The sequence below is a fragment of the Pseudoxanthomonas japonensis genome (genome assembly GCF_010093445.1).
GTDB classification, from domain to species: domain Bacteria; phylum Pseudomonadota; class Gammaproteobacteria; order Xanthomonadales; family Xanthomonadaceae; genus Pseudoxanthomonas_A; species Pseudoxanthomonas_A japonensis.
Genome location: NZ_PDWW01000001.1, coordinates 57,078 through 171,890 on the forward strand (window position 1 = coordinate 57,078; position 114,813 = coordinate 171,890).

The 114,813-nt window shown below is 68.0% G+C and carries 99 protein-coding genes and 2 pseudogenes (2 of these 101 running past the window's edge); 53 read left to right on the forward strand and 48 right to left on the reverse strand.

Translation table 11 applies throughout. The annotated features are described in order from the left end of the window. Together CSC78_RS00250 and CSC78_RS00255 are read right to left on the reverse strand one after the other, a co-directional pair. Positions 1-486 carry the 5' portion of a hypothetical protein gene (locus CSC78_RS00250; RefSeq protein ID WP_162335902.1) on the reverse strand. The gene continues 24 nt to the left of window position 1, outside the view, so the window shows 486 of its 510 coding nt (coding positions 1-486); it begins with the start codon at positions 484-486; the stop codon falls past the left edge of the window. 22 nt (positions 487-508) lie between these two features. Then, positions 509-1,528: a hypothetical protein gene (locus CSC78_RS00255; protein ID WP_162335903.1), complete on the reverse strand. Its 1,020-nt coding sequence runs from the start codon at positions 1,526-1,528 to the stop codon at positions 509-511. A 128-nt stretch (positions 1,529-1,656) separates the two neighbouring features. Between CSC78_RS00255 and CSC78_RS00260 the strand changes: the two genes are divergently transcribed. After that, positions 1,657-2,316: a trypsin-like peptidase domain-containing protein gene (locus CSC78_RS00260; protein ID WP_162335904.1), complete on the forward strand. Its 660-nt coding sequence runs from the start codon at positions 1,657-1,659 to the stop codon at positions 2,314-2,316. A gap of 1 nt (position 2,317) precedes the next feature. On the opposite strand, the gene CSC78_RS00265 is transcribed toward CSC78_RS00260, so the two are convergent. Beyond that, on the reverse strand, positions 2,318-3,094 hold the full coding sequence (locus tag CSC78_RS00265; RefSeq protein ID WP_162335905.1) for an AMP nucleosidase: 777 nt from the start codon (positions 3,092-3,094) through the stop codon (positions 2,318-2,320). 115 nt (positions 3,095-3,209) lie between these two features. Here CSC78_RS00265 and CSC78_RS00270 point away from each other — a divergent pair, with 115 nt between their 5' ends. Both CSC78_RS00270 and CSC78_RS00275 read left to right on the forward strand, forming a co-directional pair. Beyond that, entirely contained in the window at positions 3,210-4,631 is a 1,422-nt protein-coding gene (locus CSC78_RS00270; protein ID WP_162335906.1) for an amidohydrolase, read from the forward strand. 125 nt (positions 4,632-4,756) lie between these two features. Continuing rightward, a complete protein-coding gene (locus CSC78_RS00275; protein WP_238391113.1) occupies positions 4,757-6,007 on the forward strand; it encodes an amidohydrolase family protein in 1,251 nt (416 codons plus the stop codon). Positions 6,008-6,020: 13 nt separating this feature from the next. Here CSC78_RS00275 and CSC78_RS00280 read toward each other — a convergent pair whose 3' ends face one another. Continuing rightward, positions 6,021-7,700, reverse strand: a complete 1,680-nt coding sequence (locus CSC78_RS00280) for a sensor domain-containing diguanylate cyclase (RefSeq protein ID WP_162335908.1) — start codon at positions 7,698-7,700, stop codon at positions 6,021-6,023. A gap of 264 nt (positions 7,701-7,964) precedes the next feature. Here CSC78_RS00280 and CSC78_RS00285 point away from each other — a divergent pair, with 264 nt between their 5' ends. From CSC78_RS00285 to CSC78_RS00295, 3 genes are read left to right on the forward strand one after another with little or no spacing between them, the layout of a single operon-like run. Beyond that, complete coding sequence (locus tag CSC78_RS00285) at positions 7,965-8,912, forward strand: DegV family protein (protein WP_162335909.1); 948 nt, start codon at positions 7,965-7,967, stop codon at positions 8,910-8,912. A 56-nt stretch (positions 8,913-8,968) separates the two neighbouring features. Beyond that, on the forward strand, positions 8,969-9,313 hold the full coding sequence (locus CSC78_RS00290; protein WP_162335910.1) for a hypothetical protein: 345 nt from the start codon (positions 8,969-8,971) through the stop codon (positions 9,311-9,313). A gap of 33 nt (positions 9,314-9,346) precedes the next feature. Further along, on the forward strand, positions 9,347-10,036 hold the full coding sequence (locus CSC78_RS00295) for a Dph6-related ATP pyrophosphatase (RefSeq protein WP_162335911.1): 690 nt from the start codon (positions 9,347-9,349) through the stop codon (positions 10,034-10,036). A 315-nt stretch (positions 10,037-10,351) separates the two neighbouring features. On the opposite strand, the gene fghA is transcribed toward CSC78_RS00295, so the two are convergent. The 3 genes from fghA to frmR all read right to left on the reverse strand — a co-directional run bounded on the left by fghA (position 10,352) and on the right by frmR (position 12,780). Next, positions 10,352-11,188, reverse strand: coding sequence for an S-formylglutathione hydrolase (gene fghA, locus CSC78_RS00300; RefSeq protein ID WP_162335912.1), 837 nt, complete (start codon positions 11,186-11,188; stop codon positions 10,352-10,354). A gap of 178 nt (positions 11,189-11,366) precedes the next feature. Further along, a complete protein-coding gene (locus tag CSC78_RS00305; RefSeq protein ID WP_162335913.1) occupies positions 11,367-12,476 on the reverse strand; it encodes an S-(hydroxymethyl)glutathione dehydrogenase/class III alcohol dehydrogenase in 1,110 nt (369 codons plus the stop codon). Positions 12,477-12,504: 28 nt separating this feature from the next. Continuing rightward, a complete protein-coding gene (gene frmR, locus CSC78_RS00310) occupies positions 12,505-12,780 on the reverse strand; it encodes a formaldehyde-responsive transcriptional repressor FrmR (protein WP_162335914.1) in 276 nt (91 codons plus the stop codon). 361 nt (positions 12,781-13,141) lie between these two features. Between frmR and CSC78_RS00315 the strand changes: the two genes are divergently transcribed. After that, complete coding sequence (locus tag CSC78_RS00315; RefSeq protein WP_238391114.1) at positions 13,142-13,882, forward strand: pseudouridine synthase; 741 nt, start codon at positions 13,142-13,144, stop codon at positions 13,880-13,882. Between the two features lie 96 nt (positions 13,883-13,978). On the opposite strand, the gene CSC78_RS00320 is transcribed toward CSC78_RS00315, so the two are convergent. After that, positions 13,979-16,855, reverse strand: coding sequence for a TonB-dependent receptor (locus CSC78_RS00320; protein WP_162335916.1), 2,877 nt, complete (start codon positions 16,853-16,855; stop codon positions 13,979-13,981). A gap of 130 nt (positions 16,856-16,985) precedes the next feature. Here CSC78_RS00320 and CSC78_RS00325 point away from each other — a divergent pair, with 130 nt between their 5' ends. Next, complete coding sequence (locus CSC78_RS00325; protein WP_162335917.1) at positions 16,986-17,774, forward strand: DeoR/GlpR family DNA-binding transcription regulator; 789 nt, start codon at positions 16,986-16,988, stop codon at positions 17,772-17,774. Here CSC78_RS00325 and CSC78_RS00330 read toward each other — a convergent pair. Next, a complete protein-coding gene (locus CSC78_RS00330; protein WP_162335918.1) occupies positions 17,771-18,865 on the reverse strand; it encodes an amidohydrolase family protein in 1,095 nt (364 codons plus the stop codon). The genes CSC78_RS00325 and CSC78_RS00330 overlap by 4 nt on opposite strands. A gap of 111 nt (positions 18,866-18,976) precedes the next feature. Between CSC78_RS00330 and CSC78_RS00335 the strand changes: the two genes are divergently transcribed. The 8 genes from CSC78_RS00335 (at position 18,977) to CSC78_RS00370 (ending at position 29,487) form a co-directional block, all read left to right on the forward strand. After that, on the forward strand, positions 18,977-21,061 hold the full coding sequence (locus CSC78_RS00335; RefSeq protein WP_162335919.1) for a glycoside hydrolase family 36 protein: 2,085 nt from the start codon (positions 18,977-18,979) through the stop codon (positions 21,059-21,061). Then, a complete protein-coding gene (locus CSC78_RS00340; RefSeq protein ID WP_162335920.1) occupies positions 21,058-21,963 on the forward strand; it encodes a DMT family transporter in 906 nt (301 codons plus the stop codon). The genes CSC78_RS00335 and CSC78_RS00340 overlap by 4 nt, the downstream gene beginning before the upstream one ends. A gap of 13 nt (positions 21,964-21,976) precedes the next feature. Further along, complete coding sequence (locus CSC78_RS00345) at positions 21,977-23,266, forward strand: D-tagatose-bisphosphate aldolase, class II, non-catalytic subunit (protein ID WP_162335921.1); 1,290 nt, start codon at positions 21,977-21,979, stop codon at positions 23,264-23,266. After that, positions 23,238-24,410, forward strand: a complete 1,173-nt coding sequence (locus CSC78_RS00350; RefSeq protein WP_238391115.1) for an SIS domain-containing protein — start codon at positions 23,238-23,240, stop codon at positions 24,408-24,410. The genes CSC78_RS00345 and CSC78_RS00350 overlap by 29 nt, the downstream gene beginning before the upstream one ends. Beyond that, on the forward strand, positions 24,407-25,360 hold the full coding sequence (locus CSC78_RS00355) for an N-acetylglucosamine kinase (protein ID WP_162335923.1): 954 nt from the start codon (positions 24,407-24,409) through the stop codon (positions 25,358-25,360). Before CSC78_RS00350 ends, CSC78_RS00355 begins: the two co-directional genes overlap by 4 nt. 254 nt (positions 25,361-25,614) lie before the next feature. Further along, positions 25,615-26,868, forward strand: a complete 1,254-nt coding sequence (locus CSC78_RS00360) for a hypothetical protein (protein ID WP_162335924.1) — start codon at positions 25,615-25,617, stop codon at positions 26,866-26,868. 53 nt (positions 26,869-26,921) lie between these two features. Then, positions 26,922-27,770 carry a DUF2272 domain-containing protein gene (locus CSC78_RS00365; protein ID WP_162335925.1) on the forward strand — a complete coding sequence of 283 codons (849 nt, stop codon included), beginning with the start codon at positions 26,922-26,924 and terminating at the stop codon, positions 27,768-27,770. Positions 27,771-27,969: 199 nt separating this feature from the next. Further along, a complete protein-coding gene (locus tag CSC78_RS00370) occupies positions 27,970-29,487 on the forward strand; it encodes a hypothetical protein (RefSeq protein ID WP_162335926.1) in 1,518 nt (505 codons plus the stop codon). Positions 29,488-29,506: 19 nt separating this feature from the next. On the opposite strand, the gene CSC78_RS00375 is transcribed toward CSC78_RS00370, so the two are convergent. From CSC78_RS00375 to CSC78_RS00385, 3 genes are all read right to left on the reverse strand, one after another. Then, positions 29,507-32,389: a serine/threonine-protein kinase gene (locus CSC78_RS00375; RefSeq protein WP_162335927.1), complete on the reverse strand. Its 2,883-nt coding sequence runs from the start codon at positions 32,387-32,389 to the stop codon at positions 29,507-29,509. Beyond that, positions 32,386-32,937 (reverse strand): ECF-type sigma factor, encoded by a 552-nt coding sequence (locus CSC78_RS00380; RefSeq protein WP_162335928.1) that lies wholly within the window; start codon positions 32,935-32,937, stop codon positions 32,386-32,388. Before CSC78_RS00380 ends, CSC78_RS00375 begins: the two co-directional genes overlap by 4 nt. A 166-nt stretch (positions 32,938-33,103) precedes the next feature. Then, positions 33,104-34,579, reverse strand: a complete 1,476-nt coding sequence (locus CSC78_RS00385) for a glutamate--cysteine ligase (RefSeq protein WP_379608846.1) — start codon at positions 34,577-34,579, stop codon at positions 33,104-33,106. Between the two features lie 64 nt (positions 34,580-34,643). Between CSC78_RS00385 and CSC78_RS00390 the strand changes: the two genes are divergently transcribed. Continuing rightward, positions 34,644-35,360: a VIT1/CCC1 transporter family protein gene (locus CSC78_RS00390; protein WP_162335930.1), complete on the forward strand. Its 717-nt coding sequence runs from the start codon at positions 34,644-34,646 to the stop codon at positions 35,358-35,360. Between the two features lie 8 nt (positions 35,361-35,368). On the opposite strand, the gene yihA is transcribed toward CSC78_RS00390, so the two are convergent. After that, positions 35,369-35,971, reverse strand: a complete 603-nt coding sequence (gene yihA, locus CSC78_RS00395; RefSeq protein ID WP_162335931.1) for a ribosome biogenesis GTP-binding protein YihA/YsxC — start codon at positions 35,969-35,971, stop codon at positions 35,369-35,371. Between the two features lie 129 nt (positions 35,972-36,100). On the opposite strand from yihA, the gene CSC78_RS00400 reads away from it, so the two are divergent. The 4 genes from CSC78_RS00400 to CSC78_RS00415 all read left to right on the forward strand — a co-directional run bounded on the left by CSC78_RS00400 (position 36,101) and on the right by CSC78_RS00415 (position 39,387). Further along, entirely contained in the window at positions 36,101-36,883 is a 783-nt protein-coding gene (locus CSC78_RS00400) for a c-type cytochrome (protein WP_162335932.1), read from the forward strand. Positions 36,884-37,014: 131 nt separating this feature from the next. Further along, a complete protein-coding gene (locus tag CSC78_RS00405; RefSeq protein WP_162335933.1) occupies positions 37,015-37,665 on the forward strand; it encodes a thiol:disulfide interchange protein DsbA/DsbL in 651 nt (216 codons plus the stop codon). 97 nt (positions 37,666-37,762) lie between these two features. Then, positions 37,763-38,587 carry a thiol:disulfide interchange protein DsbA/DsbL gene (locus CSC78_RS00410; protein ID WP_162335934.1) on the forward strand — a complete coding sequence of 275 codons (825 nt, stop codon included), beginning with the start codon at positions 37,763-37,765 and terminating at the stop codon, positions 38,585-38,587. Between the two features lie 23 nt (positions 38,588-38,610). Beyond that, positions 38,611-39,387 (forward strand): endonuclease/exonuclease/phosphatase family protein, encoded by a 777-nt coding sequence (locus CSC78_RS00415; protein WP_162335935.1) that lies wholly within the window; start codon positions 38,611-38,613, stop codon positions 39,385-39,387. 10 nt (positions 39,388-39,397) lie between these two features. Here CSC78_RS00415 and CSC78_RS00420 read toward each other — a convergent pair whose 3' ends face one another. Together CSC78_RS00420 and CSC78_RS00425 are read right to left on the reverse strand one after the other, a co-directional pair. After that, positions 39,398-40,747 carry a putative bifunctional diguanylate cyclase/phosphodiesterase gene (locus tag CSC78_RS00420; RefSeq protein WP_162335936.1) on the reverse strand — a complete coding sequence of 450 codons (1,350 nt, stop codon included), beginning with the start codon at positions 40,745-40,747 and terminating at the stop codon, positions 39,398-39,400. A 134-nt stretch (positions 40,748-40,881) separates the two neighbouring features. Beyond that, the gene (locus CSC78_RS00425) at positions 40,882-41,679 is read right to left on the reverse strand and encodes a sulfite exporter TauE/SafE family protein (RefSeq protein WP_238391116.1); all 798 of its coding nucleotides are present in this window, start codon (positions 41,677-41,679) and stop codon (positions 40,882-40,884) included. A gap of 63 nt (positions 41,680-41,742) precedes the next feature. Between CSC78_RS00425 and CSC78_RS00430 the strand changes: the two genes are divergently transcribed. From CSC78_RS00430 to CSC78_RS00440, 3 genes are all read left to right on the forward strand, one after another. Further along, positions 41,743-43,719 (forward strand): transglycosylase SLT domain-containing protein, encoded by a 1,977-nt coding sequence (locus CSC78_RS00430; RefSeq protein ID WP_202924085.1) that lies wholly within the window; start codon positions 41,743-41,745, stop codon positions 43,717-43,719. A gap of 130 nt (positions 43,720-43,849) precedes the next feature. Then, entirely contained in the window at positions 43,850-45,079 is a 1,230-nt protein-coding gene (locus tag CSC78_RS00435) for a multifunctional CCA addition/repair protein (protein WP_162335937.1), read from the forward strand. Between the two features lie 82 nt (positions 45,080-45,161). Further along, positions 45,162-45,824, forward strand: coding sequence for a DUF3011 domain-containing protein (locus CSC78_RS00440; RefSeq protein ID WP_162335938.1), 663 nt, complete (start codon positions 45,162-45,164; stop codon positions 45,822-45,824). 55 nt (positions 45,825-45,879) lie between these two features. Here CSC78_RS00440 and CSC78_RS00445 read toward each other — a convergent pair whose 3' ends face one another. Genes CSC78_RS00445 through CSC78_RS00455 form a run of 3 tightly spaced genes read right to left on the reverse strand, consistent with a single transcriptional unit; the run spans position 45,880 to position 48,543 of the window. Then, positions 45,880-46,536, reverse strand: a complete 657-nt coding sequence (locus tag CSC78_RS00445) for an MliC family protein (protein ID WP_162335939.1) — start codon at positions 46,534-46,536, stop codon at positions 45,880-45,882. 58 nt (positions 46,537-46,594) lie between these two features. After that, entirely contained in the window at positions 46,595-47,854 is a 1,260-nt protein-coding gene (locus CSC78_RS00450; protein WP_162335940.1) for a sensor histidine kinase, read from the reverse strand. Beyond that, on the reverse strand, positions 47,851-48,543 hold the full coding sequence (locus CSC78_RS00455; RefSeq protein ID WP_162335941.1) for a response regulator transcription factor: 693 nt from the start codon (positions 48,541-48,543) through the stop codon (positions 47,851-47,853). Before CSC78_RS00455 ends, CSC78_RS00450 begins: the two co-directional genes overlap by 4 nt. Positions 48,544-48,678: 135 nt before the next feature. Here CSC78_RS00455 and CSC78_RS00460 point away from each other — a divergent pair, with 135 nt between their 5' ends. The 5 genes from CSC78_RS00460 (at position 48,679) to CSC78_RS00480 (ending at position 54,013) form a co-directional block, all read left to right on the forward strand. Beyond that, complete coding sequence (locus CSC78_RS00460) at positions 48,679-50,385, forward strand: ArnT family glycosyltransferase (protein ID WP_162335942.1); 1,707 nt, start codon at positions 48,679-48,681, stop codon at positions 50,383-50,385. 116 nt (positions 50,386-50,501) lie between these two features. Further along, positions 50,502-51,227, forward strand: coding sequence for a phosphatase PAP2 family protein (locus tag CSC78_RS00465; protein ID WP_162335943.1), 726 nt, complete (start codon positions 50,502-50,504; stop codon positions 51,225-51,227). Further along, positions 51,224-52,900: a phosphoethanolamine transferase gene (locus CSC78_RS00470; RefSeq protein WP_162335944.1), complete on the forward strand. Its 1,677-nt coding sequence runs from the start codon at positions 51,224-51,226 to the stop codon at positions 52,898-52,900. Before CSC78_RS00465 ends, CSC78_RS00470 begins: the two co-directional genes overlap by 4 nt. A gap of 25 nt (positions 52,901-52,925) precedes the next feature. Beyond that, a complete protein-coding gene (locus CSC78_RS00475; RefSeq protein ID WP_162335945.1) occupies positions 52,926-53,660 on the forward strand; it encodes a glycosyltransferase family 2 protein in 735 nt (244 codons plus the stop codon). Next, positions 53,657-54,013: a lipid-A-disaccharide synthase N-terminal domain-containing protein gene (locus CSC78_RS00480; RefSeq protein ID WP_162335946.1), complete on the forward strand. Its 357-nt coding sequence runs from the start codon at positions 53,657-53,659 to the stop codon at positions 54,011-54,013. The genes CSC78_RS00475 and CSC78_RS00480 overlap by 4 nt, the downstream gene beginning before the upstream one ends. Here CSC78_RS00480 and CSC78_RS00485 read toward each other — a convergent pair whose 3' ends face one another. The 6 genes from CSC78_RS00485 to CSC78_RS00510 all read right to left on the reverse strand — a co-directional run bounded on the left by CSC78_RS00485 (position 54,014) and on the right by CSC78_RS00510 (position 60,990). After that, a complete protein-coding gene (locus CSC78_RS00485; RefSeq protein ID WP_238391128.1) occupies positions 54,014-55,093 on the reverse strand; it encodes a PQQ-dependent sugar dehydrogenase in 1,080 nt (359 codons plus the stop codon). Between the two features lie 244 nt (positions 55,094-55,337). Continuing rightward, complete coding sequence (locus CSC78_RS00490) at positions 55,338-56,408, reverse strand: acyltransferase family protein (protein ID WP_162335947.1); 1,071 nt, start codon at positions 56,406-56,408, stop codon at positions 55,338-55,340. A 10-nt stretch (positions 56,409-56,418) separates the two neighbouring features. Then, a complete protein-coding gene (gene nagA, locus CSC78_RS00495) occupies positions 56,419-57,564 on the reverse strand; it encodes an N-acetylglucosamine-6-phosphate deacetylase (protein ID WP_162335948.1) in 1,146 nt (381 codons plus the stop codon). Next, positions 57,561-58,595 (reverse strand): SIS domain-containing protein, encoded by a 1,035-nt coding sequence (locus tag CSC78_RS00500; RefSeq protein WP_162335949.1) that lies wholly within the window; start codon positions 58,593-58,595, stop codon positions 57,561-57,563. The genes nagA and CSC78_RS00500 overlap by 4 nt, the downstream gene beginning before the upstream one ends. Beyond that, positions 58,592-59,659 carry a LacI family DNA-binding transcriptional regulator gene (locus tag CSC78_RS00505; protein WP_162335950.1) on the reverse strand — a complete coding sequence of 356 codons (1,068 nt, stop codon included), beginning with the start codon at positions 59,657-59,659 and terminating at the stop codon, positions 58,592-58,594. The genes CSC78_RS00500 and CSC78_RS00505 overlap by 4 nt, the downstream gene beginning before the upstream one ends. A gap of 11 nt (positions 59,660-59,670) precedes the next feature. Next, the gene (locus tag CSC78_RS00510; RefSeq protein WP_162335951.1) at positions 59,671-60,990 is read right to left on the reverse strand and encodes a sugar MFS transporter; all 1,320 of its coding nucleotides are present in this window, start codon (positions 60,988-60,990) and stop codon (positions 59,671-59,673) included. 376 nt (positions 60,991-61,366) lie between these two features. Between CSC78_RS00510 and CSC78_RS00515 the strand changes: the two genes are divergently transcribed. The 4 genes from CSC78_RS00515 (at position 61,367) to CSC78_RS00530 (ending at position 70,715) form a co-directional block, all read left to right on the forward strand. Continuing rightward, the gene (locus CSC78_RS00515) at positions 61,367-62,401 is read left to right on the forward strand and encodes a glucokinase family protein (RefSeq protein ID WP_379608845.1); all 1,035 of its coding nucleotides are present in this window, start codon (positions 61,367-61,369) and stop codon (positions 62,399-62,401) included. Positions 62,402-62,540: 139 nt separating this feature from the next. After that, positions 62,541-65,267, forward strand: a complete 2,727-nt coding sequence (locus CSC78_RS00520) for a TonB-dependent receptor (protein ID WP_162335953.1) — start codon at positions 62,541-62,543, stop codon at positions 65,265-65,267. Between the two features lie 224 nt (positions 65,268-65,491). Further along, positions 65,492-68,281 carry a TonB-dependent receptor gene (locus CSC78_RS00525; RefSeq protein WP_162335954.1) on the forward strand — a complete coding sequence of 930 codons (2,790 nt, stop codon included), beginning with the start codon at positions 65,492-65,494 and terminating at the stop codon, positions 68,279-68,281. A gap of 100 nt (positions 68,282-68,381) precedes the next feature. After that, the gene (locus tag CSC78_RS00530) at positions 68,382-70,715 is read left to right on the forward strand and encodes a beta-N-acetylhexosaminidase (protein WP_162335955.1); all 2,334 of its coding nucleotides are present in this window, start codon (positions 68,382-68,384) and stop codon (positions 70,713-70,715) included. Between the two features lie 54 nt (positions 70,716-70,769). Here the strand turns inward: CSC78_RS00530 and CSC78_RS00535 are convergent, their stop codons facing one another. After that, on the reverse strand, positions 70,770-71,189 hold the full coding sequence (locus tag CSC78_RS00535; RefSeq protein WP_379608851.1) for a VanZ family protein: 420 nt from the start codon (positions 71,187-71,189) through the stop codon (positions 70,770-70,772). After that, complete coding sequence (locus CSC78_RS00540) at positions 71,177-72,361, reverse strand: class I SAM-dependent methyltransferase (protein ID WP_162335957.1); 1,185 nt, start codon at positions 72,359-72,361, stop codon at positions 71,177-71,179. The genes CSC78_RS00535 and CSC78_RS00540 overlap by 13 nt, the downstream gene beginning before the upstream one ends. 119 nt (positions 72,362-72,480) lie before the next feature. Here CSC78_RS00540 and CSC78_RS00545 point away from each other — a divergent pair, with 119 nt between their 5' ends. After that, a complete protein-coding gene (locus tag CSC78_RS00545) occupies positions 72,481-73,311 on the forward strand; it encodes a 20S proteasome subunit A/B (protein WP_162335958.1) in 831 nt (276 codons plus the stop codon). A 117-nt stretch (positions 73,312-73,428) separates the two neighbouring features. On the opposite strand, the gene CSC78_RS00550 is transcribed toward CSC78_RS00545, so the two are convergent. Further along, the gene (locus CSC78_RS00550; RefSeq protein WP_162335959.1) at positions 73,429-74,370 is read right to left on the reverse strand and encodes an alpha-E domain-containing protein; all 942 of its coding nucleotides are present in this window, start codon (positions 74,368-74,370) and stop codon (positions 73,429-73,431) included. After that, positions 74,370-75,824 carry a circularly permuted type 2 ATP-grasp protein gene (locus CSC78_RS00555; protein WP_162335960.1) on the reverse strand — a complete coding sequence of 485 codons (1,455 nt, stop codon included), beginning with the start codon at positions 75,822-75,824 and terminating at the stop codon, positions 74,370-74,372. The genes CSC78_RS00550 and CSC78_RS00555 overlap by 1 nt, the downstream gene beginning before the upstream one ends. A gap of 183 nt (positions 75,825-76,007) precedes the next feature. Between CSC78_RS00555 and CSC78_RS00560 the strand changes: the two genes are divergently transcribed. After that, entirely contained in the window at positions 76,008-76,745 is a 738-nt protein-coding gene (locus CSC78_RS00560) for a pteridine reductase (RefSeq protein WP_162335961.1), read from the forward strand. Positions 76,746-76,843: 98 nt separating this feature from the next. Here CSC78_RS00560 and folK read toward each other — a convergent pair whose 3' ends face one another. From folK to tsaD, 4 genes are all read right to left on the reverse strand, one after another. Next, entirely contained in the window at positions 76,844-77,329 is a 486-nt protein-coding gene (gene folK / locus CSC78_RS00565; RefSeq protein ID WP_162335962.1) for a 2-amino-4-hydroxy-6-hydroxymethyldihydropteridine diphosphokinase, read from the reverse strand. 2 nt (positions 77,330-77,331) lie between these two features. Continuing rightward, the gene (folB, locus tag CSC78_RS00570) at positions 77,332-77,691 is read right to left on the reverse strand and encodes a dihydroneopterin aldolase (RefSeq protein ID WP_162335963.1); all 360 of its coding nucleotides are present in this window, start codon (positions 77,689-77,691) and stop codon (positions 77,332-77,334) included. Between the two features lie 52 nt (positions 77,692-77,743). Next, on the reverse strand, positions 77,744-79,009 hold the full coding sequence (locus CSC78_RS00575) for a mechanosensitive ion channel family protein (protein WP_238391118.1): 1,266 nt from the start codon (positions 79,007-79,009) through the stop codon (positions 77,744-77,746). A 124-nt stretch (positions 79,010-79,133) separates the two neighbouring features. Then, positions 79,134-80,177, reverse strand: coding sequence for a tRNA (adenosine(37)-N6)-threonylcarbamoyltransferase complex transferase subunit TsaD (tsaD, locus tag CSC78_RS00580; protein ID WP_162335965.1), 1,044 nt, complete (start codon positions 80,175-80,177; stop codon positions 79,134-79,136). A 135-nt stretch (positions 80,178-80,312) separates the two neighbouring features. Between tsaD and rpsU the strand changes: the two genes are divergently transcribed. The 4 genes from rpsU to CSC78_RS00600 all read left to right on the forward strand — a co-directional run bounded on the left by rpsU (position 80,313) and on the right by CSC78_RS00600 (position 82,732). Beyond that, the gene (gene rpsU / locus CSC78_RS00585) at positions 80,313-80,528 is read left to right on the forward strand and encodes a 30S ribosomal protein S21 (protein ID WP_002808376.1); all 216 of its coding nucleotides are present in this window, start codon (positions 80,313-80,315) and stop codon (positions 80,526-80,528) included. Between the two features lie 108 nt (positions 80,529-80,636). Then, complete coding sequence (locus tag CSC78_RS00590; RefSeq protein ID WP_162335966.1) at positions 80,637-81,083, forward strand: GatB/YqeY domain-containing protein; 447 nt, start codon at positions 80,637-80,639, stop codon at positions 81,081-81,083. Between the two features lie 142 nt (positions 81,084-81,225). Beyond that, a complete protein-coding gene (locus CSC78_RS00595) occupies positions 81,226-81,720 on the forward strand; it encodes a GNAT family N-acetyltransferase (protein WP_162335967.1) in 495 nt (164 codons plus the stop codon). 58 nt (positions 81,721-81,778) lie between these two features. Then, positions 81,779-82,732, forward strand: coding sequence for a YihY/virulence factor BrkB family protein (locus tag CSC78_RS00600; protein WP_162335968.1), 954 nt, complete (start codon positions 81,779-81,781; stop codon positions 82,730-82,732). Here CSC78_RS00600 and dld read toward each other — a convergent pair. Beyond that, positions 82,680-84,383: pseudogene (dld, locus tag CSC78_RS00605) on the reverse strand (D-lactate dehydrogenase); the annotation flags it as partial. The gene CSC78_RS00600 and the pseudogene dld overlap by 53 nt on opposite strands. Before the next feature lie 54 nt (positions 84,384-84,437). Between dld and dnaG the strand changes: the two are divergent. Together dnaG and CSC78_RS00615 are read left to right on the forward strand one after the other, a co-directional pair. Then, entirely contained in the window at positions 84,438-86,177 is a 1,740-nt protein-coding gene (gene dnaG, locus CSC78_RS00610) for a DNA primase (protein ID WP_162335969.1), read from the forward strand. 10 nt (positions 86,178-86,187) lie between these two features. After that, entirely contained in the window at positions 86,188-86,670 is a 483-nt protein-coding gene (locus CSC78_RS00615) for a fused DSP-PTPase phosphatase/NAD kinase-like protein (protein ID WP_162335970.1), read from the forward strand. Between the two features lie 102 nt (positions 86,671-86,772). On the opposite strand, the gene cyoE is transcribed toward CSC78_RS00615, so the two are convergent. From cyoE to CSC78_RS00635, 4 genes are all read right to left on the reverse strand, one after another. Further along, positions 86,773-87,711: a heme o synthase gene (gene cyoE, locus CSC78_RS00620; RefSeq protein WP_162335971.1), complete on the reverse strand. Its 939-nt coding sequence runs from the start codon at positions 87,709-87,711 to the stop codon at positions 86,773-86,775. Further along, entirely contained in the window at positions 87,711-88,856 is a 1,146-nt protein-coding gene (locus tag CSC78_RS00625) for a COX15/CtaA family protein (protein ID WP_162335972.1), read from the reverse strand. The genes cyoE and CSC78_RS00625 overlap by 1 nt, the downstream gene beginning before the upstream one ends. A gap of 22 nt (positions 88,857-88,878) precedes the next feature. Next, positions 88,879-89,451 (reverse strand): hypothetical protein, encoded by a 573-nt coding sequence (locus tag CSC78_RS00630; RefSeq protein ID WP_162335973.1) that lies wholly within the window; start codon positions 89,449-89,451, stop codon positions 88,879-88,881. Positions 89,452-89,678: 227 nt separating this feature from the next. Further along, the gene (locus CSC78_RS00635; protein WP_162335974.1) at positions 89,679-90,410 is read right to left on the reverse strand and encodes an SURF1 family protein; all 732 of its coding nucleotides are present in this window, start codon (positions 90,408-90,410) and stop codon (positions 89,679-89,681) included. Positions 90,411-90,499: 89 nt separating this feature from the next. Between CSC78_RS00635 and CSC78_RS00640 the strand changes: the two genes are divergently transcribed. After that, positions 90,500-90,721 (forward strand): twin transmembrane helix small protein, encoded by a 222-nt coding sequence (locus tag CSC78_RS00640; RefSeq protein ID WP_162335975.1) that lies wholly within the window; start codon positions 90,500-90,502, stop codon positions 90,719-90,721. 120 nt (positions 90,722-90,841) lie between these two features. Here CSC78_RS00640 and CSC78_RS00645 read toward each other — a convergent pair whose 3' ends face one another. From CSC78_RS00645 to CSC78_RS00665, 6 genes are read right to left on the reverse strand one after another with little or no spacing between them, the layout of a single operon-like run. Then, the gene (locus tag CSC78_RS00645) at positions 90,842-91,720 is read right to left on the reverse strand and encodes a cytochrome c oxidase subunit 3 (protein WP_162335976.1); all 879 of its coding nucleotides are present in this window, start codon (positions 91,718-91,720) and stop codon (positions 90,842-90,844) included. A gap of 28 nt (positions 91,721-91,748) precedes the next feature. Then, a complete protein-coding gene (locus CSC78_RS00650) occupies positions 91,749-92,327 on the reverse strand; it encodes a cytochrome c oxidase assembly protein (protein WP_162335977.1) in 579 nt (192 codons plus the stop codon). Next, positions 92,324-92,458, reverse strand: a complete 135-nt coding sequence (locus CSC78_RS19135) for a hypothetical protein (protein WP_255430509.1) — start codon at positions 92,456-92,458, stop codon at positions 92,324-92,326. Before CSC78_RS19135 ends, CSC78_RS00650 begins: the two co-directional genes overlap by 4 nt. 19 nt (positions 92,459-92,477) lie before the next feature. Next, positions 92,478-94,109, reverse strand: a complete 1,632-nt coding sequence (gene ctaD / locus CSC78_RS00655) for a cytochrome c oxidase subunit I (protein ID WP_162335978.1) — start codon at positions 94,107-94,109, stop codon at positions 92,478-92,480. A 31-nt stretch (positions 94,110-94,140) separates the two neighbouring features. After that, positions 94,141-95,079 (reverse strand): cytochrome c oxidase subunit II, encoded by a 939-nt coding sequence (gene coxB, locus CSC78_RS00660; protein WP_162335979.1) that lies wholly within the window; start codon positions 95,077-95,079, stop codon positions 94,141-94,143. 18 nt (positions 95,080-95,097) lie between these two features. Then, positions 95,098-95,574: a DUF2244 domain-containing protein gene (locus CSC78_RS00665; RefSeq protein ID WP_162335980.1), complete on the reverse strand. Its 477-nt coding sequence runs from the start codon at positions 95,572-95,574 to the stop codon at positions 95,098-95,100. A gap of 263 nt (positions 95,575-95,837) precedes the next feature. Here CSC78_RS00665 and putA point away from each other — a divergent pair, with 263 nt between their 5' ends. Genes putA through CSC78_RS00685 form a run of 4 tightly spaced genes read left to right on the forward strand, consistent with a single transcriptional unit; the run spans position 95,838 to position 101,529 of the window. Then, a complete protein-coding gene (gene putA, locus CSC78_RS00670) occupies positions 95,838-99,152 on the forward strand; it encodes a bifunctional proline dehydrogenase/L-glutamate gamma-semialdehyde dehydrogenase PutA (protein ID WP_162335981.1) in 3,315 nt (1,104 codons plus the stop codon). Between the two features lie 34 nt (positions 99,153-99,186). Continuing rightward, entirely contained in the window at positions 99,187-99,405 is a 219-nt protein-coding gene (locus CSC78_RS00675; protein ID WP_162335982.1) for a hypothetical protein, read from the forward strand. Further along, complete coding sequence (locus CSC78_RS00680; protein WP_162335983.1) at positions 99,402-100,562, forward strand: GGDEF domain-containing protein; 1,161 nt, start codon at positions 99,402-99,404, stop codon at positions 100,560-100,562. Before CSC78_RS00675 ends, CSC78_RS00680 begins: the two co-directional genes overlap by 4 nt. Before the next feature lie 13 nt (positions 100,563-100,575). Further along, the gene (locus CSC78_RS00685; RefSeq protein ID WP_162335984.1) at positions 100,576-101,529 is read left to right on the forward strand and encodes an SMP-30/gluconolactonase/LRE family protein; all 954 of its coding nucleotides are present in this window, start codon (positions 100,576-100,578) and stop codon (positions 101,527-101,529) included. 370 nt (positions 101,530-101,899) lie between these two features. On the opposite strand, the gene CSC78_RS00690 is transcribed toward CSC78_RS00685, so the two are convergent. Continuing rightward, a complete protein-coding gene (locus CSC78_RS00690) occupies positions 101,900-103,279 on the reverse strand; it encodes an OmpP1/FadL family transporter (protein ID WP_162335985.1) in 1,380 nt (459 codons plus the stop codon). 224 nt (positions 103,280-103,503) lie between these two features. Between CSC78_RS00690 and CSC78_RS00695 the strand changes: the two genes are divergently transcribed. The 3 genes from CSC78_RS00695 (at position 103,504) to CSC78_RS19240 (ending at position 104,955) form a co-directional block, all read left to right on the forward strand. Then, the gene (locus tag CSC78_RS00695) at positions 103,504-104,196 is read left to right on the forward strand and encodes a rhomboid family intramembrane serine protease (RefSeq protein ID WP_162335986.1); all 693 of its coding nucleotides are present in this window, start codon (positions 103,504-103,506) and stop codon (positions 104,194-104,196) included. 87 nt (positions 104,197-104,283) lie between these two features. Continuing rightward, the gene (locus CSC78_RS00700; protein ID WP_162335987.1) at positions 104,284-104,604 is read left to right on the forward strand and encodes a DUF1820 family protein; all 321 of its coding nucleotides are present in this window, start codon (positions 104,284-104,286) and stop codon (positions 104,602-104,604) included. Positions 104,605-104,667: 63 nt separating this feature from the next. After that, positions 104,668-104,955, forward strand: coding sequence for an Imm1 family immunity protein (locus tag CSC78_RS19240; protein WP_202924086.1), 288 nt, complete (start codon positions 104,668-104,670; stop codon positions 104,953-104,955). Between the two features lie 40 nt (positions 104,956-104,995). On the opposite strand, the pseudogene CSC78_RS00710 reads toward CSC78_RS19240, so the two are convergent. From CSC78_RS00710 to gpmI, 3 genes and pseudogenes are all read right to left on the reverse strand, one after another. Beyond that, positions 104,996-106,342, reverse strand: a pseudogene (locus tag CSC78_RS00710) (S41 family peptidase); the annotation flags it as partial. Positions 106,343-106,461: 119 nt separating this feature from the next. Then, complete coding sequence (locus CSC78_RS00715) at positions 106,462-107,718, reverse strand: murein hydrolase activator EnvC family protein (RefSeq protein ID WP_162335990.1); 1,257 nt, start codon at positions 107,716-107,718, stop codon at positions 106,462-106,464. Next, entirely contained in the window at positions 107,718-109,274 is a 1,557-nt protein-coding gene (gpmI, locus tag CSC78_RS00720; RefSeq protein ID WP_238391119.1) for a 2,3-bisphosphoglycerate-independent phosphoglycerate mutase, read from the reverse strand. Before gpmI ends, CSC78_RS00715 begins: the two co-directional genes overlap by 1 nt. 138 nt (positions 109,275-109,412) lie before the next feature. Between gpmI and CSC78_RS00725 the strand changes: the two genes are divergently transcribed. The 3 genes from CSC78_RS00725 to CSC78_RS00735 all read left to right on the forward strand — a co-directional run bounded on the left by CSC78_RS00725 (position 109,413) and on the right by CSC78_RS00735 (position 112,587). After that, positions 109,413-110,075, forward strand: coding sequence for a DUF4097 family beta strand repeat-containing protein (locus CSC78_RS00725; protein ID WP_202924098.1), 663 nt, complete (start codon positions 109,413-109,415; stop codon positions 110,073-110,075). A 117-nt stretch (positions 110,076-110,192) separates the two neighbouring features. Further along, positions 110,193-111,890 carry a M28 family metallopeptidase gene (locus CSC78_RS00730; protein ID WP_162335992.1) on the forward strand — a complete coding sequence of 566 codons (1,698 nt, stop codon included), beginning with the start codon at positions 110,193-110,195 and terminating at the stop codon, positions 111,888-111,890. A gap of 304 nt (positions 111,891-112,194) precedes the next feature. Then, positions 112,195-112,587 carry an MAPEG family protein gene (locus CSC78_RS00735; RefSeq protein ID WP_162335993.1) on the forward strand — a complete coding sequence of 131 codons (393 nt, stop codon included), beginning with the start codon at positions 112,195-112,197 and terminating at the stop codon, positions 112,585-112,587. Positions 112,588-112,698: 111 nt separating this feature from the next. Here CSC78_RS00735 and CSC78_RS00740 read toward each other — a convergent pair whose 3' ends face one another. Further along, entirely contained in the window at positions 112,699-113,427 is a 729-nt protein-coding gene (locus CSC78_RS00740; protein ID WP_238391120.1) for a pseudouridine synthase, read from the reverse strand. An 82-nt stretch (positions 113,428-113,509) separates the two neighbouring features. Between CSC78_RS00740 and CSC78_RS00745 the strand changes: the two genes are divergently transcribed. Further along, positions 113,510-114,813 carry the 5' end (the start) of a M16 family metallopeptidase gene (locus tag CSC78_RS00745; protein ID WP_162335994.1) on the forward strand. Its footprint extends 1,489 nt past the window's final position, so only the first 1,304 of its 2,793 coding nucleotides appear in the window; its start codon is at positions 113,510-113,512; its stop codon lies beyond the right edge, outside the window.

The window sequence follows — 114,813 nt, forward strand, 5'->3', positions numbered from 1 at the left end:
CATGGATTGCAGTGTAGGAAAGAACTCCGCGTGCCGGCGGTAGTCGTATGCTCCCTCTTCGGCGGACGCCACGATCCTCGCACACGCTTCGTTGGTCACCTCACCGCCGGGAAACATCACCAGCAGTGCCTCGCGCGCGGCGTCGGTGAACTCGGCCTTGCGCGCGTTGGCGAACGCCTTGCCTTCTGCCTCGCCCGCCGTCGCGGCGACGGCATCGGTCAGCATCAGCACGCGTTGCAGCGACGGTTCCAGATAGCGGTGATTGCGCTGCTGCCAGCTTTGCAGCGCCACTCGCGCCTGGCTGCCGGCCTCGCCTTCGTAGGTACCGCACTGCTTGCCCAGCGCTTCCAGCAGCGTGAGGCTGGTGGTGATGGCGAACCCGGCGGCGGCGTTGCGGGCTTCGGTCTCCACGGGCGTCTCGGCCGCCGCTGCCGTGCTTCCGAACGACATGGCCAACGCCATGCCGATCCATCGCTTGCGCATCATGTGGTCCTGCATCCTTGTCTCCTCAGGGGTCTTCCCGTGCATCCATCAAAGCGAAAGCGTCATGAAGCTCGCGTGCACGGCCCTCCCGCGGCCAGCCCGTGACGGTCGCCACGACGCGTCCTTCGCGCATGAAATAGAACACCGGCGTCGCCCAGCTGTCGAACTGCGGCCAGTCGCCCATTGCCACCGCGTAACTCAGGCGTGCACCGGGGTGCGCGCGGTTCCACGCCTGGACATCGCGCAGGTCGAGCGACCCGTTGGGCGGTGCCAGCCACAGTGCATGGCCCAGCCGTGCGGACAACACAGGGTCCGCCTCTATCGCGGCAATGGCGCGCTGCGAGAAGCCACAACGCGGGTGCGACAGCACGACCACGCGCGTCGGCCCATCCTGTTCGACGACCTGCGCGGACAACCCCTCGGCATCGTCCGCCGGCCGCCACACCACGACGCGGCCCGCCCCGGGCGCATCGGCAGTGGGGATCGGTGGCAATGCCTGCAGCTGCAAGTCGGGATGCGTGCGCGCCAGGGCATTGGCATTGTCGAACTGACGCGTCACCACCCAGGCGCGGTACAGATCGCGGCGATGCTCGTCGGTCAGTTTCGACCGCGTGTCCAGAGACTGCGCGGTCCGCTGCAGCAGTACCGCATGCGCCGGTGCATGCGCATAGAAGACGACGCGGCTGGCAGCCTGGAACAGTTCCTCCAGTTCCTCGTCGGACGCGGTCGCCAGGCGCTCCGGCGCATAGGCCTCTGCGAGATCGCGATCAAACGCCTCCGTCATCTGGCGGGCGCGCTCGCGTGCGTCGTCTCGTGTCGACTCTTCTATCTCCTTGAGCTGTTTGTGGTTCGCTTCGATAGAAACGGACCCGGCAGGGGTCTCCGTGGACGTTTCGGCGGCAGTTGCGCCCAAGGATGCGATCAGGACGACCGCAAAACCCATCCGTACACCCAGATTTCCCGCCTTCTTCATCGACCAGCTCCTTGTCAGGGCTTTCATGCTGTCAGCGCCGATGTTCAATCGAGATGATGGCATCGAGAACATGGGCCGTGGCAACAGCCTCCCTAACCAGAATCGTTCGGCAGAGTGATAACCCGATCAATCAACGTGATTTCATCTTATGCTGATCACGAGCGACCAGGAATCCATCCACACTAACGCGAGGGTATGCCGTGTACGTTACCACCAGCATTATCCAGCGAGTGTTTCAGATCTTCCATAACGAGAAACTTGCTACGGCCTACACGATAGAAAAGGGAGATCGGCAGTATTTGGTCTCCGCCTCACACACCTTCGACGGTTCTCCCGATATCACTTCGTTGCTCATCTATCGTAGGGACAACTGGGTTCGCGTACCTGTCACCGTAGTGTTTAACGCCGATAGCCGGTCCGCAGACACCATAGTTTTCCTACTTGATGAAGATATTTCGCCAAGGCATCCAATGTCACTCAACCCTGCCGGCTTAATCATCGGCACATGGGCGTATTTCTTGGGATACCCGCGCGGAATGCGAACCAGTGATCGCGGCATTAATCGTGGCTATCCGCTTCCTTTCGTGAAAGCCGCTCTCGTGTCAGCAACAGACTTTGAGCGACACGGATTCAACACGCTCTTTCTCGATGGCCACAACAACAAGGGATTCTCAGGAGGTCCCGTTGTGTGGGCACCTCCAAACAAGCCCAGCGATGTCCGCATAGTAGGAACGATCTCTGGCTATGTTGTTGAGCATCCAATACACGGAACAACCAAGGAAGAATTATCCCAGCATGAAACTAATGCTGGGATAATTGAAGCCTACTGGGTTAGAGATTTGCTCGAGAAGTTGCCGTAGCTCACTCGTCAAACCGCAGATGCCGCACCGACTTGCCGTTGCGGCGGATCAGCTTCAGCGCTTCGATGCCGACGGTGATGTGGTTCTCGACGAACGAGGAGCTGACCTTGGCGTCGCTGGCTTCGGTCTTCACCCCTTCCGGGATCATCGGCTGGTCGCTGACCAGCAACAGCGCGCCGCAGGGGATGCGGTTGGCGAAGCCGGCGGCAAAGACGGTGGCGGTTTCCATGTCGATGGCCATGCAACGCATCGCGCGCAGGCGCTCCTTGAACGCCAGGTCGTGCTCCCACACGCGGCGGTTGGTGGTGTACACCGTGCCGGTCCAGTAGTCGTGGCCGAGGTCGCGGATCATCGTGGACACCGCACGCTGCAGCGCGAATGCCGGCAGCGCCGGCACTTCCGGCAACAGATAGTCGTTGCTGGTGCCCTCGCCGCGGATCGCCGCGATCGGCAGCACCAGGTCGCCCAGCTCGTTCTTGCGCTTCAGCCCGCCGCACTTGCCGAGGAACAGCACCGCCTTGGGCATGATCGCCGACAGCAGGTCCATCATCGTGGCGGCGTTGGGACTGCCCATGCCGAAGTTGATCATGGTGATGCCGTCGGCGGTGGCGCTGGCCATCGGCCGGTCCAGGCCGACGATGGGCGCGCCGGTGAGCTGCGAAAACACGTTGAGGTAGCCGCCGAAGTTGGTCAGCAGCACATGCTCGCCGAACTGGTCCAGCGGCACGCCGGTGTAGCGCGGCAGCCAGTTGTCGACGATCTCGTTCTTGTCCTTCATGCCTAGCCTCTTTTTCTTGTTGTTGTACCGGCGATTCTGGCACGACTGCGACGCACGCACTTGGCAAGGCGCGGCGTGGCCGGTTAGGTTTCGGGTCTCTTCCAGGGGATACACGATGCGAACGACCTTGCTGGCCGGGCTGATCCTGGCCTCGCTGGGCGGCAGCGCGCTGGCCGCCACGCCCACTTCCCGTTTCACCCAGGACCCGTACCCGAGCACCTACAAAGCGCTCGCGTCCGGCCCCGTGCTGCTGGCCAACGCCACCGTGCTGACCGGTACCGGTGAGCGCCTGGATGGCGCCGACGTCTTGCTGGCCGACGGCAAGGTGGTGGCGGTGGGGCGCGGTCTTTCCGCACCGGCCGGCGCCACGCGCGTGGACGCCACCGGCAAGTGGGTGACGCCGGGCCTGATCGACGTGCACTCGCACCTGGGCGTCTACCCCAGCCCGGGCGTCAAGGCGCACAGCGACGGCAACGAGGCGACCGCACCGGTGACGGCGAACGTCTGGGCCGAGCATTCGATCTGGGCGCAGGACCCGGGCTTCCACACCGCGCTGGCCGGCGGCGTGACGTCGATGCAGATCCTGCCCGGCTCGGCCAACCTGGTCGGCGGCCGCGGCGTGACGTTGAAGAACGTGCCGTCCACCAGCTACCAGGGCATGAAATTTCCCGGCGCACCGTGGGGCCTGAAGATGGCCTGCGGCGAGAACCCCAAGCGCGTGTACGGCGGCAAGGCCGGTCCGGCCACGCGCATGGGCAACGTGGCCGGCTACCGTGCGGCCTTCATCGACGCCAGCGAGTACCTGAAGAAGAACGCGCCCAAGCCGCAGCAGCCGAAGAAGAAGCGCTGGTGGGAACGCGCCGGCGGCGACGACAAGGCGGACAGCGGCGGCGACAGCGGCGGCAAGCGCGACCTGAAGCTGGACACGCTGGCCGGTGCGATCAATGGCGAGATCCTGGTGCACATCCACTGCTACCGCGCCGACGAGATGACCACGATGCTCGACCTGGCGAAGGAGTTCGGCTTCAAGATCGCCGCGTTCCACCACGGCGTGGAAGCGTACAAGCTGGCCGACCGCCTGGCGCAGGACGGCGTGTGCGGCGCGCTGTGGGCCGACTGGTGGGGCTTCAAGATGGAGGCCTTCGACGGCATCCAAGAAAACATCGCGCTGGTCGACCGTCCGGCCAACAGCTGCGCGATCGTGCACTCGGATTCGGACGAGGGCATCCAGCGCCTCAACCAGGAAGCCGCCAAGGTGATGGCGAACGCGCGTCGCGCCGGCATGGGCGAGATCGCGCCGGAACGCGCGATCCGCTGGGTGACCAGCAACGCGGCCAAGTCGCTGGGCATCGGCGAGCGCACCGGCACGCTGGAGGCCGGCAAGATGGCCGACGTGGTGGTGTGGAACCAGAACCCCTTCAGCGTGTACGCCAAGGCCGAGCAGGTCTACATCGACGGCGCCCGCATCTACGACCGCAACGACCGTAGCAGGCAACCGGTGTCGGACTTCATGCTGGGGCAGGAGGTGATGCCATGAGCTGCGTCCGTCATACGTCCCTGCCGTCATCCCAGCGTACGCTGGGATCCATCCTGCTTTCGCCTTCAAGGTCGGAAGCAACAGAAGCAAAAGCCAAATGGGTCCCAGCGTTCGCTGGGACGACGGTGAAGGCATTGGCGCTGGCCGTTGCACTGGCGTCCGCGTCGTCTGTTGCCTTCGCCCAGGACATCCTGATCCGCAACGCCACCGTGCATACCGCCGGTGCGCAGGGCACGCTGAAGAACGCCGATGTGCTGGTGCGCAACGGCGTGGTGCAGGCGGTGGGCAGCGGCCTGGCCGCACCGGGCGCGACGGTGGTGGAGGCCAACGGCCGTCCGCTGACGCCGGCGTTCTTCGGCGGCATCACCGAGATCGGGCTGGAGGAGGTGTCGGGCGAGTCGTCCACCGTCGACGCCTCGGTGACGCTGCAGGACCAGCCGATGCGCCCGGAATTCGACGTGACGCTGGCCTACAACCCGGCCTCGGTGGTGATCCCGGTGACGCGCGTGGAAGGCATCGGCTTCACCCTGCTGGCCGCCTCGACCGGGGGTTCCTTCATCGCTGGCCAGGGCGGCGTGATGCGGCTGGACGGCAGCGCCGATCCGGTCGGTCCGCGTGCGCTGTTCGTGCGCCTGGGCAGCGGCGGCGCGGAGCTGGCCGGCAAATCGCGTGCAGCGCAGTGGATGCTGCTGGACCAGATGGTGGCCGAGGCGCGTGGCCGCGTGCCGGCGGATTCGCCGCACGCACTACTGACGCCGGCCGGACGCGCGACGCTCGCACGCTATCTCGCCGGCAACGGCCGCATCGTGGTTCAGGTGAACCGTGCCGCCGACATCCGCCAGCTGCTGCGCTGGGCCCAGCGCGAGAACGTGCGCATCGCCATCGCCGGCGGTGCCGAAGGCTGGAAGCTGGCGCCGCAGCTGGCGCAGGCGAAGGTACCGGTGTTCGTGGATGCGCTGGCGGACCTGCCGGCGGACTTCGACCAGATCGGCGCCACGCTGGAGAACGCCGCACGGCTGGACGCCGCCGGTGTGAGCGTCAGCTTCTCGCAGGCCGGCGACGCCTCGCACAACGCACGCAAGATCCGCCAGCTGGCGGGCAATGCGGTGGCCAACGGCCTGCCGTGGGAAGACGGCCTGGCCGGACTGACCCGCGTGCCGGCGGAGACATTTGGCGTGGGCGACCGCGTGGGCACCATCGCACCGGGCAAGCTGGCCGACCTGGTGCTGTGGACCGCCGATCCGCTCGACGTGTCGAGCACCGCGGAGCAGGTGTGGCTGGGCGGGCGCGCGATGCCGATGCGTTCGCGCCAGACGGAACTGCGCGACCGCTACCTGCAACCAGCCGGTCCGCTGCCGCGCGCGTATTCGAAATAGGCGCCTGGCGGCATCAGTTCACGGAGGCGCCTGCGGGCGCCTTCGTGCTGTCGGCGCCATGGCAGGGCGCGTCTTCGGCGACGATGCGGTCGCCACCGGCCCGTTTGGCAACGTACATGGCCTGGTCGGCGCGGGCGATCAGCGTGGACACGGTGTCGCCATGGCGCGCCTGTGCGGCGCCGACGCTGGCGGTGACCTCGACGGCCACGCCGTCGACCACCGCGCAATCGTGGCGGATGCGCGCGCCGACTTCCTCGCCGATGCGCATGGCGGCATGCAGTTCCACCCCGGACAGCACCAGCACGAATTCCTCGCCCCCCAGCCGGCCGAGCTGGTCGCCGTACTGGAACTGCTGGCTGATCACGCGCGTCACCGCACGCAGGCAGGCATCGCCCGTGGCGTGCCCATGGCGGTCGTTGACCTGCTTGAAGTGGTCGAGGTCGATGAAGAGCAGCGACACCGGAATGCCTTCGCGCTGACGCTCGATCAATGCCCAGTCGAGACGATGCTCGATGGCGCCGCGGTTGAGCACACCGGTCAGCGCGTCGCGCTCGGCATGCGCCTTGGCGCTGTCGCGCTCGCGGCGGAAGGTCAGCATGCGGTGCGCCAGGCCCAGGCCCAGTGCCACCGCCGTGAAGGCCAGCCACCACGGAATGCCGTATTCCAGCCACGGCCCTGCCCTTTCGCCATCGCTGAAGCGCAGCGCGCGGATCATGGTGAAGACGAGCAGCGGCAACCACGACAGCAGCACGATGCTGGCGTGGCGTTCGCCGCGCCACCACGCCACCAGCAGCGTCGCCAGCGTCACCACGTTGGTCAGCAGGAACAGGCCGTTGGCCACGCTGGGGAACCAGCTGTCGTCGGCCGGCCAGGGCGAGACCAGCAGCACCAGCGTCAGCAGGCAGCCGTACACCCCGACCAGCCGCATCAGCCAGGCCAGCCGCGGCGCAGCGCGGCGCAGGTTGGCGTAGTCCTGCCACAGGTACACCAGCAGGACGGTGGCGAGGGTGCCGATGGCCCAGATGCCCTGGGCGCCGAAGTGGCGCAGCAGCGACAGGCCCGGCCACGCGTAGGCCTCGCCGTAGGAGCACAGCACGTACAGCAGTTGCAGCAACATGGCGGCGGCATAGAGCAGGTAGACGCGCTCGCGCAGCACCAGCCAGAACAGCAGCACCGCCAGCGCCACGCCCAGCGTCATGCCCACCGCCGGCAGCAACAGGCGTACGTGCCAGAGGTCGGCGGCGGCGTAATCGGCGCGGGCCTCGATCGCCACCTGCATCGGATAGCGGGCGCCTTCCACCGTCACCTCGACGGGACCATCGCGCGACAGCGGGAATACCAGCGCGCGCCGGCTGAACTGGGGGTCCAGCGTGGGCTGGAACAGATCCTGCGTGCGGGGCATGGCGTCGCCGGGTGCGCGCACCGTCACGCGGGCGTTGTAGGGGTGATAGACCACGAGCAGCGGGTCGGCGATGCCGGCACGCGGGTACACCCGCCACTGCCCGTTGCCGATCACGCGCGCGGACGCGCCGCCGCCTTCGAAGCGACGTTCCGAGAAAAGTCCGGCGCGCTGCCCGGCCTGCTGTTCCAGCGCCGAGGGCTGGAGACGGTCGATCCGCGCGATGTTCTCCCCCCGCGCAGGCCCCGCCGGCAGCAGGGCCAGCAGCAGGAGCCACCCCCATCGCTGCGTCATGTTGCCCCTTGCTTGAGGGGTGAAGTGTCGGGCCGGCCCCGGGGCAGGACAAGCCATCGACGGCCATATATGTGACTCATGTCACGCTAATTTTGGACGCTCACCCCACCAGGAACCGGACGCAGACCGCGCTTTGGCCGCACGCGGCTCGCCCGGAAAAGTGACACAACTCACACTTCACGCGTTTACGCGACGACTTGTCGTCTGTTGTCCGCTAGTTTTGCGGAGATAAGTACAAATGCGACGAATGCCGGGAGGGGCTAGATGCGCATTGGGATAGTCGTCGATTCGGCGTGCGACCTGCCGCTGGAGTACCTGGAACAACACAACATCGTGATCCTGCCGATCACGGTGCGCATCGGCGAAGCCGTGCTCGCGGACCATCGCGACGAGCAGGCGACGCTGAGCTTCCTGCACGCGCACGTGGCCGAGCGCGGCCACGAGGCGGAAACCACGCCGTTCACCGTCAACCAGATCCGCGACCTGTTCCTGGGCCGCCTGGTGATCGACTACGACCACGTCTTCTGCATGACGATCACCAAGACGCGCTCGCCGATCCACGAGAACGCGATGCAGGCCAGCTTCGCCATCCTCAACGATTACAAGCCGGTGCGTCAGGCCGCGGGCCACAACTCGCCGTTCGCGCTGCGCGTGATCGACACGCAGAACCTCTTCGCCGCGCAGGGCATCACCGCGGTGGAGGCGGTGCGCATGCGCGACGCCGGCGCCAGCGTGCAGCAGATCCGCGTGCGCCTGGAGGAACTGGCCAACAACACGCACGGCTACATGATCCCGCGCGACCTGTATTACCTGCGCAACCGCGCGCGCACCAAGGGCGACCGCAGCGTCGGCCTGCTCAGCGCCGCGCTGGGCAGCGCGCTTGACATCAAGCCGGTGCTGTACGGCCACGCCGGCAACACCGAGCCCGTCGCCAAGATCAAGGGCTTCGAGAACGCGGTGGAACAGATGTTCAAGTTCGCCGGCAACCGGGTGATGGCCGGCCTGATGACGCCGACCCTGTGCCTGAGCTACGGCGGCGAACTGTCGGAACTGCGCGCCCTGCCCGGCTACCAGCGCCTGCGCGACATCTGCGACAACAACAAGGTCGAGGTGTTCGAAAGCGTGATGAGCCTGACCGGCATGGTCAATGTCGGCAAGGGCGCCGTGGTCGCCGCCTTCGCCGCGCCGCCGGCGCCCTTCAAGGTGGCATAACGGCGGGCTAACGCGTCTTGCACGACGCTATGCCCCACGTTTCCACCGGGGGTGCCATGGCCGTCCGTTACTACATCAGCCTGCCGGATCCCGGCCGCGCGCGCGGCGGCGATCCGGCTTTCAGTTTCGATGCGCATGGCGCGGAGGAATTCGCCGCCCAGTTGCAACAGGCGTTGCGCACCCGCCACCTGTTCGACCGCTGGCGTGCGCGGCAGGAAGAACCCGATGAAGTCGATCCCGGCCTCGGCGTGGTGGACGAAGGCGCCACGGTCCGTGGCCAGCAGGACGACCTGAGCATCCTGCTGGTGGCGACCTCGTCGATACCGGGCCACGTGCTCAAGCATCGCCTGCGCCTGCTGGCGGGAAGTGCATGGGAACTGCGCGATGTCTCGGCCGCGTGATCCGCGGCATCGGCACGGCATCGCGACGGCCTGATGACGGAACGCCTTCCCGTCCTGCTCGCCTGGAGCGGCGGCAAGGATGCCGCATGGACGCTGCACACCCTGCGCCGGCGCGATGACGTCCAGGTGGTCGGCCTGCTGACCACGATCACCCGCGAGTACGATCGCGTGTCCATGCAGGGAATACGCCGCACGGTGCTGCACGCCCAGGCGCAGGCGACCGGCCTGCCCCTGATCGAGGCGACGATTCCCGCAAACTGCATCAACGACGACTACGAGCGGGCGATGGCGGCCGCGCTGGCGGACGCCGCCCGCCGCTGGCCGACGCTGCGCACGGTCGCGTTCGGCGACCTGTTCCTGGACGACATCCGCGCCTACCGGGTGCGGAACCTGGCGAAGATCGGCTGGGACGTGATGACGCCGCTGTTCGGTGCGGATACCGGCGTACTGGCGCGGGAGATGATCGCTGGCGGGCTTCGTGCCCGGCTGTGCTGCGTGGATACGCAGCAACTCGACATCGCGTTCGGCGGCCGCGCCTTCGACGAGACGCTGTTGCGCGATCTGCCCGCGGAGGTCGATCCCTGCGGCGAGAACGGCGAGTTCCACACCTGCGTCTCGGCCGGCCCGATGTTCGACGCGCCGCTTGCGCTGCTACAGGGCGACACCGGACTGCGCGATGGGCGCTTCGCGTTCACCGACTTCGAGCTTGCGGATGCCTCGTAGGGTGGGCCTCGGCCCACCATCGCCATCCCGCACACACCGACGGCCAGGACGGCGGGCTTGAGCCTGCCCTACGCGCTCCAATGCCTTCGCGTGATGCGCGATGTACGCCACCCGCTTTTCCGTAGGGTGGGCCTTGGCCCACCATCGCCATCCCGCATACACCGACGACCAGGACGGCGGGCTTGAGCCCGCCCTACGCGCTCGAATGCCTTCGCGTGATGCGCGATGTCCTCGCCACCCGCTTCCGTAGGGTGGGCCTCGGCCCACCATCGCCATCCCGCATACACCGACGACCATGACGGCGGGTTTGCCCCCCTACGTGGTCAATGCTTTCGCGTGGTGCGCGATGTGTTCACCGATGAAGCTGGCGATGAAGTAGTAGCTGTGGTCGTAGCCGGGCTGCAGGCGCAGCGTCAGCGGATGGCCTGCAGCGTCGGCTGCAGCCTGCAACAGCGTCGGCTTCAGCTGCGTTTGCAGGAACTCGTCCGCATCGCCCTGGTCGACCAGCAACGGCAACCGTTCGGAGGCATTACGGATCAGTTCGACGGCGTCGTACTGCTTCCAGGCTTCGCGATCGTCGCCGAGATAGGCGCCGAATGCTTTCTCGCCCCACGGCACCTGCGATGGCGCCACGATCGGCGAAAACGCCGAGACGCTGCGGTAGCGACCGGGATTCTTCAGCGCGATCGTCAGCGCGCCGTGCCCGCCCATCGAGTGTCCGCTGATGCCTCGCGCATCGGTCACGGGGAAATTCGCTTCGATCAGCGCCGGCAGTTCGTCGACGAGGTAGTCGTACATGCGGTAGTGCGCCGCCCACGGTGCCTGCGTGGCGTTGACATAGAAGCCAGCCCCCTTGCCCAGGTCGTAGCCGTCGGCATCGGCGACATCATCGCCGCGCGGACTGGTATCCGGGGCGACCAGGATCACGCCGTGCTCGGCGGCGTAGCGCTGCGCGCCGGCCTTGGTGATGAAGTTCTGTTCCGTGCAGGTCAGGCCGGAGAGCCAGTACAGCACCGGCAGCTTCTGCGTTGCAGCTTGCGGCGGCAGATAGACGGCGAACCGCATGGTGCAGCCGAGGCTGCTGGATGCGTGTTCGTGGACGTCCTGCCAGCCGCCATGCATGGCGCGGTGTTCGATGCGTTGTAGTGTCATGGTGATTCCCGTGTTCCCTTCTCCCGCCGAGAAGGTGGCGCGAAGCGCCGGATGAGGGTTCGGCGAAATAGGGAGGGCTACTCGATGCGAAACGCTGCAGGAAGCGCGGCGTCCGACCATCGGGATGTCGCCGCACCCTCACCCCAACCCATCTCCCGGGGGGAGAGGGGCTCGAGCGTCAGTAATGCACCACGCTGCGGATCGACTTGCCTTCATGCATCAGGTCGAAGGCTTCGTTGATGCCGTCCAGCGGCATGGTGTGGGTCACGAACGGGGCGAGTTCGATATCGCCCTTCATCGCGTCCTCGACCATGCCCGGCAGCTGCGAGCGGCCCTTCACGCCGCCGAACGCGGTGCCCATCCACTTGCGGCCGGTCACCAGCTGGAACGGTCGCGTGCTGATCTCCTGGCCCGCACCGGCCACGCCGATGATCACGCTCTGCCCCCAGCCGCGGTGCGCGCATTCCAGCGCGGCACGCATGACGTTGACGTTGCCGATGCATTCGAACGAATGATCGACGCCCCATCCCGTCATCTCGACGACGACCTGCTGGATCGGCTTGTCGAAGTCCTTCGGATTGACGCAGTCGGTGGCGCCGAACTGCCGCGCCATCTCGAACTTGGACGGATTGGTGTCGATGGCGATGATGCGGCCGGCCTTGGCCTGGCGCGCGCCCTGGATCACCGCCAGGCCGATGCCGCCGAGGCCGAACACGGCGACCGAATCGCCCTCCTGCACCTTGGCGGTGTTGTGCACGGCACCGATGCCGGTGGTGACGCCGCAGCCGAGCAGGCAGACATGCTCCGGGTTCGCGTCGGGATTGATCTTCGCCAGCGACACCTCGGCGACGACGGTGTATTCGCTGAAGGTCGAGCAGCCCATGTAGTGGTACAGCGGCTGGCCCTCGTAGGAGAAGCGCGAGGTGCCGTCCGGCATCACGCCCTTGCCCTGGGTGGCGCGCACCGACGTGCACAGGTTGGTCTTGCCGCTCTTGCAGAACAGGCACTCGCCGCACTCGGCGGTGTACAACGGAATCACGTGGTCGCCCGGCTTCACGCTGGTCACGCCCTCGCCGACCTCGACCACGATGCCGGCGCCTTCATGGCCCAGCACGACGGGGAACAGGCCTTCCGGATCGTCGCCCGACAGCGTGAACGCATCGGTGTGGCAGACGCCGGTGTGGGTGATCTTCACCAGTACCTCGCCGGCTTTCGGCGGCGCGACGTCAATCTCGACGATCTTCAGCGGTTCGCCTGCGGCGAAGGCGACGGCGGCACGGGATTTCATGGGGAACTCCTGCTTGCTTGAGATAGGACTACTTGAGGTAAGAGCGGACCAGCGCGACGGCGGCGTCGATGCCGGCCTCGCGCTGTTCGGGGGTCGAAGCCGGATGCGCGAATTCCTCGCGCAGATGGCTTTCCAGGATCTCGGACATCAGTCCGTTGACCGCACCGCGCACCGCGGCGAGCTGCTGCAGCACCGGCGCGCAATCGGCACCGTCCTCCAGCGCGCGCTCCAGCGCATCCAGCTGTCCACGGATGCGTTTCACGCGCGTGAGCGCCTTCTTCTTGTCGGCAGGAGAGTGCGGCATGCCGTCGGGACCAGGATAGTGGGGGGCAGTATATTGGCGTTGCACCGCCGAAGCAAAATCGGGGCATCGCATCGGCCATCGTCGACGGTGCCCGCCCGTGCACTCGCGCCGCAACGCAGAGCTCTCATGATGGGTCCTGCACCCGTCAGGAGGCGGAGTCGCGCGCGTGGCGCACCCGTGGCTTGGCCGCGCGGATGAGACACTGACGCCCGTGAGCAGACGCCCGCCCAGCATCGACGGACTCGCCGCCAGCACCTTGCAGCTCCCGCCGGGGGCATGGACGACGGTGCTGGACTGTCTGTGCGCGCGGTTTCCCGCCGTGCCCCGCGCGCAATGGATCGAGCGGATGGCGCGCGGGCGCGTGCTGGACGACGCCGGCACACCGGTGGCGCCGGATACCGGATACCGCGTCGGCGTCGAGATCCATTACTACCGCGAAGTGGCACAGGAGCCGACGATCCCGTTCGACGAGGGCGTCGTGCATGCCGACGCCCATGTGCTGGTGGCCGACAAGCCCCACTTCCTTCCGGTAACGCCCGCCGGCCCCCACGTCCATGAAACCCTGCTGGCACGCCTGATCCGTCGTACCGGCAACCCCGCGTTGACGCCGCTGCACCGCATCGATCGCGATACGGCGGGGCTCGTACTGTTCTCGACCAATCCGGACAGCCGCGCACGCTACCAGGCACTGTTCCGTGAGCGGAGGATCGAAAAGTCGTACGAGGCGATCGCGCCGCCGTTGCCGGACCTTGCGTTTCCGTACACGCATGCCAGCCGCGTGGTCGCTGGCGAACCGTTTTTCCGGATGCAGGAAATGCCCGGACCGGCGAACAGCGAGACACGGATCGATGTCATCGCGCGCCAAGAGGGACGCTGGCACTACGCGCTCACGCCGGTCACTGGACGGAAACACCAACTGCGCGTGCACATGGCCGCGCTGGGTGCACCGATCGCCAACGACCCGATCTATCCAGCAGCGCGGCACCGCGCCGCAGGCGACTACTCGGCCCCGCTCCAACTGCTCGCCAGGACGCTCAGGTTCATCGACCCCCTCGACGGCACCGAGCGAAACTTCTCGAGCGACTTCCATCTGCGGACGTAGAGGGTGTGGCACTCGACCCCTTTGCCTGCAACAGCGGACGATCCAGACGAGGAAGGGCCCCTTCCGGGGCCCTTCCGATAGCAGCCTCGATGAGGATCAGAACCGGTAGCTCAGGCCCAGGTTCACGCCGCGACCATACCGGTAGTAGCCCTGCGACAGCAGCGGATTGCCGTTGATGCTGTAGGTCTGTGCTTCGTCCAGCAGGTTCCGGCCTTCCAGCGACAGGCTGAAGCGGTCGTTGAAGCGGTACGACACATGCGCGGTCAGCCAGGTGATCGCATCGGCCTGTTCGTTGTAGCCCTCGCCCAGCACGTTGATGGCGGTGACGAAGCCATCGGTGCGGTCGGCGGTGGCGCCCAGCGACCACGGACCCTTCTCGTACATCAGCCCCAGCGAATAGACCGACGGGGCGATGCCTTCCAGCGGACGCTCCTGGTCGCCGACGAAGCTCTTCGACCAGTTGCGCGTGTACTGCGCACGGAAGCCGAAGCCGTTCTCCCAGAAGTGCTGCAGCCCGGCCTCGATGCCGCGGACCTTGGCGTAGTCGCCGTTGATCGGGCGCATCACGTTGAACAGGGTCGGACCGGTGGTGATCGGATTACCGTCGGCGTCGACGATGGGGCCGACGCCGATGTCCTGGCCCGGCTCCCAGCTGGTGGTCAGCTGGTTCTCGATGCGCTTGTAGAACACGGCCACGTTGAAGATCGAGTTCTCGCTGAAGTACCACTCCAGCGACACGTCGCCCTGCTTGGCTTCGTACGGCTTCAGGTCGACGTTGCCGCCATAGATCTGGGTGAACTCGCCCCACGACACGCTCGCGGTGGTGTTGGTCGGTGCCAGCTTGTCGACCGGCGGGCGCGCCATCGTCTTGGCCGCGCCGAGGCGCAGCTGCAGGTCGTCGGTGAAGCGCCAGGTGAAGTTGCCGGCCGGCAGCACGTAGCTGTAGTCGCCGTCCTGGCGGATCGCCGTGGGTTCGGCGTAGTTGGCGGTGTAGTTGAACGCGCCGTTCTCGGTGATGCTGAGGATCGGCGCATCCCAGGCTTCCGCGGTGGTCCGCGTCTTGACGAAGCGCACGCCGACGTCGGCGCTCCAGCGCTCACCGGAGAAGTCCGCCTGCACGTAGGCGGCCTTGGTGTCCTCGCTGACGCGGTAGCTTTCCAGCGGATTCCACTGCGGCGCCGCATTGGCGAAATCGTAGGTGCCGCCGCCGGGGCGCGCGTTGCCGTTGTAGGCCGCCAGCTGGTTGAGGTAGTTCGGCACGTCGAAGGCGAGGAACGTGCGCGGGAAGTCCGCATTCACGCCGCGCATGAAGTTCGGCAGCGTGAACGAGTGCGACAGCACGTTGCCGCCCAGCGCGCCGACGTTGATCGCGTTGTCGCCGGAGTAGTAGTCGGCGCCGCCGTTGAGCGTGTTGTTGATCAGGTCGCGGGTCTTCTTGCGATCCGTGGCGGTGACGCCGAAATGCAGGTCGTCCATCGCGAACCGGCCGACGTACCACTTGCCGCCGAGAGTGCCACCGGTGATCTCGTCGACGATGTTGTCGCCGCGCAGTTCCATGTAGTGGGTGTTGAAGTCCGAACCGCCGAACTGCCCGTTGGCCAGGCCGTTCGCCAGCTGGCGGCCGTCGTCGAAGAGGGCGGTGACGTTGGGCACGGCGCCGCCGCTCAGTTCGATGCGGGCGACGTTGGGCTGGTTCATGCGCAGGACCACGTAGGTGTCCTGGCCACCGGAGTAGCGCTTCGAGGTCGAGCGATAGACGTCGCCGGTCAGGGTCAGGTCGTCGCTGACCTTCCACTCGGCGTTGGCGCCGTAAAGATCGGTGTCGACCACCCGGTGCTCGGTCATGTTGAGCAGTTCCGGGTTCAGGCGCATTTCCGGATCGGGGTTGTCCATCGTGAAGCCAGTGACGATGCCGTTCTGGATCGTCATGTCGGACCAGCGGCCCGGCGCGAACAGCGGGTAGTACGACTGCTGGTAGCCGACCTGCGGCGAGTCCAGGCGCGTCTTCAGTCCGTCCAGCGTCAGCTTGAAGCTGTTGCTGGGGCGCCATTCGATCTTCGCCGACAGCGCGCGGCGCTTCTTCTCTTCCAGGATGGAGCCGACGCGGAACTGGCCGGGCGCGATGAGGCCGTACTCGTCCTCATCCAGCTCGCCGTTGCCGTTGGGGTCGATGGCGCCGCCCCAGGTGTTGCCCCACAGCCAGCTTTCGTCGTTCGGGTCCGCGTTGCGGCTCCAGCCGCCGTCGTTGCCGGCGATGTCGGTGCGGTCCTTGCGCTTGCCGTACACCACGCCGAGCAGCACGCCCAGCGTGTTGTCGGCGAACAGGTTGCTGTAGGTCGCGGAGAACTTGTGCCCGTCGAGTTCGGACATCTGGTTGCGGTCGCCCTCAAGGCGGATCACGCCCTGCTGCCCGTCCTGGTCGAACGGACTGGCCGAACGCAGGTTGATCAGGCCGCCGATCGCGCCCTCGGACAAGGAGGCCTGCGCGCCCTTGACGACGTCGGCGCCGCTGATCACGTCGGCCGGCAGCACGTCGTACGCGAAGTCGCGGCCCGCGCCGTCGGTGGCGAGGATGCGGCCATTGAAGGTCGTGAGCGTGTACTCCGGGCCCAGGCCGCGGACGCTGACCTTCTGGCCCTCGCCGCCGGCGGTGCGCGAGATGGACACGCCGGTGATATGGCTCAGCGAATCGGCGACGTTGTCGTCGGGGAACTTGCCCAGTTCCAGCGCGCTGATCGAATCCTGGACCGTGCCGGACTCGCGCTTCAGTTCGATGGCACGCGCCATGCTGCCGCGCACGCCGGTGACGACCACGGTATCCAGGGTCGCGGGATCGCCCTGGCTCTCCTGCCCCGCCGGCGCCGGGTCCGCGCTCGCGGCCTCCGCCTGCTGGGCCAACGCGCCGACCGGCACGCTCAGAGCCAGGGCCACACTACAAAAGAGCAAGTTCCGGTGCAGCCGCGCGGTCTTCATGGGTCTCTCCTCAGAAGGTGGCAGTTATGTTACGCAACCAAACGAAACCGAGCCTATAACATGTTTCGTTTTGTATCAATAGCGAAATGTAACGAAATAATCCATACTGATCGCGCTACAAGGAGGTCCCATGTCCGTCACCCGTGATACCAGCCAACGCCGCCTGCAGATCAGCGAGCTCGTGCGCCAGCACGGCAGCGTCCAGGTGGCCACGCTCGCCCGCCGGTTCGGGGTGAGCATGCAGACCGTGCGCAAGGACCTGCGCTACCTGGCCGAGCGCGGCGTGATGGCCCGGGCCTACGGCGGCGCGATCGACAGCAGCGTGGTCGGCACCGGCACGACGCCCAGCAGCGAGCCCCACTACGAAGCCAAGCGCACCTCCCATCTGGACGAGAAGCGTCGCATCGGCCAGCGTGCCGCCGCCCTGGTGAAGGCCGGCGACACCATCGCCATCGACTCCGGCACCACCGCCATCCAGTTGGCGGAGTCGCTGCCGAACATCGACGTGACCGTGGTCACCAACGACTTCGGCGTGCTCGGCGCGCTGGCGCCCAAGAACAACATCAACATCGTCATGCTGGGCGGCGAACTGCGCCGCAAGAACATGGCCTTCTACGGCGGCCTGACCGTCGAGGCGCTGGACGCGCTGCACGTGGACATGCTGTTCCTCGGCGTGGACGGCCTGGACCTGGAGCGCGGCATCACCACGCACTACGAACCGGAAGCCATGCTCAACCGCAAGATGGTGGAAGCGGCGCGCGTGGTGGTTGCGATCACCGACAGTTCCAAGTTCGGCAAGATCTGCCTGCACCGCATCGTGCCGGTCGGCGACCTCGACGTGCTGATCACCGACCGCGGCGCGCCGAACGACATCGTCCTGGCGGCCGAACAGCTCGGCCTCGATCTCATCCTCGCCTAGTCGCGCGCGGCGGTGCCGAACACGCGCACCGCATTGCGGTAGTACACCTTGTCGATGACCTCGCGCGGCAGCGCCAGCCCGGGCACGTCGGCATCGAGCGTGTCCACGCGCTGGCTTTCCCCCGTCGCCAGATAGCGCCAGTCCGCGGTCCAGACGTCATGTGCGGAACGGCGGAACTCGGCCGGATCGCTGTCGGGATTGACGGTCAGGTCGGTGCCGTACAGCAGGCGATCCTGGTAACGGATGAAGAACGCGCGCACCTTCCCGCGGTCCCGCAGCGACTGGTACTGCACCTGGCTCATGCGCGCCGCCAGATCGACACTCGCGTCTGGAAACCGGTCGAGGAACGCCCCCAGCCGATCGACGTCGTACTCCAGGCTGCCCATGTGCGCGCCGACGAAGCGCAGGCCCGGATGCGCCGCGACGAAGCGGTCGCGGGTGGCGATCTGGTCGTCGTAGCTGGGCTGATCCGGATGCAGGTACATGTGGTACTGCGGATGGTTGCGGAAGTACTCGCGGTCGTTGTCCGTGGTCATCTGCTCCAGCGGCAGCCAGCAGTTGTGCGGCTCGCCCTGGTGGCCGATCAGCACCAGGTCCAGCGCGCGCACCTGTTCCGCGACCGGCGACAACCCGGGATGGTCGAGCATGATCAGGCGGCCGTCGGCGTCCTTCTCGATCATGCCGACGTTCTTCCAGATCTTCACCGCGCGCGCACCCTCGGATTTCGCCTGGGCCAGGCCGGCGTTGACGCGGTCTGCCCAGCCGGGCTGCCCGAAGCCGTCCATCGAGAACGTCGCCGCCCAGTGCAGCCGCGCGGGATCGGCCTTGGCCAGTGCCGTCGCCGCCGCATGCTGGTCGGCGATGCTGGGGAAATCGGGGTAGTCGACGTTGATCGACATCAGTTCGAACCCGTCCTGGCGCGCCTGCTCGAGGAAAGCCGGGTCGTCGACATTCGCGTGCACATGCGCGTCGAACTTGGGAACGCGTGCGAAATCGTCCATGCCGTAGGGAACCGAAGCCGCCTGTACCGGGCCGCTTGCGGACCCGCCCAGCACGACCGCCAGGACCACCCCCTGCCACGCCTTGCGCATACGCCACCTGTGATGTAACGAAACCTAAAACGAAACATATCGCAACAAAAGTGTTGCATCAACCGTCCGGCCTCGCGCACAATCGGTCGCACCTCAACCGGAATGCCGCCCATGCCACCCATTGGTCGCCGCACCGTCTTGAAGCTTGCCGTCGGCAGCGCCGCCCTGGCCGCCCTGCCCTGGACGCCGGGCCGTGCCCTGGCCGCCGGCAGCGCCGCCATGACGGCCCAGGATGCCCTGCTGTCGCTGACGTTCGACCGCGCACTGCGCACGCGTGTCGCCTACAAGGGCAAGACGCTGACCCCGTTCGAGGCCAGTGAAGTGTTGCTGCTGAAGGACGGCAGCGCCATCGATACCTATGCGTTCAGTGGCGAGGAGCGCCAGCCGGTGAGCGACGCGCGCCATGGCGCCGGCCTGCGCCACGTCTTCACCGGCGTGTCGAAGCAGGGCATCGAGAAACAGGTCGCCGTGACCTTCTTCGAACAGTCCCCGGGCCTGGCCCTGATGCAGGTGCGCTACCGCAACACCGGCACGCAACCGGTCGACGTGGCCGGCTGGCGGTCGGCGGCGCATGAACTGGCGAATGCGCCGGGCGGCTTCTGGAGCTTCTCCGGCACCACGCACGAAGACCGCCGCGACTGGGTGCAGCCGCTGGGCGACAACTTCGACCAGCGCAACACGCTGGGCATGGACGCGTCGGACTACGGCGGCGGCACGCCGGTCGCCAATGTCTGGCGGCGCGACGTCGGCCTGGCCGTCGGCCATGTCGAGCCGGTGCCGCGCGCGCTCGACCTGCCCGTGCGCAAGACCGGCAAGGGCGCGCGCATCGCCGTGGAAGGCGTGCAGGCCATCACCCTCGCGCCCGGCCAGGCGCTGGCCACCGAACGCACGTTCCTGTGCGCGCACACCGGCGATCACTTCGCCCCGCTCGCCCTCTACCGCGACTTCATGAAGGCCGAAGGCATCGCCGCGCCGCAGGCGCCGGCGTCCGCCTTCGAGCCCACCTGGTGCGCGTGGGGCTACGAGCGCGACTTCACCGTCGCGCAGATCCTGGCCACGCTGCCGAAGGTGCGCGAGGTCGGCTTCCAGTGGGCCGTGCTCGACGACGGCTGGCAGACCAACGAAGGCGACTGGCAGATCGACCGGAAGAAGTTTCCGCGCGGCGATGCCGACATGCGCGACTTCGTGAAGGCCGTGCGCGCCCAGGGCCTGCGCCCGCGCCTGTGGCTGGCGCCGCTGGCCGCCGATCCCGGCAGCGAGATCCTCTACAAGCACAGCGACATGCTGCTGCTGGACGAATACGGCTCCTTCCAGAAGGTCAGCTGGTGGAACGCGCTGACCCAGTGCCCCGCCTACCAGCCGACCATCGACTACTACGTGGCGCTGGTGAAGAAGGCCATCGGCGACTGGGGCTTCGAGGGCATCAAGCTGGACGGCCAGCACCTCAACGCGGTCGCGCCCTGCTACAACCCCGCCCACAAGCACGCCAGTCCGACCGACTCCTGCGAGAAGCTGCCCGACTTCTGGAACGCGATCTACAAGGCCGCGCACGATGCCAATCCGGATGCGGTGGTCGAACTTTGCCCGTGCGGTACCGCGTTCGCCTTCCACAACCTGCCGGCGACGGACCAGTTCCCGTCGTCGGATCCGCTGTCGTCGTGGCAGGTGCGCAGCAAGGGCAAGAGCGTCAAGGCGCTGATGGGCCGCGGCAGCAGCTATGCCGGCGACCATGTGGAACTGGCCGACGGCCGCGACGATTTCGCCTCCAGCGTCGGCATCGGCGCGGTGATCTCGTCCAAGTTCACCTGGCCGCGCGATACCGAGAACCCGACCGCACCCCTGCCGGAAGGCGGCTACGTGCTGACGCCGGAGAAGGAAGTGCTGTGGAAGAAGTGGGTCGCGCTGTACCGCGACCACATGCTGCCGCTGGGCGACTACCGCGGCGAGCTGTACGACATCGGCTTCGACGCGCCCGAGACGCACGCCATCGCCAAGGACGGGGCGATGTACTACGCCTTCTATGCGAAGGACTGGAACGGCACGCTGGAACTGCGCGGACTCGGTGAAGGCCGCTACCGCGTGCGCGACCTGTTCAACGGCACCGACCTCGGCAGCGTCGATGCGAAGGCGAACACGCTGCGCGCCGGCTTCACCCGCTTCCTGCTGCTGCAGGCCACGCCGGAGGCGGCCGCATGAGCGCCGTCGTCGCGGCGCCGCGCCGCCGCTGGCTGGCCTATGCCCTGACCACGGTCGCGCTGTGGGGCGTGTGGGGCGCACTGGCGGGCCTGTCGGCGCAGCGCGGCTTTCCCGACACGCTGGTGTACTGCGTATGGGCGCTGACGATGGTGCCGCCTGCGTTGTTCATCCTGTGGCGCACCGGCTGGCAGCTCGACCGCTCGCCGCGCGCCATTGCCTATGGCCTGGCGATCGGCCTGCTCGGCGCGGGCGGGCAGATGCTGCTGTTCAAGGCGCTGACCATCGGGCCGGCGTATTTCATCTTCCCGATCATCTCGCTGTCGCCGGTCATCACCATCGTGCTGTCGTTCGCGCTGCTGCGCGAGCGCACCGGCTGGATGGGCGCGCTGGGCATCGTGCTGGCGCTGGTCGCGCTGCCGCTGCTCGACCTGTCGTTCGGCGGCGGCACCCAGGGGCTGGGCTGGTTCGCGCTGGCGCTGATCATCATGGCGGCGTGGGGCATCCAGGCCTACTTCATGAAGCTGGCCAACCACACGGTCAGCGCCGAAAGCATCTTCTTCTACATGATGGTCGGCGCGTTGCTGCTGGCGCCGGTGGCGTGGGCGATGACCGACTGGCGCCAGCCGATCAACACCGGCCTGGACGGTCCGTGGATGACCGCGGCGATCCAGGTGCTGAACGCGGTCGGCGCGCTGATGCTGGTGTATGCCTTCCGCTACGGCAAGGCGATCGTCGTCGCGCCGCTGACCAATGCCGGCGCACCGCTGGTGACCGCGGTGCTGTCGCTGGTGTTCGCCAGCGTGGTGCCCGGGCCGCTGAAGATGGTCGGCCTGGTGCTGGCCCTGATCGCCTCGCTGCTGCTGGTACTGGAACCCGAACGCCCCGCCCCGCACGACGCCTGACCGGAACGACCGCATGCACGCCCTGCTCGACCTCATCGCGCGCCACAAGCAAGGCCACGCCGTTGGCGTGACCTCGGTGTGCTCCGCACACCCGATCGTCATCGAGGCGACGTTGCGCCATGCGGCGGAGAACGCATCGCCGCTGGTGCTGTTCGAAGCGACCTGCAACCAGGTCAACCAGGACGGCGGTTATACCGGGATGACGCCGGCGGATTTCGTCGCGTTCGTGCACGGCATCGCCGGACAGGTCGGCTTCGATACCGCGCGCATCGCCCTCGGCGGCGACCACCTGGGTCCGAATCCGTGGACATCGCTGGACGCCGATGCCGCGATGGACAAGGCCGAGGTGATGGTGGCGACGTACGTCGCAGCCGGTTTCCGCAAGATCCACCTCGATTGCTCGATGGCCTGCGAAGGCGATCCCGTGCCGCTGCCGGAAAGCGAGATCGTCCGCCGCGCGGTACGCCTGTGCCGTGCCGCCGAAGTCGCCTATGCGAGCGCGGGCGGCGAAGCGCCGGTATACGTGATCGGTACCGAGGTGCCGGTGCCCGGCGGAGCCACCGAGGCGATCGAAGGACTGGAAACCACGACGCCGGCCGCCGCTCGCGCGACCATCGACGCACATCGCGAAGCCTTCCATGCCGCCGGCCTCGAGCGTGCATGGGAACGCGTCATCGCCTCCGTCGTGCAGCCGGGTGTCGAGTTCGATCACCATGAGGTCATCGACTACGTGCCGGCGAAGGCGAAGGCGCTGAGCGAGGCCATCGTGCCGCTGCCGGGCATGGTCTACGAAGCACATTCCACCGACTACCAGACCCGCGAGGCATTGCAGGCGCTGGTACGCGACCACTTCGCCATCCTCAAGGTCGGTCCCGGCCTGACCTTCGCGCTGCGCGAAGCGCTGTGGGCACTCGATGCCATCGAACGCGACTGGATCGCGCCGGGCAAGCGCGCCAACCTGCGCGACGTTGCGTTGCAACGCATGCGCGAGCAGCCGAAGCACTGGCAGCGGTACTACCACGCGGATGGCGACGCGTTGACGGTCGATCTGCAGTACAGCCTCAGCGACCGCATCCGCTACTACTGGCCCGACCCGGTGATCGAAGACGCGCGTGCGCGCCTGTTCGGCAACCTGCGCGACCAACCGCCGCCGCTGCCGCTGGTCAGCCAACACCTCCCCCATGCATTGCATGCCCTCCGCCACGGCCGCGCGACGCTCGATCCGCAGTCATTGGCGATGGCGCACATCAGTGCCGTCCTGGACGACTACCATCATGCCTGCCATCCCCATGAACACCCCTGACCACCTCGGCGTTCCCGAATCCGACCTGCTCGCCGGCGGCGCGCTGTGGACCGCGCGCGAGATCGAGCAGCAGCCTGCGATGCTGGAACGCACGCACGCGCTGCTCGCCGGCCTGCAGGCGCAGATCGACGCGTTCGCCGGTCCCGTCGCGCAGGATCCGCGTGCGCGGGTGATCCTGACCGGCGCCGGCACGTCGGCCTACATCGGCCAGTGCCTGGCGCCGCTGCTCGACCGCCACCTGCCGGCACGCGTCGACGCGGTGCCGACCACCGACATCGTCAGCGCTCCGCACCTCTACCTCGATCCGGCGCAGCCGCTGCTGCTGGTGTCGTTCGGCCGCTCGGGCAACAGTCCCGAGAGCCTGGCGACCGTCGCGCTGGTCGAGTCCATCGTCCGCGACGTGCGCCACCTCGTGGTCACCTGCAATCCCGAAGGCGCGCTCGGTCGTGCCCCCGCACGCCAGCTGCTGACCCTGCAGCTGCCCGAAGAAACGCACGACGCCAGCTTCGCCATGACCTCCAGCTTCAGCTGCATGATGTACGCCACGCTCGCCGCGCTCGTCGGTACGACGCAGCTGGCGCCGCGCATCCAGCCGATCAGTCGCGCGACCGCGCAGGTCATCGACCGTGCCTGTCCGACCACGCAGGCGCTGGCGCTCGCCGGCTACGAGCGGGTCGTCTATCTCGGCAGCGGGGTGATGCAGGGCCTGGCGCGCGAAGCGGCACTCAAGCTGGGTGAGCTCAGCAACGGCGCCATCGCGACCTGCTACGACTCGCCCCTCGGCTTCCGCCACGGCCCCAAGACGTTCCTGCAGGCACGCACGCTGGTTGTCGTCTTCGTCTCCAACGATCCGCTGACGCGCCAGTACGACCACGACCTGATCGATGAACTGCGCGGCGACCGCGTCGCCGGCCGCGTCATCGAGGTCAGCGCGCAGCCGCGCGCCGACGCTGCGGCCGACACCATGGCCGTGCCGCTGCTCGCCGATGCCGCGGACGTCGACCTGCTGTGGCCCTACGTGGCCGTCGCCCAGATGTTCGCCTTCCACGTATCGCGTGCGCTCGGACTGTCTCCCGACAATCCGAACAAGCAGGGCACGGTAAACCGTGTCGTGCAGGGCGTCCGCCTGCATTCCGTGCCATGACACGAGGCCTCTACCTCGGCGTCGACGGCGGCGGCACCAAGACGCGGTTCGCGTTGATGGACGACGACGGCGTGCTGGTGGGCGAAGCGCAGACCGGCACGACGTACCACCCGGAAGTCGGCCTGGACGGCGTCGGCAGGATCCTGGCCGACGGCATCGCCACCGTGCTGGCGCAGGCCGGCGAGCAGGACACGCACGCCATCGCGTACGCCTTCTTCGGGCTGCCCGCACACGGCGAGGATACGCAGGCCACCGCGCGCCTGGATGCGATCCCGGCGCAGGTGCTCGGCCACGACCGCTACCGCTGCGACAACGACATGGTGTGCGGCTGGGCCGGGTCGCTGGCCTGCGGCGACGGCATCAACATCGTCGCCGGCACCGGCTCGATCGGCTACGGCCAGCGGCAGGGCGTGGATGCGCGCGGCGGCGGCTGGGGCGAAGCCTTCTCGGATGAAGGCTCCGCCTACTGGATCGCGGTGCAGGGCCTCAACGCCTATTCCAGGATGAGCGACGGACGCCTGCCGAAAGGCCCGCTGCATGCGCTGGTCAACGAACGCCTCGCGCTGGCCACCGACCTGGACCTGTGCGCGCGCATCTACGGCCCCGGCGTCGGCTCGCGCGCCGACATCGCGCAGCTGTCCCGCATCGTGGCCGAGGCGGCCCGGCAGGGCGACGCCGCCGCCGCCACGATCTACACCCGTGCCGGCGACGAGCTTGCCGGCATCGTCGTCGCCATCCGCGACCGCCTCGCCTTCGACGACGACGAAACCGTCGCCGTGTCGTACTCCGGTGGCGCCTTCAGTGCCGGCGATCTGCTGATGCAGCCCTTCACCGCCGCGCTGCACGCCGCGTCGTCGCAGTTCGAACTGCGCACGCCGCTGCACGAGCCCCACTACGGCGCCGCCCTCTACGCCCGCCTGCTCGCGCACCGGCACGCCGCAGCAGCCTGACGGCCGCCGCCACCCATCGCCACCAACGCCTCGCCCCGCCATCGCCGTGATGGCAGGGCGGCGATGCCTGCGCGCGCGGCCGGCATGCGCTGACTTGGGCCCCGGCGACGCACGCAGGACCACGTCGCCTCCGTTCGTCCGACGCCTCCCGATGGGGTGGCTGGACGCGGCCGCCCCCGCCTGTCCGGCGCGTGTCCGCTGGGGATGCGTTTCTTCGCATACCACCCCATCGCCCACACCAAGAGCCGCACGCCATGCGCCGCACACCACTGACACTCGCCCTCGCCACCGCACTGGTCGTCGCGCTGCCCGCAAGCAGCGCTCCCCCGGCCGGTCCGGAAACGCAGGTGTGGATCGACGTCGCCACCCATTCGATGGCCGGCATGCCCGACATGGGCATGCTTGGCGGGCTGGCCGGGAAGATGATGGGCGGCGGGAAAGGTCCCCAGGGCTATCCGCAGTCGCGCAACATTCCCGCCACCCAGGGGCACGTCCTCGATATCGCGATGCACAACCGCCTCAAGCCGGGCGTGCCCGCGGAACAGGCGGTGCCGGCCGGGCTCGGCGTCGGCAAATCCCTGTCGTTGCTGCCGCCTCCGCCCGGCAAGGAGGTAGAGGAACGCAAAGAGCACGAGATGCACGACATCGAAGTGACCATCCGCCAGTACTGGGGCTGCGGCGCCACCGTGCGGCCCGGCCAGCCGAAGGTGATGACGCTGAAGGTCAGGAACGGCCAGTTCCAGCAGGACGGCTCCATCGCGCCCGGGCTGTTCGTTCCCGACCGGGACATCGACGTCAATCCCAGCTATGCGCTGTGGCCCAACCTGAAGAACAACAAGCGCGTCGGCGAACGCTCGTCGATGGTCGGCCAGCACCGCATCACCGGTGATGGCGTACCGGCCTCGCTGCAGTTCGAGCTGGGGCAGAACGCGGACTTCCTGCCGAAGATCGCACTGCAGACGCGTGGCGAACTGACCGACAGCATCGGGCTGAGCTGGCAACCGGTGGATCGCGCGAAAGCCTACTTCCTCAATGCGATCGCGATGCAGGACGAACGCAACTTCACCGTATGGAGCAGCGCCGAAGTGCCCGGGGCCGGCCATGAACTGGTGAACTACCTGACCGGCTCGTACATCGACAAGTGGCTGAAGCAGAAAGTGCTGCTGCCGCCTGGCACGACGACCTGCGCGATTCCGCAGGGCATCTTCAAGACCACCGCCAAGGGCGGTGAGCAGGGCGGCTTCGCCTCGCTCAACATGATCGCCTACGGCCCCGAGACCAACCTCACCTGGCCGCCGAAGCCCGCGGACCCGAAGCAGCCGTGGGATCCGGAATGGAACGTGCGCGTGCGCACCAAGGCCACCACGGTGGCGATGCTGGGCATGGACTTCGGCGACATGGGCGGCATGCCTGCCGACGAGGGCGATGGCGACGGCAAGCGGGACCCGGAGAAGAAGGAAGAAGGCGGCGCGAAGAAACTGCTGCGCGGCCTGATGCGGAACTTCTGACCCCCGTCGCGGGCAAGCCGCGTGCCTGCCCGCACTGCCATGGATGACGCCCGATGAAACCCGTCTCGCTGCTGTTGTTCGTGCTCGCCGCGCTCTGGTACACGCCAAGCGCGCGTGCCGCCGATCCCTGTCCGCAGCTGCGCACGCAACTGGCGTCGACCGACATCGCCACGCGCATCGCGGCGGTCGCCTGCCAGGAAAACCACGCCTGGTTCCGCCCCTTCATCGATGCCGACGGCCGTGCCGGCGGACAGGCGGTGTACGAGGCCGAGAACGATGCGCTGGCCGACGGTGCGCCGGCGTGGCGCAAGGTAGCCGCGTACTGGAATGGAAGTGGACTCGGCAGCGGCTGCGGCAATGCGGGCGCGGCCTGCCGCAGCTTCGTGGTCGACATGCCGTGGTCGGCCGCGTTCGTGTCGTGGGTGATGCGGCAGGCGCGCGTGCCGGGCTTCAGTGCCTCGTCCCGCCATGTGGACTACGTGCGTGCGGCACGCCGTGCGTCGCCAACGGCGCCTTACCGGTTGGTAGCACCGGATGAGGCGACGCCTGCGGCCGGCGACCTGCTCTGCTACGTGAGGGCGCAGTCGCGGACGCTCGGGTATCCGGGCCTGCTCGACATCCTCGATGCCGGCGACGGTCTGCCGATGCATTGCGACATCGTGGTCGCCACGCAGGACGGCATCGCGTGGCTGGTCGGCGGCAACGTGCAGCAGACCGTCGCACTGCGAATGCTGCGGCTGGATGAGACGGGCCGCTTTGCCGACCTGCCCACGCGCAGCGGCGGCGATGCACCGTGCAGTCCCGATGTGCCCGCGCACTGCAACCTCAACCGGCAGGACTGGGCGGCGCTGCTGAAGCTCACCGCCGACGTGCCGGCGTCACTGCTGGCCGCACGGCCCTGATCGCAGTGGACGGCCGCTGCACACCGACTTCACCGGAGAATCGCACTTGACGCATTCGAAGCCCGTTCGCTGGTCAGCATTTCCCGCGCTTGCCGGGCTGCTCCTGTCGCTCGCGTCATGCACGCAAGGCGACGGAGGCCAGGCGACGACAGCGCCCGTCGAGAGCAGAACGCCGACGAAGGCGCAGCTCGACAAGTTCATGGCCGAAGGGCCAGAACCTTCGTTGCAGGCGTTGCGTCCGCTCGACTATTGGCTGCACTACCGGCTGATGCAGGCTACCGGCGTCGAAGAGGCGCTGGGCGGCGAGGCGCAGGCGGTAGCCGCGCTCAAGGCGCTGGCCGAGGACTACGAACGCCAGGCCCGCGGCACGCAGGCCCAAGTCCCGAAAATGATCCCCGCCGCTTTCACTGGCGAGGGCATGTCCAGTGGCTTCCTGGGCCTGGGCATGGGCACCTTCGGCGGGTTCATGACGGGTGGACTGTTGTCCGGCATGGTCGCCGGTGCCTCCGACGACAAACTGGCCGAACTGGCGAAGGAAGGACCCATCCAGTTGGGCGGCAAGGAAGGTGGTGCGCAGGTCACCATCGGGTCGGACGGCAGCATCAGCCAGGAGTACACCTACGACGGCAAGATCGACGACGGCCTGACAGGCAAGATCAAGATGAAGATGAAGATGGATGCTTGCCCGGACGCGCAGGGCAAGATCACCGTGGTGTCGGACATCGACTCGTCTGTGCGCGTCACCGGCAAGGAGGGCACCGGTGGGTACGTGCACTCGCGCTTCGTTTACGAACGCTGGCTGGACGACGACGCACAGCTGATACAGGGTCCCGATGGATCGTCTTCGCGCATGGACCTGAAGATGGGCGGTTATGAGAACTACGCGTCGCAGCACGTCGACATCAGCGCCGGCTGGTCGCGCGGTGGTCGCGAGACCTTCGAGAACCGGGGGGAACAGGGTTTCAGCATCTTCCGGCCCGACGAAGTGCGGCGCACGCAGCAACTGATGCAGGGCGCGCAGCTGATCCAGACCCTGTTCGCCGAGATGTTGCTGCGCGGCTCAGGCAAGCAGGCGCCCTGGGAAAGTGGCCGGTGCGTAGAGCTGAAACCCACCAGCACCCCCGCCAAGCGCAAAGGCGCCAAGCCCTCGACCCACTACGAGGTGGAGGCCGCGCCGCGCGCGAAGTCCGACGGCGCACCGGCGGGCGGCACCGTGACGGCCACGCTGAGCGGTGGCGCCAGCCTGCAGCCGTCCGGCGGCAAGGTGCCGGCCGATGCGAAATACGCGTACGCAGGTCCCGACAAGAAGAACGAGGAGGCCACCATCAAGTTCGAGGCCCGAAGCAAGCGAGGCGTGGGCCGCGCCACGCTGGAATTCGATACCAAACGACCGCAGGCCTACACCGCGGCGGGCGGACTCGATGCCTTCCATGGCACCGGCACGATCTGCAACCTCGCCGAGACCTTCACCATCAGCGGCGGCGGCAACACGGTGACGTTCACGCCCCAGAACGATCAGGCCGGTTCGTACAGCTACCAGGGCAACATGGGCGGCATCGGCGTGTACGGCAGCGGCACCTATTCCGTGTCGGCCGACGAGAAGGGCGGCACGATGACCGGCTCCGGCAATGGCTGCGTGAAAACGCCGATGGGCACGCGCTGCAACAACGGCACCGAACGGTACACGCTGACGCCCATCGCGCCCTGTGCGGAATAGCGGAAGGCCCTGCGGTGCGTCAGCCTTGCAGGCGCGACGCCAGCGCTTCCGCGTCGACGCGGTTCCGCTCGGCGGGCAGCAACGCCTCGCGCATCACCGGCAATGCTTCGTCCAGTAGCCGACGTGCCTCCTTCCGGTCTCTGCGTGCGGCCGCATCGCCGGCCAGCGTCGCGCGCGCGATCGCCACATCGACATCGCTGGCGCTAGCCTGCAGCCGCCGGAGCGCCTCGCGCTGGTGCCGCTCGGCGGTGGCGGGATCGCCGCGCAGACGGTCGAGCGTGGCTTCGATGGCGAAGAAGTAACCGAACTGCTCGTGGTTGTCGGCAACGCCGCGCTGCGTCATGCGCGTGCGCAGTTCGGCCAGCAACGGCGCCGCGCGCGCGGCATCACGCGTGCGCAGATGCAGGTTCAGCTGGTCGCCCAGCACCTGCGCGTACTCGTCGGAGTCCTCGCCATCCAGGCGCGCTGCGCGCGCGCGCAGATCCTCCAGCCGCGTCGCCGCCTCCTCGAAGCGGCCGTTCGCCACCAGCGCGCGCGCATGCACCCGTTCGATCGTGCGGCGGAACGTGTCCTCGGGCGACACCGCCGCCTCGTCCAGCCGCGCGACGCCTTGCGTGGAGCGCGCCAGCGCCGTCGCGTAGTCGCCATACATCAGGTTGATGGCGGTGAGGTTGGCGAGTGCCATGGCCAGATTGCGCGGACCCTCGCCCTGCTGGCTGGACAGGGCGTAGCTCCTGTCGGCGGCGTCGCGCGACTCACGGTAACGCCCCTGCCCCAGCAGCGCATCGGCCAGTGTCTGGTACAGCACCGTCGCACTGGTGCCGCCGTAACCGCCGGTCTTCTCCGCATCCGCGATCGCCTGCCGGACCACGCGCTCGGCCTCGGCCGCATTCCCTTCCAGCAACAGCCCGGACACCAGGCTGCGGACCAGCGTGCGCCGCACCGGCGAATCGACCGCGATGCCATGCGCGTCCGCGTACGCCAGACCTTCGCGACTGACCGACAACAGGCGTCGCCGGTCGTTCTGGAAGTTGGCCGCCGTGCTGATGTCGGAGTAGATGTCCAGCACCACGTCCACGGGTGGCGACGGCAGCCGCTTGGCGAAGGCGAGCGAGGATTCGGCCCGCTTCCTGCACCACTCCAAGCCGTACTTCTCCACATGGCCCAGCGTCAGGTGCGCCATGGCGCGCAGTTGCTGTTCGGGATCATCCGGGGCGAAACGCTGGCGCAGGGCCACGGCCTGTTCGGCCGCCGCCAGCGATTCGGCATTGCGCTCCAGATCGCCCAACTCGTCGGAGTAGGCCACCAGGTCGTCCGCCAACGCCAGTGCTTCCTCGCGCGTCTGCGGCGTCACGCCTTTCAGACCCGCCGCGAACAGCTTCACCGCCTGCTGGTCATCGCCGATCGAACGGTACAGCCGCCCGAGCATGCGCTGTACCGGCTGCCGCACCTGCGGCTCGAGGCTGCGTCCGTCGAGCTTGGCGCGCGCCTGGTCGAGCAACTGGCGCACGCTGACTTCGGTGCTCATCGCCTGTTCGGGCGCTGCCGCCGCCAGCGTGTCGGCGAGGAAGGTCAGCGTAGCGCGCGCAGTCTCCGACTCACGCTCGGCGATGCGCGCCTGTGCGCGTGCTTCATGCGCCTGCCACAGCGCCACGCCGGTGCCGGCGAACAGTGCGACCACGACGATGCCGGCAGCGGTGGCGATTCCCCGGTTGCGGCGCAGCCACAGCCGCGCACGATCGGTACGCGACAACGGCACCGCACTGATCGGACGGTCATCGAGCCATGCGCGCAGGTCGTTCGCCAGCACATCCGCGGAGGCATAGCGTGCTTCGGGATCGCGACGCAGGCAGGCTTGCACGACCTGCGCGAGGCTGCCACGCAGTGCGCGCGCCAGGGATGCGGGGCTGTGCCCGCCACGATGTGCGGCCTGCTCGTCGCTGGCCTGCGACGCCGCCCGTGTCAGCGGTTCGGGATCGCGGTCGAGCTGCTGCAGCTGGTGCGCCACCGGGGTTTCCCGCGTCACCCCGAACGGATGCGCGCCCGACAGTAGCCGGTGCAGCACGACGCCCAGCTGCCACAGGTCGGTGGCGGTGGTGATCGGTGCATCGAGCAGTTGTTCCGGCGAGGCGTATTCGAACGTCAGTGCGCGATCGACGGTCACAGCGCGCGTGGTGTCGGCGAGTTCCTTGGCGATGCCGAAGTCGAGCAGCTTCACCCGGCCCTCGGCATCGACCAGCAGGTTGGACGGCTTGAGGTCGCGATGCACCACCAGGTTGCGATGCGCGTGGCGCACGGCATCGACCACCTGCAGGAACAGCACGATGCGCTGGCGCAGGCCGAGTTGCCGCTCGTCGCACCAGCGGTCGATGGGCTGGCCATCCACCAGCTCCATGACGAACCAGGGGTCGCCTTCGCTGCTGATGCCGCCGTCCAGCAGGGTGGCGATGTTCGGGTGGCGCAACCGCGCCAGGATCTGCCGTTCGCGCAGGAAGCGCTCGCGCGCCGCCTGCGAATCGGTACCGGCACGGATCAGCTTCAACGCGGCGTGCTGCGTGTACGCCCCGTCGTCGCGGTCCACGCGGTACACCGCGCCCATGCCGCCGTGGCCGAGAATGCCGGTGATGCGCCACGGCCCGATGCTGCGGCCGACCAGCGCATCGCGCGCCACGTCGCCGTACTCGTCGCGGAAGGCCCGGCCCCACGCCAGCGCATCGCCGGCGAACGGCTCCGTGCAACTGGCGTCCGCCACCAGCAAGGCATCGACGGCACTGCGCAACCCGGGATCGTCGCGGCAGGCCTGCTCCAGCCAGGCCTCGCGCTCGGCGGGCGCGATCTCGACGGCCTCGCGGAACAGGGCCAGGGCCTGCCGCCTGCGTTCGAGATCGCCTTGGTCGCTCACTTGCCCAGTTCCGCCAACAGGAAGGCACGCGCCGTGCGCCAGTCGCGGCGCACGGTGCGCTCGCTGACACCCAGCATCTGCGCGATCTCCGTTTCCTCGTAGCCGCCGAAGTAGCGCAGCTCGACGATCTGCGCCGCGCGTGCGTCGGCCTGCTGCAGCGCGTCGAGCAGTTCGTCCAGCGCCAGCACTTCGACCACCGCACGCTCGTCGCCACCGAGCCGCGCCGTGAGCGTCAGGGCGTCCACGCCACCGCCGCGTTTCTGCGCCTGGGCGATGCGCGCATGGTCCACCAGCACCTGGCGCATCGCGCGCGCCGACATCGCCAGCAGGTGCGCGCGGTCGTTGGCGGCCAGACGCTCGCCGGTCGCCATCTTCAGATAGGTCTCGTGCACCAGCACGGTGGTGTCGAGGTTGTCGCGGTGCCGGCGCAGCTGCAGGTGCGCGGCCCGCTTCAGTTCGTCGTACAGGCTGGCGAACACGGCATCGGCGGCGCGGACATCGCCTTCGCGCGCGCGCTTGAGCAGTTGGGTGACAGGAACCTGATCCATGCGTCGCTCGCCGGCTACGCCACGCGCCACGACGGCGCTCCGCGCCGTCTCCCCCTGTTACCGGAAGGCAGGTCGCCCTGTGATCCGGTCCATCGATGACATCAACGCAAAGACCCCGACCGCGAGGACAGGCACGCCCGGCCCGTCTCCGCGCACCGGCCGGGTGCTAGTACGCGAACTCGCGGAACACGCGGTCGATGTCGCCGTTCCATTCGCCGTGGAACAGCGCGAGCTTGCGCTCGGCCGGCGTCTCGTTCGCCTCGACGATCTCGACCAGCGCATCGAGGAAACCGCTCTCGTCCACGCCCTTGCTGTTCAGGCGAGCACGACGCTGCAGGCCGCCGATGGCGATCTTCACCGCCTCACGCGCCAGGTCGCGGACCGTGCCGCCGCGGAACGGCAGCTTCAGCGCGTGCTTCGGCACGCCGTCGCGCAACGCGTGGCGTTCTTCCAGCGAGAAGTCCTTGACCAGGTCCCACGCCGCGTCGAGTGCAGCATCGTCGTACAGCAGTCCCACCCAGAACGCGGGCAGCGCGCACAGGCGGTTCCACGGGCCACCGTCGGCGCCGCGCATTTCCAGGAACTTCTTCATCCGCACTTCGGGGAAGGCCGTGGTCAGGTGGTCGGACCAGTCGCGCAGTGTCGGCAACGCACCCGGAAGCACGTCCAGCCTGCCCTGCATGAAGTCGCGGAACGACTTGCCGCTGGCGTCGTGGTAGATGCCGTCGCGGTAGGAGAAATACATCGGCACGTCGAGGATGTAGTCGACGTAGCGCTCGTAGCCGAACCCGTCCTCGAACACGAAATCGAGCATGCCGGTGCGGTCGCCGTCGGTATCGGTCCAGATGTGCGACCGGTAGCTCTGGTAACCGTTCGGTTCGCCCTCGGTGAACGGCGAGTCGGCGAACAGCGCGGTCGCGATCGGCTGCAGCGCCAGCGACACGCGGAACTTCTTCACCATGTCCGCTTCGGTGGCGTAGTCCAGGTTGACCTGTACCGTGCAGGTGCGCGTCATCATGTCCAGGCCGAGCTGGCCGACCTTGGGCATGTACGACTTCATGATCTGGTAGCGGCCCTTGGGCATCCACGGCATCTCGTCGCGGCGCCACTTGGGCTGGAAGCCCATGCCGAGGAAGCCGAGCCGCAGTTCGTCGGCGACCTGCTTCACTTCCTTCAGGTGCGTGCCGACCTCGACGCAGGTCTGGTGGATGGTCTCCACCGCCGCGCCGGAGAGTTCCAGCTGGCCGGCCGGCTCCAGCGTGACCGAGGCGCCATCCCTGGTCAGCGCGATGACGCGGCCCTTCTCTTCGACCGGATCCCATCCGAAACGCGTCAGTCCCTTCAGCAGCGCCTCGATGCCGCGGTCGCCGTCGAAGGTCGGCGGGCGCAGGTCGTCGAGGCGGAAGCCGAACTTCTCGTGCTCGGTACCGATGCGCCAGTCCTGCACCGGCTTCTCGCCGGAAGCGATGTAGTCGACCAGTTGGGTGCGGTCGGTGATCAGCGTGTCGGCGACGTGGCTGGGGCTGGACAAGGGCGGGACTCGCGAGGGGAAGGCGCGCCGGTACGGCGTCGCGGCAAGGGCGGCACTATAGCGTGACCACCCGCACGCGTTCAGCGCCATCGCGACGCTGCAGCATCCCATCCGTGGTGCCGATCCGGGCCCGCCGCCTCGACGCACGCCGCATCGCCGGCGTAGGCTGCACGGCATGCCCCGCCATCCGCGCGATCCCCTGCAGCGCCACCGCGAACGCCATCGCACCGACCGCGTGGGCTGGCTGCGCGCGGCCGTGCTGGGTGCCAACGACGGCATCGTGTCGATTTCCGGCCTGGTGGTGGGCGTTGCTGCCGCCGGCGCGACGCCGTCGACCATCCTGATGACCGGCGTGGCCGGGCTGGTCGCGGGCGCCATGTCGATGGCGGCGGGCGAATACGTCTCCGTGCAATCGCAGGCCGATGCCGAAGCCGCCGACGTGGCGGTGGAAACGCGCGAACTGCGCGAGATGCCGGAAGGGGAACTGGCCGAGCTCACCCAGATCTACGTCAAGCGCGGGCTCGACCCTGCACTGGCTCGCCAGGTCGCCGAACAACTCACCGCGCACGATGCGCTCGAGGCGCACATGCGCGACGAGTTGGGCATCACCGACGCATTGCGGGCGCGCCCGGTGCAGGCGGCACTCGCTTCCGCCGCCGCCTTCACGGTCGGCGCGCTGCTGCCCATCGCCACCACCCTGCTGGCGCCGCCGGACCGCGTGGCGCTGGTCACCACGGTCGCGACCCTGGTCGGCCTGCTGGCTTCCGGCGGACTGGCGGCCCAAGTCGGCGGCGCACCGGTGCTGCGCGGCGCGTGGCGGGTCGGCTTCTGGGGCGCGATGGCGATGGCGGCGGCGGCGCTGGTCGGCCGCCTGTTCCATGTCAGTGTCTGAGCGTCGGCTCAGGAAAGTTCCAGCCAGTCGCCCACGATCAGGCGGGCTTCGTCCACGCCCTGCTTCGACTCGGCCGAGAAGGTCTGCACGCTGACGGTGTCGCCGAAGGACGAGAACAGGTCCTTCTTCACCGCCTGAAGCGCCTGCGCCTGCTGGCCGCGGCCCAGCTTGTCGGCCTTGGTCAGCAATGCATGGGCGGGCAGGCCGCGCTGGACCGCATACCCCAGCATCTGGCGGTCGTAGTCCTTCAGCGGGTGGCGGATGTCCATCACCACTACCAGCCCCTTGAGCGCCTCGCGGGTGCGGAAGTAGCGGTCGATGAAGGCCTGCCAGTGCGCCTGCAGGTCCTGCGGCACCTTGGCATAGCCGTAGCCCGGCAGGTCGACCAGGTAGCGCTCGGGCTGGACCTGGAAGAACACCAGCTGCTGGGTGCGACCGGGCGTCTTGGAGACCCGCGCCAGGCGGTTGTGGTTCACCAGGGCATTGAGGGCGCTGGACTTGCCGGCATTGGAGCGGCCGGCGAAGGCCACCTCGTTCCCGCCATCCTCCGGCAACTGGCGCGGGGTGTGGGCGGAGAGCAGGTAGCTGGCGGAATTCAGGGGGTTCGACATGCCGCTAGGATCGCACGGGCGGGGCCGCCTGCCATGCTGAATTGACCGCAACGGGCCGCCGCGACGATAATTCGGCGGTTTCGCGGTCCCTGCGGGTGCCGCCTCAATCAAGGGTTTCGGAGCTTTAGCATGCGCCACGCTCGCGTTATGGGACTTGCCGGATTGGCCGTACTGGCCGTGGGCGCAGTCGCTTTTGCACAGACCACGGTCGTTCCCGTGCCGGACAACGCGCCGGTCGAGACCGCGCCGCTGGAGATCAACCTGGCCAAGACCACCTGGGGCGACGCCAAGGCTGGACAGACCAAGGCGGCCGCCTGCGCGGCCTGCCATGGCGCCGACGGCAACCCGAGCGATCCGCAGTACCCGCGCATCGCCGGCCAGAGCGAGCGCTATGTCGCCCAGCAACTGGCGCTGTTCGCCTCGGGCGAGCGCAACACCGGCATGGCGGCCGTGATGGCCCCGTTCGCCCAGACCCTCAGCGCGCAGGACATGCGCGACGTGGGCGCCTACTTCGCCACCCAGAAGTCGGGGGCCGGCCTGGCCGACGACAGCGTCATCGCCGATGGCACGTACAAGGACATGAAGTTCTACGAAGTCGGCCAGCAGCTGTACCGCAACGGCGACGCCAAGCGCGGCGTGCCGGCCTGCATGGCGTGCCACGGCCCGACCGGCGCCGGCAACCCGGGCCCGGCCTACCCGCACATCGGCGGCCAGATGCAGGACTACACCGTGCGCCGCCTGACCGAATACAAGGCCGGCACCACCACGCTGAAGGATGCTGCCCACTTCAACATCATGGCGCAGGTCGCCGGTCCGCTGACCGAGCAGGAAATCCAGGCGCTCGCCAGCTACCTGCAGGGCCTGCACGCCCGCGCCGACGATCTCGCGGCGGGCAAGGCCGGCGGCAAGTAATTCCGGACCTCCGTCGCCCCGCGCGACCGGAGGTTCAAGCTCCTGTTCATCGCGCCGGCCCCACCATGGCCGGCGTTTCTTTTTCCGCGAATGCCCGGTCGGCGGGCCCACCATACAGAGGAAGAGTCCCGATGGCGTCGCGCCTGCTGCCCGTGCTGATCACCCTGCTGGCCCTGCTGCCGGCCGCCACCCTCGCCGCACCGCCGTCTCCCGCCCCACTGGTCGAAGGCCAGGATTACGACGTGATCCCGGACGGCAAGCCCTTCGCCCCGGCGAAGGGGAAGATCGAGGTGGTCGAGGTGTTCGGCTACACGTGCATCCACTGCGCGCATCTGGAGCCCACGCTGGCCGCGTGGAAGAAGACCCTGCCGCGCGACGTGCAGCTGACGCCGGTTCCCGCCGCGTTCGGTGGCTACTGGATCCCCTATGCGCGCGCGTTCTACGCCGCGAAGCAGCTGGGCGTGCAGGAGCGCACCCACCAGGCGGTGTTCGACGCCCTGCACAAGGCCGGCTCCCTGCCCATCCAGAATGCAACGGCTGACGAGATCGCCGGCTTCTACGCCAGCCAGGGCGTGGACCGGGCGAAGTTCATGGCCGCGCTGCGCGGTCCCGAGGTCGATGCCCAACTCGCCAAGGCGCGCGACTGGGTGACGGCGGCCGGTGTGGAAGGCACGCCGACGATCATCGTCAACGGCAAGTACCGCGTGATCGGCGGCAGCAACTACAGCGACAGGCTGAAGATCGCCGACCGCCTGATCGCCCGCGAGCGCACCCGCAAGTGACGATTCCGTCATGGCGACCGCGACGGGCGCCATGCAGAATGCGATGTCCGCCGGTACCGCCGCCCCCCCTTTCCCCTGATCCTCCGGAGTTCGCGCGATGAAGTCCCGCCACGTCCTGATGCTGTCCCTGTTGCTGCCGCTGCTGGCGGCCTGCGGCCCGAAGCCCTCCACCGACACCACCCCGACCCAGGAAGCCCCGGCTGCGCCGGCGACCGACGCCAGCGCCACGCCCGCCCCCGAGGCCGCCACCGCGCCCGCCGACACCGCCACGGCCGCGCCGGGCGAAAGCGGCGAGGCCAGCGCCGCGCCGAACAGCAATCCGGTCCTGCCGCCGCAGGGCCCGGCGCCGGTCGCAGGCACGGACTACGTCGTGATTCCCAACGGCCAGCCATTCGCGCCGCTCAACGGCCAGGTCGAGGTCGTCGAGGTGTTCGGCTACGTCTGCCCGGCCTGCGCCCGCTTCGCGCCGGAAGTCTCGTCGTGGAAGAAGAAGCAGCCCGCCGACGTGCGCGTGACCTACGTGCCGGTGGTGTTCGGCCCCGTCTGGGCGCCCTACGCCAAGGCGTTCTACGCGGCCCAGGCCAAGGGCCTGAACGACCGCAGTCATGACGCCGTATTCAGCGCCATCCACCTGCAGCGCGCGCTGCCGGGCGAAGGCCAGCCGCCGACCGATCCCGCGACCATCGCGCAGTGGTATGCCAAGCAGTACGGCGTGGATGCGAAGGAATTCGTGTCGCTGATGAACGGCTTCAGCACCAACGCGCAGATCGCGCGCGGCATGCAGTTCGCCAAGAACAGCGGCGTGGAAGCTACGCCGACGATCATCGTCAACGGCAAGTACCGCATCACCGGCGGCCAGACCTACGCCGACGTGCTGCGCATCGCCGATCACCTGGTCGCGATGGAACGCGCGCAGCGCTGAGCCCCGCGGAAGCCCCCACTTCCATGACCGAATCCGCGCCCGCAGCCGCACGACGGCTGCGCCTGCTCAGCGCCAACATCCAGGCCGGCTCCAGCACCCGCCGCTACAGCGACTACGTGACCCGCAGCTGGTCGCATGCGCTGCCGGCGGGCAACAAGCGCGGCAGCCTGGATGCGATCGCGCAACTGGCCGGCGAGCACGACATCGTCGGCCTGCAGGAGGCCGATCCCGGCAGCCTGCGCTCGGGCTTCACCAACCAGACGCACTACCTGGCCGAGCGCGCGGGGTTCGACTACTGGACGCATCAGCCCAACCGCAATGTCGCGCGCGTGGCAGGCAGCGCGAACGGATTGCTGAGCAAGCTGGAACCGGTGGAAGTGAGCGACCACAGCCTGCCCGGCCGCATCGGTGGCCGCGGCGTGCTGGTGGCGCGTTTCGGCGAAGGCGACGAAGGCCTGACCGTCGCCGTCGCCCATCTCTCGCTCGGCGCCAACTCGCGCCGCTCGCAACTGGCCTTTATCGGCGAACTGCTGTCGGACCATCCGCACGCCGTGCTGATGGGCGACTTCAACTGCGTCCCCGACACGCCGGAAATGGAACTGCTCTACAAGCGCACGCGCCTGCGTCCGCCGGCGTTCTGCGTGCCCACGTTCCCGAGCTGGCGCCCACAGCGCGCGATCGACCACATCCTGCTCAGCGAAGGCCTGCGCGGCGACAACGCCCGCGCCATGCCTGCCGCCAACTCGGATCACTTGGCGCTGGCGATGGACATCGACGTGCCGCACAGCGCATTGCGCTGAACGTCGGGGTTCACGGCGTGGCCGTGACGCGCTGGCGGAAGGCCGTAGCGTCCATCGGCCGGCCGAACAGGTAGCCCTGGAACAACCGGCACCCCTGCTCGCACAGCAGTGCGAACTGCTCGTCCTGTTCGATGCCTTCGGCGATCACGTCGATACCGAGATCGCGCCCCATCTGCAGCAGGTTGCGGGTGATCGACGCGGCATGCGCGTCGCGCACGATTCCGCGGGTGAACGCGCGATCGATCTTCATCTCGGCGAACGGCAGGTCACGCAGGTACGACAGCGAGGCGTAGCCCGCACCGAAATCGTCGAGCGACAACCGAACGCCCATCGCGTGCAGCGCCCGCATCTTGCCGACCGCGTCGTCCATGTCGTGCACCAGGACGCTTTCGGTCAGCTCCAGCGTCAGCAGTCCGGCATCGATACCGCTGCGCGTCACCGCATCGTCCACCTGCTGCACGAAATCGGGTTGCCGCAGCTGCAGCGCGCTGATGTTCACGGACAGCCGCATGCGCTGCAGCGCGGGCTCCCGCCGCCATTCCGCCAACTGGCGGCAAGCATCCTGCAGCACCCACTGGCCGAGCGGCAGGATGAAGCCGGTGTCCTCCGCCGCCTGCATGAAATCGGCGGGGCGGACCAGCCCGCGTTGTGCATCATGCCAACGCAGCAAGGCCTCCGCCCCGATGATGCGGCCACCTGCATCGACCTGCGGCTGATAGAGCAGCCGGAAGCGGCGTTGCGACAGCGCATCGCGCAGCGCGCGGTGCAGCGCGCGGTGTTCGGCGACGTCGGTTTCGGCCAGCCGCAGCACGATCAGGAGGCTGGCTGCCGCCGTGGCCAGGTTGATCCAGATGCCGATGCGCCGCACGTCTTCGGTGATCGCGAAGCGGTCCGGCGTCCCGACCGGCGCAGCGGCGAAGAACACGAACACGCCCACCAGCACCGTGACCACGCCATAGCGCAGCCACGGCCGCTCGTCACGGAACACGTGGTGCGCACAGACGGCGAGCACCAGCAGGAAGACATGGACCGTCCTGGGGACCGCCGCGGTCGAGACATCCAGGAATGCCGAGAAGAAGCACAGCAGGGCGAACAGGCCGGTGAATGCCAACCACGATGCCGCGCGTATGCGGCGGAGGCGCGCCATCACGATGACCACCCCGCCCAGCAAGGCCAGCGCCATCTCCACCGCCGCCACGACCCACGCGCCGCGCGATGCGAAGAACACGCCCCAGCCGAAGCCCAGCGACACCATGATCACTCCCGTCGCCAGCAGCAGGTGCAGGGCACGCCGCTGGCGACGGCGCGCCATCATGCCGGACCAACCCATGCCATCCGCCTTGTCGACCGGCGCGTCCATTCGATGAGAGTCCCTCCCGCCTGCCCGCATCGTACTCCCGTGGCGGACGGGAAGCGCTGCACCCTGTCCTCCGTTGGAAAGCGTCAGCAAGACGCCACCAACGGAAACAGGCTGGCGTCCGTCGCGCGTCGCGCTCAGCCGCTGGCGATGATGGCGATGCCCATGACGATCATGAAGATGGCGAACACGCGCTTCAACGCTTGGCCACCGATGCGGTGCGCCAGCTTCGTCCCATAGGGCGCGGCGAGTACCGAGGCGATCGCGACACCGATGGCGGCCGGCAGGTAGATGTAACCGATCGCGTGCGATGGCAACGCGCCCGTCGGTGCGTGCAACGCATAGCCGAATGCACTGGCGAGGCCGATGGCGACACCGCAGGCGCTGGAGGTACCCACGGCACGCACCGGCTGGACGCCCCGCGCGACCAGCAGCGGCACGGTCATGCTGCCGCCCCCGATACCGACGACCGCGGACACCGCCCCGATCACCGAGCCCGCCAGACTCATCACCGGTCCACGCGGCGCGGGCACGCCGCGCCCTTCCGGATGTGCGTTGCCGCCGAATGCCATCTGCGCGCCGGCGATGAAGCAGTAGCCCGCCACGATCCAGCGCAACACGTCGTCATCCAGATACACCGCCAGTCCGCTGCCCAGCCAGCCACCCAGCAGCAGGCCCGGCACCATCCAGGCGACCGTCGGCCACAGCACACTGCCGCGGCGATGATGCGAATACGCGGACGATGTGGCCGTCAGCACGATGCTCGCCAGCGAACTCGCGAGTGCGGCATGCATCGCGGCCTCTTTCGGAATGCCATGCAACGGCAGGATCCACGCCAGCGCGGCCACCAGCACCAGGCCACCGCCGATACCCAGCAAGCCCGCGAGAATGCCGGCCAGTACACCCAGTACCGGGAAAATCCACACACCTTCCACGCACCACCTCATGATCACGGCCTGTCTACGGGTCGGTTCAGGCGGCTTGGGTATAGTCCCCGCATGATCCGTCTCTCGCCTTTTATCGTACTCGTTGCCTTCGCGGGCCTGTGTGCCGCACCGGTCCTGCACGCGCAGTCGCTAGAGGCGCAACGCCCGGCGATACGCGATGCACTCGCCGCCGCAGAGGCGGGTCGTTTCAACGCGGCAACCTTGTCCTCTCTCTCCAGCCATCCGCTGTACGGATGGGTCGAACTGGCGGCGCTGCGCCGCGACCCCGATGCGATATCGACCGCGCAGGCGCAGGCGTTGCTCGCGCGCTACGACGGCCAGGCCGTCGCCGCGCAGCTTCGCAATGTATGGCTGGCCGCACTGGCGCGCCGCCAGGACTGGCCCACCTTCCTCGCTGCCTGGAAGCCGACCGACAGTATCGCCCTGCAGTGTGCGCACCTGCAGGCGCGCCAGGCCACCGGGCGCACCGATGCCGCGTGGACCGAGCAGGCGCAGGCGCTCTGGCGCAAGGGCGCCAAGTCGCTGCCCGATGGCTGCGATCCCGTGTTCAACGTACTGGCCAGCCAGGGCGGACTTGCGCCGGCCTTGAGGTGGGAACGCATCGAGGCCGCCGCCGCCGAGCGCCAGACCGGCGTGATGCGCAGTGCCGCGCGTGGCCTGCCGTCCGACGAAGCCACGCTCGCCAATGATTACGCGGCCTTCATAGATGCGGTCCATCCGCGCGCGCTGAACTGGCCGAAGACCGACCGCAGTCGCCGGATGGCCGCCTACGGCCTGGCGAAGCTCGCGCAGAGCGATCCCGACACCGCGGAACGCCTGCTGCCGCAGTACGCCGATGCGCTGGGCATGGGCGAAAGCGAGCGCGGCCAGGTGCTCTACCAGATCGCGCTGTGGACGGTCGCATCGTACGGACCGGATTCCGCGCGCCGGCTCGGCAACGTCCCGGAATCCGCCTACGACGAGCGCCTGCACGAGTGGCGCGTGCGCGAGGCGCTGTCGCGGGGCGACTGGCCGGCCGCACTCGCCGCGTTGCGCAAGATGCCGCCGGCGCAGCGCAACGACTCCCGCTGGCGCTACTTCGAAGCGCGCATGAGCGAGAAGACCGGCGATCGCGCCAACGCGCAGCGCCTGTTCCGCGAGACCGCGTCCAGCCCCACCTTCCATGGCTTCCTCGCGGCCGACCGCCTGGAACAGCCGTACGCGCTGTGCGCCTGGATCCCCAACGATCCCGCCACGGCCAAGCAGGCCATCGCGCGCGATCCCGCCATCGTGCGCGCGATGGAGTTGTGGCAGCTGGAACGTCCCGGCTGGGCGACTGCGGAGTGGAACGACGCGCTGTCGCGCTTCGACGATACCCAACGCCGCATCGCCGTCGAGGTCGCGCAGGACAACGGCTGGTTCGACCGCGCGGTGTTCTCGCTGGGCAGCGTGCGCGGCGAGAGCCGGCCCGACGAACAGCGCCTGTACCAGCTGCGCTTCCCGCTGCACCACGGCGACACCATCAAGCGCGAAGCGGCGAAGCACGACATCGATCCGGCCTGGGTTGCGGCCGAGATCCGCGCCGAAAGCATCTTCAACCCGAAGGCGCGCTCCGGCGCCAACGCCATGGGCCTGATGCAGGTGCTGCCGTCCACCGGCGCCGGCGTCGCCAAGCGGTGGAGCATCCCGTATGCCGGCGCGGCGAGCCTCTACGATTCCGACACCAACATCGCCATCGGCACCGCCTACCTGCGCGAGATGGAAGACAAATACGGCGTGCCCTATGTCGCCATCGCCGCCTACAACGCAGGGCCGGCACCGACGGCACGCTGGCAGTCGCAGCGCCCCGGCGTCGATCCCGACATCTGGATCGAGACGATCAGCTACAAGGAGACACGCGAGTACGTCGCGCGCGTGCTGGCCTTCAGCGTGATCTACGACTGGCGCCTCAACGGCACCGCGCTGCCGGTGAGCGACCGCCTGATGGGCCGCGTGCAGGCGAAGCGCAAGGCTTTCACCTGCCCGACGGCGCAGATGCCGAAGAGCTGAGGCCGATAGCGCCTGCTGTGGGAGCGACGTAAGTCGCGAATCAGGTCTGCTTTGCGCCATCGCGACTCACGTCGCTCCCACACCAACCCCCACGCAGACAGTGGGCACACCCATCCGGCATCATGCCGCCATGCAAACCTATCTCGTCGGTGGCGCGGTACGCGACCGGTTGCTGGGCCTGGAGCCCGGCGACCGCGACTGGGTCGTGGTCGGCGCGACGCAGGCGCAGATGGAGGCGCAGGGCTTCAAGGCGGTCGGCCGCGACTTCCCGGTCTTCCTGCATCCGGACACCGCCGAGGAGTACGCCCTCGCGCGCACCGAGCGCAAGAGTGGCCGGGGTTATCGCGGCTTCGTCGTCGATGCCGATCCCTCGGTGACGCTGGAGGAAGACCTGCAGCGGCGCGACTTCACCCTCAATGCGATCGCGCAGGACAAGGACGGCACCCTGGTCGATCCTTACGGCGGCGCACGCGACATCGAGGCGCGCGTGCTCCGCCACGTGGGCGACGCCTTCGTCGAGGATCCGTTGCGCGTGCTGCGTGCGGCCCGCTTCATGGCGCGCTTCGCATCGCTCGGGTTCACCGTTGCGCCGGAGACGATGGCGTTGATGCGGGACATGGTCGCCGGCGGCGAACTGGACACGTTGGTGCCCGAGCGCGTCTGGCAGGAACTGCGCCGCGCACTGGCCTCGGCGACGCCTTCGGCCTTCCTCGCCACGCTGCGCGCCTGCGGTGCGCTGGCCGTGGTGCTGCCCGAAGTCGACGCGCTGTACGGCGTGCCGCAGCGTACGGAGTACCACCCGGAAGTGGACACCGGCATCCACCAGCAGATGGTCAGCGACATGGCGGCACGGCTCGCGCCCGGCGACGCGCGCATCGGCTTCGCCGCGCTGGTGCACGATCTCGGCAAGGCGTTGACACCGGCCAACGTCCTGCCGAAGCACATCGGCCACGAACATGCCGGCGTGAAGCCGGTGATCGCGCTGTGCGAACGGCTCAAGGTGCCGGTCGACCACCGCGAGCTGGCGGTGATGGCCTGCCGCGAACACCTCAACGTGCACCGCCTGGCCGAACTGCGCGATGCGACCGTGGTCGAGCTGCTCACGCGCTGCGATGCGTTCCGGCGGCCGGAACGCATCCCGTGGCTGGCCACGGTCTGCGAGGCCGACAAGCGGGGCCGCGGCGGCAGCGAGAACGCGGACTATCCGCAGGGCCGCGCGCTGGTGCGCCTGCACGAGGCGGCCTGCCGTGTCGGCGCACGCGACGTGGTGCGCGAGGGCATGACGGGGCCGGAGATCGGCGCCGCCGTGCAAGCCGCACGGGTGGCGGCGGTACATCGCGCCCGTCAGACCGGCGGTTGATCCGCGCGCGCCATCGTCATCCCGCACGGGGTATCGTCGCGTTCGCGGCGTCGGGGCCGCTCACCGCACCAAGGGGATCGACATGGAACGCACGCGCACCCTGCTGTATGCCTGCCTGGCCGGCGCCGGACTCTGGGGCTTCGATGCCCGGGCCGACGACACCATCACCTGCGAAAGCCGCAACGACCGTTACCAGAGTTGCGCCATCGCCACCGCCGGCTACGTCACGCTGGACCGACAGCTGTCGGGCACGGCCTGCACGCAGGGCCGCACCTGGGACTACGACCGCCGCGAGATCTGGGTGGACGACGGCTGCCGCGCCACGTTCCGCGTGCACACCGATTCATCGGGACACCACGGCAGCGACCACGATGCCAAGGTCGCCGCCGGCGTGCTGATCGGCGCCGCCATCCTCGGCGCCCTGGCGCACAACGCCGACAAGAAGGACGACAAGTACGACGACGACCGCTACCAGGGGCCGCGGCACACCTCGTATGTACCGTCGTGGATGATCGGGACGTTCGAGGGGTACAACCCGGTCTACGACCGCGACGTTACCCTGACCATCGGAGCGGATGGGCGCGCCAGCGCACGCACGCGCGACCAGACCGTGGATGGCTGGATCAACGAGGGTCGCCTCAACGTGGGCAGCACGTCGTTCGACATCGACCGGTCACGCGAGGGCCTGGTGACCACGCAGCTCGGCGACCGCCACAACGAGGTGCGCTACCGCCGGGTGCGCTGACAGCGATGCGCGGCGCAGGCGCGCCCGCCATCGCGGCGGCGCGCATGCTGGCGCATCACTTGACCGGCGTGCAGCTCAGCTTGTTGCCGAAGAAGTCGACGCTGGCCTCGCCCTGGTGCTCCCAGTACTCGACGCCGACACGTCCGTACTTGGCGCCGCTGGCCGCCGGCTGCGGGAACACGATGGCCTGGTCGTTGCCCAGCATCATCACCGCGGCCTGCGGATCGATGTCGTTGTAGTACGTCATGGTGAACGGCTCGCGGTTGTTGCTGCAGCGGAACGCCACCGGCTTCGGCACGGCCGCACCGGACGCGGCGATGGCCAGTTCGACCAGGCGCGTGCGGTAGGCGTCCAGCACGCACAGGCGCAGGTCCTGCTGCTTCCAGCACTCGTCGCGCCCCTTGGCCCAGCCGCGCTGCACGGCGGGATCGGCGTCCTTCGCCTCGGCGTACCTCGCGGCCAGCTGGCGATCCAGCGCGGCGAGTTCGGCATCGCGGCAGACCAGCTTCTCCGCCTCGCTCGCCGCCCTGGCGCAATCGAACGAGGGTGGGACCACGGCGGCGGTCGTGGCGGCGTCGGCCTGCCCGGCGGGAACCGCGGTCGCCGCGGCACCGGTATCCGCCGGCCCGGGCACGGTGGCTGCGGGCGCGACGGCCTCGGGCTTGCATCCGGCAAGCAGCAGCAATGCGATGCAGGACAGGAGTGCTTTCATCGACAGGCTCCGGCGAGGGCGGATGCGCATGCTAGCGCCAGGCGCGTGACGGCGGCCTTCAGCGCGACAGCCGCAGGCGGCTGATCGTGCCGCGCCCGGGCGCCGACTGGATCGACAGCGTCCAGCCGAGGTGTTCGCACAGGCGTGCCAGCAGGTCCAGGCCGATGCCTCCACCCTCGCGGCCACCGCCGCGCGCCATCTGCGCGTAGAGGCGGCTGATGTCCTCGGGCGTCATGCCGTGGCCGGGATCCTGCACGGTGACCGTGGCGTCGCCGTCCAGGCCCACATGGATTTCGCCGCTGTCGCTGTTCTCGATGGCATTGCGAAGCAGGTTGCCGATCGCCGCCTGCACGATGTGCAACGGTGCCGCCACGCTGCATGGCGCCAGGTCGTCGATGACGACCGACAGGTCCTTGCCCTCCATCAGGTGGCGATGGTCGTCGATGATGTCGGGCAGCAGTTCATGTAGCGGCACCACCTCGTTGCTTCGCGACAAGCGTGCCGGATCCTTGGCCAGCGTCAGCAGCAGCGCGATCAGCCGCTCGACGTCGCGCGCGGTCCGGTGGATGCGCAGCACCTGCTGGCGCGCCGACCCCGGCAGGTCGTCGCGCCCCAGCGCGAGCTCGCTGGCGCCGGCGATGATGGCGATGGGCGTGCGCAGTTCGTGGCTGGCGGTATCGATGAAGATGCGCTCGCGCTCGACGAAGGCATCATGGCGGCGCAGATAGTCGTTCAGCGCATTGGTGATGACGTGCAGCTCCGAGCTGGCATCGTGTTCCACGGCCACGCGCCGGCCGGCGCGGTCGGGGGACAGTGTGCCGATGTCGCGGGCCAGGTCGGACAGCGGGCGCAGCGCATTGCGCACGCCGCGGGCAACCAGCACGCCGACGATGATCAGGACGACGAACGCGAGCCCCAGCGATCCGAGCAGCAGCGCGTCCTCGATGGTCTCGATGCCGGTGATGTCGCGTACGACGAAGTAGTCCACGCCCCGCACGCGCTGCACCAGCACGACGTTCTCGCGCCCGCCGAACCAGAAATCGTCGTGCACCCCCTGGGGCAGCATCGACAATGCGGGCGGGGGCGGACGGCCCGGGGCGCTGTAGATCTGCAGCGTGCCGGTGTCCCGCCACACATGCTGCGGGTCCTCCGCCTGCCGCTGCAGATGGTGCGCGATCTCCCGCTGCAGCAGCGACTTCCACACCCTGTCCTCGAGGAAATCATCCGCGAAGACCAGCAGGATGACGGCGGCCAGCAGGACGGCGTAGCCGCCGAGCAGGCGCCGGATCTGCGTGTGCAGACTGCGGGGGGGCTTCACGCGCCCCCCGCGTCGTGGGGAAGTGCGAGACGGTAGCCCGTCCTTGGCAATGTCTGGATCAGCTTGACCGGGAACGGCCCATCCACGCTGCGCCTCAGCTCGTAGATGTGGGAGCGAAGCATGTCGCCGTCCGGCGGATCGTCGCCCCACAGCGCGTGTTCCAGTTGCTGGCGGGTGACCGCCGCCGGACTGGCCTGCATCAGCGTTTCCAGCAGCTTGCGGCAGGCCGGATACAGGTGCAGCGGCTGCCCCGCGCGGGTGACCTCCAGGGTGCCCAGGTCCAGTTTCAGATCGTGGACTTCCAGCACCTTGCGCCGCTGGCGTCCGTGCATGCGCGCCATCAGGGCTTCGAGCCGCACCTCCAGTTCGGGCAAGGCGAACGGCTTGGTCAGGTAGTCGTCGGCGCCTGCCCGGAAACCGGCGATCTTGTCCGGCAGTTCATCGCGTGCGGTCAGCATGATGACCGGCAGGCTGGAGTCGTGCTCCTCGCGCAGCCGCCGCAGGACCTCCGGGCCCTCCAGCCGCGGCAGCATCCAGTCGAGCACCAGCGCGTCGTAGGCCTGCGTGGTGGCCAGGTGCAGCCCGGTGACGCCGTCCGGGGCCGCGTCCAGCGTGTGGCCGCGCGCCTCGAAGTAGTCGAACAGGTTCGCCACCAGGTTCCGGTTGTCTTCGATCACCAGCAGCCGCATCGGCAGGACCCGCGCGAGGAAAGAGGACCGGCAGCATGGCAGGCCGGACGTCGAAGCGACGTCGGAGTTCCGACGAATCTCTTACGCGCCATGATCCACCATCGCGCACCGACTTGCCGGACAACCGCCCCCCCCATGCGATCGATGCACCTCCGACTTGCGCCGCGCTGGCAGACCCCCTTGCTGGCCGCGCTCATGGTGTGGGCGTTGCTGGCCGGGCTGGGCCTGCGCGAACCGATGCCCGCCGACGAGCCACGCTTCGTGCTCGCCGCGCGGACCATGGTGGAGACGGGGCAATGGTTGTTCCCCCACCGCGGCACAGAGCTGTACGCCGAGAAACCGCCGACGTTCATGTGGCTGCAGGCGGCCAGCTACGGGATGGTGCGCAGCTGGCAGGTGGCGTTCCTGCTGCCGTCGCTGCTCGCCGCGCTGCTGACGCTGTGGTTGTCCGGCGATCTTGTGCGCCGCCTGTGGGGACGTCGCGCCGTACCGTACGCCGTGTTCGGCCTGTTCGTCTGCCTGCAGTTCGCGCTGCAGGCCAAGCGCGCGCAGATCGACATGGTGCTGGTGGGCATGACCACGCTGTCGCTGTGGGCGCTGCTGCGCTACCTGCTGGAGAAGCCGAGCCCGTGGCTGCTCGCGCTGGGCACGTTCGCGGCCGGGCTGGGCACGGTGACGAAGGGCGTGGGCTTCCTGCCGCTGCTGGTGTTCCTGCCGTGGCTGTGGGTGCGATGGAAGTCGCCGCAGACGCTGCCCGCGCATCGCGGTGCCCATGCCCTGGCCGGCGTGGCGGGTTTCCTGCTGGGCGCGGGTGTCTGGCTGGTGCCGATGCTGTCGGTCGCGCTGACCTCTGCCGATCCCGCGCTGCATGCCTACGCGCGCGAGATGCTGTTCAAGCAGACCGGTACGCGCTACGCCAACGCATGGCACCACGTGAAGCCGGCCTGGTACTACCTGCAGACGATGCTGACGCTGTGGCTGCCGGGCGTGCTGCTGGCGCCCTGGTTGCTGCCGGCCTGGTGGCGACGCCTGCGCCGCGTCGATCCGCGGTACGCACTGCTGCTGGGCTGGGCGCTGCTGGTGCTGGTGTTCTTCAGCGCCAGTCCGGGCAAGCGCGAGGTCTACATCTTCCCGATGCTGCCGGCGCTGGCCGTGGCGGCGTCGCCACTGCTGCCGGGTCTGCTGCGGCGACGCGGCGTGCGTGCGGTGCTGTGGACCTACCTGTCGGCCCTGGTGCTCGTCACGGGGGCGCTCGGAGCCTGGCTGCTGCTGGCTCCGCCCGAACGCGTGCAGGCACTGCTCGATGGCCGGGGCATGGACATGGCCACCGCGGCGCGGATGGGACGCTGGCTGCTGGGCTTCGCCATCACGGCACTGGTCGCGATGGTGTCCGCGCGACGGCACGTCGCCGCTGCCCTGGTCGCGGTCACCGCCGCGCTGTGGACCGCGTACGGCATGGGCTTCATTCCTGCGATCAGTCCGGACAGTTCAGCCAGGGCGCTCATGCAGCGCGTGGGCGAGCGCATCGGTCCCGATGCCGAACTCGCGATGCTCGGCTGGCGCGAACAGCACCTGCTGCAGGCCGACCGGCCGGTCACCGACTTCGGCTTCAAGCAGCCCTGGGTGGACCAGTGGCAGCACGCGCACGCCTGGTTGCTGGAAGCGCCGGGCAAGCGCTGGCTGTTCCTGCGCAAGGAGGCCATCGGGCCCTGCCTGGATCCCGCCAAGGTCATCGACATCGGCGCGTCCAACCGGCGCGACTGGATCCTTGCGCCGGGCGGCGCATGGATCGAGGGATGCGACGTGCCAGCGGACTGGTCGGCGGACGTCAGCGAAGACTGAACGCCGAACAACATCGCACGGCACCCCGCGGCGTTTAACGCAGCTCCGACAGCGGTCCGACTGCGCTACGACATCGCGGTGACCAGCATGCGCGCACTCCCCTCCGTGCGAACCGCATGTCCGCTTCTCCGACCTCGTTGACTGTCGTGCCCGAGCAGCGCCTCCCGGGCCTGCTGCCGGTTTCGGTGATCCTGCTGGTGGCCGCGTGGCTGGCGGCGCAATCGCTCGACCATGCCTGGGCGTCGTGGCTCTTCCACCAGCAGGGCGACGCATGGTCGCTGAAGAACAGCGTCGTGCTGGAGACGCTGCTGCACCGCGGTGGCCGCCTGCTCAGCCAGCTCGCCTGGGCGGGCGTGCTGGCGGCAACGCTGTGGCATTGGCGCACGCCCTCCGCGCAACGCTGGACCCGCCCTGCCGCGCGGCTGCTGGTGGCGGTGCTCGCCTCGACCGCGGTGGTGGCATGGCTGAAGGCCACCACGCACATGGATTGTCCGTGGGACCTGGCCGGTTTCGGCGGAGACCGCCCGTTCGTCGCGCTGTTCGAGCATCGGCCCGCAGGACTCGGCGCGCCCGGCTGCTTCCCTGCCGCGCATGCCGCGGGTGGCTACGCCTGGGTGGCGTTGTACTTCTTCTTCCTGGCCGTCGCGCCGTGCTGGCGCCATGTCGGCTTGGCGGCCGGGCTGCTGGCCGGTCTCGTGTTCGGGCTGGCCCAGCAGCTGCGTGGCGCGCATTTCCTGTCGCACGACATCGCCAGCCTGGCGGTGTGCTGGGCGGTGGCCTGCAGCGTGGACCGCCTCGCCGCCTGGCGCAGGCCGGGCGTCGACACGGAGGCGCACGCATGAGCGCGTCGGTCCTCGGCCATCCCGCGCTTCCCTCGCGCTGGCAGCGCCTGCTTGCGCTGGTGCGGACGCGCCCGCGGGTGTCGCAAGAGGCGCTGATCCTGTTCGCCTGCCTGTACTTCAGCCTGTTCGCCAATGCGGTGTTCTGGCAGTCCGCCGCACCGCACCCCTGGCAGCAGTGGCGCTGGACGCTCTCGCTGTTCCTGCTGGTCACGGCCGTGCACGGCATCTGGCTGTCGCTGCTGGTGTGGCGCCGCACCGCCCGCGTGGTGCTGTCGGCGCTGGTGGTGGTGGCGGCAATGGCGGGCCACTACATGGCGGCGTATGGCATCTACATCGACGCCGACATGATCCGCAACGTGCTGCATACGGACTGGCGCGAAGCCAGCGATCTGGTGGGCGGCGACATCCTGATGCCCTTGCTGGTGGCGCTGCCGGCGCTGCCGGCGCTGCTGGTGATCTGGCGCGTGCGCCTGCGCGATCGCCGGTGGACGCGCGCGCTCGGCATGCGCGCCGCCTTCCTCGCCGGCATGGTGGTGACCGGCGTGCTGGGCGTCCTGCCCTCCACCCAGCAGCTGACCGCCTTCCTGCGCAACCAGCGCGAAGTGCGCTACCTTGTCACGCCGGCCAACGTGCTGGTGTCGCTGGCCAAGGTGGTCAGCGAAGAACCTCCGGGGCACAAGCGCGTCCTGCAACCGATCGGCGAGGATGCCGTGCAGTCGCCCGCCGCCACCATGCGCCGCCCGCGCCTGCTGGTGCTGGTGGTGGGCGAGACCGCGCGCGCCGCCAACTGGGGGCTCAACGGCTACGCACGCCAGACCACGCCGGAACTGGCGAAGCGCGACGTCCTCAACTTCCCGCACGTCACCGCCTGCGGCAGCAGCACCGAAGTCTCGCTGCCCTGCATGTTCTCGCCCTGGGGCCGCGAACATTACGACGAGAAGGAGATCCGCAGCCACCAATCGCTGTTGCACGTGCTGCAACGTGCCGGCGTGGCCACGCTGTGGCGCGACAATCAGTCCGGCTGCAAGGGCGTATGCGACGGCCTGCCCGTGGAAGACCTGCATGCGCGCACCGATGCCGCACTGTGCAACGGCAAGCGCTGCTACGACGGCATCCTGGTGTCGGGACTGGCCGATGCCGCGCGCGGGCAGAAGCGCGACCAGGTCATCGTGCTGCACATGCTGGGCAACCATGGGCCCACGTACTCCGAACGGTATCCCGCCGCGTTCGGCGTCTATTCGCCGGTCTGCGCGACCTCGGACCTGGAGCGCTGCTCGCGCGCGCAGATCGCCAACGCCTACGACAACGCCCTGCGCTATACCGACCACGTGCTGGCGTCGGCCATCGACCAGTTGAAGGGCCTCGAGGACTACGACACCGCCCTGCTGTATGTCTCGGACCATGGCGAGTCGCTGGGCGAGAAAGGCCTGTACCTGCACGGGATGCCATACGCGATCGCCCCGCGCGAGCAGCTCGAGGTGCCGATGGTGGCCTGGTTTTCCCAGGGCTGGCGCGCCTCGACCGCGCTGGATGCCGCCTGCCTGCGCCGGCAGGCGGCCGGCGCGCGCAGCCACGACGGCCTGTTCCACACCGTCCTGGGCCTGACGGACGTGAAGACGGCCCTCTACCGGCCGGACCACGACATTTTCCTGACCTGCCGGGGAGGAGCATGACGCCACCCAACCCGAGCCTGCCGCCATGACGAGCCTCTCCATCGTCATCCCCGTCTTCAACGAACTCGAGAACATCGGGCCACTGGTCCACGAAACGGTGTCCCACCTGCGCGGTCGGGTGGCCTTCGACATCGTCTGCGTGGACGACCATTCCGACGACGGCACACGCGACGTCCTCACCACCCTGAAGGCGGAGGTGCCCGAGCTGCGCGTGCTGCTGCACCAGCAGCGCAGCGGCCAGAGCGCGGCCATCCGCACCGGCGTGAAGCACGCGCTGTCGCCGTGGATCGCCACCCTCGATGGCGACGGGCAGAACGACCCCGCCGACATCCTCAAGCTGCTCGCCGCCCGGGCCAACGCAAACCCGCAGGTGCGCCTGTTCGCCGGCTGGCGCGTGGACCGGAAGGATTCGGCGAGCAAGCGCTGGGCCTCGCGCTGGGCCAACCGCATCCGCCAGCGCCTGCTGCGCGACGACACGCCCGACACGGGCTGCGGGATCAAGCTGTTCGAGCGCGCCGCCTTCCTCGACCTGCCCTACTTCGACCACATGCATCGCTACCTGCCGGCCCTGATGCAGCGCGCCGGCTGGCAGACGGTCAGCGTGCCGGTCTCGCACCGCCCGCGCGGCACCGGCCAGTCCAAGTACACCAACCTCGGCCGTGCGCTGGTCGGCATCCGCGACCTGATCGGCGTGTCGTGGCTGATCCAGCGCAGCCACGTGACCCCCATCAGCGAGCTCAACCTGGGGCGCAAGCCATGAGCGCGATGGACCAGGAACTGGTATGGCTGGCCTGGACCGGCCTGCACATGACGCCGTGGAAACTGATCGGCCTGACCGGCGCGGCGCTGTTCGGCGCGCGCTGGCTGGTGCAGTTCGTCGCCTCGCGTCGCGCACGCCGGCCGGTGATCCCGCGCCTGTTCTGGTACATGAGCCTGGCGGGCAGCCTGATGGCGCTCAGCTACTTCATCTTCTCGTCGAAACAGGATGCCGTGGGCGTGGTGCAGAACCTGCTGCCGGCGTTCACCGCCGCCTACAGCCTGTACCTGGACATCCGCCACCGCCGCGAACAGGCCGCCACCGGCGCGGATGCGCGGGCGCATCCGGTGCGCTGATCAGCTCCGGTTCGGCGTGAGCTTCAACAGGCGTCCACCGCTGCCGTCTTCCAGCAGCCACAACGCACCATCCGGCCCCTGTTCGACCTCGCGGATGCGCTTGCCCATCGCGTAGCGCCGGGACTCGCGCGCCTGCGTGCCGTCGAACTCGATCTCGACCAGTGCCTGCGATGCCAGGCCACCGATGAACCCCTTGCCACGGAACCACGGAAACAGGTTGCCGGAATAGATCACGAAGCCGGCCGGCGCGATCACGGGCGTCCACCAGGCTTCCGGCGCGTTGAAGTCGGGACGCGTGGAGTGGCGCGGAATCGGTGTGCCGTCGTAGTTGTCGCCGTTCGATACCACCGGCCACCCGTAATTGGTGCCGCGCTCGATCAGGTTCAGCTCGTCGCCGCCCTTGGGTCCCATCTCGTGGACCCATAGGCGCCCGGCATTGTCGAACGCGATTCCCAGCATGTTGCGGTGCCCGAGCGTCCAGACCTGCGCGGCGATGCCGCCCTGCGCGGCGAACGGATTGTCGGGTGGCACGCTGCCATCGTCGTTGAGCCGGATCAGCTTGCCGAGCGAAGACTGCAGGTCCTGCGCGGGCGTCGACGCCTGCCGGTCGCTGGAGGTGATCCACAGCTTGCCGTCCGCCCCGAACGCGAGACGGTGCCCGTAGTGTGCTTCACCACTCACCTTGGGCAGCTGCCGCCAGATCACCTGCAGGTTCGACAGGCTGCCGCCGTTGCCGCTGGCGTCGAGTTGCAGCGTCGCACGCGCCACCGCCGCGCCACGGGTGCCGCCACTGCCGGCTTCCGCGTAACTGAGATAGACCAGCCGGTTGTCTGCGAAACGGGGATGCAGCAGCACGTCGCCAAACCCGCCCTGGCCGCCGTACGCGACGGCCGGCACGCCGACGACCTCGCCGACCTGTCCCGTGGCGACGTTGGCCAGCCGCAGCTTGCCGGACTTCTCCGTCACCAGCAGGCGTCCGTCGGGCAGGAACGTCATCGCCCAGGGCTCGTTGAAGGTCGCGGCCGGCGTACTGGTGAACGGTGGGTCGGGCACCAGGCGGGCTCGCGACAATCCGGCCATCACGCGCCCGGTCTCCGGCGTCGCCGGTGGCGGCAACGCGACGACCGACGGCGGCACCACCGATGCGGTTCGGGACGCCACGACCGCCGTCACGCCCTCTTCGTTCACGGTCGCCCGCTGGCAGGAGGACAGGCACAGGCAGCAGGCGAGCAGCAGCGGCATCTTCATGCGGGCGGCATCCGGCGGTGGGCTGCCTGTCGTTTTAACCCGGCCCGGGGCAGGAAAGCGTGACGATGGCGGCGCTTCAGACCTTCACGTACCAGCCGCGACGGTCCATCGCCCGGACCACCAGCCACCACACGCCGACAAAGGCGAGTGCGAATGCCAGCGAAGGCACGTAGGCGCCGAAGCGCGGCGTCATCCAGTCGGCGAAGCCGTACCGGTACAGCGGCCCCATCCAACCCAGGGCGAGCACGACGTACGTCATCACCGCCGCACCCACATAGGCGGCGATGGCATTGACGCCGAAGCGTCGACCGACGGCCGGCCAGCCAAGGCGATCCACCACCGCATGCGCGAGCAGCAGGGCGAGCATCGCGCAGCCGGCCGCGAACAGCGCGTACGACGACGTCCACAGCGCCTTGTTCAACGGAAACAGCGGCGACCATGCCAAGCCCAGCACGACCACGGCAACACCCGTACCACCGATCGTGCGAAGCGCACCGGCGCGCAACGCGCTGCCCGCCCGCACGCCGAGCAGCGCGGTGGCGACGGCGGGCAACGTGCTCAGCAGTCCTTCCGGATCCTGTCCGCGCATCGCGGCGGCGTCCCACTGGTACAGCCACGGGCCGAACAGCGCGGTGTCCACGCGCGCCGCCAGGTTCGTGTACGGGTCGTAGCCCCAGGGCGCCATCAGCGCCCAGTAACCCAGCAGCAATGCCACGATCAGCGCCCACTGCGTGCGCGGCTTCAGGTACAGCGCGAGCAGACCGGCAACGGCGAAGCACAGCCCGATCCGCTGCAGCACGCCCCACGGCCGGAACGAGGGACGGTCCAGCAGCAAGTACGCCAGCAGGTGCAGCGCCAAGCCGAGCGCGACGATCTTCGCGGCGCGCCACAGCACCGCGCGCACCAGCGCCGGCCTGGCCACGCCCGCTTCCGCGCGGGGCACCACGCCGAGGGCGATCGACACGCCGACGATGAAGAGGAAGAAGGGAAACACCAGGTCGGTCGGGGTGACGCCATGCCACTCGGCATGCAGCAACGGCGCGTACACATGCGACCAGTCGCCCGGCGTGTTGACCAGCAGCATCGCCGCGACTGTCAGGCCGCGCAGGGCATCGACGGACGCGAAACGGACCGGTGCGGCGCTCATGCGACGCAAGTCATTCGCCGCCGATCCAGGTGCCGACCACCTGCAGGTCCGCATCCAACGCGACCAGGTCGGCGCGCCAGCCCGGCGCGATGCGTCCGTGGGTAGCGCCCAGTCCCAGGAAATCGGCCGGATACGTCGACGCCATGCGCGCCGCCTCGTCCAGCGGCAGGCCCAGCAGGCGCACCGAGTTGCGCACGGCACCCGCCATGTCCAGGGCCGATCCCGCGAGCGAGCCCGCGGCATTGCGTACCACGCCATCGACGGCGGTGATGGTCTCGCCATAGAGATCGAACGCGGGATCGTCCGAGCCCACCATCGGCATCGCGTCGGTCACCAGGAAGACCTTGCCGCGCGGCTTGGCGGCGAGCGCCACGCGCAGGCTGGCCGGATGCACGTGCACGCCATCGACGATCACGCCGCACCAGCTGCCTTCGTCCTCGAGCGCGGCACCGACCGCGCCCGGCTCCCGCCCCAGCAACGGCGACATCGCGTTGTACAGGTGGGTGAAGCCGGACACGCCGGCGTCGATGCCGGCACGGATCTGCTCGTACGTCGCGGCGGTATGACCCGCCACCACGATCGCGCCGCGATCCACCATCGCCCGGATGGTATCGGCTGGCACCTGCTCAGGTGCCAGCGTCAGCAGCGTCACGCCGTTGTCGAGCGAGGTCGCCATCGCCACTTCACCGTCATCCGGCACACGGAACTTCGTGGCGTTGTGCGTTCCCTTGCGTGCGGGCGCGATGTACGGACCTTCCAGGTGGATGCCGAGCACGCCCGGCACCTTCGCTTCGATGGCGGCGCGCGTGGCCTCCACCGCGCGCGCCATCACCTCGGCATCGTCGCTGATCAGCGTCGGCAGCAGGCCGGTGGTGCCGAAGCGGCGATGCGCTTCCGCGATAGTGCGGATCGCGTCGACCGTCGTGGCGTTGTTGAACAGCACGCCACCGCCGCCATTGACCTGCGCGTCGATGAAGCCGGGCACGAGCGCTGCGCCTTGCAGGTCGCGGCGGACGGCATCGGCAGGCAACGCTTCGACAGCGACCAGGTCGACGATCAGCCCGTTCTGCATCAGCACGGCAAGCCCTTCGACGAACCCGTCGGGCGTCAGCACGCGGGCATTGCAGAGCGCGGTGGCGGGACGCAGTGCGTTCATACCGTTTCGGTGACCTTGTTGAGGTGCGGCGGCACGTCTGGATTGTGGCCGCGGCGCAGCGCCAGCGCATTGATCGCGCGGTAGAAACTCTGGATGGTCAGCAACGGAGCGCACGCGGGATGCGGCGCAGCGACCAGCGGCAGATCGCCCTGCCGCGAAGCCACCCACACCTGCGCACCGCGACCGCGGAACTCCTGTGCCAGCGCCAGCGTGCCGGCCTCGGTCTCGTCCGGCTGCGCGAAGCACAGCACCGGGAAGCCGGGGCCGACCAGCGCCATCGGCCCGTGTTTCACTTCGGCGGAACTGTAGGCCTCGGCATGCAGGCCGCAGGTTTCCTTGAATTTCAGCGCCGCTTCCTGCGCGGCGGCCAGGCCCAGGCCACGGCCGAGCACGAACAGGTTGTGCGCACCCACCAGTCCTTCCGTGAGCGGCGACCAGTCGGCCTGCCAGGCACGCTGCAGCGCGTCGGGCAGGGCGAGCGTGGCGTCGTGCAGCGGGGCCTCGTCCTTCCAGTACGCCGCCAGCTGCAGGATCGCGGCCAGCGAACCGAGATAGCTCTTGGTGGCGGCGACACTGCGCTCCGGTCCGGCATGCATCGGCAGCACGGTGTCGGCCAGCTGCGCGAGCGGCGAATCGGCCACGTTGACGATGGCGACGACGCGCGCACCGGCCTCCTTCGCCGCCGTCGCGTTGCGCAGCAGGTCGGGACTCTTGCCCGACTGCGAGATCACCACATAGAGCGCGCCATCCAGCCGCTGCCTGGCCTCGTAGACCGAACCGACCGACGGCGAGGCGGATGCCGTCACCACGCCCAACTGCGTCTCGAGCAGGTACTTCGCATACGTGGCGGCATGGTCGGAACTGCCGCGCGCACACGTGACCACGAAGGGCGGCGGATTGCGGCGGAGATCGGCGGCCAGCGCCTTCACCGTGTCGGCGTTGCGTGCGTACTGGTCGGCGATGATGGCCGAGGCCTGCGCGGCCTCCTGGTGCATCAGCGTATCGGCGGGAGCGGGAAGCGAGGTCGTCATGTCGAAGGCGGTTCAGGTCGTTCCGCGCGTGGGCGGACCGGAGCGGTGGAACCGCGCACGACCAGTTGCGGCACGAAGCCCTGGTTGTGCACGGGCGTGGGGTTGTCGTCGTAGGCGTCGGTGCGCAGCCCGGCGATCAGCAGGCGCGCGGCCTGCTTGGCGATGTCCTGCGTCGCCTGCTTGGCGGTGGTGAGCGGCGGCCACGACTGCTTGGAGAATGGACTGTCCTCGAAGCCGGCGATGGACAGGTCGTAGGGCACGTTCATGCCGGCCGACTTGGCGGCGGCCAACACGCCGGCGGCGATTTCATCGTTCGACCCGAAGATCGCCGTCGGCGGCTCGCGCAACGCCAGCAGGCGGCGCGCACCGCGGAAGCCGTCGTCGAAGGTGTAGTCGCCGGGCACCACGAGGTGCTTGTCGAGCGTGATGCCGTAGTCCTTCAGCGCCTTCTCGTAGCCGGCATAGCGTTCGGTGCTCGACCGGTGCGCCAGGCCGCCCCACAGGAAGCCGATGCGCTGGTGGCCGAGCTGGATCAGGTGCTCGGTGATCTCGTAGGCGGCGTCGCGGTCGTCGACGTAGACGCAGGGCAGGCCATCGGCGGGATCTTCAGTGGCCGCGATGATGCGCACCAGCTTCACGCCGCGTGCGGCGAGCGCGGTGACGAGGTCGGCGCGCTCGGACATCGGCGCGGTCAGCACGAGCCCCGCCAGGCGCGAACGCTGCACGAACTCGACCAGTTCCTCCGCCAGCAAAGGCGAGGTGGAATCGACCGGATGGATCTGCAGGCCGAAGCCGGTTTCCTTGCACGCCGCCAGCACGCCGTTCTGCACGCCGATGATGTGGTACGGATTGGGGTTGTCGTACACCAGCCCGATCACGAACGGCGTGCCGCTGCGCAGGTTGCGCGCGGACTGGTCTGGTTCGTAGTCCAGTTCGGCGATGGCGTGCAGCACGCGCGTGCGGGTGCCCTGCAGCACCGACGGCTCGTTGTTGATGACCCGGGACACGGTCTTCAACGAGACCTTCGCGCGTTCGGCGACGTCCTTGATGGTGGGTCGGCGCATGGGCGTTTCCGTCATGGAGGCGAGTCCGCCATGATGCCGCGTTCCGGCACGGCCGTCGCCGCCCGACGCGCGATCCCCACCCGGTACCCGGCCAGGGCGTAGTACAGGATGTACAGGTAGGCCGGAATGGCCAGTGCGGCGAACACCGCCTGGAAGTCGTAGTGCTGCTTCAGCACCGCGAACGCCTGCGGCAGGATGGCGCCACCGGCGATGCCCATGATCAGCAGGGCCGAGCCGGTTTCTGTGTGCCGCCCGAGTCCTTTGATCGCCAGCGGAAAGATCGCCGGCCACATCATGGCGTTGGCGAAGCCGAGCGCCGCGACGAAGCCGACCGACACATAGCCGTGGGTCAGCAGTGCGCCCAATGCGAACAGCACGCCCAGCGTGGCGGAGATGGCGAGATAGCGCTCCTGCGAGACGAAGCGCGGGATCGCCACCAGGCCTGCCAGATAGCCCAGCAGCATCGCCGTCAGCGTGAACGAGGTGAAGAACTTGGTCTGGTCCAGCGACAGGCCGAAACCCTTGCCGTAGGCGCCGATGGCGTCGCCCGCCAACACCTCCACGCCGACGTAGAGGAACAGGCACAGCACGCCCAGCCACAGGTGCGGGAAGCGCGACAGGCCGCGTTCGCCTTCGGCCGCATCGGCTACCGGCGCTGCGTTCGCCTCCGATGGCTTCACGTCCGGCAGCGGCGAGAACAGGATGCCGATCGCGACCACCACCAGGATGCCCGCCATCACCAGGTAGGGCAGGTGGATCTTCGCCGCGAACGCATCCAGCAACACCGCCTTGCCGGCGGCATCCGCAGCCTCGACCTGCGCGGCCAGGTTGCCCACGCCGTGCAGCACCAGCGTGCCGAGCACGAGCGGCGCGAGGATCCCGGCGACCTTGTTGCAGATCCCCATCAGCGCGATGCGCTGCGCGGCGCTCTCGATGGGGCCGAGGATGCTGACGTAGGGGTTCACCGCGGTCTGCAGCAGCGCCAGGCCGCCGCCGATGACGAACAGGCCGGACAGCGCGCCCGGGTACCAGCGCTGCGTCGAGAACTCGCCGAACATCGCCGCACCGACCGCCATGACGAACAGGCTGGCCGCCAGGCCCTTCTTCATGCCCGTGCGCTTGAGCAGCGCCGCCGCCGGCAACGCCAGGAAGAAGTACGACAGGTAGAACACCATCAGCACGAGGAAGGCGTTCACCTCGTCCAGATCGAAGGCGAGCTGCACGAACGTGATCAGCGGCCCGTTGATCCAGGTGAAGAAGCCGATGATGAAGAACAGCACGCCGACGATGGCGAGCGAGCGGAACGGGCTGGAGCCGGTGACGGTGGTCATGAGATCCCCTTGGACTGGCGATGCTTGGCGCCAGAGCGTCGGGCATCGGGAACAACGTTGTCAAAGCCAATCAGTGAAACCGGGTATTGCCGCCGCCCTTGCCACGCTGGAACCACCCCATCGACGGCAACAGCCTCGTGCATTGCAGCATCAAGTCTCGCAGGACTTGCCCGGATTCCCCCTTCCAATTCAATAATTAACGCTATATGTGAGTGCAATGGCTCGCTGAATACGGAGATTGTTTCCGTTTCACGACACCCACATGCCGGCGGAACGCCTATTTCATGACAGAGCCTTGACAACGTTGTCAAACACTTTCCACACTCCGGCCATATCGGGATGCCTGCGTCCCGGCCGCGAACATGTGGGGAGACGTGTGGTCGCCATAGCCAATCCAATGCCGACGGATGCCATCAGCGGGGCGCACGACGCCTTCATCGCGGCGGATGTCGGCGGCACCCACGTCCGGATCGGCCTGGTCCGCGGCAGCCGCGATCCGGGCCAACCGGTCAGCGTGCTGGAGTACCGCAAGTACGCCTGCGCCGACCACGCCGGCCTGGGCGAAATCGTCGCCGACTTCCTTGCCTCCCTGGGCACGACCCGGATGGCGCGCGCGGTGATCGCCAGCGCCGGTTATGCGCTTGAAGACGGCACCGTCATCACCAACAACCTGCCCTGGCGGCTGTCGCCGGCCGAACTGCGCACGCAGCTGGGGTTCGACGACGTCCGCCTGGTCAACGATTTCGAAGCCGTGGCGCACGCCGCCGCGCAGATGGATGCCAGCGAGGTACTGCAGCTGACCGGACCGGCCATCGCGCCGAAGCACGGTCCCACGCTGATCCTCGGCCCAGGCACCGGTCTCGGCGCCGCCGTCTGGATCCCCACCGGCAAGCGCGCCGTCGTACTGGCCACCGAAGCCGGCCAGGCCGCACTCACCGCCGGCAACGCGCTGGAAATGGCGCTGCTCGCCGAGATGCTGAAGACGCGCACGCACGTGCCGGTCGAACAGGCGCTGTCCGGCCCCGGCCTGATGAACCTCTACACCGCGCTGTGCGCCGTGCGCGGCGTGGCGCCGTCGCCCTACACCCACCCGGGCCAGATCACCGCCGCCGCGCAGTCGGGCGACGACGCGCTGGCCCGCGAAAGCCTGGAGGTGTTCTGCGGCCTGCTCGGCAGCGTGGTCGGCGACATGGCGCTGCTCTACGGCGTGCAGGGCGGCGTGTACCTCGCCGGCGGCATCCTGCCGAAGATCCGCGATGTCCTGATCGGCAGCAGCTTCGTGCCTCGGTTCCTCAACAAGGGATCGATGCGCGAAGCGCTGGAACGCATTCCCGTGAAGCTGGTGGAGCACGGGCAACTGGGGGTGATCGGCGCGGCACGGTGGTACCTGGAACACCAGCAGGGCGAGTGACAACACGCGCCGGTACAGGCGCATGCGGTAGCGGCGACGTCAGGGCTGGCGCGCCGACGATGGAACAACGCGACACCAGGCACGGCGGAACAGCGCGAGCGATGGCTGCCGACACTCAAGCAGATCGGAGAGAGACACCATGAAGTACCGCAGATCCATCCTTTCGGCCACCATCGTGACGTGCCTCGCCATGGCCGTGCACGCGCAGGCACAGGAAGCCGCGACGGCCCCCGACGCGACCGACCTCGATACCGTGGTCGTCACCGGTATCCGCGGCAGTATCGAGAAGGCGCTCGACGCCAAGCGCGACGCCGCCACCCACGTCGAAGTCGTCACCGCCGAAGACGTCGGCAAGCTGCCGGCCAAGAACGTGGCCGACACACTGCGCCAGTTGCCGGGCGTCAACATCGCCTCCTCCAGCGCCAGCGAAGGCGGCTTCGACGAAGCCGACCGCGTCAGCCTGCGCGGCACCAACCCCAGCCTCACCCAGACGCTGGTCAACGGCCACACCATCGGCACCGGCGACTGGTTCGTGCTCAGCCAGGTCGGCAACGTCGGCCGCAGCGTGAGCTACTCGCTGTACCCGTCCGAGATCGTCGACCGCGTCGTCGTCCACAAGACCTCCGAAGCGAAGCTGGTCGAAGGCGGCACCGCCGGCTCGGTCAACATCATCACCCGCCGTCCGCTGCAGTTCGCCGAGCCGCTCACGATCCAGGGTTCGATCGGCGCCGTGCACTCCGACCTGCCGGGCGATACCAAGCCGCAGCTCGATGCGCTGCTCAACTGGCGCAACGAAGAACGTACCGCGGGTTTCATGGTGCAGGTGTTCAATGAAGAGCGCAGCCTGCGCCGCGATGGCCAGGAAGTGGTGGGCGGCTACGGTGCGATCCCCAGGTTCGAGGCGGACGGCGTCACCCCGACGCCAGTGTCCATAAGCAACCCCGAACTGGTGGGCGCCCTGTATCCCAACCTGATCGGTGCCGCCTTCTTCGAACAAGTGCGCAAGCGCAAGGGCGGTGTGGCCAATATCGAGGCCAAGGTCACCGACAACCTGACCCTGAACGTCAACGCTTTCTACTCGAAGCTGGAGGCCGACAACTACAACCGCAACTACATGATGTGGGCCAGCCAGTTCGTCAGGCTGGCACCCAGCAGTTACACGCTCCAGAACGGTGTAGTGACCAATGCGGTCTATGCTCCTGTGACCGGCGGCAGCAGCGTCACCCCCTACGGCGTGTACGACATGATCTCGCGCCCGGGTGCGGAGTCGACGTCGAAGTACATCGCACTCGATGCGGAGTGGAACGCCAGCGACGCGCTGAAGTTCGTCTTCCAGCTCGGCTCCACCAAGGGCAACGGCAGCAGTCCTACCCAGGACGTGCTGGAAACCGGCATCGCCGGCAATGCCGGCGCGAGCTGGAGCATGAACGGCGTCAGCAATCCCATCGACTGGTCGCTGGGCGGCACCAATACCGCGGCGAACCACCTGCCGCAGAGCGGCTGGATCTTCGGCGCCCAGGGCATCGACGTGCTGGACAAGGAAGACTGGGCCTCGGCCGACGGCCAGTTCTTCTTCGACGGCGACACGCTGTCGTCGCTGGATTTCGGCTATCGCTACGCCACGCACGAGCGCAGCAACGACTTCTCGCTCGCCCAGGGCCCGAACTGGGCAAGCAACTGGCAGGACATCACCGCCTATCCGGGCGCGGGCGGTGCGTATCCGGGCGACTTCGGCGTGGGCGGCAACGTGCCGTCAGGCATCTGGTACTACACGCCCGCCCAACTGGCAGAGATCAATGCCCGCTTCGCCAACCGCAACAACCCGGAGCGCTTCTATTTCTCCGACGTTTACGGCGTGAACGAGGACATCAATGCCGTCTATGCCCAGCTGAACTTCCGTGGTGACCGCTGGAGTGGCAACGCCGGCCTGCGCTACGTGCGTACGCAGACGGACGTGCACTACAACCAAGGACTTCTGCCCAACTCCGGCATTCCTGGCGCAGTTGTGGGCTCGGCCTTCGGCGATTACCTGCCGGTCGTGGTCAACAACGACTACAACGAGTTGCTGCCCAGCGTGAACTTCAAGTTCGAACTGACCGACAATCTGGTGGCGCGCGTGTCGGGCAGCAAGACCATGACCCGTCCGGATTTCTCGGCGCTGGCTGGCTCGCTGACGCTGAACGACCTGACACACGAAGGCAGCGGCGGCAATCCGAACCTTGACCCGCTGGTCTCCACCAACTTCGATGCCTCGCTGGAGTGGTACTTCGCTCCTCGCGCCCTGCTGTCCGCCAGCGTGTTCTCGATGGACATGGATGGCTATGTCGACTTCGACAACGTCGTCGTCCAGTACAAGGACCAGCAGGCCAGCCAGGCCGCGGGCACCGACGTGTACAGCGACTACCTGGTGTCGATCCCGGTCAACTCGAACGGCAAGGCCCGTGGTCTGGAGCTGACCTACGAGCAGCCGATCGGCGAGAATTTCGGCATCAACGCCAACTACACCTACGTGGATGGCGAGGCGGACGGCGGCAAGCCGCTCAACGGCACCTCCGAGAACACCTACAACTTCTCCGCGTGGTACGAGAACGCGCGCTTCAATGCCCGCGTCAATTACAGCTATCGCAGTTCGTTCTATGCCGGCGTCAGCCGTACCGACAACTTCTACCAGGACGACTTCGCCACGGTATCGGCATCGCTGGGCTTCAAGGCGACCGACTGGCTGACGATCAGCCTGGATGGCCTGAACCTCAACGATCCCAAGCTGAAGTACTACACCGAGAACGATGCGGTTCCCGGTTACCTGCCGCACGCCTTCTATACCAATGGCCGTCAGTACTACCTGAACTTCCGCTTCAAGTTCTGATCCACGCACCACCACCGGCAGGCGCAGGCCTGCCGGTGGCGTTCCAACGCGACACGCACGGCGCACCGCCGTGATACCGGCGCCCCCGCGCCGGCATGGGAGAAAGACCAGGGGAGCGCCGGGACAGGCGCATCACGGGCAGGGCGTGGGGACGCCACCCGGTACATCGCAGGCGGCCGCAGGACCGGGCCGCATATTCTTCGAGCAATGATGGGAGAGACATCATGAAGCATCGCAAGACCGTTCTATCCGCGGCCATCGTCACGTGTCTGGGCTTCGCCGTTCACGCGCAGGCGCAGGAAGCGGTCGCACCTGCTGCACCGAACACCGCGGACGCATCCGAACTCGACCGCGTGGTCGTTGTGGGCATCCGCGGAAGCCTCAAGCAGGCGATCGACACCAAGCGCGATGCCGACTCCATCATCGACGTGGTCACCGCCGAGGACGTGGGCAAGTTCCCCGCGACCAACGTGGCGGAAGCCATCACCATCATTCCCGGCGTCACCATCGACAAGGCGTTCGGACAGGGCGAGAAGGTCAGCATCCTGGGCACCGATCCCGCCCTGAACCGCACGCTGCTCAACGGGCAGACGATGGCGTCGGCGGACTGGTTCATCAGCGACCAGCCGGGGCGCACGTTCAACTACTCGCTCCTCGCGCCGCAGCTCGTCAACAAGGTGGAGGTCTACAAGTCGCCGGAAGCGCACATCGACGAAGGTTCCGTCGGCGGCACGGTGATCATCAGCACGCGCAAGCCGCTTGACCTGGAGAAAACCACGATCTCCGGGCAGATCGGCTATCTCTACAACGACCGCATCGAGGACGGCGACCCACAGGCATCGGTACTGTTCGGCTGGAAGAACCAAGCCGAAAACTTCGGCTTGATCCTGACGGCGCAAAGTTCGGAAGAAGGCATCCGTCGCGACGGCATCGAGTCGTATGGCACCGTCACGGCGCTCGACTACCGTGACGGCCTTGGCGGCGGCGGCTCGGTCAACAACCGCCCGATGGACTGGGGCATCGGCGCGCCCAAGCCACAGATCTGCGTTGACGCCTGCGAAGACACCCTGCAGAACAATCTCACTGCAGTCGGCCCGAACTCGTTGAGCGCCCACTACTTCGAGCAGACCCGCAAGCGCGATACGGTCTCTCTGGCATTGCAGTTCAAGCCGACCGACAAGCTGGATATCGAGTTCAACGCGCTTGACGTGTCCGCCGACTACGACAACATGAGCCACTCCATGTTCGCCTTCATGGGCAACGCGTGGAATGGCCTGATGAACCTCACCGACGTGACGGTGGATGGCGGCGTCATCACCCGCGGCACGTTCGACAACGCGCTGGTGGTCTACGACCTGATCAATCGCCAGGCGACGGTGGATACCGACTCGTACGACCTGAAAGCTACCTGGAACGACGAACGCTGGTTCGCGTCCGCGCATGTCGGCCGCTCCAAGGCCACGGGTGGCACGGGGCGCCAAGTATATGGCGAATTCCTCAACTGGTCGGACTATACCTACGACATCAGCGGCAACCCGACCCTGACCTTCAGCGGATCCAATCCCTTCACCGATCCCTCCGCGTTCCAGATCGACGGCGGCTGGGCGGGCGCATCGGGCAGTCCGGAGAACAGTGACTGGAACACAGGCTGGGGCGGCAACATCGTCTTCAAGCCCACCTGGGACGAAGAGAAGTACGCGCAGGTTGATTTCGGTGTCCGCTTCGACTCGCCGATCTACCAGGTCCGGTTTGGCGCCAAGCGCCGGGAGCATGAGACGGGCCAGCGCATGGGCGGCGTCTCGCTGGCGACCGTCGCAGGCTATGGCAATGCCTTGGCATCGGAGTTCGATCCGCGGCCGCTCCCCAGCAACTACCTGAGCGGGTTCCACAACACGGGCGACCTGGCCAACCGTTTCACCATCGACGGCTGGGCGCTGGCCGATTACATCCTGAGCGGCGACTGGCTCGCACCGTGGCAGACGATGCCGGAGCCAGGCACGTTCAACGATCCCTCATTCGTCTCCAACACCTGGACCGTCACCGAGGACGTCAACGCTGCCTACGCGCAAGCGGACTACAGCTGGAACGGCCTGCGCGGCAACTTCGGTGTGCGCTTCGTGCAGACCGAGTCCAACAGCCTTGGCTGGCAGTGCACCACCGGCACCGTTTGCGCCGCCGACGGCTACGAGCAGATCAGCGTCCGCAAGAAGTACAACAACGTCCTGCCCAATCTGAATGTCGCCTATGACCTCGCCAATGACGTGGTATTGCGCGCATCGGCGGCAAAGGTCATCGCGCGGCCGAACTACGGCGACATGTCCAATTACCTGTGGCTGGGTCCGCAGACGCTCACCGGCGGCGGCGGCAATCCGGACTTGGACCCCTACGAATCGAACAATTACGACTTCTCGGCCGAGTGGTACTTCAACGAGAACTCGATCCTGGCGGGTACTGTGTTCTACAAGGATGTGTCCAACTACATCCTTTCCACGACCGGACTGGAAACCCACTTCAACCAGTCAACCGGCTCCGACTCCCAGTTCGTCATCTCGCGTCCGCGCAATGCGGGCAGTGCGAGTATCAAGGGCTTCTCCGCTGCCTTCCAGCAGACTTTCGACAATGGCCTGGGCGTCCTTGCCAACTACACGTACGCCGATGCCGAGGCCGACAACGGGGACCAGTTGCCGTTCAGCTCCAAGAGCCAGGTCAACATCAGTCCGTTCTTCGAAGGCGATCGCTGGACCGCCCGCGTGACCTATTCATGGCGTTCGAAGTACTACACGCAGGTCGACCGCGGCAACTACCTGGTCACCGACGACTACGACTCGCTGGACGCGAGCCTGTCGTTCAAGATCAACGACCGTCTTAGCCTGAGCCTGGATGGCATGAACCTGCTCGACACCGAGTACTACACCTACGCCGAAGTACCGGGCATCGCCAACACCGAGAAGCTGGTGCGTGGCAGCTACCGCACCGGCCGCCGCTACATGGCCTCGCTGCGCTTCCAGTTCTGATCTCTCCACCGATGTAGTTCTTTGCTTCCCTCACGGGCCTGGACTTGTCCGGGCCCGCTTTTTTTTGGGCATGCTGTGCCCATCGCTACCGAGGACACCGATGAAACGACCCATCGCCCATCGCGCCCTGGCCGGACTGGCCTTCGCCCTGCTCGCCCTGGCCGGCTGCAAGGACAGGACCGGTGAGGCCGCCGCCGCGGCCTCCACGCCCATCACGCCGTCGTTGATTCCGGCGCCCGTCGACCTGCAGACGTCCGCGGGCACCTTCGCCATCGATGGCGACACGCGCCTGTTCGCCGAGGGCGACGCGGCGACGCGCGTTGCGCAACAGTTTTCCGCCTACCTGCAGTCGGCGGGCGCGCCTGCGCTGAAGACGACTCGGGAAGACGGCAAGGGCCTGATCCGCTTCGTGCTTGAAGCGGCGGGCGCGGAAGGAACCGGTCCCGAGGCGTACACGCTGGACGTCACACCGGACGGCATCACGGTGAAGGCGCACGACGAACGCGGCCTGTTCTACGGTGCGGTGACGCTGTGGCAGCTGGTCACGCAAGGCGACAAGGGCCGCGTGACGTTGCCCGCGCTGCATATCGAGGACGCACCGCGTTTCACGTGGCGCGGCTTCATGCTGGACCCGGCGCGCCATTTCCAGCAGGTCGAGGACGTCAAGAAGGTCATCGACGCGATGGCGCTGCACAAGCTCAACACACTGCACTGGCACCTCACCGACGATCAGGGCTGGCGCATCGAGATCAAGCAGTATCCGAAGCTCACCGGCATCGGCGGCTGCCGCATTCCCGCGGGTGACGGCGGCAAGGATCCCAAGACCGGCGAGCCGCGCCCGTACTGCGGCTTTTACACGCAGGACCAGATCCGCGACGTGGTGAAGTACGCCGCCGAACGCCACATCACCGTGGTGCCCGAGATCAACGTGCCGGGCCACGCGACGGCGGCGATCTCCGCCTATCCCGAGCTCGGTTCGATCGACACACCGCTGGTGCCGTCGAACGAATGGGGCGTGTTCCCCAACCTGGTCAACGTGGAAGAACCGACGATCACCTTCCTCGAGAACGTGCTGGGCGAAGTGGTGCAGCTTTTCCCCGGCACCTACGTGCACATCGGCGGCGACGAAGCGGTCAAGGACCAGTGGGAAGCCTCCGCGCGCGAACAGGCGCGCATGCGCCAGGTCGGCGCGAAGACCGAGATGGACCTGCAGGGGTATCTGGTCGAACGCCTGGAGAAGTACCTGTCCACGCATGGCAAGCGCCTGATCGGCTGGGACGAGATCCTGGAAGCGAAATTGCCGCCCGAGGCCACGGTGATGTCGTGGCGCGGTATCGAAGGCGGCTTGCAGGCGGCACGCCAGGGCCATGACGTGGTGATGTCGCCCTCCAACAAGACCTACCTGGACTACCTGCAGACCGCCTCGCCGAACGAGCCGCCGGGCCGTCCGGCGCTGATCACGCTGCAGGATGTCTACGGTTTCGAGCCGGTGCCGGCGGAACTGGAAGAGAGCCAGCGCCACCACATCCTCGGCATCCAGGCCAACCTGTGGACCGAGCACACCCGCACCTTCGCCCGCCTGCAGCACAACGCATTCCCGCGCCTCGCGGCGGTGGCGGAAACCGGCTGGACGCCGGCGGCGAAGAAGGACCTCGCCAGTTTCATCGCCCGTCTGCCCACGCAGCTGAAGCGCTACGACGCCATCGGCCTGGGCTACGCGAAGACGCCGTTCGAGCCGCTGATCGCCACCGAGGACAACCGCAAGGCCGGCACAGCGAAGGTCACCCTGTCCAATCCGCTCGACTACCCGGTGCACTACACCACCGACGGCAGCGAACCGACGCAGACCTCGCCGACGTTCGCCGCGCCGCTGGACGTAAAGCTGCCGGCTACCGTGCGTGCGGCCGCGTTCGCCGATGGCCGCGCGCTGGCGCCGGCGTCGACGTTCGAACTGACGCCGGCCGCGATGCTGACGCGCACCGACGAGGCGATGGGCGTGTGCCCGGATGCCGGGCGCCTGTTGCTGCGCCTGGAAGACGATGGCCCGCTGGAAGGCGAGCGCGCGATCTTCAACGCGACGATCTTCTATCCCTGCTGGCAGTGGAACCAGGCCGACCTGGACGGGATCGCGTCGATCAAGGTGCGTGCCGGCCGCATTCCGTACTACTTCCAGCTGGCCCACGACGAGCCGAACCGCAATTTCGAGCCGGCAAAATCCCCGCTGGGCGAACTGGAGATCCTGGGCGGCGGCTGCAAGGGCCACACGCTGGCGACGGTGGCGTTGCCTGCCGCACCGAACGCCGACGGCTTCCTCGACCTCGAGGCGGCGCTGCCGGCCGGCACCACCGGCAAGCAGGACCTGTGCGTGCGCTTCACCGGCGACACGCGTCCGCAGATGTGGGTGCTGGACCGCATCACGCTGCAGCCGCGCTGACATCCGGTACGTTGCAGCAGGGAGAAGCCGGGCATGTCCCGGCTTTTCTTTTTCTCAGGCCCGTGCGGGCAGGCGGGCGTCGATCGCCAGCAGCAAGCGGCTGAAGGGCGTCAGGCGCGTGGCGAATCCGGCCAGGACGCCCAGCGCATTGGCCAGCGCATCCTGCGCATCGGCCATGCGCGTGGCGGTCAGCGATCCCTGCGCGAATTCCACCACGATGCCCAATGCAACCAGCATCAGCGCGGCAACGACGCAGCCTCGGCGGGTGGCGAACAGTTGCATCGCGGAGGTCGACAGCAAGGCGTAGGCGATGAAGTGCTCCACCTTGTCGCCACCCTCCGGCACCGGCGGCAGGCCACTCAGATTGACCAGCGACAGCACGATCACCGCCATGATCGCCACGCACCACAGGCCCACCCACAGGCGCGGCCAACGGAACGGCTTCAGCTCGAACACGCGGCTCACAGGCGCCAGCTCAGGTCGTTGAACAGGAACGCCGTGCCGAACTCCACGTCACTCGAGAAGCCCATCACCTGGAAACGCTCGCCCATCTCGCTGGGCAGGGTCAGCCGCTTGGCTTCGTTGCGCAGGCGCAGCAGCGTGGTCTCGTCCGCGCGCGCCTCGGCTTCGTTCAACCGTTCCTGCAGTCCGTTGCCGAGCAGGAAGTTCGCCTGCGTGGTGTAGCCGGCCAGATCGAAGCCGGCCTGCGTACCGGCTTCGGCCAGTGCGGTGAAGTCGACGGAGGCCGTGATGTCCTGCAATCCCGGCCACAGGTAGGGATCGTTGTGCACGCGGTGGCGGTAGTACGCGCGCAGCGTGCCGTCGTCGCGGTCGGGCTGGTAGTACTCGCGCCGGGTGTAGCCGTAGTCGGCGAACAGCATCGCACCACGATCCAGTCCGCCCATCACCGCCTGGATCCAGTACGGCAGCTGCGGCAGCAGTTCGGAGCGGTAGCCATCGGGGAACGGCTGTTCCAGATAGCGTTCGACGTGACGCACCGCTGCGGCCAGCAGTGCATCGGCCGGCCGGTCGGTGCGAACGAAGCGCCCGTCGCCATCCAGCGCTACACCTTCCTCGAACACCTCGCCATCGCGCAGCGTGAAGCGCGGCGTCGGCAGGGCGTCGATCACCTCGTTGGCGAACAGCACGCCATTCCACGCCCCGGACGGCGGACCATCCAGCCATTCCACCAGATCGAACACCGGCGGGATCAGGCGTTGTCCCAGCCGCTCGCGCTGCCGCTCGCGCAGGTCGGCGCTGGGCTCGAGGATGGCATAGCGCGCGGGCAGCGCATCGAGTTCGAGCAGTCGCTTCAGCATGATCTCGGCGAACGCACCGCTGCCGCCGCCGATCTCGACGAACTCCGCCTCCGGACCGATCTGCTGCAATACCGGCGCGATCGCCTGCGCCACGCAACTGGCGAACAGCGGCCCCAGTTCCGGCGCGGTGGTGAAGTCGCCAGCCTCGCCGAACTTGGTGCTGCCCGCGCTGTAGTACCCCATCCCCGGCGCATACAGGCTGCGCTCCATGAAGCGCGAGAACGGCAGGCTGCCGCCTTCGGCCACGATCTCCGCGCGGATCAGGGCGGCGAGGTGCGCGCTGTGCGCCTGCGCGGCGTCATCGGGAAGGGGGAGGTCGGCCTGCATGTCGCACCAGAAGCGGGAAACCCCGCCATTGTACGGGCCGTTTCACACTGGCGTGCCGGCCCTAGCCAACCCCGGAGGGCACGCATAGAATCGTGATGCACAGCAGCAACGGACACGCCATGACCTATTGCGTCGGCATCGAAGTCAACGAAGGCCTGGTCTTCGCCGCGGATACCCGCACCAGCGCCTCCTTCGACGACGTGCGCGTCTACCGCAAGATGCACGTGTTCGAATGGCCGGGCGACCGCGTGTTCGTCATCATGTCCGCGGGCAACCTGGCCACCACGCAGTTGACCATCTCGCGACTGCAGCGCGATGCCGACGATCCCAACGCGGCACGGAGCCTGCGCACGTTCTCGCACCTGTACGAAGTGGCGGAGTACGTCGGCGACACGCTCGTCGCCAGCCAGGTGAAGATGAACGACGAGGCGCAGCAGAGTGGCGTCAATGTCCAGTCCACGCTGATCCTCGGCGGCCAGATCGCCGGCGAGCGCCCCGGGCTGTACATGGTCTATCCGCTCGGCAACTGCATCGCCACCTCACCGGAAACGCCGTACCTGCAGATCGGCGAATCCAAGTACGGCAAGCCGATCCTCGACCGCATCATCCGGCCGGAGACGTCGCTGGAAGACGCGGCACGCTGCGCGCTGGTGTCGCTGGATTCCACCATCCGGTCCAACCTGTCGGTGGGCATGCCGGTGGACATGGCGCTGCTGCGCAACGGCGACCTGAAGATCAGCCAGAAGATGCGGCTGGAAGCGGACACGCCCCTGTATTCGGAAATCCACGACACCTGGTCGCGCAAGCTGGAAGCCGCCGTGCACAGCCTGCCGAGGTTCCCGTGGGAGCCTCAGCGCGAGACCGAACCGTCGTCCGGCCCGCTGCCGGTGATGCCGCCGCGTCGCGCGCCGTCGCGGCAGGATCCCGGCGACGCGCAAGGGCAGCAGTAAGCGCGGCTTTCTGTAGGAGCGACGTCAGTCGCGACGGCCGCGATCGTCCTCGACCCTGAAAGATCCGCGTCGCGTCATCGCGACTGACGTCGCTCCCACGAGGGCAAACACGCCACCTCAACCGTGGAAGTAGCCTTCCGCGATCGCGTCGTGCAGCGCACCCAGGTGCACCTGGATCTGGTCCATGAACTGCGCGGGATTGCGTGTCGCCAGCACGGCGGGATCGGCATTGCGGGTCAGGCCGATCACGCGGTTGAGGTGGCGGTCCACACCGGGGCGTGGCGGCATCGTCGGCAGCACGCTCTGCATGCGCGACAGGCAGAAGTGCACGCTGCGCGGGAACTCGTTGTTCTGCAGCAGGAAGCGCAGCGCCAGTTCGGCGGTGACGCGCTGGCGCACGTGGCGGCGGAACATCTGATACCCGGCCAGCGAGCGCAGCACGCTCATCCACTGCATGTTCTGGAACGCCTCGCGGTCGTCCTCGTTGCGTGGCCTCACCAGCCCCGACGCACCCGCGTCCATGATGCGCGTGGTCATGTCGGCCTGTTCCAGCGCCGTCCCCAGGCGCAGGAACTGGTAGCCGATGTCGCGGCTGACGTTGGCGCTCAGCAGGCCCGACACCTTCAGGCAGCCATCGACGATGCGTTGCAGGAACTCGAGCCGGTAACGCCGGCTGAGGCTGCGTTCCCCCTGCGCATCGATGTAGAGGTGCAGGTCGTTGATCGCTTCCCACACGTCCTGCGGCAGCGTGTCGCGGATGCTGCGCAGGATCTCGCGTGCCGAGTCGACCGACGTGCGCAGCGACGACGGATTGCGTTCGTCCAGCAGCAGGAAGCGGATCACGTCCGCATCGCCCGCTGCTTCCGCCGTTTCCGGATGGCACTGCTCGAAGCACTCGCCGGCGCCGACGGTATCGATCATCGGACGCCACGCGAACCGCACCGAGCGCGGCATGTCGAGTTGCAGCTGGCTGCCCACACCGACCAGGCGCGCGGTGTTCTCCGCGCGCCGCACGTAGCGGCTGAACCAGTAGAGGTTGTCGGCGACGCGCGACAGCATCAGGCAGCCTCCTCGTCGTCGGACAGGTCGACCACCCACGTGTCCTTGGCGCCGCCACCCTGCGACGAATTGACGACCAGCGAGCCCTTCACCATTGCCACGCGCGTCAGCCCGCCGGTGGTGACGTAGGTGTCCTGCCGCGACAGCACGAACGGGCGCAGGTCGATGTGGCGCGGCGACGGTCCCTGCTTGGTGACGATGGGCGCGGTGGACAGCGCCAGCGTCGGCTGCGCCATGTAGTTGCGCGGATTCGCCTCGATCAGCGCCTTGAACTTCTCGCGCTGCCGCTTCGTCGAGCGCGGACCGATCAGCATGCCGTAGCCGCCGGACTCGTTGGCCGGCTTCACCACCAGCTTCTCGATGTTCTCCAGCACGTACCTGCGCTCCTTCGCGTTGTGGCAGAGGTAGCTGGGCACGTTGGGCAGGATGGGATCCTCGTCGAGGTAGTACTTGATCATCTTGGGCACGTACGCGAACACGACCTTGTCGTCGGCGACGCCCGCGCCCGGCGCATTCGCCAGCGCCACCTTGCCGGCGCGCCAGCTGCGGATCAGGCCGGGCACGCCGAGCACGGACTCCGGATGGAACACCTCCGGGTCGATGAACAGGTCGTCGACGCGGCGGTAGACCACATCGACGCGCTTGGGGCCATAGACCGTGCGCATGTAGGTGCAGTCGTCGTCGGCGACGAACAGGTCGCTGCCTTCCACCAGTTCGATGCCCATCGCCTGCGCCAGGTAGGCGTGCTCGAAGTAGGCGCTGTTGAACACACCCGGCGTCAGCAGCGCGATCACCGGCGAGTCGCCGGGACGCGGCGACAGCGCGGCGAGGGTGTCGTAGAGCTGGCTGGGGTACTCGTCGACCGGCAGGATGGAACTGGTCTCGAACAGCTCCGGGAACACGCGCTTGGCCACCATGCGGTTTTCCAGCATGTAGCTGACGCCACTGGGAATGCGCAGGTTGTCTTCCAGCGCGTACAGCGTGCCGTCGCCGTCGCGCACCAGGTCGGAACCGCAGATGTGCGCCCATACGCCAAGCGGCGGCGTGATGCCGACGCACTGCTCGCGGAAGTTCACCGAATCCTTCAGCAGCATCGCCGGGAACACCTTGTCCTTGACGATCTGCTGCTTGCCGTAGATGTCGCCGATGAACAGGTTCAGCGCGCGCATGCGCTGCTTCAGGCCGGCTTCGGTGCGCTGCCATTCGCTGAGCGGGATGATGCGCGGGATCAGGTCGAACGGCAGTGTGCGGTCGACGTTGCGGCCGTCGGAATACACGGTGAAGGTGATGCCCTGCACGCGCGCCACCACGTCGGCGGCCAGCTGGCGTTCGGCGAGTTCGCGGCCCGACAGGCCGGCGAGGTACTCGACCAGGCGTCGCGCGGCCGGTCGCGGCCGTCCATCGGCCTGGATCAGTTCGTCAAAGGTCGTGGTGCGGTACTTCGCCCAGTCCATTCGCCCTTTCCGCTGTCCCTCGCCGGCACATCCGACGAAGGGTGATGCGTCGCAACATGCACGGTCGGCGTGCGCGCCGTCAAGCCTCCGTGCGCCGCGCGCATCGACTCACCTTTTTGATGTCGGCGTGCGCCATTCCGGTGCAAAGCGGGGACAATGCCGGCTCCCGTCCCGGAGCCCGCCATGTCCACGCCGCGTCGTGTCGTCCTGATCACCGGCGCCGCCCGCCGCATCGGCGCGGCGATCGCGCGCCGGCTGCATGCCGAGGGTTACGACGTGGCGCTGCACTACCGCGGTTCGGCCGGCGACATGCAGTCGCTCGTGGCCGAACTGGAAGCGGCGCGCGCGGGCAGCACGCTGATGCTGCAGGCCGACTTGGCGGTCTTCGACCGGCTGCCGGAACTGGTGGCGAAGACCGTCGGCCACTACGGTCTGCTGGATGCGCTGGTCAACAACGCATCGGCGTTCTATCCCACGCCCGCCGGCAGCACTACGCCGGCGCAGTGGGAGGAGCTGTTCGGCGTCAACGCACGCGCCCCGTTCTTCCTCGCGCAGGCGGCCGCACCGCATCTGCGTGCCGCGCGTGGCGCCATCGTCAACATTGCCGACATCTACGCCGAGAAGCCGCGCGCGGACCTGGCGGTGTACGCGGCATCGAAGGCGGCCTTGCTGGCGGTCTCGCGCGGACTGGCGGTCTCGCTGGCGCCGACGGTGCGGGTGAACGCGGTGTCGCCCGGCGCCATCCTGTGGCCGGACGGCGGCATCGATACGGACATGCAGGCGAATCTGCTGGCGCAGACTCCGCTGGGACGCGTCGGCGATCCGTCCGACATCGCCGGCACCGTGGCCTGGCTGCTGAGCGATGCGGCGGCCTATGTCACCGGCCAGGTGATCCACGTGGATGGTGGCCGGCACCCGTAGCGTGCGCCATGCGCACGATCGCGGGACATCCATTCGCGGGCGCGCTGGTCAACCTCATGCCGAGAGCGGCCACCACGCGGTCGTGCGCGCAGCGCACGCTACGGGAGCGGCACCACGTGCGACGGCGTGTCGTGGTCGGGATGTTCGCGCCACAGCGCCGCCAGCGTGCGACCACTGCGTGGGTCGACCATGTCGGGAGCGATCTCGGCCAGCGGCAACAGCACGAAGGCATGCTTCAGCTCGTCGCGCGGCAGGCGCAGGTTTCCCGGCCCCTGCATCACCCGGTCGTCGTACAGCACGATGTCGATGTCCAGCGTCCGGTCGGAGAAGCGCGGGCCGCTGCGGTCGCGGCCATGCGCGTCCTCCAGCGCATGCAGCCAGGCGTTCAGCGCGAGCGGATCGAGGTCGCTGTCGATCACCGCGGCGGAATTCAGGAAGTCGGTGCCGTCGAAACCGACCGAGCGCGTGCGATAGACCGGCGACAGCAGCACATCGCCGAAGCGCTCGCGCAACGCCGCGACCGCGGCGCGCAGGTGCCGCTCGGGCTCCACGTTGCTGCCCAGGCTGAGATAGGCTTTTCCCATGGTCAGGCCGGGCGTACGCCGCGTTCGATCAGCACGCCGACGTTGCGCGCACCGGTGACCGCGCCGGGCTTGCTCAGCTTCAGCCGCACCCACGCGACACCGAAGTCCTCGCGGATGATCTCCGCGCAGCGTTCGGCGAGCGTCTCCACCAGCCCGAAGTTCGCCTCCTCGACGAAGGAAATCAGCCGCTTCGACACCGCCTTGTAGTCCAGCGTGTGCGCGATGTCGTCGCTCGCCGCCGGCACGCGGTTGTCGAAGGCCATTTCCACGTCCAGCGCCACGGTCTGGCGGATCCCGCGCTCCCAGTCGTAGATGCCGATGACGGTCTCGATGCGCAGGTCTTCGATGAAAACGATGTCCATGGATAGCTCGGGATGCGGGAGCGGGAATGGTACGCGCAATCGATGTCCGCGCTCAGCCCGCAGCCGCCATGCCGGCCGTCGCCGAGACGCCCTGCAACCCGCGCACGTCGGCACCTCCCGGCTGCTGGAACACCTGCAGCCCGAACTCCGGCAGGATCGCCAGCAGGTGGTCGAAGAGGTCCGACTGGATGCCTTCGTACGGACCCCACGCTACCGTGCGCGTGAAGCAGTAGATCTCCAGCGGCAGACCGGTCGGGCCGGGCGGCAGCTGGCGCACCAGCAGCGTCATGCCGTCGTGGATGTCGCCGTGCGCGCGCAGGTAGGCCTCCACGTAGGCACGGAACGTGCCGAGGTTGGTGATGCGGCGCTGGTTGACCGGCTCGCGGCCCTGTTCGGCCAGGCGCGCATTCCATGCGTCCAGTTCGCCGTCCTTGCGTTGCAGGTAATCGCCCAGCAGCCGGAACCGGCGCAGTCGCGCCTGTTCCTCCTCGCCCAGGAAACGCACGCTGTTCTGGTCCAGGTGCAGCGCGCGCTTGATCCGGCGCCCGCCGGACTCGCTCATGCCGCGCCAGTTCTTGAACGAGTCGCTGATCAGCTTCTTGGTGGGAATGGTGGTGATGGTCTTGTCCCAGTTCTGCACCTTGACCGTGTGCAGGGCGATGTCGATGACGTCGCCGTCGGCGTTCTGGCTGGGCATCTCGATCCAGTCGCCCACGCGCACCATGTCGTTGGAACTGATGGTCACGCTGGCCACCAGTGACAGCAGGGTGTCCTGGAACACCAGGATCAGCACCGCCATCATCGCGCCCAGGCCCGACAGCAGGATCACCGGCGAGCGGTCGATCAGGGCGGCGACCATCAGCACCGCCGCGATGACGAACACGATGATCTTCAGCAGCTGCAGGTAGCCCTTGATCGGCTTGTCGGCCGCATCGGGCCGCCGCTGGTAGACCTCGTTGGCCAGGTCGAGCGCGGCGGCGATGGCCAGCGCCACCGTCAGGATGATGAAGGCGAAGCAGACGTTGCGGACCACCGCCACCAGCATCGCCGGCAGGTCGGGGACCAGGGCGACGCCGGCGGCGAGCACCACGGCAGGGACCACGTTGGCCAGCCGCGGGATCACCCGCAACCGTACCTGGTGGTCGCCCTGGCCCAGCGGAAGCGTGGTCAACAGGCGGCGCAGGCCACGCAGCAACACGCGCTTGGTGATCCAGTTGGCCAGCCAGGCCACCAGCACGAGCGCACTGGCGACGACGAGGGTGTAGGCCCAGGGATAGGGCGCAAGGAGGGCGCGCAGGGCCTCCAGCTGTTCGGTCATTCCGTTACCCCTTGAGGTGGTTCTTGCGCGCCCTGCAGCCTGCATTGCGCAGGAGGACGCGTCGGTTGGCGGAGCGGACACCCTACCCGCACCGCCTTGAACCTGAACGGAATTCGCCGGCTTGTTACGGTGAGCCGACCACGGCGACCTGGGGCAGCGTGGCCATGTCCCAGCGCGGCGTGACCTTCACTTCCGCGGTCTCATGCTGCCCCGCTTCCAGCCGCAACGCGCCGGCGAAGGCGATCATCGCGCCGTTGTCGGTGCACAGCGATGGCCGCGGAAAGCAGGCACGGCCGCCGCGCTTGGCCGCCATCTCCTGCAGCTTCGCGCGCAGGCGCTTGTTGGCGCCCACGCCGCCGGCGATGACGATGACGTCGCTGCCGGCTTCGTCCAGCGCGCGTTCGCACTTGATCGCCAGCGTATCGACCACGGCGTCCTCGAAGCCACGCGCGATGTCGGCGCGGGTCTGCTCCGACTGGTCACTGTCGCGCCAGGCCAGCAGCACCTGGGTCTTCAGGCCACTGAAACTGAAATCCAGGCCAGGCCGGTCGGTCATGGGCCGGGCGAACCTGAAGCGGCCGGGGGTGCCCTTCTCCGCCAGGGCCGCCAGCTGCGGGCCACCGGGGTACGGCAGGCCCATCATCTTGGCGGTCTTGTCGAAGGCCTCGCCGGCGGCGTCGTCCAGCGTCTCGCCGAGCAGGCGGTAACGGCCGATGGCGTCCACGGCCACCAGCTGGGTGTGTCCGCCGGAGACCAGCAGGGCCACGAAGGGCGCGTCCGGCGGGTCGTCTTCCATCAGCGGCGCCAGCAGGTGGCCTTCCATGTGATGGACGGCCACGGCGGGGACATCCAGCGCCCAGGCCAGCGAGCGGGCCACGCCCGCCCCGACCAGCAGCGCCCCGACCAGGCCAGGGCCGGCGGTGTAGGCCACGCCCTCCAGGTCCGCGGTGGTCAGGCCGGACTCGGCCAGGGTCTGGCGGATCAGCGGCAGCAGCTTGCGGACGTGGTCGCGGCTGGCCAGTTCCGGCACCACCCCGCCGTACTCGGCATGCAGGGCGATCTGGCTGTAGACCGCATGGGCGCGCAGGCCGGCGGCACCGGCCAGGCCGGTGTCATAGACGGCCACGCCGGTTTCGTCGCAGCTGGTTTCGATACCGAGGACTTTCATGCGGGGGATCTGGTGGCTCGGAAAGGGGAGGGCAAGCCGGCTGGACGCCCGGGGTGGGTTGCAGCGACGGCTTCGGTCGCTATAATACGCGGCTCACCGGGCGTGCCCGGACCGTTTACACCACCGAGATTACGTATGCCCAGCGTCAAAGTCCGCGAAAACGAGCCGTTTGAGTTTGCGCTGCGTCGCTTCAAGCGCACCTGCGAAAAGGCCGGCGTCCTGGCCGAAACCCGCAAGCGCGAGTTCTACGAGAAGCCGACCCAGGAGCGCAAGCGCAAGGCCGCTGCTGCGGTGAAGCGTCAGCTGCGTCGCAGCTCGCGCGACGTCACCAAGCGCCAGCGCCTGTACTGAGCCGCGTCGCTTCGCACGAAGCCGGCACGCGCGAGCGTCGCCGGCTTTTTGTGTTTTTGGCGTCCCGCGCCCGCGGGCCGTCTCTTCCCTGTTCCCCCGGAGCACACCATGTCCCTGAAACAGCAGCTCACCGATGACATGAAGGCCGCCATGAAGGCCGGCGAGAAGGACCGCCTGGCGGTCATCCGCCTGATCAACGCCGCCATCAAGCAGCGCGAAGTCGACGAGCGCATCGAGCTGGACGACGCCGCGGTGCTGGCCGTGCTGGAAAAGATGGTCAAGCAGCGCAAGGATTCGGTGAGCCAGTTCGAAGCCGCCAACCGCGAGGATCTGGCCGCCATTGAGCGCGCCGAACTGGCGGTGATCGACACCTACCTGCCGGCCAAGCTGGGCGAGGCCGAGATCCTGGCCGCCATCGAGGCCGCCATCGCCGAGACCGGTGCCACCGGCCCGGCCGACATGGGCAAGCTGATGGGCGTGCTGAAGCCGCGCCTCGCCGGCCAGGCCGACATGGGCCAGGTCTCCGCGCTGATCAAGAAGAAGCTCGCGGGCTGAATGGCGCTGGTGTGCGGAGCGCACGCTACGCAGCAGATCGCGGCGTCCTCGTAGAGCCGAGCTTGCTCGGCTCCGCCCGCCACGCACGGCCGGGAGCAGCGGAGCAAGCTCCGCTCTACGCGCACCACCGTACAATTGCGGCATGAACCATCCCGAGATCGTCCTGCGAGCCGCGACGCCGGGGGATATCCCGCAGATCCTCGATTTCATCCGCGGCCTGGCCGAGTACGAAAAGCTCGCCCACGAGGCCGTCGCCACGCCGGCCCTGCTCGAGACGCACCTGTTCGGTGAGCGTCCCGCCGCCGAAGTCGTCATCGCCGAAGCCGATGGCGTACCCGCCGGCTTCGCGCTGTTCTTCCATTCGTTCTCGACCTTCCTCGGCCAGCCGGGGCTGTACCTCGAAGACCTGTTCGTGCTGCCGGGCCATCGCGGGCTCGGCATCGGCAGGCGGCTGATGGTGCATCTGGCGCAGCTGGCCGTGGCGCGCGGCTGCGGCCGCTTCGAGTGGTCGGTGCTGGACTGGAACGAACCCGCCATCCGTCTCTACCGCAGCCTCGGCGCCGTGGGCCTGGACGAATGGACCGTGCAACGCGTCACCGGCGAGGCGCTGCAGGCGCTCGCGCGCAGCGATGCGTGAAGCGCACGACCACGTCGCCATAACGAACTGCTGACGTCGCCCTTGGCACGCTCGACGCATGGAACGTCGAGCCTCCTTCCGCACCCTGCGCGCACGGGCACGCGATGCCGGCGAGCGCGCCAGCCGCAGCCTGCCGGCGGCGCTGATACGGCGCTTCGTCGAAACCGACCTGATGACGCAGGCGGCGTCGCTGTCCTTCTATGCGCTGCTGTCGCTGGCGCCGCTGCTGATCCTGTTGCTGTGGCTGACGGCATCGCTGTATCCGCCCGCGCAACAATCGCTGCTCGACCAGATCCAGCAGCTCGCCGGGCCCAGCGCCGGCACGGTGGCGGAGACGGTGATCCGCAACGCCAGCGACCGGCCGGATGTCGGCTCCCTGGCCGGATGGTGGAGCACCGCCCTGCTCTTCGTCGGCGCCACCATCGTCTTTGCCCAGCTGCAGGGTGCGCTCAACCTGATCTTCCGCACCGATGCGCAACGGCTCAGCGGCGTGATGGCCTGGCTGAAGAAGCGCGTGTTCTCGCTCGGCGTGGTGCTGGCCATCGGCTTCCTGCTGGTCGTCTCGATGGTCGCCACCACCGCGCTGCAGGTAGTGTTCGCGCGACTGCCGTCGCTGCTGCCCGCGCTCGGCTACATCACCACGCTGCTGCTCTACGCGCTGGCATTCGCCTTCTTCTACCACTACCTGCCCGACCGGCGCGTGGCGTGGAAGCAGGCCTTCCTGGGCGGCGCCATCACCGCGTTGCTGTTCGCCGCCGGCCGTTACCTGATCGGCCTGTATCTGGCGGAAGCCGCGCCCGGCAGTGCTTACGGTTCGATGGGCGCACTGGTGCTGTTGCTGGTGTGGATCTACTACGCCAGCGTGGTGTTCTTCGTCGGCGCGCTGATCACCGCGGTGATCGATGAGCGTTTGCACGTGCGGCGGCAGCTGTCGCCTGCGCAGGATACTCCGGCTGCCGGTCCGCTTCCGCCCAGTGACGGCATTTCGACGTCTGCCCGATCCCCGGATTGAAGGTGTTGGTGGGATCGAGCGCGCGATAGAACGCGGCCAGCGCCGGCTTGGCGCGATAGAGATGGCCGACGTTGTGCTCGGCGGGATATTCGGCACCACGGGCGTCGAGCAGGTCCCACAGGCGATGCTCCACCGCCAGCGGATCGGCACCCTTCCTCACGATGTAGTCCTGGTGGAACACGTGGCAGAAGAAGTGCCCGTAGTAGAGCCGCGCCACCATCGTGGTGGCCAGCTCGGCCGGCAGGGTTTCCACCCACGCGCGGTCGTCGCGGCGAAGGGCGATGTCCAGCGCGACGATGTCCTCGACCTGCGCGGCATGCACGGCGCGGTAACGCACGGCCGCGCCGGCCACGGCGAAACGCAGCAGGAAGGCCTTGCGACCTTCGTCCGCATTGCAGGCGAAGAAATCACCCTCGCGCTCACCGAAGAAGCGCTGCAGGAACGCGCGCGTCGCCTCCGCATCGCGCGTCGACACCTTCAGCAGCAGATGATGCTCGTAACGGTCGCGATAAGCGCGCAGCCGCGGCGGCAGATGATCCGGCAGCAACGCGGTCAGCGCCTGCAGCGCACGGTCCGCCAGTCCCGGCACGCCGAACCGCTCGCACCAGCCGTCCATGCGGCTCTTCAGTGCGAACGCCGCCGGCACCTTGTCGGTGCCGAAGCGGTCGATCAGCAGGAAGGTGTCCTTGCCGTAGCGGTCGCCGATGTCGAACGCGTCGCGATGCAGGTACTCGCCCGCGATCGGCAGCCGCTCGAAGGCGGTCAGCAAATGCCGGCGTACCTCGGTGAGATCGTCCGGCTCGTTGCTGCCGATGTAGAAAACCGACGCGTCGTCCTTCTCGAACGTATCCAGGCGGACCGCGAACACCGCCAACCGTCCCGCGCAGCCCGAGGCCTCGTGCAGGCGCGAGGGATCGGCGTTGTAGCGCGCGGGCGTGGGTGCATCGACCTGGCGCACGTGGTCGGCGTAGTACGGATCCGACGCCGCCTGCGCCGGATCGTGGACGACCGCGTCCGCGCCGTAATCGCCGGCCTGCAACCGCGACAGGATCTCTTCGGGCGTATCGCCCAGCGCGATGCCGAGATGGTTCACCAGCCGCAGCACACCTTCTTCGTCCACCTGCGCGTACAGCGCCAGCTCGGTATAGGCCGGCCCACGCCGCACCAGCGCACCACCGGAGTTGTTGCAGACGCCGCCGAGTACGGACGCGCCGATGCACGAGGAGCCGATGACCGAATGCGGCTCGCGGCCCAGCGGCGCGAGCCGCTTCTCCAGCACATCCAGCGTCGCGCCCGGCAGGCAGACGACCTGGCGCCCGCCGTCCAGCAGTTGCACGCCGGTCAGGCGCCGCGTGCTGACCAGCACGATGCCGCGGTCGTAGCCGTCGCCATCCGGGGTGGAACCACCGGTCAGCCCGGTATTCGCCGCCTGCATCAGCACGATCCGCCCCGCGGCCACCGTGGCCTGCAGCACCCGCCACAGTTCCAGCAGCGTGCCGGGACACGCCACCGCCAGCACCGGGCCGTCGCCGAACCGATAGCCCTTGCGGTAGCGCCGTGTCGCGCGCTCGCCCGTCAGTACGTGCGCGCGGCCCACGGCCTCGCGCAGCTGCGCCAGCAGGACGTCGTCGGAAGGGACATGAACGGACATGGCCGCATGGTAGCGCGGCGGCTCCGCGGCCCGGCATGGCATCCTATGCGCCCCATGGCCCGCATCCCCGACGCCTTCATCGACGAACTGCTCGCCCGGACGGATATCGTCGAGGTGGTGGGCGGGCGCGTGCCGCTGAAGCGGCAGGGCAAGGAATACTCGGCCTGCTGTCCGTTCCACGACGAGCGCTCGCCGTCGTTCACGGTGTCGCCGACCAAGCAGTTCTACCACTGCTTCGGCTGCGGCGCGCACGGCACGGCGCTGTCGTTCCTGATGAACTACGACCGCCTCGAGTTCCTTGATGCGGTGGAGGAACTGGCGCGCCGCACCGGCATGGAAGTGCCGCGCGAAACGCAGCAGCGCAACGAGAACAACGACACGAAAGACCTGTTCAATGCCCTGGAAGCGGCGGCGCGCTTCTTCCAGCGCAACCTGGACGGCAGCGACAAGGCCAAGGTCTACCTGCATGGCCGCGGCGTGGATGCGGCGATCCGCACGCAGTTCATGATCGGCTATGCGCCCGACGGCTACTCCGCGCTGAAGGATGCGCTGGGCACGGACGAACGGCGGATGAAGTTGCTGGACCGCGCCGGCCTGTTCTCGAAGAACGACCGCGGCCATGTCTACGACAAGTTCCGCGACCGGGTGATGTTTCCGATCCACGACCGGCGTGGGCGCGTGATCGCGTTCGGCGGCCGCGTGCTGCAGAAGGACGACGGCCCGAAGTACCTCAATTCGCCCGAGACCGCGCTGTTCCACAAGGGCCGCGAGCTGTACGGCCTGTGGCAGGTGAAACAGGCCAACCAGAAGATCGCGCGACTGGTCGTCGTCGAGGGTTACATGGACGTGGTCTCGCTGTTCCAGTTCGGCGTGAAGGAAGCCGTGGCCACGCTGGGCACGGCGACCACGCCGGAACACGCCGAGCTGCTGTTCCGCAATGCGCCGGATGTGTACTTCTGCTTCGACGGCGATGCCGCCGGCCAGCGCGCCGCCTGGCGCGCGCTGGAATCGGTACTGCCACGCATGAAGGACGGGCGGCAGGCGTTCTTCCTGTTCCTGCCCGACGGCGAGGATCCCGACACCATCGTGCGGCAGGAAGGCGCGGCCGGATTCGACGCGCGCCTGCAGCAGGCGATGCCGCTGTCGCAGTTCTTCTTCGACGAACTCGCCAAGGACATCAAGCTGTCCACGCTCGACGGCAAGGCGCGCCTGGCCGAGCGTGCGCGCCCGCTGCTCGCGCAGATTCCCGACGGCGCATTCGGCGACCTGATGCGCCAGCGCCTGACCGAGATCACCGGCGTCGGCGCCGGCAACACGAACACGACGTCCGCCACGCCACCGGTATCTGCACGACGCGCGGCGCCTTCGCAGTCCGGCCACAACAAACCGAGCCTGGTCCGCAGCATCATCGTGCGCCTGCTGCACAAGCCGTCGCTGGCGCTGGCGATCGAGTCGACGCACGGCTTCTCCGCGCTGCGGCTGGCCGGCATGGAACTGCTGCTGGAACTGATCGACCTGGTGCATGCGCGGCCCGACATCACCACCGGTGTGCTGCTGGAACACTTCGCCGAGCGCGACGAGGCCGCGGCGCTGCAGAAGCTGGCGATGCAGGACCTGCCCGGCGACGAGGACAGCTGGCGCCAGGAAATGCTCGACGCCGCCGTGCAGCTGGAAAAGCAGATGCTGCAGCAGCGGCTGGACGAACTGCAGGCCAAGCAGCGCAGCATGGGCCTGGACGAAACCGACAAGTACGAACTGCGCACCCTGCTGCAGGCCCGCATCGGCCGCCACTGAGGAGTCCGTGATGACCCGTTTCGCCTTTCTGCTATCGACCTTGCTGGTGGGCTGCGCATCGTTCGCTGCGCATGCCACCGACTTCGCCCAACCCCAGCCCGGCCTGCACACCGGTGGCCAGCCGTCGCAGGACGATCTTGCGCGCCTGAAGTCCGAAGGCGTGCGCACCGTGATCGACCTGCGCGGGCCGCAGGAAGACCGCGGCTATGACGAGGCCGCCGAAGCGCAGCGCCTGGGCCTGCACTACATCGCCCTGCCGATCGCCGGCAAGGACGACGTCACCCCGGCGAATGCGAAGGCGCTGGGCGATCTTCTGAAAGCGCAGGACGGCGACGTGCTGCTGCACTGTGCGTCCGGCAATCGCGTTGGCGCGCTGCTGGCGATGGACGCGGCGGCGCGGGGCGTCCCGCGCGAGGAAGCGCTGGAGCTGGGCCGCAAAGCGGGCTTGAAATCGCTGGAGCCGGTGGTAGCGGAGCAGTTGGGCAAGCCCTGACGTGTCACCGCCACGATGCCCGTTGTGGGAGCGACGTCAGTCGCGATGACGCATTCATGGCGCTCATTTCGCGACTGACGTCGCTCCCACGACCAGCAATCACTAACCCGCCGGCACGAACTCGATGCCGGCCGACGCCGCCGCGGGCCGCAGCAGCGGCATCACCCAGTGATCGACCAGCAGGAAGGCGAACAGCGCCATCAGGTAGACGATGGAGTAGTTGAATACGCGCATCGGGAAAAACTCGTCCGGCGGATCCAGCAGCCGCCACGCATACCAGAGGAACACCGCGCCGAGCACCAGCGCGCCACCCAGGTAGAAGAAGCCGCTCATGCCGAACACGACCGGCAGCACCGTCACTTCGACCAGCAGCACCGTGTAGAACAGGATCTGCCAGCGTGTGTAGGTCACACCGTGCGTCACCGGCAGCATCGGCACCAGCGCGCGTGCGTAGTCCTCGCGACGGAAGATCGCCAGCGCCCAGAAATGCGGCGGCGTCCACACGAAGATGATGAGCACCAGCAGCAACGCATGCGGCCAGTCCCACTCGCCCTGCATGCCGGTCATCGTGGCCCAGCCCAGCAGCGGCGGCGCCGCGCCGGCGATGCCGCCGATGACGATGTTCTGCGGCGTGGCCCGCTTCAGGAACACGGTGTAGATCACCGCATAGCCGATCAGCGAGGCGAACGTCAGGATCGCGGTGATCGTGTTGACCCAGACCACCAGCACCGTCATCGACAGCGCCGCCAGCACCAGCGCGAACGCCAGCGCCTGCCAGGGCTTCACCTGCCCCTGCACCAGCGGACGCCACGAGGTGCGCGCCATCTTGGCGTCGATGCGCGCATCGAGCAGCTGGTTGATCGCGGCGGCGCTGGACGCCGCCAGCCAGATGCCGAGAAAGCCGAGCGCACCGCGCAGCAGCTCGGCGCCGTCCGGCAGGCCGTCGATGGCGAGGAACATGCCGACGATCGCGGTGAACACGATCAACGCCACCACGCGCGGCTTGGTCAGGTCCCAGTACTGGCGGAACGTCGAGGCCATCAGTCGGGCCTGCGCAGGCGGGCGGTCAGCGAGACCATCGTGAACAGCAGCAGCACCGCGCCGGCGTTGTGCGCGACGGCGACCGGCAGCGGCAGGTTGAGCTTCACGTTGAGGATGCCCAGCGTGACCTGCGCAGCGATCAGCACGACCAGCGTCAGCGACCAGCTGCGCATGCCGGGCGTGCGGAACAGGCGCAGCGCCAGCGCCAGCACATACAGCGCGACGATCACCGCCATGATGCGATGGCTCAGCTGGATCGCGATGCGCGCGGCACCGTCGAGCACGCCGCCTTCGTAGTCCACGCCGATGCCACGCCACAGCACGAACGCCTCGCTGAAATCCGCAGGCGGCGCCCACTGGCCCACGCACTTCGGGAAATCCATGCCGCAGGCCAGCGCCGCGTAGTTCGCACTGACCCAGCCGCCCAGCGCGATCTGGATGCCGAGCAGCACCAGCCCGCCGATCAGCCAGCGCCGCAGCACGGTCGCATCGGCCAGCGTGATCGGCCGGTCGGTGGCGCGCCACGCCATCCACACCAGCAGCGAGAACGTGGTCAGGCCGCCCAGCAGATGGCCCATCACCACGATCGGCTTCAGCAGCCAGGTCACCGTCCACATGCCGAGCAGGGCCTGGAAGATGATCACCGCCAGCGTCAGCGCGCCCGCGCGCGCCAGGTCGATGTTCGACCAGCGCAACGCGGCGAACAGCAGGACCGCTTCGCCCAGGATCGCGAGCACCGACGCTTGCACGTGTGCGCCGTGCATGTACAGCGGAATCGCCGCGCCCACGAGACCGGCGGCGACCAGGATCTGCGCGATGCCCCAGCGCCGGCGGCGCGCCGCCAGCAAGGCCAGCACCAGCACCAGCACGCCCAGCGAGGCGGCGAGGTGGCGGTGCACCTGCTCGCGCCAGGCCTTGTGGGTTTCGAACGGACGGATCTCGCTGGCGACGTGCGAGGCGGCTTCGTCCACGGCCTTCGGCCATGCCGCGCGCCCGTAGCAGGTCGGCCAGTCGGGGCAGCTGAGGCCGGCATCGGACAGGCGCACGAAGGCGCCGAACACGACGACGCACAGCGTCAGCGCGACCGCCAGCCAGGCGATGCGATGGAAATGACGGTAGATAACGGGACGTGCGACGGCATTCATCATCGGTGATTCTGGCGGTGGCTCAGATGAGCTTGATGAGCTTGGCAACATCGGTGCGCAGGTGGCCCGGATCGAAGCCCGGGGCATAGCGCAGGATGATGAAGCCGTGGGGATCGATCACATAGACCGGCGTACCGGCCGCATCGTCCACCTGCGGCAGGCGCGTGCGCAGCGGATCGTCGGCGCGCACCAGGCGCAGCGCGGAGTGGCGTGGCGCATCCGCGGGATAGTCGCCAAGCCACAGGATGTCGACCTCGTCGGCGTTGTGGCCGAACAGCTGCCACACGGTATCCAGGTCGGTCGCCAGCTTCGTGCACGCCTGCGTGCAGCCCGGTGCCGGTGCGGCGACGATGCGCCAGCGACGCTCCGCCGGTTTCCAGTCATAGCGGCCGCCATCGGACAGCGACAGCGTCAGGTCGCGCGCGTCCGCCGGGGGCTGCAGCATCTGGCCGTGGTTCTTGTGGGCCGCCGGCTGCCAGCCGGAGAAGCGCAGCAGGCCGGCGCCGAACACGGTGCCGAAGAACAGGGCGAACAGGCCGACGAGCATCCACCGCCCGCGACGCCGCTGCGCGGGATCGAATGGTTTTGGGTCCATGGGCGCATTTTCTCACGCCCGGGCGATCATTGCCCCTGTCCGAGAACCGGATGCCGCGGACGAACGGCCACCGCGCCTCCATTCCGTTCGTGGTGAGCTTGTCGAACCACGCGCTTTGCGCTGGATCGACATGTCACGATCACCTTGCCCTGCCCTCGAAAAGCGTGGTTCGACAAGCTCACCACGAACGGGGTTACGGGGATTCAGCGCGCCTGTCCCGTGCTCGCTCAGCGACCCTGTCGCGCCCCCCTCCGGCTGCGCCAGGTCAGCACCAGCGCGGTAACGAACACCGCGCCCGCCAGCCCGAACCACTGCACGGCATAGCCGATGTGCCGCTCCGGCGGCAGCGTGTTGGGCAGGATGTCGAGGTCGCGGGCGTAGCCCAGCGTCAGGTCGGGATCCAGCTTCAGCACGCGCGGCGCCAACGAGGACAGGCCCAGCGCCTGGGCGATCTCCTGCGGCTGCAGCGCGATCACCAACAGGCTGCCATCTGGCTGCGCGCTGGGCGGCGCCTGGGCGATGCCCTCCGAGGGCGGCGGTACCAGCAGGCCCGCCACACGATGCTGCCCCGCCAGCGGCGCCACGGCCGGCATCGTGCGATCGCCCGGCACCGGCAGCCAGCCCAGCTCGACGAGCAGCGGTGCTCCGGCATTGGGCTGGAAGACACGATAGGCGCGTACGCCAGGCTGGCGATCACGCGTCTGGTTGTCGAGCAGGATCGCCGGCGCAGGCAGGAACTCGCCCTCGCCCGCTACCCAGTCGTACGCCTGCGATCGCGCCCTGTCCGCGGCCAGCCCCAGGGGCTGCACCTGGCGCTCGGCCAGCACGCGCGTGGTTTCCGCCTGCATCGCCTCCTTCTGTTCGGCCCGGCCCCACTGCCAGGCGCCAAGGCTGCCGAACAGCGACATGGCCAGCACGGCCAGCGTCCATCCCATCGGCAGCGGCATGCGACGGCTCATCGGCTGCGTCCGAATGTCGCACCCACCATCGGCTCACGCCGATGGCGCGATAATGCGCGCCTCACTGCCGAGGTCCCGACGAGGACGCCATGAACGATTCGCTGAAAACCCTGCTGATCATCGCCTTCCTCATCCTCATCGTCTGGAACCTGGGCGCGGGCCTGTACTACATGCTGGTGGACAAGGGCGAGAGCAAGCGCACGGTGAACGCACTGACCCGACGCATCGCGCTGTCCGTCGGCCTGATCCTGCTGGTCGTGCTGGCCATCAAGATGGGCTGGATCCAGCCGCACGGCATCAATCCCGGCTGAGAGCCGTGATTCGCAACTGGTGATGCGTGATTCGTAAAAGCAAAGAGCGACGGGATCTCCGTCGCTCTCGCTATGTGTGGTGCTTTCGCCGTCAGCGAATCACCCATCACGAATCACGAATCACAACACGTAGACGAACAGGAACAGGCCCAGCCACACCACGTCGACGAAGTGCCAGTACCAGGCGACGGCTTCGAAACCGAAGTGGTCGTCCTTGGTGAAATGGCCCTTGGCGCAGCGGAACCAGATGATCGCCAGCATGATCGTGCCCAGCGTCACGTGCAGGCCGTGGAAGCCGGTCAGCATGAAGAACGTGGAACCGTAGATGCCCGAGCCCAGCGTCAGGTTCAGCTCCTTGTAGGCGTGGATGTATTCCTCGGCCTGGAAGAACAGGAACACGCAGCCCAGCAGCACCGTGGCGCCCAGCCAGATCAGCAGCTGGCTGCGGTGGCCGGCCTTCAGCGCGTGGTGCGCGATGGTGATGGTGACGCCCGAGGTCAGCAGGATCAGCGTGTTGAGCAGCGGCAGGCCCCACGCCGGGATGGTCTGGAAGTGGCCACCGACCTGGCCCGGACCGGCGCTCGGCCATGCGGCCGAGAACCCTTCCCACAGCAGGCTGTTGGTCATCACGCCGTCGCCTTCGCCGCCGAGCCACGGCAGCGACAGCGTGCGCGCATAGAACAGCGCACCGAAGAACGCGGCGAAGAACATCACTTCCGAGAAGATGAACCACACCATGCCCATGCGGAAGGACACGTCCACCTGGCGGTTGTAGCTGCCGCTCACCGACTCGCGGATCACGTCGCCGAACCACATGAACAGCGTGGCGCACAGGCCCACGACGCCGGCGTAGAACGTCCACATGCCCCACGACAGGTCGTTGAGCCAGCTGGCCACGCCGAACATCGTGATGAACATGGCGATGGAGCCCACGAACGGCCACTTGGAGCTGTGCGGCACGAAGTAGATGTTGGCGTCTGGCGACGAGGCGTTTGCCATGGCGATGCTTCCGGTTGCTAAGGCGAAGTCAGGGTGCCGCGAGCGGCTTTGGCGACGCCGTGCCCGTGCCGATCTGCGCGGTCAGGGCGTCGTTCTTGAAGAAGGTATACGACAGGGTGATGGTCTTCACTTCCGCCGGCAGGTCCTGGTCCACGATGAAGCGGACCGGCATGTCGCGGCTTTCGCCGGGCTGCAGGGTCTGGGCGGTGAAGCAGAAGCACTCGGTCTTGGTGAAATAGCCGGACGCGCGCGCCGGCGCGACCGACGGCACTGCGCTGCCCACGACCGCCTTGTCGCTGTCGTTGCGCGCGAAATACTTGGCTTCGTACAGCTCCCCGGGCACGACCTGCATGGTCAGCTGCTCCGGGTTGAACGCCCACGGCAGCTTGGAGTTCACGCCACCGTCGAACTGCACGGTGACGGTGCGTTTGGCCTTGGCCGCCGCTGCCGCCGCGACCTGTCCCGGTCCCTGCTCCAGGCGGATGCCGAACACCTTCTCGCAGGCGATGCGGTACAGCGGCACCAGCGAGAACGTCAGCACGAACACCGCCATCGCCACGCCGACCAGCTTGAACAGGCCCGCCGAGTTGGACTTGCCGGCCGTCATGCGCTCAGCACCGCGCGACCGATGAAGGCCGCGAAGATCGCGAAGGCGATGCCGCCGATCACCCACGCGGTCCGCAGCACCGCCTTGCGGCGGCGTGCGAGCTCTTCGGGAGTGAAGGCGGGGACGTTCATGCGGCCGGGCTCAGGCGTGTCAGTGCGTCACGTCGCCGTGCGCCAGGTCGCCGTCCTTGATGACTGGCGGCGTGGTGAAGGTGTGGTGCGGCGCCGGCGACGGCACGGTCCACTCCAGACCCTTGGCGTTTTCCCAGGCGCGGGCTTCGGCCTTGGCGCCGTTGCGCAGCGAGGCCCACAGGATCGCGGCCATCATGAACGGCGTGACGAACATGCCGAACGCGCCGATCGAGCTGATGAGGTTCCAGTCCGCGAACACCGGGTTGTAGTCCGGGATGCGGCGCGGCATGCCGGCCAGGCCCAGGAAGTGCTGCGGGAAGAACAGCAGGTTGACGAACACGATCGTCCACCAGAAATGGAACTTGCCCCAGAACTCGTTGTACATGCGGCCGGTCCACTTCGGCCACCAGTAGTAGGTCGCCGCGATGATCGAGAACAGCGCGCCGGTCACCAGCACGTAGTGGAAGTGCGCCACCACGAAGTAGGTGTCGTGGTACTGGAAATCCGCCGGCACGATGGCCAGCATCAGGCCGGAGAAACCGCCGATGGTGAACAGGATGACGAAGCCCACGGCCCACAGCATCGGCGTCTCGAAGGACAGCGAGCCGCGCCACATCGTGCTGACCCAGTTGAACACCTTCACGCCGGTGGGGATGGCGATCAGCATGGTGGCGAACATGAAGTAGATCTCGCCGCCCAGCGGCATGCCCACCGTGAACATGTGGTGCGCCCACACGATGAACGACAGGAACGCGATCGACGCGGTCGCGTACACCATGGCCTGGTAGCCGAACAGCGGCTTGCGGCTGAAGGTCGGGATGATTTCCGACACCACGCCGAACGCCGGCAGGATCATGATGTAGACCTCGGGGTGACCGAAGAACCAGAAGATGTGCTGGTACATCACCGGGTCGCCGCCGCCGGCCGCATTGAAGAAGCTGGTGCCGAAGAACTTGTCGGTCAGCAGCATGGTCACTGCGCCCGCCAGCACCGGCATGACCGCGATCAGCAGGAACGCGGTGATCAGCCAGGTCCAGCAGAAGATCGGCATCTTCAGCAGGTCGATGCCCGGCGCGCGCATGTTCAGCACGGTGGCGATGATGTTTATGGCGCCCATGATCGAGCTGACGCCCATCATGTGGATCGCGAAGATGGTGAACGCGACGTTGTAGCCGCCCTGCAGCGACAGCGGCGGGTACAGCGTCCAGCCGCCGGCGGGCGCGCCGCCCGGCAGGAACAGCGACATCAGCAGCAGGGTGAAGGCGAACGGCATGATCCAGAAGGACCAGTTGTTCATGCGCGGCAGCGCCATGTCCGGCGCGCCGACCTGCAGCGGGATCATCCAGTTGGCCAGGCCGACGAAGGCCGGCATCACGCCGCCGAAGATCATGACCAGCGCGTGCACGGTGGTCATCTGGTTGAAGAATTCGGGGCTGACGAACTGCAGGCCCGGCACCATCAGTTCGGCACGGATGATCACCGACATGCCCGCGCCGATGATGAACATGATGAAGCTGAAGATCAGGTAGAGGGTACCGATGTCCTTGTGGTTCGTGGAGAAGAACCACCGGTCGATGAAGCCCTGCTGGTGACCGTGATGATCGTCGTGCCCGTCGTGATGGGAATCGTGGGCGACGTTGGAGTTGGCCATGTGCTTACTCTCTTGCAGCTAAATCGGACGATCAGCCCTGCGCCGACGGCGCGGGGGTCTCGGCAGCGGAGGCGGAGGCGGCGGCGTTGGCCGGGGCGGCTTCCGCAGGCGCGGTCTCCGGAGACGGTGCGGCCGGTGCCGGTTCGGCGGCCGGGGCAGGCTTCTTCGAGGCCAGCCACTGCTCGAACTCGGCCTTCGGCACCGCCTTCACGACGATCGGCATGAAACCGTGGTCCTTGCCGCACAGTTCGGCGCATTGGCCGCGGTAGACGCCCGGTTCCTTGATGTCGGTCCAGGCCTCGTTGACGATGCCCGGGATGGCGTCCTGCTTCCAGCCCAGCGCCGGCACCCACCATGCGTGGATGACGTCGTCGGCGGTGATCACGAAGCGGATCTTGGTATCGGTCGGCAGCACCAGCTGGTTGTCGACGTCCAGCAGGTAGTGCGGGTTCTTCACCAGGTCGGGCTTCTCGCCGCTCTGGCGGATGCGGTCGGACTCGCGGTCCAGACGGCTGGTGAAGGACACGTCCTCACCCAGGTACTCGTACTTCCACATCCACTGGTAGCCGGTGACCTTGACGGTCATCTCGGCGTCGCGGGTGTCGTACATGGCGATCAGCTTGGCGGTCGCCGGCCAGGCCATGACCACCAGGATCAGCACCGGGATGACGGTCCAGATGATCTCGGCGGTGGTGTTGTGGCTGAACTGCGCGGCCACCGCACCCTTGGACTTGCGGAACTTGAACATCGCGTAGCCCATCGCACCGAACACGATGATGCCGATCACGATGCACACGATCAGCGCGATCATGTGCGCGTCGTAGGCATGCTGCGAGGACGCGGTGACGCCCTTGCCCATGTTCAGCTGCCACCGGTGCGGGTCAGCCGACTGCGCCCAGGCCAGCGCCGGCATCGCCAGCAGCGTGCACGCCATCGCCAACCGCTTCCACATCCCATTCACTTGCGTCATTGCCTAGACCCCAATGCGTCATCGGTTGCGGCCGCTCGCGGCCGCCAGTAGATCCTGCAAGGTCTCCGCCAGCTGCCGCCGCTCGGCCGGTCCCAGGAAGTCGCCCACCTGTACCTGCCTGCCACTGGAAGCCAGCGAAATCCTTTCGCCTCCCCGCGCGATGCCCAGGCGTACCCAGTACGGGTGCGCACGGAACACCAACCCTCCGCCGGAGGTGGTCACCTCCACCGCGTCGGGCCCGATGCGGATCTCCTCGCCCCGGTCGCCATGGCGCCACGACGCATGCAACGCCGTGGCCACGATGGCCGAATGGAGCAACGCAAAGGCCGGCGCGAAGGCATTGCCTCCCCACCAGCCCAGCACGGCGACGACCCACATCGCACCCGACAATGCCGCGAACAACATCACGAACTGGCGGCGCGTCAGCGCCCGCGGCGGCCGCAGGCGGACCTGCGCGCCGTGTCCGTCCCACGATGACGGCACCACTTCGATCATGTCGCCCGCCACACGATCCGGGCTGCGGAAAACCGCTGAATGGTAGCTCCCGAGCACAGGGGGCGGCAAGGTGCATTGATCGAGGACAAGGCGCCGTGGCCCGCGTTCGAGGGTGCGGCGCGCGCCTACGGCGGCGTTCCGCGACGTGCGTCACCGCCTCGCCCAGCGACACGCCCGAGGCCCGCAAACCCCGCACGACAGGCATATCCGGGCTGCCCGCGCGGCCCTAAACTAATGGACTGCCTTTGGACTGCCCCGCCGTCATGTCGACCCCTTCGCCCGTCCCGTCGCCCGCCGCCCCGATGGCCGGCGCCATCGTCTCCCCCGAGCTTCCCGCGCCTCCGGCCGCCCTGCGGGCCGCCATCACGGCGGCCTGGCTGCGCGACGAGACCGAGCATGTCCACGAGCTGCTGGAACAGGCCCGCCTGCCGGCCGACGAGCAGATCCAGGCGCAGAAGCTGGCCGTGGACCTGGTGAAGCGGGTCCGCGCCCGCGCGCAGGACCAGGGCGCCATCGAAGCCTTCATGCGCCAGTACGACCTGGGCAGCGAGGAAGGCGTGCTGCTGATGTGCGTGGCCGAAGCGCTGCTGCGCATCCCGGACCAGGAGACCGCGGACAAGCTGATCCGCGACAAGCTGGGCGATGCCGACTGGGAAAAACACCTGGGCCAGAGCGACTCGGTGCTGGTCAATGCCTCCACCTGGGGCCTGATGCTGACTGGCAGGCTGGTCAACCTGAACGACCTGACCCGCGCCGACGTGCCCGGCGCCTTCAAGCGCCTGGTCGGCCGCGTCGGCGAGCCGGTCATCCGCCTCGCCGTGCGCCAGGCCATGCGCATCATGGGCCACCAGTTCGTCATGGGCCGCACCATCGACGAGGCGCTGGCCCGCAGCCGCAAGGGCGAGAATGCCGACTACCGCTACTCGTTCGACATGCTGGGCGAGGGCGCGCTGACCACGCGGGACGCCGCCCGCTACCTGGAGGCCTACCGCCAGGCGATCCATGCGATCGGCCGTACCGGTCCCTTCGCGGACGTGTTCGCGGCACCGAGCATCTCGATCAAGCTCTCCGCGCTGCACCCGCGCTACGAGCACGCCAAGCGCGCCCGCGTGATGAAGGACCTGGCCCCGGCCATCCTGGAACTGGCGCAACTGGCCAAGTCCTACGGCATCGGCTTCACCATCGATGCCGAGGAAGCCGACCGCCTGGAGCTCTCGCTGGACCTGATCGAAGCGACCTTCGCCGACGCCTCACTCGATGGCTGGGAAGGCTACGGCCTGGCCGTGCAGGCCTACCAGAAGCGCACGCCGTACGTGATCGACTTTCTCGCCGATCTCGCCCGCCGCGTCGGCCGCCGCATGCCGGTGCGCCTGGTGAAGGGCGCGTACTGGGACGCCGAGATCAAGCGTGCCCAGATCGACGGCCATCCCGGCTACCCGGTGTTCACCCGCAAGCCGAACACCGACGTGTCGTATCTGGCCAATGCACGCCGCATGTTCGACCACGGCGATGCGCTGTACCCGATGTTCGCTACCCACAATGCGCAGACCATCGCCGCGATCCACGCGCTTTCCCTTCTCCCTCCGGGAGAAGGTGCCCGAAGGGCGGATGAGGGTGCGGGGCATCCTGGTGCCAGCGCTCGCGCCTTACCCTCTCCCCAACCCCTCTCCCGGGGGGAGAGGGGCTTTGAATTCCAGAAGCTGCACGGCATGGGCGACGACCTGTACGCCGAAGTGGTGCCCAAGCACCGCCTCGACACGCCGTGCCGCGTGTACGCGCCGGTCGGTTCGCACGAGGACCTGCTGCCGTACCTCGTGCGCCGCCTGCTCGAGAACGGCGCCAACAGCAGCTTCGTCAACCGCATCACCGACGAGAACGTCGCCATCGAGGACCTGGTGCGCGACCCGGTGCAGACCGTGTCGGAATTCGAGTCCATCCCGCATCCGCGCATCCCGCTGCCGGTCGACCTTTTCCGGAGCCAGCCGGCTCCCATCGCCTCTTCTGACAGGAACAACTCCATGGGCGCCAACCTCGCCAACGACAACGACCTGCGTGCCCTGGCCGAGCGCATCAACGCGTCGGTGAAGCCGTGGCGCGCCGCGCCGCTGGTGCCGGGCGCGGTCGTGTCCGGCAACGCGCTGCCGGTGACCAATCCCGCCGACCGCCGCCAGACCGTCGGCGAATGGCAGCCGGCCGACAGCGCCGCCGTCGAGAAGGCGCTGGCGAATGCCGTCGCCGCGCAGCCCGCCTGGGACCGCACGCCGGCCGCCAGCCGCGCCGCGATCCTCGAGCACGCCGCCAACCTGCTGGAACAGCGCCTGCCCGACTACATCGCGCTGTGCGTGAAGGAAGCCGGCAAGACCATCCCCGACGGCGTCGCCGAAGTGCGCGAAGCCGTCGACTTCCTGCGCTACTACGCCGCCCAGGCGCGCGCACAGTTCGGCGCGCCGGAGCACCTGCCCGGCCCGACCGGCGAATCCAACCAGCTGCAGCTGCAGGGCCGTGGCGTGTTCGTCTGCATCAGTCCGTGGAACTTCCCGCTGGCGATCTTCCTGGGCCAGGTCAGCGCCGCGCTCGCCGCCGGCAACAGCGTGATCGCCAAGCCGGCCGAGCAGACCAACCTGATCGGCCATGCCGCGGTGAAGCTGCTACACGAAGCCGGCATCCCCGAAGCCGTGTTGCAGTTCCTGCCCGGCGACGGTGCCACCGTCGGTGCCGCGCTGACCAAGGATCCGCGTGTCGCCGGTGTCGCCTTCACCGGCTCCACCGAGACCGCGCGCGCGATCAACCGTGCGCTCGCCGGCCGCGAGGCCGGTCCGATCGCCACGCTGATCGCCGAGACCGGTGGGCAGAACGCCTTCATCGCCGACTCGTCGGCACTGCCGGAGCAGTTGGTCAAGGACGCGATGGGCTCCGCCTTCACCTCCGCCGGCCAGCGCTGCTCGGCTGCGCGCGTGCTGTTCGTGCAGGACGACATCGCCGACAAGGTGATGACTATGCTGGCCGGCGCGATGGACGAACTGAAGGTCGGCGACCCGGGGCTGCTGTCGACCGACGTCGGCCCGGTGATCGATGCCGATGCGCTGAAGATCCTGGACGACCACGCGGCCCGCATGGCCAACGAAGCGCGCCTGATCAAGCAGGCGAACGCAGGCGATGACACGGCGCACGGCACGTTCTTCGCGCCGCGCGCGTGGGAACTGACGTCGCTGGACCAGTTGCAGAAGGAAATCTTCGGGCCGGCCCTGCACGTGGTGCGCTGGAAGGCCGACCAGCTGGACGCGGTGATCGACCAGATCAACGCCACCGGCTACGGCCTGACGCTGGGCGTGCACTCACGCATCGACGAGACCATCGATCGCATCGCCGCACGGGTGAAGGTCGGCAACGTCTACGTCAACCGCAACCAGATCGGCGCCGTCGTCGGCGTGCAGCCGTTCGGTGGCCAGGGTCTCTCGGGCACCGGCCCCAAGGCCGGCGGTCCGCACTATCTGCCGCGCTTCGCCACGGAGAAGACGGTCACCGTTAACACCACGGCGGCCGGCGGCAACGCGTCGCTGCTCACGCTGGGCGAATGACGCCTTAGCCGCTTCATCTCACAAAGGACGCTGCATGAAGCCCCGCTCCGGCGGGGCTTTTTCTTTTTGCGTGACCCACGGCACTGACACCGCGGGCAGCGCGCGGCGATGCTGCGGATCCATGGTCGCCGCCGCCGAGTACATGGCGCGCGTGCGCCAGCATCGGGGCGATGCCACTGCCGGATTGCGCCGTATCCTGCGTTCTGGCATCGACAGGAAGCTCCACGGCCAGCAAGGCCCCGACGACGCATGACGACCGACTTCTACAACCTGCTGCTCAGCGATTGCGCACTCGCTGCCGTGCTGCTCGCGCTGTTCTTCTACGTGGGCAAGGTGTCGCGCGGCGTACGCGGCATCGCCACGTGGGGCGTGGCGCACTTCCTGTACTCGCTGGGCGCGGCGATGCTGGACGGCACCGCGCAGACCCTGGAGCGCGCCGGCAACGAGTCGCTCGCGGACGGCATCGCCGGTGCCGGCGGGTTGCTCGCCTGCGCCGGCCTGGTCGGGCTGGCGTGGTCGATCATCCAGTTCGTGCAGCAGCGCACGCTGGCATGGTGGGAACGGGGACTGCTGCCGCTGTGCCTGGCGTTCTCGCTGGCCGGCGTCGTGCTCGGCGGCGGTGTCGAGGCCCAGGGCGCGGCGATGAGCGCCACCGAGGTGATCGTGCTGCTGGTGATGCTGCGCCACCTGGTCGTGCTGCGCGTGGCGCCCGACCACGTGCCGGCACGCCTGATGATGGCGGGCTGCGTCGTGCTGCTGTGGCTGTACGGCGGCGACCTGCTGGCGGCGCTGACCGGCCGCTACGGTCCCAATCCGATGTGGGTGAACCTGGACCTGTCGATCTGGTTCATGCTCAATTTCTGCATGCTGATGCTGGCCAGCTTCCGTGCCGCGGAGCCGTTACGGCGCAGCGCCCTGTTCGATCCACTCACCGGCGCGCTGAACCGGCGCGGGCTGGACAACGAGTTGCAATCCCTCGGTGGATGGGCCGCCTCCGAACACGGGCTGGCGGTGATCGCGCTCGACCTGGACCACTTCAAGGCGGTCAATGACGACCACGGCCACGAAGCCGGCGACCTGGTGCTGCAGCGGTTCTCCGACGTGGTGCACGGCTGCATCCGCAGCGGCGACCTGTTCGCGCGCCTGGGTGGCGAGGAATTCATGCTGGTGATGCGCGACACGCCGCCGGACACGGCGCACGCACTGGCAGAACGCATCCGCCAGCAGGTGATGGCGCTGGAATTCGCGCCGAGCGGCCATGATTTCCGCGTTACCGTCAGCCTCGGCATCTCCTTCACCGCCGACCGCGATGCGCCATACGACACGCTGATGCGGCTCGCCGACGAGGCGCTGTACGCCGCCAAGCACAAAGGCCGCAACCGGATCGAGGTACGCTGGCATCCCGCCTGACCACGAGATCGCCATGCCACTGCACTCCCGCCTCGCCATCGCCCTGCTGCTGTGCGGCGCCGCGCCGCTCGTCCACGCCTCGGCGCACCGCTCGGTCTGTCCCGCCGATCCGGGTCGCGCGCCCTCGGGCGACATGACCGCCACGCGCGTGGCCGCCGCGGTGGTCGACGACGACCAGGACCGCCTCTATGAAGGCGCGGTGTGGACGGACGGGGGGCTGTACCTGTCGGACTTCGTGCACGCCGGGACATTCCCGTCGCGCATCCGGCGATTCACGCCGCCGGACGGCTGGGCGACGGCGGTCGAGGACAGTGGCAGCAACGGCCTCGCACTGGATACCGAAGGCCATCTCATCGCGGCCACGCACGACCGCAAGCAGGTGGCGCGCGTGGACCTGGCCGACGGCACACGGTCATCACTCGTTTCCACGTTCGAGGGCGCGCCGTTCAACTCGCCGAACGACCTGGTGATGGCTGCCGACGGCACGCTCTACTTCACTGATCCGGACTACCAGCGCAAGGCCGCGCCGGGCGGGCAACCGCGCACGCGCGTCTATCGCCATCGCGACGGCAAGACGACGGTCGTGGACGACAGCCTGCGCAATCCCAACGGCATCGCCCTGTCGCCTTCCGGCGACACGCTGTACGTGGCCGGCGGCACCGGCGACGGCGACGTGTTGCGCACCTATGCCATCGAGGACGGCGTGCCAGGCGAAGGCCGCGACCTTGCGCGCATCAGCGGCGGCGACGGCCTGGCCATCGACTGCCTGGGCAACGTCTACGTCACCGAGCATGGCGAACAACGCGTGCGCGTGTTCTCGCCGACTGGCGAGGTGCTGGCGACGATCCACGTGGATGCCAACATCACCAACGCCGCATTCGGCGGCGTAGACCGCCGCACGCTGTTCCTCACCGGCGCGGCCAGCCTGTGGTCGATCGACCTGGACGTGGCGGGATTGCCGTACTGACGGCGCCGCGTGCGCTGCGCGCACGATGCAGGCGTTCGTCACCGCGCGTCGTGCGTGGCGCACGCTATGTGTGTCCGATCCTTCTCCCGCCGGGAGAAGATGGCGCGCAGCGCCGGATGAGGGTGCGTGTGCCGCCGAACCGTCACCGCATTAACTGCCCTCACTCCACCCCCTCTCCCGCGAGGAGAGGGCGTCAAGGCACCCTGCCGAGATGGAGCTGGCGTAGCGTGCGCCGTACGCACGACGCGCGATGACGGGTTCATGCATCGTGCGCATACCACGCTACGTCGGATTCCGTTGTCGCGCAGGCCACGGACAAAGAAAAACCCCGCCGAGGCGGGGTTTTTCGTGGCTCCAGTACGCGCTGCGATCAGAACTTGTACTGCATCGACACGCCGAACAGGTTGGCGCCACCGTCGTACTGGCCGACCAGGCGCGAACCGCTGGACGACAGCAGGTCGATCTCCGGCTTGTCCGCCAGTTCCAGGCGCACGTAGCTGGCGTTGAGCTCCAGGTTGTCGCTGACGTTCCAGCTCAGGCCCAGCGAGTACCAGTTGCGGTCTTCGTCGGGCATGCGCGGGGTGCGGTGCGCACGGGCGACCGGGGACTCGTCGCGCGCGATACCGGCACGCAGCGTGAAGCGGTCGTTGAGCGCGAACTCGCCGCCCAGCGAATAGAACCAGCTGTCGTGCCAGTCGTAGTTCTCCACCGCGTCGGCCTGCAGCGGGTTGTCGAACTCGATGCGGATTTCCTTCAGCGAATCCCAACCGGTGTGCACGCCTTCGGCCATGATCGCGAAGCGTTCGGTGGCCTGGTAGGTGGCGCTGAAGGTGTGGGTGGCCGGGGTGGTCAGCTTGGCGCCGCCGCCGTCGGTCGGCTTGTAGATCGCATTGCCCAGCACGCCGCGCACGTTGGCCGGCACCTCGAAGGTCGCCGTGCCGCGCAGCTCGTGGTCGATCTCGGAACGGTACGAATAACCCAGCGACAGCTTGTCGGTCGGGCGCAGGCTGATGCCGGCCAGCCAGCCGAAGCTGTTGTCGGTGCCGGAGATGCCGGCGACGCCGTCGTTCTTCTGCGGGCCGAACGGGGCGGCGACCGGGTTCGGGGTGACGCACAGCGCAACCGCCACGCGGCAGACGCCGGCGCCGAAGTCCACGGCGTTGGTCAGGGTGACGTCGGCGTGTTCGTAGATCACGCCCAGGCCCACCGACGCGCGGTCGCTCAGTTCCAGCGAAGCGGCCAGCGTCAGGTCGACGATCTTCACGTCGGATTCCAGCGCGTGGTAACGGCCGACCCAGTCGGACTCGTAATCGGTCTTCAGGCCGAACGGCGCGCTGATCATGGCGCCCAGGGTGACGTACTCGAACTGGTCGCTCAGCGGCAGGATGAACGACATGGCCGGCACGGCGGCGATGTCGCCGGCGTCTCCGCCGTCACCACCGCGCAGCGGCTGCTGCAGGGCGGTGCCGGCCGCGGCGGTGCCGCCACCGGTGAATTCGAACGACAGGTCGATCGCGGTGACGTCGGCCTGGAAGGTCTTGTCGGTGAAGGTCGACATCATGGCGGGGTTGTTGACCACCACCGAGGCGTCGCCCTTGGCGGAGGCCGAACCGGCCATCGCGCGGCCCTGGGCCTTGACGCTGTTTTCCTTCAGCTGGAAGGCGGCGGCGTGGACATCGCCGTAGGCGAGCACGCCGGCGATGCCGAGCGCCAGCGCGGTGACGCGGGTCAGGTTCTTGGTGAATTCCATCTTTGATCTCTCCGGAGACGTGGGTAATGAATCGTCTGCGTCGCCTCTGGCCGGGGTGTGTAATCCACCTTTCGGCCTGCCGGAAGCCCCTCCCGACATACGACGCCGTATGCAGTATACCCGCTAACTAAACGCTAACAATCCGCTGTAAGTCATTGCCCCTATTCAGTTTCGTTACGGCGCACCATGGGCAGCCCGTCGATGACCCGGTACAGTGCGGCCGCATGTTCGTCTCGCTTCCTTCCCGCCGGAAACCGCACGTCCGCTGGGCCACGCCCGCCCTGCTGGTCCTGCTGTCCGCCGCCTTCTGCTGGGCGCTGACACTGGGGGACGCTGCCCAGGGCCACCTGCTGACGCGCTGGGGGGCACTGACCGGCGGCATGGTGGCGCCCGAGGTCTGGCTGGCCTCGCTGCAGAGCGGCACGGTGCTGCGGTTGTTCACTGCGCTGTTCCTGCACGCGGACTGGGCCCACCTGCTGGGCAACCTGGTGTTCCTGCTCATCTTCGGCCTGCCCTCCGAACGGGCGATGGGGCCGTGGCGGTTCCTGCTCCTGTTCCTGGTGGGCGGCGCCGTCGCCAATGTCGCCGCCGTGCTCAGCATCGGTACGCCGGACCGCGTCATCGTCGGTGCCAGCGGCGCCATCTCGGCAGTCATCGGCGCCTATCTCGCCCTGTTCCCTACCGCCAAGCTCGGCGTGGTGCTGCCGCTGGGACTGTTCCTGGAATTCGTCAAGGCACCCGCGTCGCTGCTGATCGGCATCTGGGCGCTGCTGCAGGTGGTGTTCGCCTACACCGGACCGACGCTGGGCGCGGTGGCGTGGTGGGCACACATCGCCGGCTTCCTGTTCGGCGTGGTGTTCGCACTGTTCGTGCGCGCCGCGATCGCGCGGCGCATGCGCAAGCGGCAGGGATACTGAAGGCAGGAGTGAACGTGGAGGAGTGAGGAGTGAGGAAAAGCGGTGTGCTCCCCCTCACTCCTCTCCACTCACTTCTATAATCCGCGCATGAAGAACACGCTCTACAAGATCACCTTCCACAACCACACCAAGGTCTACGAGCTGTACGCACGCAGCGTCGCTGCCAGTGGCCTGTGGGGCTTCACCGAAGTCGCCGAGCTGGTGTTCGACGTGCACGAAGGTCTGGTCGTGGATCCCACCGAAGAGCGCCTGCGCGACGAATTCGGCGGCACCAAGGTGCTGCACCTGCCGATGCAGAGCATCATCCGCATCGAGGAAGTGGAGCGCAAAGGCCAGTCGGCGATCCGCGACGCGTCCACCGGCGAAAAGGTCGTCACGCCGTTCCCGATGCCGGCGAAGCCACGGTAGGGGTCCGATCCAATGTCAGAGCCAAGCCATCAGCATTTGTGGTTTGACGGGCCGCACGGCCAAATGTTGAGCGTCCTGATCAACGGCGACTCGGGTTGGTTGATGTACATCCGCCAGCCCGGGGATGCAGGATTCAGTTCGCGTAACCCGGAGTATGATGGTCCGGCTAATGCATTGATCGACTACGTTATAGATAACGGACAGCGTGATCAGTATCCAGCTTCGTGGGCGCTGCCTGTACCTCTGATCATGCGAGCGATCGAGTACTTTCAGTCAACGGGTTTGCGACCACCGTTTATCGCGTGGCACGACGACTCACACGGCGAATGGGCGCCAGCCACAGCGCTCTGACCGTGCGTTACATCGTACGCGTTGTATGCACAGCGCCTCAGCGCAGCTGCTTGTCCGACGACGCCCGTGCGGTCGAAGCCACTTTCTTCAACTCCACCAGGGCGGCATTGATCGGTGCATCGCCATCCAGCACGTCGCCGGGCGCGTAACCCGCGGCGCCTTCCTCGTCGCCGCGCAGATGGCCCGGCAACGTCGCTTCGGTGATGTAGAGCTGGCCATCCTGTTCGACCACCGAGCCCGGCTTGGCGTCGGCGACCTCGGGCTTCACCACCACGTCCGGGACGATGCCGCTGGCCTGGATCGACTTGCCGCTGGGCGTGTAATAGCGCGCCGTCGTCAGTTTGACCGAGTCGCCGTTGTCCAGCGGCAGCACGGTCTGCACCGAGCCCTTGCCGAAGGTGCGGCTACCGACCACGCGTGCACGGCCGTTGTCGCGCAGCGCGCCGGCCAGCACCTCCGACGCGCTGGCGGAACCGGCATCGACCAGCACCACCACCGGCGCGCCGTTGAGGCGATCACCCGGCGTGGCATCGAACTTGGAATCGCTGATCGACATGCGCCCGCGCGTGCTGACGATATTGCCCTTGTCGAGCAGGTCGTCCGCCACCTGCACCGCGGCGAGCAGCAGGCCACCGGGATTGCTGCGCAGGTCCAGCACCAGGCCGCGCAGCTTGCCGCCCTGCTGCAGCTTGTCGATCTGCCGCTGGAACTCGGCGGCGGTATCGGTCTGGAACGCCTTGATCCGCACGTAGCCGTAGCCCGGCTCGAGCATGCGGCTGGCCACGCTGTTCACGCGGATCGTTTCGCGGGTCAGGGGCACGTCGAACGGCTTCGGCGTGCCGTCGCGCACAATGGTCAGCACGATCTTGCTGCCCGGCACACCGCGCAGCGGCTCCATGCCGTCCTCGGCGCTGATCGGCTTGCCGTCGATCGCGGTGATCAGATCGCCGGACTTGATGCCGGCCTTCGCGGCAGGCGTGTCGTCGATCGGCGATACGACCAGCAACGTGCGGTCGGGTTGCTGCATCAGTTCCACGCCGATGCCTTCGTAGGCGCCGTTGGCCTGTTCGTCGAAGGCTTCGGAATCGGCCTTGTCGAAATAGGTGCTGTGCGGGTCCAGGTCGAGCAGCAGGCCGCGGATCGCGGACTGCATCAGCTTCTCGTCCTCGACCGGCTCGACGTAGGCTTCCTTGACCGCGTTGAACACGGCCACGTAGCGGCGGATCTCCTCGAGCGGCACCTTCGGCGCATTCTCCGCGGCATCGGGATCGTCGCTGGGCGCGACCACCGGCGGCGTCTCCGGCGATGGCGCCTGCTGCTGCGCCCACACCGGCAGCGCGGCGAGCAGGGCGACGGTCAGGAGGGCCAGGGGAAGACGCTGCAGCATGCGCGGAACTCCGGATAGGGCGGACGATGGACACCGCGAACGCCCGCGGAGTTCATCCGGATTATGCGTGAAGCCGCGCAGGCGGGATGTTCAAGCCGGGTTACGGCCGGCGGCGCCGTTCATCGCCGCTGCAGCCACGAGGACGGATCGACCGGCTGGCCGTTGCGGCGCAGTTCGAAGTACAGCGCGGCCTGGCCCTGTCCACCCGACGTACCGACGCGCGCGACCGCATCGCCGCGCTTGACCCGGTCGCCGCTGTCCTTCAGCAGGCTGTCGTTGTGCGCGTACAGGCTCATGTAGCCGTTGCCATGGTCGAGGATCAGGATCAGGCCGTAGCCGGTCATCCACTCGGAGAACACCACCGTGCCATCGGCCACCGCCGTGACCGGCGTGCCGGACGGCGCGCCGATCAGCACGCCCGTACTGGCACGGCCATCCGGCAGGCGGCCGCCATAGCGCGCCAGCAGGTTGCCCGAGACCGGCCAGCCCAGTCCGCCGACCTTCAGTGCAGGCGCGGACGCGACCTCGGGGCGCGGCGCGGCGGTGCGGGGGCTGCGCGTCGCGGTGCCATTGCCTTCGCGCTTCTGTGCGGCCGCCGCTGCAGCGGCTTCGCGACGCGCGGCGGCACGGCGTTCGGCTTCGGCGCGCGCCGCGGCTGCACGCAGGTTCTTCAGCAGCGTTTCCAGCGAACGCGCATCCTGGCCGAGCGCCTTTTCCTTCGCCGCCCGGTCCTGGTAACGCTGGTCCAGGTCGGCCATCAGGCTGGCACGCGCCTTGCGGTCCTTCTCCAGCTGCGCGACCTGGCCGCGCTGCTTCACGCGTGCCGCATCCAGCTCGGCCTGGCGGGCGACGATGTCGCGCTCCACCTGGTCCAGCGCCGCCAGTTCGGTATTGAGGGACTCGATGCGTTGCGCCTGGTCGCGCTGCACGTAGCGGTGGTAGGCGAGCAGGCGATTGGCGTCCGCCACGCGGTCCTGCGACAGCAACACCTTCAGCGGGGCATCGTCGCCACGCTGGTAGGCGGCGCGCACCAGCGCGGTCAGCTGCCTGCGCTGCGCCGCCTGCTGGCCCTGCATGGCGTCGCGCTTGCGCTGCAGCTCGTCCAGCGCCGCGGCTTCGCGGCGCAACGCGGCTTCGGTGTCGGACAGCGAACGCGTGGTGCGTCCGACCTGCTCATCGGCATCGCGCAGCTGGCGCGACGCGGCACCGCGCTCGCTTTCCAGCTTGCGCCGCTCCTGCGCGATCGACTTCAGTTCGCTGCGCACGCGCTGCAGCTTCTGCTCGGCCTCGCGCGAGTTCTGCGCCGGCGCGGTCGCGACGAGCGACAGTCCGGCCAGCAGGACGACGGCAGCGAACGCGCGTGCGCGATACGGCATCAGGCGTCGATCAGGCTGCGGCCGCTCATGGCGGCCGGCTGCGGCAGGCCGAGCAGCTGCAGCAGCGTCGGCGCGACATCGCGCAACGCGCCACCGCTGCGCAGCGTGACCACGGGCGCGCCTTCCGGCTGCACCAGCACCAGCGGCACCGGGCCGACCGTGTGCGCGGTATGCGGCTGGCCGGTGGCGGGGTCGCGCATCATCTCCAGGTTGCCGTGGTCGGCGGTGATGATCATGGCGCCGCCCGCCTTGCGCACGGCGGCATCGATCGCACCCACCGCCTTGTCCACCGCCTGCGCGGCGAGGATCGCCGCCTGCAGGTCGCCGCTGTGGCCGACCATGTCGGGATTGGCGATGTTGCAGACGATCGCGTCGAAGCGGCCCGCGCCGATCGCGTCGACCAGCTTCTCGGTCAGCTCGGGGCAGCTCATTTCCGGCTGCAGGTCGTAGGTGGCCACCTTGGGGCTGGGGATCAGGATGCGCTCCTCGCCCTCGAACACGTCCTCGCGGCCGCCGCTGAAGAAGAACGTCACGTGCGCGTACTTCTCCGTTTCCGCGATGCGCAGCTGGGTCAGGCCGTGTTCGGCCAGCAGCTCGCCGAAGGTCTCGCGCAGGTCGTCGGGACCGAACGCCACCGGTGCGGGCAGCTTTGCGTCGTACTCGGTCAGGCAGACGAAGCGCGCCAGCGCCGGCACGCGCCGCTCGAAGCCGTCGAATGCCGGCGACACGAACGCCGCCGTCAGCTGGCGCGCGCGGTCGGCGCGGAAGTTCATGAACACCACCGCATCGCCATCGGCCATCGGCTGCGCGCCCTCGATGACGGTCGGCAGGACGAATTCGTCGTTCTCGCCGCGCGCGTACGCATCTTCCAGCGCGGCCACGCCGGTCGCGGCGCGATACTCGGCCTTCGCTTCGACGATGGCGTCCCACGCCAGCTGCACGCGGTCCCAGCGCTTGTCGCGGTCCATCGCGTAGTAGCGGCCGCTCACCGAGGCGATGTGCGCGTTGCCGAGCGTCGCGCACAGGTCCTGCAGGGCGCGCAGGCTGGGCTCTGCGGACTTCGGCGGCGTATCGCGGCCATCGAGGAAGGCATGCACCGCCACGCGCGGCACGCCCTGGCGCTTGGCCAGTTCCAGCATCGCGAAGAGGTGCAGCTCATGGCTGTGCACGCCACCCGGCGACAGCAGGCCGAACACATGCAGCGTCTTGCCGTCCGCCTTGGCCGCCGCGCAGGCTGCGACGAGCTCGGCGTTGGTGTAGAAGCTGCCGTCCTCGATGGCGGCGTCGATGCGGGTCAGGTCCTGGTAGACGATGCGGCCCGCACCCAGATTCATGTGGCCCACCTCCGAATTGCCCATCTGCCCGTCCGGCAGGCCCACGTGGCGGCCCTCGGTATGGATCAGCGTGTGCGGCGCGGAGGCCAGCAGGCGGCGCCAGTTCGGCAGCTCGGCCTGCGCCAGCGCATTGTCCGTGGGGTCTTCACGATGCCCCCAGCCATCCAGGATCAGCAGCACGACGGGCTTGGGACGCTTCACGGACGCAGGGGATGCGGACACGGCAGGATTCCAGTGACTTCAGGCAGGTGACGATTGTAGCGAAGCATGGTGCCATCCATCCCGGTGCAACGGCGTTTAAACCCTCGGGTAAGCCAGCGCATCAGACCGATACGAGACCACCCGAGAGGCAACCCCATGATCCGTCCCCGCACCGCCCTGCTGCTGACCCTGGCCCTGGCCACCACCCCTGCGCTGGCCCAGCAGGAAATCTCCAAGGTCAACGGCAGCATCACCGCCGACGCCGGCCAGACCTATGGCGACCTGGATACCGTCAACGGCAGCATCCGCATCGGCGATGGCGTCACCGCCGAAGACGCCAGCACGGTCAACGGCAGCATCACCGTCGGCGACAAGGCCGTGGTGCAATCGCTGGAAACCGTCAACGGCGCCATCCGCACCGGCAAGGACGTCAACGTCCGCAAGGATGTCGAAACCGTCAACGGCAGCATCTTCATCGACCGCGGCGGCGTGGTGGGTGGCGATGTGGAGACTGTCAACGGCGCCATCGGCCTGGTTGCCACGCAGGTCGGCGGCAGCATCGAGACCGTGCTCGGCGACGTCACCGTCGGCGTCGGCTCGAAGGTGCGCGGCGGCCTGCGCGTGCAGAAGTCCAACGCCGGCTTCTTCAACACCAACAGCAAGAAGGTGCCGCGCATCGTGATCGGCCCCAATGCCGAAGTGAACGGCCCACTGGTGTTCGAGCGCCCGGTCACCCTCTACGTGCACACCAGCGCGAAGATCGGCCCGGTGACCGGCGCCACCGCCAAGCCGTTCAGCACCGACACCGCGCCGGCCGAGTAAGTCGTTCCGCCCCCTCCCCCGCCTGCGGGGGGAGGGATGGGGCGGGGGCGCCGTCCTTGCAAAGCCCGACCCGCCCATTCCCGCTAGAATCGGGATTCCGTTCGTTGAGGAATCCCGATGTCCCGCAAGTTGATGCTGGTGCTTGCCACCGCGGCCGCCCTGGCCGCGTGCAAGCAAGAATCCGCGGCCCCGGCGCCCGAGGCAGCCACGCCGCCCGCCGCCGCCCACACCTTCACCGCCGACATCACCGAGGGCGACTTCGCCGACATGGTGAACACCCTGGCGTCCGACGAGTTCGAAGGCCGCGCGCCCGGTTCGGTCGGCGAAGAGAAAACCGCCAACTATCTCGAAGCGCAGATGAAGCGCATCGGCCTGCAGCCGGGCAACAACGGCAGCTACTTCCAGGACGTGCCGATGGTGGAGACCACCGCCGACGAGGCCGCGACCACGCTGTCGCTGACCACCTCGACCGGCAAGCGCGACCTGAAGTTCGGCACCGACTACGTGATCGGTACCCGTACCGGCCAGACCGACGTCAAGCTGGATGCCAGCGACCTGATCTTCGTCGGCTACGGCGTGGATGCGCCAGAGCAGCAGTGGAACGACTACGCCGGCCAGGACTGGACCGGCAAGACCGTGGTGATGTTCGTCAACGATCCGGGCTTCCACAGCAAGGACGAGACGCTGTTCGGCGGCAACCGCATGACCTACTACGGGCGCTGGACGTACAAGTTCGAAGAGGCCGCACGCAAGGGGGCTGCCGCCGCGCTGATCGTCCACGACACCGATGGCGCCAGCTATGGCTGGGACGTAGTGAAGAATTCGTGGGCCGGCCCGCAGTACGACCTGCCGGCCAAGGACGATCCGGAGAAGCGCATCCCGCTGCAGGGCTGGCTGAGTGCCGAAGCCGCCAAGCAGCTGTTCGCCGATGCCGGCCTCGATCTTGAGGCCGCCTACGCCAACGCCGGCAAGCGCGGCTTCAAGCCGGTGCCCCTGAAGGCGAAGGCATCCGTGGCGCTGAAGAGCAGCATCACCGAGAAGACCTCGCGCAACGTCATCGGCGTACTGCCGGGCACCAGCAAGCCCGACGAGGCCGTGCTGTACATGGCCCACTGGGACCACCTGGGCAAGCACGAAGGCGAAGAAGGCGACAACATCTACAACGGCGCCGTCGACAACGCGACCGGCGTGGCCGGCATCCTCGAGATCGCCGAAGCCTTCGCCCACCAGGATCCGAAGCCGGCGCGCTCGGTGGTGTTCGTGGCGGTGACGCTGGAGGAATCCGGCCTGCTCGGCTCCAAGTACTACGTCGCGCACCCGACCTTCCCGCTCAACAAGATCGCCGGCGTGATCAACCTCGACGCGATGAGCGTCGGCGGCAAGTCGCGCGACTTCGTCGTCACCGGCAAGGGCAACTCCGAACTGGAAGACATGCTGAAGGTCTACGCCGACCAGCAGGGCCGCGTGCTCGCCGAGGAAGGCAACCCGGCCGGTGGCTACTACTTCCGCAGCGACCACTTCAACTTCGCCAAGGCCGGCGTGCCCGCGCTGTATGCCAAGGGCGGCAACGACCTGCTGGACGGCGGCGTGGAAGCCGGCAAGGCGGCCAGCGAGGAGTACGCCAAGCGTTACCACCAGGCCAGCGACGAAGTGCACGACGGCTGGAAGCTGGACGGCGTGGTGCAGGACCTGCAGGCGCTGTACGGCGTCGGCAAGGACCTGGCCGTCGAGGACACGTGGCCGAACTGGTACGAAGGCAACCCCTTCAAGGCCGCGCGCGACACGATGATGAAGGCGGAGCCGGCGAAGAAGTAAGCCGACGGTTCCGATGAGATACGGAAACGGCGCCGAGAGGCGCCGTTTTCTGTTTCTTCTCCCCGCTTGCGGGGAGAGGTGCCCGGCAGGGCAGATGAGGGGCGAGCGCAATGGTGTTCCGCGCAATGTCTCTCCGCCCTCATCGAACTCGGCAATGCGAGCGCGCAGATTCAAGATGATGCCTCCGCTCTCCCCTCACCCGCCCTTCGGGCACCCTCTCCCCGCTGCGCAGGGAGAGGGCAACCGCCCATGGACGCCTTGCCGCCGTACGCACTACCCTGCGCCCTCCTCGGAGGGAAAATTCATGTCGATCGCTTACTGGTGCATCCTGCTCACCGCCCTGCTGCCCTACCTGTGGGTCTTCATCGCCAAGCGTTCCGGCGAGCGCTACAACAACCGGAACCCGCGTGCGTGGGTGGCCAAGCAGGAGGGCAACTACAAGGTGCAGCGCGCCAACGCCGCGCACCTCAACGGCTTCGAAGCGTTCCCCGCATTCGTGGCCGGCGTGCTGATGGCGCAGCTGGCAGGCGTGCCGGCAGACACCGTCACGCAACTGGCCATCGGCTTCGTGGTGGCGCGAGTGCTGCATGGCGTGTTCTACCTCGCCGACAAGCACACGCTGCGGAGTCTCTCGTGGCTGGTCGGCATGCTGTGCGCCGCGGCGCTCATGGTGCTGGCGGCGATGCGGGTGGCGTGAGGCAACCTGCAGGATCGGATGTGGGAGCGACGTAAGTCGCGATGAGGCGTTACTGGTGGCCTATCGCGACTTACGTCGCTCCCACACCTGTCACCGCGCCCCATGGATCAGCTACCTCAAATCCCCTTCCCACCCGAACAGCGCATACGCCTTCACGAACTCCGCATCCAGCGGCGCGACTGCCTCGATACGCTCGCCGGTCGACGGATGCGGGAACGACAGCCGCACCGCGTGCAGCAGCATGCGATGCACGCCGTGCATGCGGAAGTTCCGGTTGTGGCGGCCGTCGCCGTGGCTGGTGTCGCCGATCAGGTGATGGAACGCGTGCTTCAGGTGCCGGCGGATCTGGCGGAAGCGGCCGGTTTCCGGCTGGCAACGCAGCAGCGCATAGCGTGAGGTCTTGAAGTCGCCCGATGGCAACGGCAGATCTCCGGTCGCCAGGCGCACGAAGCGCGTCAGCGCCGGCTTCTTCTCCGGCTTGCCGGGGCCGCCATCGATGGGATGGTCGACGATGAAATCCGGCTCCGGCCAGCCGCGGCATATCGCCAGGTAATCCTTCTCCACCTCGCGCGACATCAGCACCTTGCCCAGCGTGGACGCGCTGTCCCGGTCGAAGGCCACCAGCAGGCAGCCGCTGGTGGCGCGGTCGAGGCGGTGGATCAGGAAGATCGGCTTGCCGAACTGCGCGCGCAGGCGGTCGGCGACGAAGTCGGTCTCGCCGCGCGCCAGCTTGCTGTCGTGCGCCATCACGCCCGCGGGCTTGTTGACCACCGCGATCTGCGCATCGGCGTACAGCACGGGCAATGCGCCGTCGTCCATGTTCGTCTCACCGTAATCCATGAATCGACCTTTCCTGCAAATCTGCGAAACTCGCGGTTCGCCGCATGCGATGGACGCCCGCGGCCCTGATGGAGGATGGTGGATGAAGTCACCCCGTTTCATTGTCGCACTCGGACTGGCCGTCACGCTGGCCCTGGGCACCCCGCTGTCGCTGCAGGCGCAGGCCGCGCTGCCGAAGGGCATTGCCGCCGGCCCCAGCATCGAGGGCATCAGCGAGTACACCCTGGCCAACGGCCTGCGCGTGCTGCTGTTCCCCGACGCCACCAAGCCCACCGTCACGGTGAACCTGGTCTACCAGGTGGGCTCGGTGCACGAGAACTACGGCGAGACCGGCATGGCGCACCTGCTGGAGCACCTGCTGTTCAAGGGCACGCCCACGCAGTCCGACATCAGCGGCGAGATGAAGAAGCGCGGCATCGACTTCAACGCCACCACCGGGCTGGACCGCACCAACTACTTCGCTTCGTTCCCGGCCAACACCGACACCCTGGACTGGGTGCTGAAGATGGAAGCCGACCGCATGGTCCATTCCAACGTCGCGAAGAAGGACCTCGACAGCGAAATGACCGTAGTGCGCAACGAACTGGAAGCCGGTGAGAACAACCCCGGCGGTGTGCTGTTCCAGCGCATCCGTTCCACCGCGTTCCTGTGGCACAACTACGGCAACACCACCATCGGTGCGCGCAGCGACGTGGAAGGCGTGCCGATCGACAAGCTGCAGGCGTTCTACCGCCAGTGGTACCAGCCGGACAACGCAACCCTGATCGTCGCCGGCCGTGTCGAACCCGCCGACGTGCTGGCGCGCATCGCGCGCCACTTCGGCCCGCTGAAGAAGCCGACGCGCGCGTTGCCGCGCTTCTACACGGTCGAGCCCGCGCAGGACGGCGAGCGCGAGGTCACCGTGCGCCGCGTCGGCAACCTTCGCCTGGTCGCCGCCGCCTACCATGTGCCCGCTGTCGCGCATGCCGACAACGCGCCGCTGGCCGTGCTGGCGAACGTGCTGGGCCACACGCCGGGCGGCCGCCTGCACAAGGCGCTGGTTGAAGGCAAGTTGGCGGCCGGCAGCGGTGCCAACAGTGAATCCATGCGCGACCCCGGCCTGCTGACCGCCGTCGCCGTCATTCCCGCCGATGGCGATGCGAAGAAGACCGAAGCCGAACTGCTGAAGCAGGTCGAACAGATCGCCGCACAGCCGATCACGCAGCAGGAAGTGGACGAAGCCAAGCAGCGCATCGGCAACGCCTACGACCTGTACTTCACCGACGTCAATGCGGTCGGCATGGGCCTGTCGGAATTCCAGTCCGCCGGCGACTGGCGCCTGCTGTTCACCAGCCGCGATGCCATCGAGAAGGTCACCGCCGCCGACGTCAACCGCGTCGCCACCGC

Coding starts and splice junctions, on each gene's coding strand:
- CSC78_RS00340 (WP_162335920.1), top strand. CDS start 21,058: ATGAGCGCCGTCGTCGCGGCGCCGCGCCGCCGCTGGCTGGCCTATGCC.
- CSC78_RS00255 (WP_162335903.1), bottom strand. CDS start 1,528: ATGTTCTCGATGCCATCATCTCGATTGAACATCGGCGCTGACAGCATG.
- CSC78_RS00500 (WP_162335949.1), bottom strand. CDS start 58,595: ATGACGACCTCGCTTCCCGCTCCCGCCGATACGCTGATGCACCAGGAG.
- CSC78_RS00715 (WP_162335990.1), bottom strand. CDS start 107,718: ATGCCGTATCGCGCACGCGCGTTCGCTGCCGTCGTCCTGCTGGCCGGA.
- CSC78_RS00380 (WP_162335928.1), bottom strand. CDS start 32,937: ATGGATCAGGTTCCTGTCACCCAACTGCTCAAGCGCGCGCGCGAAGGC.
- CSC78_RS00735 (WP_162335993.1), top strand. CDS start 112,195: ATGTCGATCGCTTACTGGTGCATCCTGCTCACCGCCCTGCTGCCCTAC.
- CSC78_RS00320 (WP_162335916.1), bottom strand. CDS start 16,855: ATGAAGACCGCGCGGCTGCACCGGAACTTGCTCTTTTGTAGTGTGGCC.
- CSC78_RS00630 (WP_162335973.1), bottom strand. CDS start 89,451: ATGGACCCAAAACCATTCGATCCCGCGCAGCGGCGTCGCGGGCGGTGG.
- CSC78_RS00690 (WP_162335985.1), bottom strand. CDS start 103,279: ATGGAATTCACCAAGAACCTGACCCGCGTCACCGCGCTGGCGCTCGGC.
- frmR (WP_162335914.1), bottom strand. CDS start 12,780: ATGCCGCACTCTCCTGCCGACAAGAAGAAGGCGCTCACGCGCGTGAAA.
- CSC78_RS00305 (WP_162335913.1), bottom strand. CDS start 12,476: ATGAAATCCCGTGCCGCCGTCGCCTTCGCCGCAGGCGAACCGCTGAAG.
- CSC78_RS00685 (WP_162335984.1), top strand. CDS start 100,576: ATGCCACTGCACTCCCGCCTCGCCATCGCCCTGCTGCTGTGCGGCGCC.
- dnaG (WP_162335969.1), top strand. CDS start 84,438: ATGGCCCGCATCCCCGACGCCTTCATCGACGAACTGCTCGCCCGGACG.
- CSC78_RS00680 (WP_162335983.1), top strand. CDS start 99,402: ATGACGACCGACTTCTACAACCTGCTGCTCAGCGATTGCGCACTCGCT.
- CSC78_RS00440 (WP_162335938.1), top strand. CDS start 45,162: ATGGAACGCACGCGCACCCTGCTGTATGCCTGCCTGGCCGGCGCCGGA.
- putA (WP_162335981.1), top strand. CDS start 95,838: ATGTCGACCCCTTCGCCCGTCCCGTCGCCCGCCGCCCCGATGGCCGGC.
- CSC78_RS00530 (WP_162335955.1), top strand. CDS start 68,382: ATGAAACGACCCATCGCCCATCGCGCCCTGGCCGGACTGGCCTTCGCC.
- CSC78_RS00480 (WP_162335946.1), top strand. CDS start 53,657: ATGAGCGCGATGGACCAGGAACTGGTATGGCTGGCCTGGACCGGCCTG.
- CSC78_RS00435 (WP_162335937.1), top strand. CDS start 43,850: ATGCAAACCTATCTCGTCGGTGGCGCGGTACGCGACCGGTTGCTGGGC.
- CSC78_RS00700 (WP_162335987.1), top strand. CDS start 104,284: ATGAAGAACACGCTCTACAAGATCACCTTCCACAACCACACCAAGGTC.
- CSC78_RS00325 (WP_162335917.1), top strand. CDS start 16,986: ATGTCCGTCACCCGTGATACCAGCCAACGCCGCCTGCAGATCAGCGAG.
- CSC78_RS00265 (WP_162335905.1), bottom strand. CDS start 3,094: ATGAAGGACAAGAACGAGATCGTCGACAACTGGCTGCCGCGCTACACC.
- CSC78_RS00415 (WP_162335935.1), top strand. CDS start 38,611: ATGACCGAATCCGCGCCCGCAGCCGCACGACGGCTGCGCCTGCTCAGC.
- CSC78_RS00520 (WP_162335953.1), top strand. CDS start 62,541: ATGAAGTACCGCAGATCCATCCTTTCGGCCACCATCGTGACGTGCCTC.
- CSC78_RS00405 (WP_162335933.1), top strand. CDS start 37,015: ATGGCGTCGCGCCTGCTGCCCGTGCTGATCACCCTGCTGGCCCTGCTG.
- CSC78_RS00330 (WP_162335918.1), bottom strand. CDS start 18,865: ATGCGCAAGGCGTGGCAGGGGGTGGTCCTGGCGGTCGTGCTGGGCGGG.
- CSC78_RS00465 (WP_162335943.1), top strand. CDS start 50,502: ATGTCCGCTTCTCCGACCTCGTTGACTGTCGTGCCCGAGCAGCGCCTC.
- CSC78_RS00635 (WP_162335974.1), bottom strand. CDS start 90,410: ATGAGCCGTCGCATGCCGCTGCCGATGGGATGGACGCTGGCCGTGCTG.
- tsaD (WP_162335965.1), bottom strand. CDS start 80,177: ATGAAAGTCCTCGGTATCGAAACCAGCTGCGACGAAACCGGCGTGGCC.
- CSC78_RS00360 (WP_162335924.1), top strand. CDS start 25,615: ATGCGCCGCACACCACTGACACTCGCCCTCGCCACCGCACTGGTCGTC.
- CSC78_RS00740 (WP_238391120.1), bottom strand. CDS start 113,427: ATGGATTACGGTGAGACGAACATGGACGACGGCGCATTGCCCGTGCTG.
- CSC78_RS00490 (WP_162335947.1), bottom strand. CDS start 56,408: ATGAGCGCCGCACCGGTCCGTTTCGCGTCCGTCGATGCCCTGCGCGGC.
- CSC78_RS00285 (WP_162335909.1), top strand. CDS start 7,965: ATGCGCATTGGGATAGTCGTCGATTCGGCGTGCGACCTGCCGCTGGAG.
- CSC78_RS00455 (WP_162335941.1), bottom strand. CDS start 48,543: ATGCGGCTGCTGGTGATCGAAGACAACCGGAACCTGGTGGCGAACCTG.
- CSC78_RS00665 (WP_162335980.1), bottom strand. CDS start 95,574: ATGATCGAAGTGGTGCCGTCATCGTGGGACGGACACGGCGCGCAGGTC.
- yihA (WP_162335931.1), bottom strand. CDS start 35,971: ATGTCGAACCCCCTGAATTCCGCCAGCTACCTGCTCTCCGCCCACACC.
- CSC78_RS00645 (WP_162335976.1), bottom strand. CDS start 91,720: ATGGCAAACGCCTCGTCGCCAGACGCCAACATCTACTTCGTGCCGCAC.
- CSC78_RS00615 (WP_162335970.1), top strand. CDS start 86,188: ATGACCCGTTTCGCCTTTCTGCTATCGACCTTGCTGGTGGGCTGCGCA.
- nagA (WP_162335948.1), bottom strand. CDS start 57,564: ATGAACGCACTGCGTCCCGCCACCGCGCTCTGCAATGCCCGCGTGCTG.
- CSC78_RS00270 (WP_162335906.1), top strand. CDS start 3,210: ATGCGAACGACCTTGCTGGCCGGGCTGATCCTGGCCTCGCTGGGCGGC.
- CSC78_RS00575 (WP_238391118.1), bottom strand. CDS start 79,009: ATGACCGAACAGCTGGAGGCCCTGCGCGCCCTCCTTGCGCCCTATCCC.
- CSC78_RS00470 (WP_162335944.1), top strand. CDS start 51,224: ATGAGCGCGTCGGTCCTCGGCCATCCCGCGCTTCCCTCGCGCTGGCAG.
- CSC78_RS00525 (WP_162335954.1), top strand. CDS start 65,492: ATGAAGCATCGCAAGACCGTTCTATCCGCGGCCATCGTCACGTGTCTG.
- CSC78_RS00545 (WP_162335958.1), top strand. CDS start 72,481: ATGACCTATTGCGTCGGCATCGAAGTCAACGAAGGCCTGGTCTTCGCC.
- CSC78_RS00540 (WP_162335957.1), bottom strand. CDS start 72,361: ATGCAGGCCGACCTCCCCCTTCCCGATGACGCCGCGCAGGCGCACAGC.
- CSC78_RS00430 (WP_202924085.1), top strand. CDS start 41,743: ATGATCCGTCTCTCGCCTTTTATCGTACTCGTTGCCTTCGCGGGCCTG.
- folK (WP_162335962.1), bottom strand. CDS start 77,329: ATGGGAAAAGCCTATCTCAGCCTGGGCAGCAACGTGGAGCCCGAGCGG.
- ctaD (WP_162335978.1), bottom strand. CDS start 94,109: ATGGCCAACTCCAACGTCGCCCACGATTCCCATCACGACGGGCACGAC.
- cyoE (WP_162335971.1), bottom strand. CDS start 87,711: ATGGCCTCGACGTTCCGCCAGTACTGGGACCTGACCAAGCCGCGCGTG.
- CSC78_RS00345 (WP_162335921.1), top strand. CDS start 21,977: ATGCACGCCCTGCTCGACCTCATCGCGCGCCACAAGCAAGGCCACGCC.
- CSC78_RS00365 (WP_162335925.1), top strand. CDS start 26,922: ATGAAACCCGTCTCGCTGCTGTTGTTCGTGCTCGCCGCGCTCTGGTAC.
- CSC78_RS19135 (WP_255430509.1), bottom strand. CDS start 92,458: ATGAACGTCCCCGCCTTCACTCCCGAAGAGCTCGCACGCCGCCGCAAG.
- CSC78_RS00460 (WP_162335942.1), top strand. CDS start 48,679: ATGCGATCGATGCACCTCCGACTTGCGCCGCGCTGGCAGACCCCCTTG.
- CSC78_RS00485 (WP_238391128.1), bottom strand. CDS start 55,093: ATGGCCGGATTGTCGCGAGCCCGCCTGGTGCCCGACCCACCGTTCACC.
- CSC78_RS00350 (WP_238391115.1), top strand. CDS start 23,238: ATGCCTGCCATCCCCATGAACACCCCTGACCACCTCGGCGTTCCCGAA.
- CSC78_RS00390 (WP_162335930.1), top strand. CDS start 34,644: ATGCCCCGCCATCCGCGCGATCCCCTGCAGCGCCACCGCGAACGCCAT.
- CSC78_RS00505 (WP_162335950.1), bottom strand. CDS start 59,659: ATGCGCCGACCCACCATCAAGGACGTCGCCGAACGCGCGAAGGTCTCG.
- CSC78_RS00290 (WP_162335910.1), top strand. CDS start 8,969: ATGGCCGTCCGTTACTACATCAGCCTGCCGGATCCCGGCCGCGCGCGC.
- CSC78_RS00675 (WP_162335982.1), top strand. CDS start 99,187: ATGAAGCCCCGCTCCGGCGGGGCTTTTTCTTTTTGCGTGACCCACGGC.
- rpsU (WP_002808376.1), top strand. CDS start 80,313: ATGCCCAGCGTCAAAGTCCGCGAAAACGAGCCGTTTGAGTTTGCGCTG.
- fghA (WP_162335912.1), bottom strand. CDS start 11,188: ATGACACTACAACGCATCGAACACCGCGCCATGCATGGCGGCTGGCAG.
- CSC78_RS00695 (WP_162335986.1), top strand. CDS start 103,504: ATGTTCGTCTCGCTTCCTTCCCGCCGGAAACCGCACGTCCGCTGGGCC.
- CSC78_RS00510 (WP_162335951.1), bottom strand. CDS start 60,990: ATGACCACCGTCACCGGCTCCAGCCCGTTCCGCTCGCTCGCCATCGTC.
- CSC78_RS00650 (WP_162335977.1), bottom strand. CDS start 92,327: ATGACGGCCGGCAAGTCCAACTCGGCGGGCCTGTTCAAGCTGGTCGGC.
- CSC78_RS00420 (WP_162335936.1), bottom strand. CDS start 40,747: ATGGACGCGCCGGTCGACAAGGCGGATGGCATGGGTTGGTCCGGCATG.
- CSC78_RS00590 (WP_162335966.1), top strand. CDS start 80,637: ATGTCCCTGAAACAGCAGCTCACCGATGACATGAAGGCCGCCATGAAG.
- CSC78_RS00555 (WP_162335960.1), bottom strand. CDS start 75,824: ATGGACTGGGCGAAGTACCGCACCACGACCTTTGACGAACTGATCCAG.
- CSC78_RS00385 (WP_379608846.1), bottom strand. CDS start 34,579: ATGGGATGCTGCAGCGTCGCGATGGCGCTGAACGCGTGCGGGTGGTCA.
- CSC78_RS00625 (WP_162335972.1), bottom strand. CDS start 88,856: ATGAATGCCGTCGCACGTCCCGTTATCTACCGTCATTTCCATCGCATC.
- CSC78_RS00475 (WP_162335945.1), top strand. CDS start 52,926: ATGACGAGCCTCTCCATCGTCATCCCCGTCTTCAACGAACTCGAGAAC.
- CSC78_RS00445 (WP_162335939.1), bottom strand. CDS start 46,536: ATGAAAGCACTCCTGTCCTGCATCGCATTGCTGCTGCTTGCCGGATGC.
- CSC78_RS00335 (WP_162335919.1), top strand. CDS start 18,977: ATGCCACCCATTGGTCGCCGCACCGTCTTGAAGCTTGCCGTCGGCAGC.
- CSC78_RS00410 (WP_162335934.1), top strand. CDS start 37,763: ATGAAGTCCCGCCACGTCCTGATGCTGTCCCTGTTGCTGCCGCTGCTG.
- CSC78_RS00355 (WP_162335923.1), top strand. CDS start 24,407: ATGACACGAGGCCTCTACCTCGGCGTCGACGGCGGCGGCACCAAGACG.
- CSC78_RS00550 (WP_162335959.1), bottom strand. CDS start 74,370: ATGCTGTCGCGCGTCGCCGACAACCTCTACTGGTTCAGCCGCTACGTG.
- CSC78_RS00280 (WP_162335908.1), bottom strand. CDS start 7,700: ATGACGCAGCGATGGGGGTGGCTCCTGCTGCTGGCCCTGCTGCCGGCG.
- CSC78_RS00370 (WP_162335926.1), top strand. CDS start 27,970: ATGGCCGAAGGGCCAGAACCTTCGTTGCAGGCGTTGCGTCCGCTCGAC.
- CSC78_RS19240 (WP_202924086.1), top strand. CDS start 104,668: ATGTTGAGCGTCCTGATCAACGGCGACTCGGGTTGGTTGATGTACATC.
- CSC78_RS00595 (WP_162335967.1), top strand. CDS start 81,226: ATGAACCATCCCGAGATCGTCCTGCGAGCCGCGACGCCGGGGGATATC.
- CSC78_RS00600 (WP_162335968.1), top strand. CDS start 81,779: ATGGAACGTCGAGCCTCCTTCCGCACCCTGCGCGCACGGGCACGCGAT.
- folB (WP_162335963.1), bottom strand. CDS start 77,691: ATGGACATCGTTTTCATCGAAGACCTGCGCATCGAGACCGTCATCGGC.
- CSC78_RS00295 (WP_162335911.1), top strand. CDS start 9,347: ATGACGGAACGCCTTCCCGTCCTGCTCGCCTGGAGCGGCGGCAAGGAT.
- CSC78_RS00560 (WP_162335961.1), top strand. CDS start 76,008: ATGTCCACGCCGCGTCGTGTCGTCCTGATCACCGGCGCCGCCCGCCGC.
- CSC78_RS00400 (WP_162335932.1), top strand. CDS start 36,101: ATGCGCCACGCTCGCGTTATGGGACTTGCCGGATTGGCCGTACTGGCC.
- CSC78_RS00730 (WP_162335992.1), top strand. CDS start 110,193: ATGTCCCGCAAGTTGATGCTGGTGCTTGCCACCGCGGCCGCCCTGGCC.
- CSC78_RS00640 (WP_162335975.1), top strand. CDS start 90,500: ATGAACGATTCGCTGAAAACCCTGCTGATCATCGCCTTCCTCATCCTC.
- coxB (WP_162335979.1), bottom strand. CDS start 95,079: ATGACGCAAGTGAATGGGATGTGGAAGCGGTTGGCGATGGCGTGCACG.